Annotated in this window: 117 protein-coding genes, 3 tRNA genes, 1 other RNA gene and 1 pseudogene (2 of these 122 cut by a window edge); 48 read left to right on the plus strand and 74 right to left on the minus strand. The window is 38.3% G+C overall.

What is annotated here, in order from left to right; translation table 11 throughout:
* From QEN48_RS01580 to QEN48_RS01595, 4 genes are all read left to right on the plus strand, one after another.
* Positions 1 to 421 carry the 3' portion of a response regulator gene (locus QEN48_RS01580; RefSeq protein ID WP_280108663.1) on the plus strand. 776 nt of this gene lie to the left of the window's left edge, so only the last 421 of its 1,197 coding nucleotides appear in the window; the start codon falls outside the window, past its left edge; the stop codon is at positions 419 to 421.
* 812 nt (positions 422 to 1,233) lie between these two features.
* Positions 1,234 to 1,932, plus strand: a complete 699-nt coding sequence (locus QEN48_RS01585) for a HAMP domain-containing sensor histidine kinase (RefSeq protein WP_280108664.1) — start codon at positions 1,234 to 1,236, stop codon at positions 1,930 to 1,932.
* A 30-nt stretch (positions 1,933 to 1,962) separates the two neighbouring features.
* On the plus strand, positions 1,963 to 3,429 hold the full coding sequence (locus tag QEN48_RS01590; protein WP_280108665.1) for an ATPase domain-containing protein: 1,467 nt from the start codon (positions 1,963 to 1,965) through the stop codon (positions 3,427 to 3,429).
* Between the two features lie 3 nt (positions 3,430 to 3,432).
* On the plus strand, positions 3,433 to 3,711 hold the full coding sequence (locus QEN48_RS01595; RefSeq protein WP_280108666.1) for a thioredoxin family protein: 279 nt from the start codon (positions 3,433 to 3,435) through the stop codon (positions 3,709 to 3,711).
* Positions 3,712 to 3,770: 59 nt separating this feature from the next.
* On the opposite strand, the gene uppS is transcribed toward QEN48_RS01595, so the two are convergent.
* Both uppS and QEN48_RS01605 read right to left on the minus strand, forming a co-directional pair.
* On the minus strand, positions 3,771 to 4,502 hold the full coding sequence (uppS, locus tag QEN48_RS01600) for a polyprenyl diphosphate synthase (RefSeq protein ID WP_280108667.1): 732 nt from the start codon (positions 4,500 to 4,502) through the stop codon (positions 3,771 to 3,773).
* Positions 4,503 to 4,586: 84 nt separating this feature from the next.
* Complete coding sequence (locus QEN48_RS01605) at positions 4,587 to 6,158, minus strand: helicase-related protein (RefSeq protein WP_280108668.1); 1,572 nt, start codon at positions 6,156 to 6,158, stop codon at positions 4,587 to 4,589.
* A gap of 246 nt (positions 6,159 to 6,404) precedes the next feature.
* On the opposite strand from QEN48_RS01605, the gene QEN48_RS01610 reads away from it, so the two are divergent.
* The gene (locus tag QEN48_RS01610) at positions 6,405 to 6,620 is read left to right on the plus strand and encodes a hypothetical protein (RefSeq protein ID WP_280108669.1); all 216 of its coding nucleotides are present in this window, start codon (positions 6,405 to 6,407) and stop codon (positions 6,618 to 6,620) included.
* Positions 6,621 to 6,701: 81 nt separating this feature from the next.
* On the opposite strand, the gene cofH is transcribed toward QEN48_RS01610, so the two are convergent.
* Together cofH and cofG are read right to left on the minus strand one after the other, a co-directional pair.
* Complete coding sequence (gene cofH, locus QEN48_RS01615) at positions 6,702 to 7,748, minus strand: 5-amino-6-(D-ribitylamino)uracil--L-tyrosine 4-hydroxyphenyl transferase CofH (protein ID WP_280108670.1); 1,047 nt, start codon at positions 7,746 to 7,748, stop codon at positions 6,702 to 6,704.
* A 5-nt stretch (positions 7,749 to 7,753) separates the two neighbouring features.
* Positions 7,754 to 8,755 carry a 7,8-didemethyl-8-hydroxy-5-deazariboflavin synthase subunit CofG gene (gene cofG / locus QEN48_RS01620; RefSeq protein WP_280108671.1) on the minus strand — a complete coding sequence of 334 codons (1,002 nt, stop codon included), beginning with the start codon at positions 8,753 to 8,755 and terminating at the stop codon, positions 7,754 to 7,756.
* Between the two features lie 147 nt (positions 8,756 to 8,902).
* Here cofG and QEN48_RS01625 point away from each other — a divergent pair, with 147 nt between their 5' ends.
* The 5 genes from QEN48_RS01625 to QEN48_RS01645 all read left to right on the plus strand — a co-directional run bounded on the left by QEN48_RS01625 (position 8,903) and on the right by QEN48_RS01645 (position 14,078).
* Positions 8,903 to 9,892, plus strand: a complete 990-nt coding sequence (locus tag QEN48_RS01625; RefSeq protein ID WP_280108672.1) for a 5,10-methylenetetrahydromethanopterin reductase — start codon at positions 8,903 to 8,905, stop codon at positions 9,890 to 9,892.
* 183 nt (positions 9,893 to 10,075) lie between these two features.
* A complete protein-coding gene (locus tag QEN48_RS01630; protein WP_280108673.1) occupies positions 10,076 to 10,669 on the plus strand; it encodes a hypothetical protein in 594 nt (197 codons plus the stop codon).
* A complete protein-coding gene (locus QEN48_RS01635; RefSeq protein WP_280108674.1) occupies positions 10,666 to 12,084 on the plus strand; it encodes a radical SAM protein in 1,419 nt (472 codons plus the stop codon). The genes QEN48_RS01630 and QEN48_RS01635 overlap by 4 nt, the downstream gene beginning before the upstream one ends.
* A 276-nt stretch (positions 12,085 to 12,360) precedes the next feature.
* Positions 12,361 to 13,584, plus strand: a complete 1,224-nt coding sequence (locus tag QEN48_RS01640) for an ORC1-type DNA replication protein (protein ID WP_280108675.1) — start codon at positions 12,361 to 12,363, stop codon at positions 13,582 to 13,584.
* Positions 13,581 to 14,078: an NYN domain-containing protein gene (locus QEN48_RS01645; RefSeq protein WP_280108676.1), complete on the plus strand. Its 498-nt coding sequence runs from the start codon at positions 13,581 to 13,583 to the stop codon at positions 14,076 to 14,078. The genes QEN48_RS01640 and QEN48_RS01645 overlap by 4 nt, the downstream gene beginning before the upstream one ends.
* Here the strand turns inward: QEN48_RS01645 and QEN48_RS01650 are convergent.
* On the minus strand, positions 14,023 to 14,601 hold the full coding sequence (locus QEN48_RS01650; RefSeq protein WP_280108677.1) for a S26 family signal peptidase: 579 nt from the start codon (positions 14,599 to 14,601) through the stop codon (positions 14,023 to 14,025). The two genes, QEN48_RS01645 and QEN48_RS01650, sit on opposite strands and share 56 nt — an antisense overlap.
* 51 nt (positions 14,602 to 14,652) lie before the next feature.
* Here QEN48_RS01650 and QEN48_RS01655 point away from each other — a divergent pair, with 51 nt between their 5' ends.
* From QEN48_RS01655 to glyS, 5 genes are read left to right on the plus strand one after another with little or no spacing between them, the layout of a single operon-like run.
* Positions 14,653 to 16,293: a DNA-directed DNA polymerase II small subunit gene (locus QEN48_RS01655; protein WP_280108678.1), complete on the plus strand. Its 1,641-nt coding sequence runs from the start codon at positions 14,653 to 14,655 to the stop codon at positions 16,291 to 16,293.
* A 19-nt stretch (positions 16,294 to 16,312) separates the two neighbouring features.
* Positions 16,313 to 17,398, plus strand: a complete 1,086-nt coding sequence (locus QEN48_RS01660; RefSeq protein WP_280108679.1) for an amidohydrolase family protein — start codon at positions 16,313 to 16,315, stop codon at positions 17,396 to 17,398.
* Entirely contained in the window at positions 17,391 to 17,822 is a 432-nt protein-coding gene (locus QEN48_RS01665) for a universal stress protein (RefSeq protein WP_280108680.1), read from the plus strand. Before QEN48_RS01660 ends, QEN48_RS01665 begins: the two co-directional genes overlap by 8 nt.
* Positions 17,823 to 17,839: 17 nt before the next feature.
* Complete coding sequence (locus tag QEN48_RS01670) at positions 17,840 to 18,679, plus strand: CBS domain-containing protein (RefSeq protein WP_280108681.1); 840 nt, start codon at positions 17,840 to 17,842, stop codon at positions 18,677 to 18,679.
* A gap of 18 nt (positions 18,680 to 18,697) precedes the next feature.
* A complete protein-coding gene (gene glyS / locus QEN48_RS01675; RefSeq protein ID WP_280108682.1) occupies positions 18,698 to 20,437 on the plus strand; it encodes a glycine--tRNA ligase in 1,740 nt (579 codons plus the stop codon).
* A 51-nt stretch (positions 20,438 to 20,488) separates the two neighbouring features.
* On the opposite strand, the gene QEN48_RS01680 is transcribed toward glyS, so the two are convergent.
* The 10 genes from QEN48_RS01680 to QEN48_RS01725 all read right to left on the minus strand — a co-directional run bounded on the left by QEN48_RS01680 (position 20,489) and on the right by QEN48_RS01725 (position 32,403).
* A complete protein-coding gene (locus QEN48_RS01680; protein WP_280108683.1) occupies positions 20,489 to 23,809 on the minus strand; it encodes a DNA polymerase II large subunit in 3,321 nt (1,106 codons plus the stop codon).
* A complete protein-coding gene (locus tag QEN48_RS01685) occupies positions 23,796 to 25,034 on the minus strand; it encodes a tRNA(Ile)(2)-agmatinylcytidine synthase (protein ID WP_280108684.1) in 1,239 nt (412 codons plus the stop codon). Before QEN48_RS01685 ends, QEN48_RS01680 begins: the two co-directional genes overlap by 14 nt.
* Positions 25,035 to 25,055: 21 nt before the next feature.
* Positions 25,056 to 26,294, minus strand: coding sequence for a radical SAM protein (locus QEN48_RS01690; RefSeq protein WP_280108685.1), 1,239 nt, complete (start codon positions 26,292 to 26,294; stop codon positions 25,056 to 25,058).
* A 104-nt stretch (positions 26,295 to 26,398) separates the two neighbouring features.
* Positions 26,399 to 27,328, minus strand: coding sequence for a UbiA family prenyltransferase (locus QEN48_RS01695; RefSeq protein WP_280108686.1), 930 nt, complete (start codon positions 27,326 to 27,328; stop codon positions 26,399 to 26,401).
* A gap of 17 nt (positions 27,329 to 27,345) precedes the next feature.
* Positions 27,346 to 28,221, minus strand: a complete 876-nt coding sequence (locus QEN48_RS01700; protein WP_280108687.1) for an ABC transporter substrate-binding protein — start codon at positions 28,219 to 28,221, stop codon at positions 27,346 to 27,348.
* A gap of 129 nt (positions 28,222 to 28,350) precedes the next feature.
* Positions 28,351 to 29,409: a PAS domain-containing sensor histidine kinase gene (locus QEN48_RS01705; protein WP_280108688.1), complete on the minus strand. Its 1,059-nt coding sequence runs from the start codon at positions 29,407 to 29,409 to the stop codon at positions 28,351 to 28,353.
* 46 nt (positions 29,410 to 29,455) lie between these two features.
* Positions 29,456 to 29,617: a hypothetical protein gene (locus tag QEN48_RS01710; RefSeq protein ID WP_280108689.1), complete on the minus strand. Its 162-nt coding sequence runs from the start codon at positions 29,615 to 29,617 to the stop codon at positions 29,456 to 29,458.
* A 124-nt stretch (positions 29,618 to 29,741) separates the two neighbouring features.
* Positions 29,742 to 30,332 carry a transcriptional regulator gene (locus tag QEN48_RS01715; RefSeq protein WP_280108690.1) on the minus strand — a complete coding sequence of 197 codons (591 nt, stop codon included), beginning with the start codon at positions 30,330 to 30,332 and terminating at the stop codon, positions 29,742 to 29,744.
* A 20-nt stretch (positions 30,333 to 30,352) separates the two neighbouring features.
* Positions 30,353 to 30,805, minus strand: a complete 453-nt coding sequence (locus tag QEN48_RS01720) for a hypothetical protein (RefSeq protein WP_280108691.1) — start codon at positions 30,803 to 30,805, stop codon at positions 30,353 to 30,355.
* A 524-nt stretch (positions 30,806 to 31,329) separates the two neighbouring features.
* The gene (locus tag QEN48_RS01725) at positions 31,330 to 32,403 is read right to left on the minus strand and encodes a PAS domain-containing sensor histidine kinase (protein ID WP_280108692.1); all 1,074 of its coding nucleotides are present in this window, start codon (positions 32,401 to 32,403) and stop codon (positions 31,330 to 31,332) included.
* A 258-nt stretch (positions 32,404 to 32,661) separates the two neighbouring features.
* Between QEN48_RS01725 and QEN48_RS01730 the strand changes: the two genes are divergently transcribed.
* The 4 genes from QEN48_RS01730 (at position 32,662) to QEN48_RS01745 (ending at position 36,424) form a co-directional block, all read left to right on the plus strand.
* Entirely contained in the window at positions 32,662 to 33,447 is a 786-nt protein-coding gene (locus QEN48_RS01730) for a nitroreductase family protein (RefSeq protein ID WP_280108693.1), read from the plus strand.
* A gap of 76 nt (positions 33,448 to 33,523) precedes the next feature.
* A complete protein-coding gene (locus tag QEN48_RS01735) occupies positions 33,524 to 34,123 on the plus strand; it encodes a GTP-binding protein (RefSeq protein ID WP_347985117.1) in 600 nt (199 codons plus the stop codon).
* A 3-nt stretch (positions 34,124 to 34,126) separates the two neighbouring features.
* Positions 34,127 to 34,588 (plus strand): hypothetical protein, encoded by a 462-nt coding sequence (locus QEN48_RS01740; protein WP_280108695.1) that lies wholly within the window; start codon positions 34,127 to 34,129, stop codon positions 34,586 to 34,588.
* 75 nt (positions 34,589 to 34,663) lie between these two features.
* The gene (locus QEN48_RS01745) at positions 34,664 to 36,424 is read left to right on the plus strand and encodes a PAS domain S-box protein (RefSeq protein ID WP_280108696.1); all 1,761 of its coding nucleotides are present in this window, start codon (positions 34,664 to 34,666) and stop codon (positions 36,422 to 36,424) included.
* 19 nt (positions 36,425 to 36,443) lie between these two features.
* Here QEN48_RS01745 and QEN48_RS01750 read toward each other — a convergent pair whose 3' ends face one another.
* Positions 36,444 to 36,914, minus strand: coding sequence for a winged helix-turn-helix transcriptional regulator (locus QEN48_RS01750; protein WP_280108697.1), 471 nt, complete (start codon positions 36,912 to 36,914; stop codon positions 36,444 to 36,446).
* A 442-nt stretch (positions 36,915 to 37,356) separates the two neighbouring features.
* Here QEN48_RS01750 and QEN48_RS01755 point away from each other — a divergent pair, with 442 nt between their 5' ends.
* Positions 37,357 to 38,145, plus strand: coding sequence for a cobalamin-dependent protein (locus QEN48_RS01755; protein WP_280108698.1), 789 nt, complete (start codon positions 37,357 to 37,359; stop codon positions 38,143 to 38,145).
* Positions 38,146 to 38,183: 38 nt separating this feature from the next.
* Complete coding sequence (locus QEN48_RS01760) at positions 38,184 to 39,587, plus strand: methyltransferase MtaB domain-containing protein (protein ID WP_280108699.1); 1,404 nt, start codon at positions 38,184 to 38,186, stop codon at positions 39,585 to 39,587.
* A gap of 844 nt (positions 39,588 to 40,431) precedes the next feature.
* Here the strand turns inward: QEN48_RS01760 and QEN48_RS01765 are convergent.
* The 3 genes from QEN48_RS01765 to QEN48_RS01775 are packed head-to-tail and all read right to left on the minus strand — an operon-like array spanning position 40,432 to position 41,568.
* Positions 40,432 to 40,650, minus strand: coding sequence for a hypothetical protein (locus QEN48_RS01765; protein ID WP_280108700.1), 219 nt, complete (start codon positions 40,648 to 40,650; stop codon positions 40,432 to 40,434).
* A 59-nt stretch (positions 40,651 to 40,709) separates the two neighbouring features.
* Positions 40,710 to 40,997 (minus strand): hypothetical protein, encoded by a 288-nt coding sequence (locus QEN48_RS01770; RefSeq protein WP_280108701.1) that lies wholly within the window; start codon positions 40,995 to 40,997, stop codon positions 40,710 to 40,712.
* Between the two features lie 13 nt (positions 40,998 to 41,010).
* Entirely contained in the window at positions 41,011 to 41,568 is a 558-nt protein-coding gene (locus tag QEN48_RS01775) for a hypothetical protein (RefSeq protein ID WP_280108702.1), read from the minus strand.
* Positions 41,569 to 42,053: 485 nt separating this feature from the next.
* On the opposite strand from QEN48_RS01775, the gene QEN48_RS01780 reads away from it, so the two are divergent.
* Positions 42,054 to 42,401 (plus strand): hypothetical protein, encoded by a 348-nt coding sequence (locus QEN48_RS01780; RefSeq protein ID WP_280108703.1) that lies wholly within the window; start codon positions 42,054 to 42,056, stop codon positions 42,399 to 42,401.
* On the opposite strand, the gene QEN48_RS01785 is transcribed toward QEN48_RS01780, so the two are convergent.
* The 22 genes and pseudogenes from QEN48_RS01785 to QEN48_RS01885 all read right to left on the minus strand — a co-directional run bounded on the left by QEN48_RS01785 (position 42,398) and on the right by QEN48_RS01885 (position 57,157).
* On the minus strand, positions 42,398 to 42,742 hold the full coding sequence (locus QEN48_RS01785) for a zinc ribbon domain-containing protein (RefSeq protein WP_280108704.1): 345 nt from the start codon (positions 42,740 to 42,742) through the stop codon (positions 42,398 to 42,400). The two genes, QEN48_RS01780 and QEN48_RS01785, sit on opposite strands and share 4 nt — an antisense overlap.
* Before the next feature lie 27 nt (positions 42,743 to 42,769).
* Complete coding sequence (locus QEN48_RS01790) at positions 42,770 to 43,318, minus strand: tyrosine-type recombinase/integrase (RefSeq protein ID WP_280108705.1); 549 nt, start codon at positions 43,316 to 43,318, stop codon at positions 42,770 to 42,772.
* Between the two features lie 414 nt (positions 43,319 to 43,732).
* Positions 43,733 to 43,805: transfer RNA gene (locus tag QEN48_RS01795), tRNA-Asp, on the minus strand.
* 488 nt (positions 43,806 to 44,293) lie between these two features.
* Positions 44,294 to 45,022: a class I SAM-dependent methyltransferase gene (locus tag QEN48_RS01800; protein ID WP_280108706.1), complete on the minus strand. Its 729-nt coding sequence runs from the start codon at positions 45,020 to 45,022 to the stop codon at positions 44,294 to 44,296.
* Positions 45,023 to 45,035: 13 nt separating this feature from the next.
* Positions 45,036 to 45,350 (minus strand): hypothetical protein, encoded by a 315-nt coding sequence (locus QEN48_RS01805; RefSeq protein WP_280108707.1) that lies wholly within the window; start codon positions 45,348 to 45,350, stop codon positions 45,036 to 45,038.
* A gap of 5 nt (positions 45,351 to 45,355) precedes the next feature.
* Complete coding sequence (locus QEN48_RS01810; protein ID WP_280108708.1) at positions 45,356 to 45,496, minus strand: hypothetical protein; 141 nt, start codon at positions 45,494 to 45,496, stop codon at positions 45,356 to 45,358.
* Positions 45,497 to 45,553: 57 nt separating this feature from the next.
* Positions 45,554 to 46,036 carry a ribosomal protein S18-alanine N-acetyltransferase gene (rimI, locus tag QEN48_RS01815; protein ID WP_280108709.1) on the minus strand — a complete coding sequence of 161 codons (483 nt, stop codon included), beginning with the start codon at positions 46,034 to 46,036 and terminating at the stop codon, positions 45,554 to 45,556.
* Positions 46,037 to 46,261: 225 nt separating this feature from the next.
* Positions 46,262 to 46,459 carry a hypothetical protein gene (locus tag QEN48_RS01820; RefSeq protein ID WP_280108710.1) on the minus strand — a complete coding sequence of 66 codons (198 nt, stop codon included), beginning with the start codon at positions 46,457 to 46,459 and terminating at the stop codon, positions 46,262 to 46,264.
* Between the two features lie 391 nt (positions 46,460 to 46,850).
* On the minus strand, positions 46,851 to 47,372 hold the full coding sequence (locus QEN48_RS01825) for a hypothetical protein (RefSeq protein ID WP_280108711.1): 522 nt from the start codon (positions 47,370 to 47,372) through the stop codon (positions 46,851 to 46,853).
* A 49-nt stretch (positions 47,373 to 47,421) separates the two neighbouring features.
* A pseudogene (locus QEN48_RS07955) lies at positions 47,422 to 47,613 on the minus strand (RNA-guided endonuclease TnpB family protein); the annotation flags it as partial.
* Positions 47,614 to 47,725: 112 nt separating this feature from the next.
* On the minus strand, positions 47,726 to 49,303 hold the full coding sequence (locus tag QEN48_RS01830; protein WP_280108712.1) for a GTP-binding protein: 1,578 nt from the start codon (positions 49,301 to 49,303) through the stop codon (positions 47,726 to 47,728).
* Between the two features lie 6 nt (positions 49,304 to 49,309).
* Positions 49,310 to 50,383, minus strand: a complete 1,074-nt coding sequence (locus QEN48_RS01835; RefSeq protein ID WP_280108713.1) for an NMD3-related protein — start codon at positions 50,381 to 50,383, stop codon at positions 49,310 to 49,312.
* Between the two features lie 94 nt (positions 50,384 to 50,477).
* A complete protein-coding gene (locus tag QEN48_RS01840; RefSeq protein ID WP_280108714.1) occupies positions 50,478 to 50,693 on the minus strand; it encodes a hypothetical protein in 216 nt (71 codons plus the stop codon).
* Positions 50,690 to 50,866 carry a hypothetical protein gene (locus QEN48_RS01845; protein WP_280108715.1) on the minus strand — a complete coding sequence of 59 codons (177 nt, stop codon included), beginning with the start codon at positions 50,864 to 50,866 and terminating at the stop codon, positions 50,690 to 50,692. Before QEN48_RS01845 ends, QEN48_RS01840 begins: the two co-directional genes overlap by 4 nt.
* A gap of 82 nt (positions 50,867 to 50,948) precedes the next feature.
* On the minus strand, positions 50,949 to 51,542 hold the full coding sequence (locus tag QEN48_RS01850) for a DUF99 family protein (RefSeq protein WP_280108716.1): 594 nt from the start codon (positions 51,540 to 51,542) through the stop codon (positions 50,949 to 50,951).
* A 4-nt stretch (positions 51,543 to 51,546) separates the two neighbouring features.
* Entirely contained in the window at positions 51,547 to 51,819 is a 273-nt protein-coding gene (locus QEN48_RS01855; protein WP_280108717.1) for a DNA-directed RNA polymerase subunit L, read from the minus strand.
* Positions 51,819 to 52,391, minus strand: coding sequence for an exosome complex RNA-binding protein Csl4 (locus QEN48_RS01860; RefSeq protein ID WP_280108718.1), 573 nt, complete (start codon positions 52,389 to 52,391; stop codon positions 51,819 to 51,821). Before QEN48_RS01860 ends, QEN48_RS01855 begins: the two co-directional genes overlap by 1 nt.
* Positions 52,392 to 52,393: 2 nt before the next feature.
* A complete protein-coding gene (locus QEN48_RS01865) occupies positions 52,394 to 52,996 on the minus strand; it encodes an METTL5 family protein (RefSeq protein WP_280108719.1) in 603 nt (200 codons plus the stop codon).
* 74 nt (positions 52,997 to 53,070) lie between these two features.
* Positions 53,071 to 54,057, minus strand: a complete 987-nt coding sequence (gene dph2 / locus QEN48_RS01870; protein ID WP_280108720.1) for a diphthamide biosynthesis enzyme Dph2 — start codon at positions 54,055 to 54,057, stop codon at positions 53,071 to 53,073.
* 19 nt (positions 54,058 to 54,076) lie between these two features.
* Positions 54,077 to 56,344, minus strand: coding sequence for a phosphoenolpyruvate synthase (gene ppsA, locus QEN48_RS01875; protein WP_347985122.1), 2,268 nt, complete (start codon positions 56,342 to 56,344; stop codon positions 54,077 to 54,079).
* Position 56,345: 1 nt separating this feature from the next.
* Complete coding sequence (locus QEN48_RS01880) at positions 56,346 to 56,789, minus strand: helix-turn-helix transcriptional regulator (protein ID WP_280108722.1); 444 nt, start codon at positions 56,787 to 56,789, stop codon at positions 56,346 to 56,348.
* 197 nt (positions 56,790 to 56,986) lie between these two features.
* Positions 56,987 to 57,157 carry a hypothetical protein gene (locus QEN48_RS01885; RefSeq protein ID WP_280108723.1) on the minus strand — a complete coding sequence of 57 codons (171 nt, stop codon included), beginning with the start codon at positions 57,155 to 57,157 and terminating at the stop codon, positions 56,987 to 56,989.
* A 456-nt stretch (positions 57,158 to 57,613) separates the two neighbouring features.
* On the opposite strand from QEN48_RS01885, the gene QEN48_RS01890 reads away from it, so the two are divergent.
* From QEN48_RS01890 to QEN48_RS01905, 4 genes are all read left to right on the plus strand, one after another.
* Entirely contained in the window at positions 57,614 to 57,796 is a 183-nt protein-coding gene (locus QEN48_RS01890; RefSeq protein ID WP_280108724.1) for a ribbon-helix-helix domain-containing protein, read from the plus strand.
* 65 nt (positions 57,797 to 57,861) lie between these two features.
* On the plus strand, positions 57,862 to 58,470 hold the full coding sequence (locus tag QEN48_RS01895) for a M48 family metalloprotease (protein WP_280108725.1): 609 nt from the start codon (positions 57,862 to 57,864) through the stop codon (positions 58,468 to 58,470).
* A 53-nt stretch (positions 58,471 to 58,523) separates the two neighbouring features.
* Positions 58,524 to 58,597: transfer RNA gene (locus QEN48_RS01900), tRNA-Val, on the plus strand.
* 428 nt (positions 58,598 to 59,025) lie between these two features.
* On the plus strand, positions 59,026 to 59,601 hold the full coding sequence (locus QEN48_RS01905) for a class II aldolase/adducin family protein (protein WP_280108726.1): 576 nt from the start codon (positions 59,026 to 59,028) through the stop codon (positions 59,599 to 59,601).
* Here the strand turns inward: QEN48_RS01905 and QEN48_RS01910 are convergent.
* The 7 genes from QEN48_RS01910 to QEN48_RS01940 all read right to left on the minus strand — a co-directional run bounded on the left by QEN48_RS01910 (position 59,584) and on the right by QEN48_RS01940 (position 67,266).
* Positions 59,584 to 59,850, minus strand: a complete 267-nt coding sequence (locus tag QEN48_RS01910) for a UPF0147 family protein (protein WP_280108727.1) — start codon at positions 59,848 to 59,850, stop codon at positions 59,584 to 59,586. The genes QEN48_RS01905 and QEN48_RS01910 overlap by 18 nt on opposite strands.
* 132 nt (positions 59,851 to 59,982) lie before the next feature.
* Complete coding sequence (gene purQ / locus QEN48_RS01915; protein WP_280108728.1) at positions 59,983 to 60,663, minus strand: phosphoribosylformylglycinamidine synthase subunit PurQ; 681 nt, start codon at positions 60,661 to 60,663, stop codon at positions 59,983 to 59,985.
* Positions 60,663 to 60,908, minus strand: coding sequence for a phosphoribosylformylglycinamidine synthase subunit PurS (purS, locus tag QEN48_RS01920; RefSeq protein WP_280109088.1), 246 nt, complete (start codon positions 60,906 to 60,908; stop codon positions 60,663 to 60,665). The genes purQ and purS overlap by 1 nt, the downstream gene beginning before the upstream one ends.
* A gap of 154 nt (positions 60,909 to 61,062) precedes the next feature.
* A complete protein-coding gene (locus QEN48_RS01925; protein ID WP_280108729.1) occupies positions 61,063 to 62,958 on the minus strand; it encodes an ASKHA domain-containing protein in 1,896 nt (631 codons plus the stop codon).
* A 67-nt stretch (positions 62,959 to 63,025) separates the two neighbouring features.
* On the minus strand, positions 63,026 to 63,667 hold the full coding sequence (locus tag QEN48_RS01930; protein ID WP_280108730.1) for a cobalamin-dependent protein: 642 nt from the start codon (positions 63,665 to 63,667) through the stop codon (positions 63,026 to 63,028).
* Between the two features lie 268 nt (positions 63,668 to 63,935).
* Positions 63,936 to 64,640, minus strand: coding sequence for a metallophosphoesterase (locus tag QEN48_RS01935; RefSeq protein ID WP_280108731.1), 705 nt, complete (start codon positions 64,638 to 64,640; stop codon positions 63,936 to 63,938).
* The gene (locus QEN48_RS01940) at positions 64,627 to 67,266 is read right to left on the minus strand and encodes an ATP-dependent helicase (RefSeq protein ID WP_280108732.1); all 2,640 of its coding nucleotides are present in this window, start codon (positions 67,264 to 67,266) and stop codon (positions 64,627 to 64,629) included. Before QEN48_RS01940 ends, QEN48_RS01935 begins: the two co-directional genes overlap by 14 nt.
* 218 nt (positions 67,267 to 67,484) lie before the next feature.
* Here QEN48_RS01940 and QEN48_RS01945 point away from each other — a divergent pair, with 218 nt between their 5' ends.
* The gene (locus QEN48_RS01945; protein WP_280108733.1) at positions 67,485 to 67,961 is read left to right on the plus strand and encodes a type IV pilin N-terminal domain-containing protein; all 477 of its coding nucleotides are present in this window, start codon (positions 67,485 to 67,487) and stop codon (positions 67,959 to 67,961) included.
* A 276-nt stretch (positions 67,962 to 68,237) separates the two neighbouring features.
* Here QEN48_RS01945 and yciH read toward each other — a convergent pair whose 3' ends face one another.
* Positions 68,238 to 68,552, minus strand: a complete 315-nt coding sequence (yciH, locus tag QEN48_RS01950; protein ID WP_280108734.1) for a stress response translation initiation inhibitor YciH — start codon at positions 68,550 to 68,552, stop codon at positions 68,238 to 68,240.
* A gap of 726 nt (positions 68,553 to 69,278) precedes the next feature.
* Between yciH and QEN48_RS01955 the strand changes: the two genes are divergently transcribed.
* Both QEN48_RS01955 and QEN48_RS01960 read left to right on the plus strand, forming a co-directional pair.
* On the plus strand, positions 69,279 to 71,411 hold the full coding sequence (locus QEN48_RS01955) for a minichromosome maintenance protein MCM (RefSeq protein ID WP_280108735.1): 2,133 nt from the start codon (positions 69,279 to 69,281) through the stop codon (positions 71,409 to 71,411).
* 23 nt (positions 71,412 to 71,434) lie between these two features.
* Positions 71,435 to 71,725: a DUF424 family protein gene (locus QEN48_RS01960; RefSeq protein ID WP_280108736.1), complete on the plus strand. Its 291-nt coding sequence runs from the start codon at positions 71,435 to 71,437 to the stop codon at positions 71,723 to 71,725.
* 66 nt (positions 71,726 to 71,791) lie between these two features.
* Here QEN48_RS01960 and ribB read toward each other — a convergent pair whose 3' ends face one another.
* Both ribB and QEN48_RS01970 read right to left on the minus strand, forming a co-directional pair.
* Positions 71,792 to 72,439 carry a 3,4-dihydroxy-2-butanone-4-phosphate synthase gene (gene ribB / locus QEN48_RS01965; RefSeq protein WP_280108737.1) on the minus strand — a complete coding sequence of 216 codons (648 nt, stop codon included), beginning with the start codon at positions 72,437 to 72,439 and terminating at the stop codon, positions 71,792 to 71,794.
* Complete coding sequence (locus QEN48_RS01970) at positions 72,436 to 73,080, minus strand: DUF120 domain-containing protein (RefSeq protein WP_280108738.1); 645 nt, start codon at positions 73,078 to 73,080, stop codon at positions 72,436 to 72,438. Before QEN48_RS01970 ends, ribB begins: the two co-directional genes overlap by 4 nt.
* A gap of 265 nt (positions 73,081 to 73,345) precedes the next feature.
* On the opposite strand from QEN48_RS01970, the gene QEN48_RS01975 reads away from it, so the two are divergent.
* The gene (locus QEN48_RS01975) at positions 73,346 to 75,205 is read left to right on the plus strand and encodes a threonine--tRNA ligase (protein WP_280108739.1); all 1,860 of its coding nucleotides are present in this window, start codon (positions 73,346 to 73,348) and stop codon (positions 75,203 to 75,205) included.
* A gap of 34 nt (positions 75,206 to 75,239) precedes the next feature.
* On the opposite strand, the gene QEN48_RS01980 is transcribed toward QEN48_RS01975, so the two are convergent.
* The gene (locus tag QEN48_RS01980) at positions 75,240 to 75,764 is read right to left on the minus strand and encodes a cob(I)yrinic acid a,c-diamide adenosyltransferase (RefSeq protein WP_280108740.1); all 525 of its coding nucleotides are present in this window, start codon (positions 75,762 to 75,764) and stop codon (positions 75,240 to 75,242) included.
* Between the two features lie 253 nt (positions 75,765 to 76,017).
* On the opposite strand from QEN48_RS01980, the gene QEN48_RS01985 reads away from it, so the two are divergent.
* Both QEN48_RS01985 and argF read left to right on the plus strand, forming a co-directional pair.
* Positions 76,018 to 77,412, plus strand: coding sequence for a hypothetical protein (locus QEN48_RS01985; RefSeq protein WP_280108741.1), 1,395 nt, complete (start codon positions 76,018 to 76,020; stop codon positions 77,410 to 77,412).
* A gap of 15 nt (positions 77,413 to 77,427) precedes the next feature.
* Positions 77,428 to 78,318 carry an ornithine carbamoyltransferase gene (argF, locus tag QEN48_RS01990; RefSeq protein ID WP_280108742.1) on the plus strand — a complete coding sequence of 297 codons (891 nt, stop codon included), beginning with the start codon at positions 77,428 to 77,430 and terminating at the stop codon, positions 78,316 to 78,318.
* 214 nt (positions 78,319 to 78,532) lie between these two features.
* Here argF and QEN48_RS01995 read toward each other — a convergent pair whose 3' ends face one another.
* Together QEN48_RS01995 and cobS are read right to left on the minus strand one after the other, a co-directional pair.
* Positions 78,533 to 79,120, minus strand: a complete 588-nt coding sequence (locus QEN48_RS01995) for an NTP transferase domain-containing protein (RefSeq protein WP_280108743.1) — start codon at positions 79,118 to 79,120, stop codon at positions 78,533 to 78,535.
* Complete coding sequence (gene cobS / locus QEN48_RS02000; RefSeq protein ID WP_280108744.1) at positions 79,117 to 79,842, minus strand: adenosylcobinamide-GDP ribazoletransferase; 726 nt, start codon at positions 79,840 to 79,842, stop codon at positions 79,117 to 79,119. Before cobS ends, QEN48_RS01995 begins: the two co-directional genes overlap by 4 nt.
* A gap of 200 nt (positions 79,843 to 80,042) precedes the next feature.
* Between cobS and QEN48_RS02005 the strand changes: the two genes are divergently transcribed.
* Positions 80,043 to 80,975 (plus strand): TIGR00269 family protein, encoded by a 933-nt coding sequence (locus QEN48_RS02005; protein WP_280108745.1) that lies wholly within the window; start codon positions 80,043 to 80,045, stop codon positions 80,973 to 80,975.
* A gap of 318 nt (positions 80,976 to 81,293) precedes the next feature.
* Complete coding sequence (locus QEN48_RS02010; protein ID WP_280108746.1) at positions 81,294 to 82,427, plus strand: nicotinate phosphoribosyltransferase; 1,134 nt, start codon at positions 81,294 to 81,296, stop codon at positions 82,425 to 82,427.
* Positions 82,428 to 82,868: 441 nt separating this feature from the next.
* Here the strand turns inward: QEN48_RS02010 and cca are convergent, their stop codons facing one another.
* Both cca and thpR read right to left on the minus strand, forming a co-directional pair.
* Positions 82,869 to 84,269, minus strand: a complete 1,401-nt coding sequence (gene cca, locus QEN48_RS02015) for a CCA tRNA nucleotidyltransferase (protein WP_280108747.1) — start codon at positions 84,267 to 84,269, stop codon at positions 82,869 to 82,871.
* Positions 84,262 to 84,822, minus strand: coding sequence for an RNA 2',3'-cyclic phosphodiesterase (thpR, locus tag QEN48_RS02020; RefSeq protein ID WP_280108748.1), 561 nt, complete (start codon positions 84,820 to 84,822; stop codon positions 84,262 to 84,264). Before thpR ends, cca begins: the two co-directional genes overlap by 8 nt.
* Positions 84,823 to 85,005: 183 nt before the next feature.
* Here thpR and QEN48_RS02025 point away from each other — a divergent pair, with 183 nt between their 5' ends.
* From QEN48_RS02025 to QEN48_RS02070, 10 genes are all read left to right on the plus strand, one after another.
* Entirely contained in the window at positions 85,006 to 85,722 is a 717-nt protein-coding gene (locus tag QEN48_RS02025; protein WP_280108749.1) for an anaerobic ribonucleoside-triphosphate reductase activating protein, read from the plus strand.
* Positions 85,719 to 86,261 carry an AAA family ATPase gene (locus QEN48_RS02030; RefSeq protein ID WP_280108750.1) on the plus strand — a complete coding sequence of 181 codons (543 nt, stop codon included), beginning with the start codon at positions 85,719 to 85,721 and terminating at the stop codon, positions 86,259 to 86,261. Before QEN48_RS02025 ends, QEN48_RS02030 begins: the two co-directional genes overlap by 4 nt.
* Positions 86,262 to 86,672 (plus strand): RNA-binding domain-containing protein, encoded by a 411-nt coding sequence (locus QEN48_RS02035; protein WP_280108751.1) that lies wholly within the window; start codon positions 86,262 to 86,264, stop codon positions 86,670 to 86,672. It begins immediately after the preceding gene.
* A gap of 21 nt (positions 86,673 to 86,693) precedes the next feature.
* Positions 86,694 to 87,485, plus strand: coding sequence for a sugar phosphate isomerase/epimerase family protein (locus QEN48_RS02040; RefSeq protein ID WP_280108752.1), 792 nt, complete (start codon positions 86,694 to 86,696; stop codon positions 87,483 to 87,485).
* Positions 87,486 to 87,567: 82 nt separating this feature from the next.
* An RNA gene (gene ffs, locus QEN48_RS02045) (signal recognition particle sRNA) lies at positions 87,568 to 87,881 on the plus strand.
* A gap of 8 nt (positions 87,882 to 87,889) precedes the next feature.
* A tRNA-Ser gene (locus QEN48_RS02050) sits at positions 87,890 to 87,976 on the plus strand.
* 151 nt (positions 87,977 to 88,127) lie between these two features.
* Complete coding sequence (locus tag QEN48_RS02055) at positions 88,128 to 89,060, plus strand: substrate-binding domain-containing protein (protein ID WP_280108753.1); 933 nt, start codon at positions 88,128 to 88,130, stop codon at positions 89,058 to 89,060.
* An 18-nt stretch (positions 89,061 to 89,078) separates the two neighbouring features.
* Positions 89,079 to 89,912 carry an ABC transporter permease gene (locus QEN48_RS02060; protein ID WP_280108754.1) on the plus strand — a complete coding sequence of 278 codons (834 nt, stop codon included), beginning with the start codon at positions 89,079 to 89,081 and terminating at the stop codon, positions 89,910 to 89,912.
* Complete coding sequence (locus QEN48_RS02065) at positions 89,900 to 90,724, plus strand: phosphate ABC transporter ATP-binding protein (RefSeq protein ID WP_280108755.1); 825 nt, start codon at positions 89,900 to 89,902, stop codon at positions 90,722 to 90,724. Before QEN48_RS02060 ends, QEN48_RS02065 begins: the two co-directional genes overlap by 13 nt.
* A 463-nt stretch (positions 90,725 to 91,187) precedes the next feature.
* On the plus strand, positions 91,188 to 92,546 hold the full coding sequence (locus tag QEN48_RS02070; protein ID WP_280108756.1) for a rhomboid family intramembrane serine protease: 1,359 nt from the start codon (positions 91,188 to 91,190) through the stop codon (positions 92,544 to 92,546).
* Positions 92,547 to 92,649: 103 nt separating this feature from the next.
* Here the strand turns inward: QEN48_RS02070 and QEN48_RS02075 are convergent, their stop codons facing one another.
* The 4 genes from QEN48_RS02075 to heR form a co-directional block, all read right to left on the minus strand.
* Positions 92,650 to 93,441, minus strand: coding sequence for a UbiA family prenyltransferase (locus QEN48_RS02075; protein ID WP_280108757.1), 792 nt, complete (start codon positions 93,439 to 93,441; stop codon positions 92,650 to 92,652).
* Between the two features lie 7 nt (positions 93,442 to 93,448).
* Complete coding sequence (locus QEN48_RS02080; protein WP_280108758.1) at positions 93,449 to 94,339, minus strand: PH domain-containing protein; 891 nt, start codon at positions 94,337 to 94,339, stop codon at positions 93,449 to 93,451.
* 270 nt (positions 94,340 to 94,609) lie between these two features.
* Positions 94,610 to 95,533: a nucleotidyltransferase domain-containing protein gene (locus tag QEN48_RS02085; protein WP_280108759.1), complete on the minus strand. Its 924-nt coding sequence runs from the start codon at positions 95,531 to 95,533 to the stop codon at positions 94,610 to 94,612.
* 137 nt (positions 95,534 to 95,670) lie between these two features.
* Positions 95,671 to 96,486, minus strand: coding sequence for a heliorhodopsin HeR (gene heR / locus QEN48_RS02090; RefSeq protein ID WP_280108760.1), 816 nt, complete (start codon positions 96,484 to 96,486; stop codon positions 95,671 to 95,673).
* 76 nt (positions 96,487 to 96,562) lie between these two features.
* Here heR and QEN48_RS02095 point away from each other — a divergent pair, with 76 nt between their 5' ends.
* Positions 96,563 to 98,125, plus strand: a complete 1,563-nt coding sequence (locus QEN48_RS02095; protein WP_280108761.1) for an AMP phosphorylase — start codon at positions 96,563 to 96,565, stop codon at positions 98,123 to 98,125.
* Between the two features lie 153 nt (positions 98,126 to 98,278).
* Here the strand turns inward: QEN48_RS02095 and QEN48_RS02100 are convergent, their stop codons facing one another.
* The 9 genes from QEN48_RS02100 to cheY form a co-directional block, all read right to left on the minus strand.
* The gene (locus tag QEN48_RS02100) at positions 98,279 to 98,755 is read right to left on the minus strand and encodes a hypothetical protein (protein ID WP_280108762.1); all 477 of its coding nucleotides are present in this window, start codon (positions 98,753 to 98,755) and stop codon (positions 98,279 to 98,281) included.
* A gap of 20 nt (positions 98,756 to 98,775) precedes the next feature.
* Positions 98,776 to 99,939: an inorganic phosphate transporter gene (locus QEN48_RS02105; protein WP_280108763.1), complete on the minus strand. Its 1,164-nt coding sequence runs from the start codon at positions 99,937 to 99,939 to the stop codon at positions 98,776 to 98,778.
* Positions 99,940 to 100,002: 63 nt separating this feature from the next.
* Complete coding sequence (locus QEN48_RS02110; RefSeq protein ID WP_280108764.1) at positions 100,003 to 100,803, minus strand: protein-glutamate O-methyltransferase CheR; 801 nt, start codon at positions 100,801 to 100,803, stop codon at positions 100,003 to 100,005.
* Positions 100,800 to 101,312 (minus strand): hypothetical protein, encoded by a 513-nt coding sequence (locus tag QEN48_RS02115; protein WP_280108765.1) that lies wholly within the window; start codon positions 101,310 to 101,312, stop codon positions 100,800 to 100,802. Before QEN48_RS02115 ends, QEN48_RS02110 begins: the two co-directional genes overlap by 4 nt.
* 6 nt (positions 101,313 to 101,318) lie before the next feature.
* A complete protein-coding gene (locus tag QEN48_RS02120) occupies positions 101,319 to 102,500 on the minus strand; it encodes a chemotaxis protein CheC (RefSeq protein WP_280108766.1) in 1,182 nt (393 codons plus the stop codon).
* Complete coding sequence (locus QEN48_RS02125) at positions 102,497 to 103,108, minus strand: chemotaxis protein CheC (RefSeq protein ID WP_280109089.1); 612 nt, start codon at positions 103,106 to 103,108, stop codon at positions 102,497 to 102,499. The genes QEN48_RS02120 and QEN48_RS02125 overlap by 4 nt, the downstream gene beginning before the upstream one ends.
* Positions 103,109 to 103,141: 33 nt before the next feature.
* Positions 103,142 to 105,082 (minus strand): chemotaxis protein CheA, encoded by a 1,941-nt coding sequence (locus tag QEN48_RS02130; RefSeq protein ID WP_280108767.1) that lies wholly within the window; start codon positions 105,080 to 105,082, stop codon positions 103,142 to 103,144.
* Between the two features lie 16 nt (positions 105,083 to 105,098).
* Complete coding sequence (cheB, locus tag QEN48_RS02135; protein WP_280108768.1) at positions 105,099 to 106,127, minus strand: chemotaxis-specific protein-glutamate methyltransferase CheB; 1,029 nt, start codon at positions 106,125 to 106,127, stop codon at positions 105,099 to 105,101.
* A gap of 22 nt (positions 106,128 to 106,149) precedes the next feature.
* Entirely contained in the window at positions 106,150 to 106,512 is a 363-nt protein-coding gene (cheY, locus tag QEN48_RS02140) for a chemotaxis protein CheY (protein WP_280108769.1), read from the minus strand.
* A gap of 192 nt (positions 106,513 to 106,704) precedes the next feature.
* Here cheY and QEN48_RS02145 point away from each other — a divergent pair, with 192 nt between their 5' ends.
* The 3 genes from QEN48_RS02145 (at position 106,705) to QEN48_RS02155 (ending at position 110,702) form a co-directional block, all read left to right on the plus strand.
* Entirely contained in the window at positions 106,705 to 107,910 is a 1,206-nt protein-coding gene (locus QEN48_RS02145; RefSeq protein ID WP_280108770.1) for a DUF401 family protein, read from the plus strand.
* 255 nt (positions 107,911 to 108,165) lie between these two features.
* Positions 108,166 to 109,518, plus strand: coding sequence for a sodium-dependent transporter (locus tag QEN48_RS02150; protein ID WP_280108771.1), 1,353 nt, complete (start codon positions 108,166 to 108,168; stop codon positions 109,516 to 109,518).
* 239 nt (positions 109,519 to 109,757) lie between these two features.
* Complete coding sequence (locus QEN48_RS02155) at positions 109,758 to 110,702, plus strand: sugar phosphate nucleotidyltransferase (protein WP_280108772.1); 945 nt, start codon at positions 109,758 to 109,760, stop codon at positions 110,700 to 110,702.
* Between the two features lie 44 nt (positions 110,703 to 110,746).
* Here QEN48_RS02155 and nifB read toward each other — a convergent pair whose 3' ends face one another.
* From nifB to atwA, 5 genes are all read right to left on the minus strand, one after another.
* A complete protein-coding gene (nifB, locus tag QEN48_RS02160) occupies positions 110,747 to 111,652 on the minus strand; it encodes a nitrogenase cofactor biosynthesis protein NifB (RefSeq protein WP_347985118.1) in 906 nt (301 codons plus the stop codon).
* Between the two features lies 1 nt (position 111,653).
* Complete coding sequence (locus QEN48_RS02165; RefSeq protein WP_280108774.1) at positions 111,654 to 113,003, minus strand: (Fe-S)-binding protein; 1,350 nt, start codon at positions 113,001 to 113,003, stop codon at positions 111,654 to 111,656.
* A gap of 15 nt (positions 113,004 to 113,018) precedes the next feature.
* Positions 113,019 to 113,849 carry a respiratory nitrate reductase subunit gamma gene (locus QEN48_RS02170; protein ID WP_280108775.1) on the minus strand — a complete coding sequence of 277 codons (831 nt, stop codon included), beginning with the start codon at positions 113,847 to 113,849 and terminating at the stop codon, positions 113,019 to 113,021.
* 107 nt (positions 113,850 to 113,956) lie between these two features.
* Positions 113,957 to 114,601 (minus strand): methyl-coenzyme M reductase I operon protein C, encoded by a 645-nt coding sequence (gene mcrC, locus QEN48_RS02175; protein WP_280108776.1) that lies wholly within the window; start codon positions 114,599 to 114,601, stop codon positions 113,957 to 113,959.
* Positions 114,598 to 115,343, minus strand: the end of a protein-coding gene (gene atwA / locus QEN48_RS02180; protein WP_280108777.1) for a methyl coenzyme M reductase system, component A2. The gene runs 847 nt beyond the window's last position; the window shows 746 of its 1,593 coding nt (coding positions 848-1,593); its start codon lies beyond the right edge, outside the window; it ends in the stop codon at positions 114,598 to 114,600. The genes mcrC and atwA overlap by 4 nt, the downstream gene beginning before the upstream one ends.

Genomic DNA, 115,343 nt, shown 5'->3' on the forward strand with positions numbered 1-115,343 from the left:
AAACTGGAGGGAGATTTTAGAGCTATTGGCTTCTAGAGTTAATTCTGAGATAAAGAAACTAAAATGGGATAAAGAATTAAAGCGACAGCAGGATGATCTGGAAAAAAGCATAAAGAGGTATAGACAACTTATTGAGGCTTCCCCAAACACCATCTTAATCATAAACAAAAAAACAAAGGAAATAATTGACGGGAACATGAGGTCTGAAGATCTCTTAAAAAAACCTAGAAGAGAAATAATAGGTTCAAAACTATTTGATTACATCCAGATGGAAAAACCAGTATTTACTGAAAAACTGGAGAAATTATCGCTTGAAAATAATGAGTATGTAGTTTTTGATGAAATAGAGCTCAACAACCACGGTCAAGAAGATGTCATTGTGAAGTACCTCGGGGTCAAGCCCCGAGGCTTCGCCGTCTAGGCTTGCACAGCCATCGCAGGCGAATTTAATTCCCCTCGACCTCCCCAGATGGGTCGGCTGGAATTAACACCCGAACGCACCACAGCGTCCGTGAGGGTCTGTCGCTCCACCACGACACGACAACACCCGTCTCACGCCCAATGGACGGTTTTGAGAGGAGTCGCATTTCCAAACTGTCGAACGACCAGCGAAGGAATTGAGGTCTTCAATTCCATACTTTGAGAGATGATTTCTAGTTGTTATCTGCCTGTTATGTCTCCAGAAACTTAAACTTTTGTCATATCGTGACGGCATTCACCCACGGGATCAAGCCCCGTGGCACTCTGCCTGCTATCTCTGTAGACTGTATCTTAACCGATGTGAGTGACCTCCCCCTAAAGAGGAGAGGCTTCCATGCGACCTTATCCCAGCAGGGAGTTTGCTATAACATCAGGCTTGTCTCATACACCTAATCAACATGGAAACTTAACTCTGAGAGAAGTTTGGATTAAGGCAAACTCCTATATATTAACTCATTGTGGTTCCCTTATTCATCTCTGGTAGCTCCACACTACCACTAGACCCTCTACAGAACACAAATGTTCTGGATTGGGCTTACCTAACATCTTTTCGATATCGGTCTCAAGGTATGTATCCCTTGAAACACTATGGGATTGCTTTTTGTTTAAAAGGCAGACTCCCAACCAACTGCCAAACAAACATTTAATTTCAGACCACTTAACTTTCTACTATCGGGCTGCAGTCCCCTCCGTGAACGAAGAGAGTCCTAGCCCTGAGTCGGGATAAATTATGACGGTATTGAAGCAGCCTACATGGTTTTAAGAGATATTACAGAACGGGTTAAAACTAAGGAGCGAGAAAAATTCCTACACACCTTGTTAAGACATGACGTTAGGAACAAGACAGAAGTGGGTTATGGATACCTCGAACTGTTATGTGAAAACATAGAGGTTGGCTCCAAAATAACAAACCAAGAAATAAATTACATCCAAAAATCGATTAAAAGCGTTAAAGAAGAAATAGAGATAATAGAAAAAGTAAAAACTCTACATAAAGCAGAAAAAACCGAAAAAACCGAAAAAAACCTAACAAACATTATAAAAGACGTTATTAATGAATATAAAGATGAATTCAGAGAAAAAAACATTGAACTACACCTAGATATACCCGACCAAAAATGCATTGTTGAGGCAGGAGACCTCCTGGATAGAGTTTTTGGAAACATAATAGGCAATGCATTACAACATGCCGACCCAAAATCCATAAAAATAGAGATATCAGAAAGTGGAGAAAAGGTTGTCTGCGCTATATCTGATGACGGAAAAGGAATTCCTGACAAAGATAAACAGAAAGTATGGAGAAGAGGGTTTACAACCGATAGAGACAGAGGTACAGGTTTAGGTTTATTTTTAGTTAAAACAATAATAGATATATACGGTGGAAATGCCGAGATAAAAGACAGTTCAACTGGTGGAACCACATTTAAAATAAACTTAAAAAAACCTGAGTAATTAAACCTAAATAAAGTAATGGAGAAAATGATGAAGAAACCAGGTGAAAAAAGAAGGAAGAAAACCGGTATTGAAGGACTTGATAAAACCTTAACGATGGGGATTCCTGAAGGCCATATAGTACTTTTAACCGGTAAGTCGGGTACAGGGAAAACAGTTTTAGCAATGCAGTTATTGTTCGAGCGATGGAGGGAATATGGGGATCCAGGGCTTTATATGGCGGTTACAGAGCCATTTACTAAAGCGATTCAAAATATAGAGTCAATGGATTTCTTCGATAAAGAAACACTCAAACAAGGGGTTAATTTCACCGATATTAGAAGCATGATAGAGTTGATAGGGCTTGATAAAGAAAAGGAGATAGATAAAAACGATATTGAAGAGTTTTTAGATAGTATTAAAACTGTGGTGAGTGATACAAAATCTAAAAACATAGTTATAGATTCGATAACTGCAATAGGCTATTTAATAGACGATGTTGAATTATTAAGGTACTTTATCTTTCGTCTTGGAGTAATAATGGGTCAGGAGAACGTAACAGTTTTTCTAACCTCAGAATCAAAAGATGGATCCACTCCATTTGGAACAGAGGACTTCATTTCAGATGGAATACTGGAACTCGATTATGAATATGGAGAGCAATCAGTAATAAGAAAATTAAGAGTGGCTAAAATGCGTGGAGTGGATTTCCAAAGCAATTCAGCATACTTCGACATATCATCCAAAGGGCTGACCGTATATCCTAAAACCCCTCTAAACCGGATATTCAGTGAAACCAGCTATGAAAACCGAGTTAAAACTGGAGTGCCCAAACTAGATGAAATGGTTGGCGGGGGCTATCCTGAAGGCCACATAATTCTTTTAACCGGTAATACCGGAACAGGTAAAACAACCATTGGGATGCAGTTCATTCAGCAGGGAATAAAAGAAAACGAAAACTGTCTCTTTATCAATCTTGAAGAACCATTAGAACAGGTAAATAAAACAGCTGAATCACATGGCTGGAAATTTAATAAACATGCAGAAGAAGGTAAACTAATTTACATCTCCCCTGAATTAATAGATACCTATCCTGATAAATTCATAAATCAAGTACTAAGTAAAATAGATCAAAACAACATAAATAGAGTGTTCTTCGATTCAGTATCTGCTTTACCTTCATCAGGACTCTCTGAAGATGAATTAAGGCAGTTATTGCTCCAACTAAACTCCGGGTTTAAGGAAAGAGGTGTAACAGCCATTCTCACACACCTATCTAGCGGTATGTTCTCATCAGATAGTGAAAAAATATTTGGCTCGACAAGAGCGAGTGACCTTAGATTAAGTTCATTAAGCGATGGAATAATTGTGCTGAGATATTTTGAGAGAGAAAGCAAGGTGGCAAAAGCAATCAACGTCCTGAAAATGCGGGGATCCGATCATGATAAAGGGATATACAGAATTATGGTTACCGATGAAGGAATAGAGATCGGCGAGATTTTAGAGGGAGTGGTATAAGAAATGTCTGAGGGAAATATTGTTTGGATTTTTTATTCATCTAAGACGGAGCCTGAACTACTGACATTTTATGCAGATGGTTTGGCTTATCTAAGAGATCAAGAGATAGGTCTAGAAGTAATAGATGTTTCAGAAAACATGGATAAAGCACAAGAATATAAAGTTAAATCCACACCTACAGTCTTAATCGAGAAAGGTGATGAAATAAAAGAACGATATGAAGTTATAAGTTATTTAAGCGGGATATTAGAGAAAAAAGAACTAGAGAGAATTTTTGAATAATTAAAAACAAAAACATAAGTCTTGGTTTTTTGGTATATTTTGTATTGGTTGGTTTAAACCTATTTTTGGTTTTGAGGTCTGTTTTTGGTTTTTTGGTATTGTTTTATTGCTTTTTTGAATTCTTTTTCATCGAATTCGGGCCATAGGTGGTTTGAGAAGTAGATTACGCTGTTGTTTCCGCATGATTGCCACATCAGGAAGTTTGATATTCGTTTGTCTCCTCCTGTTCTTATCATTAGTTCGACATCTGGTAGTGGTGGTTCGTTTGGTTTGTCTGGATACATGTATTGTGAGACGAGTTCTTCGTCTATTTCGTCTTTTGTGATTTTTCCTTTCTGGGTGTCTTTGATTATGTTTTTGGCTGCATCTGCTATCTCGGTTTTGGATCCATATGCTAGCGCTATATTTAGGTAGTGGTTGTCGTAGTCTTCTGTAGATTTTTCAGCTATCTCAATTGCTTTTTGAACTCTGTTGGGTAATAGTTCTGTTTTACCGATTACTCGAACCCTGATCTGGTTTTTATGGATTTTTTCGTTGTCTTTGATCTGTTTGAATTCTTGTTCGAATAGACTGAATAGGTCTTGCAGTTCTTCTTGGTCGCGATTGAAGTTCTCGGTTGATAGGGCGTAGACGGTTAGGTGTGTTATCCCCATCTCACCGGCTAGTTCAAGTATTTTTTTGGTTGTTGCCACTCCCTCTTCATGGCCTTTGTAGGCTGAATTTCCTCTCTCGTATGCATACCTACGGTTTCCGTCTTGTATTATTGCAACGTGGTTTAGGTTTGAATTCATTTATCGATCACAAATAGCTTTTATACATAAATAGGTATAGTGGCCTATATTTTTTAGGAAGTTCACATAGTTCTATGGTGTTGGTTAGGTGTATCTGTCGAGTTGTGATTGTTTTTTTGTTTGTTGTTTTTTTGTTTGGTTGTGGTTGTTTAATTCGTTTTTTAGTTGGTATGCTATTTTGTACATTTTTTTCTGGTCTTTTTTGCTTTTCCAGTAGTATGCTTCGTCTTGTGAGCCTTTCATTATTAAGATTATTACTTTGCCGAAGCTGCCGTCTCTTGCTGTTCGGCCTTTTCTCTGTATTAGTCTGACTGCGGATGGTACTGGTTCGTAGAACAATACTAATGAAGTTTGGGGGATGTCTATTCCTTCTTCTCCTATTCTTGTTGAGACCAGGACGTTGAATTCTCCTTCTCTAAATCTATTTAATCGGTTTTTTTGTTGTTGTTGTGTCATACCGGTTTTTCCGTGGCTTTCTGCTTGTCCGATGAATTTTCTTGCTTTGATTTCTGGGTTTTTGTTGAGTGTTTCTACTAGTGTTTCTACTGTGTTTCGGTATTCTGCGAATATTATTATTCGTTTGCTTCCTTTTTTGATTTCTTTTTTTGTTGTCTCTATTGTTTTGTCGAGTTTTGGGTTTTCTATGTTTTTTATTGCTTTCTTGATTTTTGGATATTCCTTTCTTCTGCATATTCTTTCAGCGGCTTTTGAGTCATCGTCTTCAAGTTGTTTTATGTATCTCTGTAGTGATTGGGGGCCCTGACTTGTTAACAGGTCTTTCATGTGGCTTGTTTTTATGCATGATGCGACGTATGAAAGGCCTTGGTATATATAACCACTTCTTCCTTGGCTTAGTTGTTTTTGAAACCTGCTTTGGACCTCTAGTAATGCTTTTTTACTAACGTTATCCGGCTTCATATGCCGGACCTGTTTGGTGTACTGTCCTAACCTATCGAGGTAGTCGCCTAATATGTCGGTTAGGGCTTGTTCAACCAAAGACATCTCTAGTGGTTTCTCTATCTCTATCCAATCGATATCCATCTCACCTATATATGGCTGGACGTCATCGCTCCACTCTCCTCTGATCGAGACATTCTCTATCCTTAATACCTCGCTTACCTCTCTTAACCTATCTATATCGCTTCCGGGGGATGCTGTTAGCCCTAATGTCTGTGGTGTGGTTGCTTGACTACAATACCTATCGGCGACGGTTCGGTAGGCATAATCACCTACAGCGCGATGGGCTTCATCGAAAACCAGTAATGAATATTCTGTTAGGTTGAGACGGTTGTTTTCTAAGTCGTTTCCTACGGTTTGAGGGGTTGCGATAAAAACGCCTTTTTCACTCCAAACATCTTCCCGCTCCCTAGGGCTATAGAGTTCTCCAGTAACCAAAAAGACATCTGTATCGACCAACATTTTCTCTAAAAAACCCTGGTGTTGTTCACACAAAGGCTTGGTTGGAGACATCATTAAGACCGGGCCTTCTTGAAGGCGTTCGGCAACTAAAAAACCAGCTATAACGGTTTTACCAAGACCTGTAGGCAAAATAATCAATGAGTTTTGGTCTTTACATTCCCTATATATATTAACTTGGTATTCACGTTCCTCGACAACATCTCTATCAACAAAATCAAGTGTTTCCAACAAACCCATATGCAAACCAATGAGAAATAAGTGTTCAAGTTAGTTGTGGTTTTTGGGTGACATCCAGACCTGACTTAAAGAGGAAAAGGGGGTGTTAGGGCCTAGGTCGGGGTATGTAGAATATTTATTTAGTTGGTTGGGGTTTCTAGTCAAATAGAACTATATTTATTTGAGTAATAGTTTTAGGCGGTTAAGTAATGAGCTAAATGTGTTTTTAGTAAAAATGATAATGAAATTAGGTTGGTTGTGGTAATTTTGGAAACTATTATATTGATTGTTCATCTTGCTTTGTTTGCAGCGGTTATATTCTGGATGAGTAAGGATTTACGGGAGAGAGAGGTTGAAACACGGAGGAGGTTGTTTTGGTTGTTGTTGGTTTTGGGGCTAGCTGTTTTCTTCATGATTTTCGGGACAATACTTGGGTTTGCTCTCTATTATTATCGGTTCTATGTCTTTGAAAGAGAGAAATGAGTTAAGGTGACATCAAGACCTGAAGTAAAGAGAAGGGAATACTTTAGTCTTTAGTTAAGGTAAATACCTGATGTTTCTCTTTTATTTTTTTATTTTGTGTGGTTTTTTAGGTGGTTTTTGGTATGTTGTTGTTCTTTGTATTGGTTTGTGTCCTGTTTTTTTTATTGTTTTTTTGAGTTGTTTGGTTGTTATTTTGGTTTTTATTGGTTTTCCTGTGCTGCTTGATATGTTTTCTTCCATTAATGTTCCTCCAAGGTCGTTTGCTCCTTTGTTGAGTGCTTTTGCTGCGTTTTTTGGTCCTAGTTTTACCCAAGAGGCTTGTATGTTTGGTATTTGGTTGTGCAGTAGGATTCTTGCGATTGCTATTACTTTGTAGTTTTCGTGTAGTGGTGTTGGTTTTGTTTTTGATAGTTTGTTGTTTCCGGGTATGAATGGTAGTGGTATGAATTCTGTGAATCCTTGGTGTTTTTTTTGGATTTCTCGTATTTTTAGTATGTGGTTTATTCTGTCTTTCCAGGTTTCTGTGTGGCCGTACATCATTGTTGCTGTTGTTGGTATTCCTTGTTTGTGTGCTGTTTCGATTATTTCTCGCCATCGCTGGCTGTTTATTTTGTTTGGACAGATTTTGTTTCTTATTTTGTCGTTTAGTATTTCGGCTGCTGTTCCGGGCATGCTGTCGAGTCCGGCTTTTTTTAGTTGTTTGAGTGTTTTTTTGGTTGTTAGGTTGTTTTTCTGGGTCATGTGATGGATTTCTTGGGGACTGAATGCGTGTATATGGATGTTGTGTTTTTTGTTTATTGTTTTGATTAGTTCACGGTACCAACTGTATGTGAGTTCTGGGTTTATTCCGCCTTGGATGCATACTTCGGTTGCACCTTGGTTGGCTGCTTTCTCTACTTTCTTTAGAACTTGTTTTTTGGTGTCTTGGTGTCCTTGGTTTGTTTTTGGTTTTACTGAGTATGCGCAGAATTTGCAGTTTAATTTGCATATGTTGGTGAAGTTGATGTTTCTGTTTTTGATGTAGGTTACTTTTTTGTCGTGTTTGTTTTTGGTTAGCCTATCTGCTTCTCGGTATAGTTCTTTGTTGTTTTTTTTGGGTAGTGTATAGGGATCTATGTTTGTTTGCATTTGTTTCATCTCTCTATCTTTGTTATTTGTTTTCTTATGGGTTCGGTTAGCCAGTCTTTTTCGATGTATTTTGGATAGATTGGTAGTCTTTTTTCTGGTTTGTATCCATGTTTTTTGATTTCTTTTTCTAGTTTTTGGGGTGATGGCCATTTTTTGGTTGGATTTATATGGTCTTTTGTTGTTGATATACCGCCTAGGTCTGATACTCCTGCTTTCAGTAGGGATTTTATGTCTGGATGTAGGTTGGGGGGTGCTTGTATCTCGATGTCTTTTAGTATGTGTCTGGCTAAAGCAATTGTTTTAATCACTGTTTTTTGTTTCGTGGTTGGGTGTTTTGTATTTGATTTGGGGTGTTTTTGGTGGCCTTGTATTATTACTTCTTGAATATGGCCGTATTTGTCGTTTATTTTTTTAATTTGTTTTAGGCTTTTAACTCGGTCTACCCATGATTCTCCAACACCTATAAGGATACCTGTTGTTAAGGGTATTTTTTGTTTACCGGCATATTTGATGAGTTGGATTCTTTTTTCTGGTTTTTTTCCAGGACTTTCTTTATGGCTTGGTATATCGGTTGTTGTTTCAAGCATTAAACCCATACTTGCGTTATACTTGCTGATGGATTTGAATTGATCTGATGGTATATATCCTGGGTTTGTGTGTGGTAAAAGCCCTTGATCTAACGCTGTTTGGTAGGTATCTTTTAGGTATTGGTCGAACGATTCATATCCGGTTTCGGTCAGTAGTTTCTTAAATCCATCGACCTTGGTTGGTTGTTCACCATATGTAAATAACGCTTCAACCGCTCCTGAACGCTTTCCTTCCTTTAATATATTTTTTATTTGTTTTGGTGACAGTAGGTATGGTTTTCCCTTGCTGAATCCACAGTAACTGCAGTTGTTTCTACATACATTTGTCAGCGGGACAAATACATTCCTGCTGTAGGTAATTGTATCAAAATACCTGTCTCTTAAACGACCGGCTTTCTCTATAAAATCGATTTTAAACACCTATACCTATGGAATAAACTCTTTTACCGCAACATATATTGTTGGAGAACTGGCCATTGGAATACGGTATGGGTATAGTGGGTGTTTTTCGAAAAGATAATTAACGGTGGAAATTTAAGTATTTCTTGTGTTTTGGTTGGTGAAGAGATGAATTTTGGAGTGGAATTATTACCGAATCGGCCTGTTAAAGAGGTTGTTGAGCTTGGTTGTAGGCAGGAGGAGATGGGTGTTGATCAGTTGTGGGTTGCTGATCACTTTAACAACAGGAATATCTATTGTGTTTTAACTGGGATTGCTCTTAAAACCAGTTCTGTAACTCTTGGCCCTGGTGTGACCAATCCTTATGTTGTTCATCCAGGCATTACTGCCTCAGCTATATCTACAGTTGATGAGGTATCTGGTGGTAGAGCGGTGTTAGGTTTGGGTGCTGGTGATCGGACAACGCTGAATAAACTTGGTTTAGATTGGGATAAACCGGTTAGCCGTACACGTGAATCAATCAATGTTATAAGGAGGTTGGTTGGTGGTGAAAAACTTTCTCATGACTGTGAGTTCTTCAAACTAGATTCAGCTAAACTGGATATCCAGCCTACTGAGATACCGATTTATGTTGGGGGTCAGGGCCCTAAAATGCTTGAAATGGCTGGCATGGTTGGTGACGGTGTTTTAATCAACGCTTCACATCCAAAAGACATCAAAGTTGGGTTAGAACGGGTTTTTAGGGGTAAAGAAAAATCAACCTACAAACCAAACCGAGAGATAGATATAGCTGCTCACACCTGTTTCTCAATAGATAAAGACCGTGAAAAAGCTTTAAATGCCGTTAAACCAGTTGTAGCGTTCGTAGCCGCTACCGCTCCAGACAGAGTTATAGAAAGACATAACATCTCCAAAGAACAGCGAGACCAACTTAAAAACAAAATCGAAAAAGACCGGTTTGATGAAGCTAAAAAACTGGTTACAAACAACATGATAGATGCATTCTCAATATCAGGAACACCGAACGACTGTAAACAACGCATCGAAGAACTAATAAACCAAGGATTACAATCAATCGTCTTCGGATCACCATACGGCCCCAAAATAAAACAATCACTCAGCCATCTAGAACCAATCATACAAGAATACAAAAACTAGCCAAAGTGACATTCTTCCCCGAAATAAAAGAATGGGTTGTTTAGCTCTGAAAAATAATATACCAAACACTTCACCTACACTATCGATTAGTGGGTGTTGGTTTGGTTGTTGGGATACCCCTATATTGATATGGGGCTATCTTTGTGTTAACAGGTTTTTTTCTGAGGTGTGTTATTTATTAATGTGTTGATTCCTGTATGTCTGGATGATCCAAAAACTGGTTTGAGTTCTGTTTTAGGGTTGGAGGAGAGGAGGGAGCTTACTAGATGGATGTTGAGGCGTGTTGTCGAGGTTGCAGGTAGTTTTGGTAGTGTTTTTGTTGTTTCTCCCAATCGGATTGATGTTGATGGAGCCAGTCATATATATAGTGATAGGGGGCTTAATCCTGATTTGGAGATGGGTATTGATAGGGTTGGACTTCCTGTTTTGATATTGCCTTGTGACATTCCTTTGATAGAGAAAAGTGATTTAGGTTGTTTGGTTGGTTGTGGTGAGGATGTTGTGATCTCTCCTGGTGATAGAGGTGGGACCAATGGTTTGTTGTTGAGGAAGAGAATCAAGTTACAGTACAACGGGGAGAGTTATAGAAAACATACTGAGAATGCGTTGGAAAAGGGTTTTTCGGTTAAGAGTGTTTGTTTAAATAATGTTTTTAGAGATATAGATAGTCCATGTGACCTATCTTACCTACTTAAGTTTGTGATTGAAAATAATTTGGAGTTGAATGAATTGTCTGAAGAAATAGTTGGTAAAATCGATTTAAGGTGTAGACCGTGAAGGTTTTGTTAGTGCATCCTCACGCTGCGGAGGAACTTATCTTCAAAAAGGTTATTGGGCTACAGATGCAGCCTATAGGGCTTGGATATATAGCTTCTTCCCTACAACAAAACGGACATGAAGTCCGCATAATGGATATGCCCGCAGAAAAAAAAGACAGCCAAGACTTTATAGATGAATTGAAGCATTACCGACCCGATGTAGTTGGGATGTATATAGCGACATATAGGTCTGAAAACGCATTGAAGTTATTGGAGATGGCTAAAAAAACAGTTCCTGGAATTAAAACTGTTTGTGGTGGCCCACACTCAAGTATGGTTGCTGAAGAACTTGTGGAAGAGAGTTGTGTTGACGTAGTTGTTTGTGGTGAAGGAGAAATCACTATAAAGAAGGTTGTTGATTCATTTAACTCTGGAAGTGATTTAGGTAATATTAAGGGAGTTGTGTTTAAACGGGGTGGTAGTGTTGTTGCAACTGAACCACGTCCATTGATCGAGGACCTTGACCGTTTACCTTGGCCCAGTCGAAACCTATTCGATCGTGATAGATATCGTTTGATGGATCACCTGAACATTGCGACGATTGTTAGCAGTCGGGGTTGTACTTATGGCTGTAATTACTGTACAGTACCGGCTTTGTATGGGAATCGATGGCGAGCTAGGTCGCCAATGGATGTTGTAGATGAAATGGAGCATGTTCAAAATAAATATGACCCTGATATCTTGATGTTTCTTGACGACAACTTCGATCTAGAGGATGACCGGGTTTGGGAGATCTGTGAAGAGATAGATAGACGTAACCTAGAACTGGATTGGGGTTGTCTAAGTGGTGGTCTGCAGGATGGTAAGCCTGGGTTAACTAAAAGAATGAGTGAGGTTGGTTGCAGGGTCATTGGATATAACTTAGAGACAGGTTCTCAGAAATCAATAGATACATTGAATAGAGGTGTCTCTCTGGATCAAGCAAGAGAAGCACTTAAATTAAGTGGGGACCTGGGTATGATACGTATCCTCAACATAGTGATCGGTTTCCCTGGAGAAACTAGGGAAGATATCCAGCAAAGCATCGATTTTGCTAAAGAAGTTAATGTTGAATTCCCCCTGTTCTTCCTTCCAACCCCCTACCCAGGAACAGATTTTCATAGAACAGCCAAAAGACAGGGAATGATAGAAGAACTGGATTGGGAAAAATATACCACTGCTAACCCAGTAATAGAAACCGAGTATCTAGATCTAGATACATTAAGAAGTCTTAACCGTCAGGCCTATAGGGAATGCTATCTCTCTTTTGAATCGATACCACGCTATACAAAAATGACGAAAAACGTAATAAAAGACGGGTGGGTCGGACTGAAAGACATTCCACAACTCATGGTTGGCGGAGGAATTATGTTCATGAACATAACACGGTTCTAAACAAAATGTGCTTAAAAAAATAGAAAGTTTCATGAATGTTGTTGACCCCCTAACAGGGGTTATTATATTTTTTTGATTGTGTTTTTCAGTTTCCAGTTGAAACGGGGTTTTTGTTTTTTTGGTTTTTCGGTCTGGAGGAAGTGTTTTTTGTTATATTTTTTTTTGGTTGTGTTTTTTTGTGTTCTGGTTTTCCTCCAGAATCTCCAGTTGAAATAGAGGGGTGTTCCCATAAATCTTTTAGGGGTGTATTTCAATTGGAGTGTTGGAGCGATTCCTATGGAAGATTCATCTAGTATTTTCGATAAATTACTCGAAGAAGACGGTATTTTTGAAAACAAAGAGATTTTAAGGCCTTCTTATACTCCAAATAAACTTCCTCATAGAAGCAAACAGGTTAACGAGATTGCGAGGATCCTTGTACCAGCCCTGAAAGGCGAAACACCCTCAAACATCCTTATTTATGGAAAAACAGGGACTGGGAAAACTGTTGCCGTTAAACACGTTGGCCGTGAACTTGAAAAGAAGGGCGAAGAACTGAATGTAGACTGCAGCGTCATATACCTGAACTGTAAGGTAGTGGACACACAGTACAGAGCATTAGCCCACATAGCCCGACATTTCGATAAAGACGTCCCCCTAACCGGATGGCCTACAGACCAAGTATACCACGAACTAAAAGACGCTTTAGACGAACGTAAAAAAGTCGCCACGATAATGCTTGACGAAATCGACAGAATAATAGGTAAAAGTGGAGACGACATACTCTACAACCTCAGCAGAATCAACAGCGACCTCGAAAGATCCAAAGTAAGCATCATCGGGATATCAAACGACCTAAAATTCACCGAAGTACTTGACCCCAGAATAAAAAGCTCATTAGGAGAAGAAGACATAATCTTCCCACCATACAACGCAGACCAACTACGAGACATACTACAACAAAGAGCAGAGAGAGCAATAAAAGAAGGAGCAATAAACAGTGAAGTAATACCATTATGCGCAGCCTTCGCAGCCCAAGAACACGGAGACGCCAGAAGAGCACTCGACCTCCTACGTGTATCAGGAGAGCTAGCAGAAAAAAATGGAGAAACAATACTACCAGAACACGTAAGAAAAGCACAAGAAAAAATCGAGTTAGACCGCGTACTCGAAGTAGTCCGGACATTACCAACACAATCAAAAGCAGTTCTACTAGCAATAGTAAAACACCAAGAATGCGACCGCGAAAACCTCACAACAGGCGAAGTATACGAAATGTACAAAAAACTAGCCCGAAAAATCGATATAGAAACACTCACCCAAAGAAGAATCACCGACCTAATCTCAGAACTAGACATGCTTGGAATCATAAACGCAGTAGTAGTCAGCAAAGGCCGTTATGGAAGAACAAAAGAAATCTCAATGAACATGTCAACAGACGAAATACAAAACGTACTACTAAACGACTACCGGCTCCAGAATCTCAAAGATTATTGCCCATCAACACAAAGTAAGTTATGATGTATAAGGACCAGAGAATAGCCGTCTTTATTGACAGCCAAAACATGTACCACTCAACCAAAAGCCTATACAACAAAAACCTGAACTACAACAAAATTCTTGAATACGCAGTGGACGGCCGTAAACTCATAAGAGCAATAGCCTACGTAGTAAAAGCAGACACATCCGAAGAAGAAACCTTCTTCGACGCACTCAAAGACATCGGATTCGAAATCAAAATCAAAGAACTCAAAGTATACTACGACGGAACAAAAAAAGGCGATTGGGACATGGGTATAGCAATAGATGCAATGGCCCTCGCAAACAAAGTAGACGTAATCATACTTGTAACCGGAGACGGAGACTTCACAGCACTCGTAGAAACCCTAAAAGCAAAAGGCGTTCGCGTAGAAGTAATAAGCTTTAAAAGAAGTACATCAAAAGAACTCACAGAGGCAGCTACAAAATACACCGATATTGAATCCCTGGATGAACATCAAGACTTCCTTCTCTAACCTCATCCATACCCAAAGTCAACCTACCCAGATATGGAACACTACAAACAGCCTTACCCTCAATCCACTCAGGCTTAATAGGCTGGTTCTCAAACAAAGACTTCTGATCAATCTCACGGTTATTATCCCCCATCGTTATATAACCAGAGTACGGAGCCTCAGGACCCCCACTCCACATCGGATCTCCCTCATCAACCCAATACATAGCCCGATGCAACACACTCCGATCATCACCAGGAACCGAAAAAACAATAACATCACCAGGCAACCCAAAACTGGTTTCATTCAACTCAACAGCCTCCTCAGCCGAAACAACCTTATCCGTAGACTTCAACAAAACAAGATCCCCCTCATCAATATTAGGCTCCATACTCGGACTCTCAACAGCGACAAACGGAGGCCACAACCCAGAATAAAGATATAAAACCGAAACAACAACCAACAAACCGGCAACAGCAATACCTAGATCCCGCAAAAACAACACATACCAAGGCCGGCCCTCACCAGAACTACCTGAAGACATCTAATCAAAGAACTTTATAACCTATACAGAAATAAAATATTTGGAAAACCAATGGAAATACTCGAAAAATGCATATCAAAAGGAGTCTTCCTACACCCAGACGCAAAACAAAAACTAGAACAACAGGAAGACCCCAACAAAATAATCGAAAAAATACTCGAAAAATACAGCTTCGAAAACCCAGTTCTACTACCAAAACACATCGAACAATACCTAAAACAAAACCCAAAACAACCACAAAAAACAAAAAAACAAAAACCAGAAGTCAAAGAAATACCACAACCACAAAACCAAACAACCAAAACAACCACAAAAACCACAGACACCCAAAAAACCAAATCAATAGACAAATCCACAAAAAACAATCCAGTTGAAGCTGAAACTGAAGCTGAAGCTATTGATGTGGATGAAAACGATAAAGAGAGGGCTGTAGATATGGAGAGAGATATAGAGGGAGATGGGGGTGTTGTTGTTAAGAGTGATATTACAGGTAGGTCTGAGTGTGAGGGTGAGTTAAAGAACTTTATTAATTATTTCAATGATCGATATAGTCGTATTAAGAAGGAGATTGGTAAGAGAAACGGCATGCGGAACGTAAGACCGATTGAATCAATTAGAGAGGGAAGTCGAGATAGTGTGTCTTTGGTTGGAATGGTTAATGATGTTCGTGATACATCTAATGGTCATAAACTTATTTTATTGGAGGATCGAACTGGAGAGGTTCCAGCGCTTGCCTTGAAGCACCGTAGTGATGTTTTTGATGACTCTGAGAAGGTTTTGCAGGATGAAGTTATTGGTGTTAAGGGAAGTTTATCGGATAACGGCAGTGACCTATTTATTTTAGATGAGATTGTTTGGCCAGACCTCCCGATCACAACTGGAAAGCCAAAGTCAGAGGGAGATGGCTACATCGCCTTCATTTCAGATGTACATTTCGGTAGCACTACATTTATGGATAGTGCTTGGAATCGTTTTATAGATTGGTTGAATGGTGAGGTTGGTGGTCCTGAACATAAAAAAACTGTACAGAAAATCAAGTACTTATGTATAGCAGGGGATTTAGTTGAAGGAATCGGTGTCTATCCGGGTCAGAAGAAAGAACTATCAACTGAGAGTATAACTGAGCAATACAGGGAGGCGGCTCGACAACTAAATCGAGTTCCATCTCACATAAATATAATAATAAGTCCTGGAAACCACGACGCCGTTAGGCAGGCTGAGCCACAGCCAGCTCTAGATGAAGAGATACAGAAACAATTCGATCGCGAAAACCTCACTTTTATTGGAAATCCAACAACGATAGAGATAGAGGGTGTTGAGATAGTTGTATACCACGGTCGGTCACTAGACGACTTAATCGCTGAACTCCCAGACTGTAGTTATGAAAAACCAGCTAACGCGATGAAAGAGTTTGTAAGAAGACGGCATCTATCCCCTATCTATGGGAAAAAAACACCGATCGCCCCAGAAAACCAAGACTATCTATTCGTAGACCACCCTGACATAATACACTGCGGCCACGTACATAAGTTCGGAGTTGATAAACATAAAGGAGTTAACTTATTCAACACAGGTACCTGGCAAAAACAAACAAAGTTCCAGAAAAAAAAGGGAATCAAACCCGATCCCGGAAGAGTCGTGTTGTACGACCTAAACAACCACGAACCAAAGATAGTGAAGTTCTGCAACTAAACAAACAATGTGATATTAAATGCGTGTATACCACGGCACCGTCTACAAAAACAATCTAGAACCGATAGATGGCTACGTAATAACAAAAAACGGCTATATCGATGAGGTGGGTGAGGGAAAACCACCAACCCCCCCAGATATAACCGGTACAATAATACCCTCATTCATTAACGCCCACAGCCATCTAGGAGATTCAAGCCTCAAAGTAGATCCAGATAAATATTCATTAAGGGAGTTGGTTGGGCCAGGTGGAATAAAAGAAAAAGGCCTAGAACGATTGAGCCAAAAAGAATTGATAGCTGGAATGAAAAGATCACTAAAGAAAGGAATTAGTGAGGGCACCACACATTATCTAGACTATCGGGAAGGCGGTTTAGAGGGGATAAAAGCACTTAAAAAAGCAAGTGAAACAACAAAAGCCAAGACAAAGATATATGGACGTCCCACCGAGATAACCAAAAAAAACATCAAGCAGGTTGTTGAGTATGGAGATGGAGTTGGTTTAAGTAGCGTATGTGATTACACACCAAAAGAACTAGAGATCTTAAAGAAAGAACTTACCGAACCAAAAAAAACATCGATCGGTTTACATGCCGGTGAATCTAAGACAAACCAAAAAAAATCCATCGAACGATACGGTCGTTCAGAAATTCAACGTTCCCTAGATTTCAAACCCAACCACCTGGTCCACCTAACAAACCCACTACAAGACGACATAAAAACGGTCTACAACAACCAGGTAGGTATAGTGGTATGTCCCCGCTCCAACGAGATAACAAAATCGGGAAAACCACCAATTAAAAAAATGATAGAAAAAGGGTTGTTGGTTGGGTTAGGAACCGATAACGCGATGTTATGCAGCCCATCAATACTAGATGAAGCACGTTACCTATACCAAAAACACGATCTAAATCCAAAAACGGTTTTAAAGCTATCCACCATAAATGGAGGAAAAATTATTGGAGTTGACAACAGAATAATTCAGGGTAATAGGACCAATATTATGGTGATTGAAGAAGTAAATATGGGTATAAAGGCCCTGCTTGAAGGATGTGCATCAATTGCCACCGTAATCAGCGGTCTGGATGTGATTGAAAATGTATAATAGAATTTTAATACCCAACGATGGTTCGGAAAAAACTGAAGAAGCCATCGAAGAAGGTATAGAACTCGCAGAACTAACTGGAGCAGAACTACACACAATATTCGTAGTTAACATAACTACATTCGAAAACATACCTGAAACAGGTGTATGGAACCAGACAAAAGAAATTATTAAAAAAGAAGGTGAAGCTGCAAACCGTGAAGTAAAGAGAAAATGTGAAGACGTTGGAGTTAAATGTAAATCAGAGATATTGAGCGGTAAACCACATACCGAGATACTTAATTATGCAAAAAAGAACAAAATCGACCTAATCGTAATGGGGACAACCAGCAAGAAAGGTGTAGATAAATTCCTTCTTGGCAGTGTAGCTGAAAAAGTATTAAGGTCATCAGAAAGCCCAGTCATGGTAGTTAGGTCAAATTAACGGTTTGGTGAATCAACATGAAGGTAAAAGAGATAATGTCAACGGACGTTGAAGTTGCAGAGGTACCTGGAACAGTTGAAGAGGTCTTTGGGTTATTCAAAAACGGACAACACTCCGGACTTCCAGTAATAAAAGAAGGAACAAAAAAAGTCGTAGGAATCATAACAAGAAGCGACCTACTAAAAAACCCACATGAAGACCAGATAGCGATGCTGATGACACGAGACCCAGTTGTAATTCCAGAAAACGAAGACATTACAGAAGCAGCTAAACTAATCCTAAGACACGACATAAGAAGAATACCAGTAGTAAGCAATGAAGAAATAACGGGAATAATATCAGTAGCAGACCTCGTCAAAGTAATACCCGACATGGAGATAGAGGGAACTGTAACCGAATACGCAAACGGCCACTGCACATCAAGCTGGACAAACACACCCGTCCCAATAATAGGCGAAATAATGCGGCTATCAAACTCCGACTCAATCCCATTACTAAACGATGAATGCAAAGTCGGTGGAATAATATCCGACACCGACCTCGTCAAGGCATTCGAATTAGAAGAAAGCCTCGAAAAATCAAATATGGGTGCAGCATCAGACGAAAACGAATGGACATGGGATGGAGTAAGAGACACAATGAAATTCTATTACGGAGTTTCAACACTAAAACTCCCCCAAGTACCAGTAAAAGAAATAATGACAGAAGACGTAATCACAGTCTACATAGGCGCAGAAATATCAGATTGCGCTAAAAAAATGGCTAGAAACAGCATAGAACAAATACCAATACTAGACGAAGACGAAAACCTAATCGGGTTATTAAGAGACCGAGACCTAATAAAATCATTCCTCTAAAAACAGAGTGGAAACGAAATGACCGATGTCTACAGCCAACTAATGAAAATAGCTAAAAGAAGAGGCATAATCTGGCCAAGCTATGAAATATATGGATCAGCCTCAGGTTTCTACGACTACGGACCAACCGGAACCCAAATACTAGAGAACATAAAAAACAAATGGAGAGAATACTACAGAGATAGAGAAGGGTATGGCGAAATCAAGACAACAACAATAATGAGTGAAGACGTCTTCCATGGCTCCGGACATCTAGATGGATTCGAAGACGCCATGACCCAATGCAATGAATGCAACAAATCATTTAGAGCAGACCACCTCGTAGAACAATACACAGAAGTACAGGCCGACAGCCTACCAAACCACGAAATCGAGGAATTAATAAAAAACAACAACGTAACCTGCCCCGAATGTAATGGACCACTCAAAGAAGTATATGACTTCAACCTAATGTTCCAAACAGACATCGGTCCAGGATCAAGCCGTCCCGGATACCTAAGGCCAGAAACAGCTCAAGGAATGTTCGTAAACTATCCCTACCTCTACAAACACAACCGAGAAAAACTACCATTCGGAACAATACAGATCGGTAGAGCATATAGAAACGAAATATCCCCAAGACAAGGAGTGATCAGACTACGTGAATTCATGCAGATGGAGGCAGAGGTCTTCGTACATCCAGACCAAAAAACACATCCCGACTTCAATCGATACCACAACCATGAAGTCGAAATATATCCAACCAAAAAACAACTGAACGAACAAAAACCAATAAAAACCGACCTAAAAACAGCTGTAGACAAAGGTTGGATAGGAAACGAAATAATAGCCTATTACATCGGTCTGTCAACAGAATACTTCAAAGAAATAGGAATAGACCCCAACAAACTAAGATATAGACAACACCTACCCGACGAAATGGCGCATTACGCATCAGAATGTTGGGACGCAGAAGCCTATTCAGAACGATTCGGTTGGATAGAGATAGCAGGAATTTCAGACAGAACCAACTACGACCTAAAAAAACACAGCCAAGTCTCAGGAACAGAACTAACAGCCTTCGAAAGATACGAAGAACCAATCGAACAAACAAAAACAATAATAGAACCACAAATGGACATATTAGGTCCAGAACTAAAAGACAAAGCCAAAAAAGTCGCAGACACAATACAAGAAATGAATCCCAAAAAACTCAAAAAAATGCTAGAAAACGGGCCAATAGAAATGAATATAAACGGCCAAACCATCGAAATAAACCAAAAACACATAAAAATCAACACAATCAAAGAAACTGTCCGCGGAGAAAAAATCTATCCACACGTAATAGAACCCAGCTATGGATTAGACAGAATATTCTACATAACCCTAGAACACGCCTACAAACAAGACACACAAGACGGAGAAAAAAGAAACCTACTACAACTAAAAAACACAACCGCACCAATACAAGCAGCAGTATTCCCCCTACTAAACCAAAAAGACATGAACAAAAAAACCAACGAAATATACAAAAAAATAAACAAAAAATACAAAACCATAACCGACACATCAGGCTCCATAGGACGAAGATACAGAAGACAAGACGAAATAGGAACCCCCTACTGCATAACAATCGACCACCAAACAATAGAAGACAACACAGTAACAATACGAGAAAGAGACACAACAAACCAAATCAGAGTCAAAACAAAAAACATAATGAACGCACTAAAAAACCTATACAACGGAGCAAAACTACAAGAAATAAAAAATAACTAACCAAAACACCTATAGTTTCGTTTTAATTTATTTTGGTTTGTTTTGGTTTGTTTACATGTATTCTGTTAGGTCTTTTTGTTGGAATAGGTCGTTTTCGAATAGGCTGTTTATTGAGGTTTCTAGTAGTTCTAGTCTTTCTTTTATGTAGTTTGAGACTTCGTATTCTTCTGCTATTTTCATTGATATTTCGAGGTATTTTTTTACTGAGTTTTCGTGTACTGTTAGTGTTAGTGTGTTTCCACAGTTTCTGCATTTTCCTGATAGTGGGGGTCGTCGGTATTTTGTGTTGCATTTTACACAGCGGACGGTTTGGGTTGAGAATGCTCTTAGGTTTCCTATTAGGTCTGGTAGGAAATGGCTTTGTATGACTTTTTCAGCTACTTCTTTTTCGTCGACTGCTTTTATCATTCCTGCTAGTTTTAGTTGGGATTGCATTTTGTCTATCATTGGGCCTAGTGTTCTGTAGGCTGATTTTCTGGGTCCGGTGTCTATGTGGTTTACTGGATGGCTGTATCCGAATCCTGTTAGGTCGTTTTTTGTGTTTAAGCGGTCTTTTCCTATCTCTATTTTGGTTTCGCTTGGGTATTTATAGTTTTCAGCTGCTTGGTATAGTTCTAGTGGGTATTGCCATTGTATATCGAGGTTGTGTGCTTCGTCGTCTATTTCTGTTGGGTCGAGTGTTGCTGTTAGTACGAGTGGTGCGTCCATTTGGCCTCCGGTTTTGTCTGGTAGGAAATGTCTGGAGAAGTTTAGTAGGCCGTCCATTAGGAGCATGTAGCAGTCTTCGTCTCCGTCGCAGTTTCGTCTTTTTGCGGCGTGGAAGTAGGGGTGTGCGTAGTTTACGGAGCGTGTTGTGTATCCGATTAGTCTTGATAGTACGCCTGCGCTTGTGTGGGGGGCTAGGCCTATTAGGAGTGTTCCCATTAATTGGTTTAGGGAGTTTGTGTTGTAGTATGGTGGTTGGTTGTAGTGTTGTTGTAGTAGGTTGTCTATGAATTTTGTTACTTCTAGGAAGTAGTTGCAGCTTTCTTTGGAGAGTATTACGTCCTGTGGTTTGAGTTCTAGTATTTGGTTTGGGTTTGATAGTTGTTTTCCTTCTATATCTATGGTGTATCCGAGTTCTCTGAGTTTTTCTATTGATGTGGATATTTCTTTGGGTTTGAAGTGTGTTAGTGGTATGTCTGTTAGGTCGTATCGTATTGTTCCGTCCTTGAATACATATAGGTCGTGTTTGGCTCTTAATATGCCTTTTTCAAGTGGTTCTGGTGTTTTGTCTTTGGATGTAAGGCCTTTTACGCCTTTTAAAACTTTATAGTTGTTTCTTTCTCCGATGCGTTCTAATGCTTTTCTATATTCTTTTGAGATATCTATCTCGAATTTTTGGTATCCGGTTGTGCGGCGGCTGCAGCTTGGACATTCTTCTTCGTCAGTTGTTTCTTTGCCGCATGATATACAGGTGTGTTTTATCTTTGTATTGCCTCCACAACTGCAGGTTGTTTTGTAGGTTGTTTCTTTGCATTCAAGGCATTCTCTACGGTTTAATTCGACTTTGATTTTTCTTTTTTCGGTTGCTTTCTCTACCGATCTCTGGCTACCGCCTTCTTCTCCGACTGGGAATAGGAGGTGTGTTGGGGGCCGCATTTTTCGTTCTTTTGATTTTTCTGGCCTACCCATTCGGCATCCTATTCTTGTTGGGGATTTTCTTTTGATTTTAAAGCCTGATAGTCGTTTTATGTAGTTGGTTGTGTCTTCTTCTGGTTTTGGTTTTTTTTCGATGTCTTTGTGGAGGCCTAGTGTGTAGGTTAGGGCTATTGCTGTGTCTTTGTCTATTTTTATTTTGTTTTCATTTGTTTTGTGTTGGATTAGTAATGTTTCGAGTATTTGTTTTATTTCTTGGTTGTATTTGATGGTTAGGTGGTTGTTTTTGGTTTGTTTTGTTTTTTTTATGTGTTGACGTAGTTTTTGTGTTTGTTTGGGGGTTATGTCGTGCCATAGGTATGTGTAGTCTGGATGTAGTGGTATTCCTTGTTTTGCTAGTTTTACAGCGTCTTTTGCAGTTGAAACGGTGGGGTGTTTGGTTTTTTGTTTTGCTTCCTGGATCCACCATTCTTCTGTATAGCTGGGTGGTACCAATGGATGGTTGTTTTCGAGGAAGTCTCCATAATTGATTAGGATTTCTCCGACGTCGAGTATTGAATCTATTTTGGGTTTAAGTTTTTTTGCTTTTTTTTCTGTATCTATTCGGGTTACTTCACCGTTTTTTAATCGGACTGTTGGGCCTTCTATGGTGTCTACGGCTACTACGCCGGCGGCCTTACCGGGTCGCTCGATTTTTAGTTGTGTTCCTACGGATAGGAATGATTCTGTTATCCACATTGTGGCTGGGTTTATTCCGGCTGTTGCGAGGCCTGAGTTTCTTGATCTGCCGAGACGTAATCTAAATCCACCTGGCCTTGATGGATGTCCGAAGACTGGTCGGCCTGCGATTAAATCTGCTAGGTATTTTTTGTTCGGTTTTAGGGATTTGTCTTCGTCGTCGCTTTCTTCTTTTATTAATGAGTCTAGCCAACTCCATCCATCTATGTTGATTGCTTTGACCAGTTTCTTTAGTTTACGTGCCTTCAAGGCTATTCCTTCGGCTACTACTAGGCACATTCCTCCTCTAACTGCGTTTGTGTTTATGCGGCGGAGGTTTCTCTGGCCGGATACCTCTGTGTCTTCTGTTGCTTCTCCATCTATCATTACTGAGCAGTTTGATATTATTTCACGGATTTCTCTGTCGGTTGGTGTGTACTGGAGGTTGGCTATTTTTTTGTATAATGGGATTTCTTCTACGTAACGCTCTATCTCTTTTTCGGTCGGCATGTAGGCTCCTACTCCGGTTTTACGTCTTACGTAGTCTGCTACCAAAACACTGATTACTTGGGCCGTTCCACCGGCACTGCGTATTGGGCCGGAATAGGATATTCTGATGAAGTCGTCTTCGTCTACTGTTATTGAGGCGATTCCTTCGATTGGTGCTGCGACAACTCCTTCTGTTAGTATTGCTACGCTGGATCTTACTGCTGCGTCTACTTTTTCTTCGGGTGTTTCTAGGTCTGGATAGCTGCCTTCTACCATGCTGTCAGCTATTTTTAGGCAGATTTCTTCTCGGGAATGGCCTTGTTTCTCCAGTTCTCGAATCTTGTTTGCAAGGCCTTGGACACCTATCAGGTTTTCCACTCTTTCTGCAAGGTCGTCTGCTGGTAGTATTTCGACTTTGTTAGATGGGTCTAGTCCTGTTGACCTTGCTTTCTCTGCAATGTTGTAGGCTTCCTTAAATTCTTTTTCAAGTTTTCCGTGGTAATCTTTTATATCATTATTTTTGGTCATAACCCATCTCCATTCTGATTAGGGGTTTGGCTAGATGTCTTCTGGCGATTGGAGGGACTTCATAAAAACCTTCTTCAATCTCTCTTTCCAACTCCAGTTTTATTTTTTTGGGTTTGGTGGTTTTGCATTTCTTACATCGATATCCCTGGTTTTTACCTGCACTCTTCATGTTTCTTCCACAGCTGGGGCAGGTGGGGTTTACGTATTTTGTTTTCGGTTTTTTTTGTTTTAGTTTGAATTTCTCTATGTTGATTGTAGGGGGTGATTTTGTTATTCCCCCATAGACAACTACAGTGTCTCCTTTAATTAATTTCCGGACCTTGTTACGGAATTTTTTTGTAGGTTCGTATGCGGCACAATCTATCTCGCCGGTACTGTCTTTAATCTTGAATATTACGTGGCCGCCTTCAATTGTTTTAGGTGGCTCGACTACCTCTCCAACGACCTTACTGGAGGACATTGGCTTGGCCTCTCCGATTTTTTGTGGTGTTATGTGTTCATCTGTACCTTGGTTTGTTTTGAATATCGTTGTATGGCTAATTGGTTCGGAGTTTATGGTGTTGTGTGCTTTTTTGATCGCCTTCTCATGGTCTCCCCTTATTCCATAGAGGACTGGGCAGGGGGAGTTTGGTTTTATAACTATTTTTTTGTGTTTCCAGTCAACTGTGTCCCATATCAATGGATGTAGTTCACTTGCTTTATAAACCATAGTTTTATCTATTTTTCTTGGTGTTCCCCACCGCGCTCTCTCTCGGTAGGCAAGTAACTCCAGTGTCATGTCATTAAAGGTGTGGCCGGCTGCAGCTAAAGCACCTACTACGCCACGTTTATTTCCAAAACCAACTATCTCTCCATGTTTTCTAGCCAACTTCACTGCGTCTTCAGGGTCTATGGTGTTTTTTATTGCTTTCTGGCTATGCAACCGGATTTCTCTATGTTTTCTGGGGTCTTTTTTAAAAAAAACAATACCTGTGTTTGAACTTGGTTCCCGTAAACCATTTACGGTATCGATTACCTCTTCTTTAAACTCACTGTAGTTTGGTGTGGTTCCCCTGATCGCTAGCGCTCCATTACCCCTTGTTTTCCATGGGATATTTGGATTCAGCCTAACCAACTCAGGTCTTTGGAAATCTCCAATAACCTCATTAACTATGGTTGACGCTAGGTATGTTGTGCACATCCCTTGACGGCTGTCGGTATCGTCTATTCCCAGATGTATTTCCATCGATCCACCCAAACCCCATTTTTATTTTGGTTTCCTGTTTTTTTGCTCGACTTTTTTTATTGGATATGGCTGTCTGCCTTCCTTGGAGGCTTTCTCCACATATGGGAAGTAATTCTCTATATATTCGGGGTCGGACCAGGTGCACTGTGGTTTCTGGAACAATGGATGTTTACCCATCTCTTTCCATCCCTTTTTTAATCCTTTTTCTCTCCAATTTCCGAAACTCAGGGCTGTGTGGAAACAAGGTAACATCTCGCCTGTAGGACTGAGCCAAAGCCATCTACGGCCTCCAAAACAACCCATTATATCTGGGTCTCTATATTGATATGAACGTGAAACCCGTGGACCATCCGATAACTTGTTTTTCTCTTCCTGGAACTCCACTAACCGTCTGTAATCCTTTTTTGAGAGTAGGTTTGTTTCTTTATTCTCCCATTTACCGCCAGGTACAACCTCATCTATCAATAGTTCATCTACTCCATATTCATTACATAGAGTGTAGAGGTCTTCCAGCCTCTCATGATCTGAGTTTTGGGGGCTTGCAGTATACTCAACAACTCCTAACATTCCTTTCTCCATTCCTAACTTCAATCCATTCAATGCTTTCTGGAAGGTCCCCTCAACACCCCTGAATTCATCGTGTTCCTCTTCATATGGACTGTCTAAACTTATATGGAGATACTCCAACCCAGCTCTATCCAACCTATCAACCATTTCTTGGTCAAGTTTAAGGCCATTAGTTATAAGGTGTGTAGTTGCAAGTTCAGGGTCGACATAATCAATCAATTCATCTATGTCATCTCTTAAAGTCGGTTCACCACCCTCAAAACTTATGTGATAAACACCTAAATCGATTGCTTCATCTATAACCTGTTTTAACTCAGTTGTCGACAACTCCCGACCCTCCTTCAACCCATGAACTATACAATGCTCACAACTACATTGACACCTACGTGTAGTAAGAACCATCAAGCTTTCAAGCGGCCTCCTCTTCAACAAAATCCTCTTAACCTGATTGCGGACAAGCCTCTGGAAAGGCCCGCTTGGAACCGTTGGAACCATACAGGTTATGTAAACACGGTCATCATCAACCCTCGCCACCTTGTCAAGAGATGCATGTTGATTAAAACCACTCGCAACATAATCAACAACCCTAGAGAAAGGGCCAGACCTAACCATCTCCGCCTCCCTACCATCTACCTCAAAAGAAATCTCAAACCCCGGACCACTATACACACTATATACATTTTTGTCATTCATAAAAACACCAAATAAACCAAGATCAATATTACATCTAAAAAGATTATGTTCAACAACTCAAAGAATTATTCGCTTACCTGCCCTACGCCCCCACCACTATATTTTCACAACACTATGTATATTGCAGCTGCGTTAACCAACAACAACATCACGGTATAAGTTAAAACTCCAGTATGCGTCAACTGAATATGTGTTCTATGGCTCAATGGTTTTTTTAACGCCTTAATTATTTCTCGAGCCTTAGGTATATTCAAAACCAGGTATAGTGCTAGAAACGGCCATGGCAGGTTGAATGCAATCCAGACTACAAACAACAAACCGATTTCAAGCACAGACATAACCCCTGTATAGATTATTGTCTCTCTAGGGGTAAGCGGCCTAAACCTTAATGAATCTTTATCGTGGTACGCTAGACAACCAACAACCACAAGAGACGCTACCAAAAATGATTGCCAAGACAAAACCAAGTCCGGCGCAACCATAGCCACACCACCAACGGCCATAAAACCACTCAATGAACGGTAGTTACGTCTCTGAAACTCCGTTAGGTTTTTAATCGGCGGGCTTGCCGAATAGGTAATTCCCCAAACCAACATCACTAAAGCAACAATAAAAGTCTCAAGATTAAACACCAGATACGCTATAGCAAGACATAAAACAGACTCTAAAATTATTAGAGATAATACAGTCCATGGAGATAACAGGCCTGTTACCAATGGTAATGAAGAGTTTGGTGGGCCAAGCGCTTCATCTTCACCTATCCACCAATCATAAACCATGTCGGCCATCGAAACAACCCTGGTGAACAGGCCTGCAGCCAATAAACCCAACACGATTTTCCATAAAGGCAGTACCTCGCCGGTTAAAGCCATAAAGAGGAATAAGCCAGCGCTGATCCCTAATACTCCCCAAGGTAGCCATAAAACCCGATGGACACATAACAAGGCAAGTAACTTAGCTTTATATCCCTCTCCAGATGGTCCGGCAACCCCAAACCCTATATCAACTATCGAGTATTCCTCATCAACAGACATATAAACCCAGTTTTTATTCAGAGATCATTAACTGCTTCTTCATAAACACTGAAGTCATAAAACTTCTCTGGAGCTTGATCGATATATCCAAGTTCAGTCATCATACCGATAATTCTATCCATACTGTCAACACTGCCACGTATATCAAGACGAGGTTGATTATACCTAAGGGCTTCACGAGTTATCTCAGGAGCAATACCTATGTATTTACGGCTCATCTCACTTGCCTCAACAGGGTTTTCCTTAACAAACTGTTCAGCACGAATCAACGCCTTCAATACATCACGAACCAAACCACGATCCTCATCAATCAAACTCTCACTCGTAGTTATACTACATCCAGGAGACCTTGGCAACACATCTTCACCACGAGCAATTATCCGGCCAACACCCATCTCAACCGCCAACGTACAGTAAGGCTCAACATTAGTACTGGCATCAACCTCACCACTTAAAAACGAGATAACTGCAGCATCCCCACTAGGCATCCTATAAATATCTGTATTATCTGAATTAATCCCAAGGTCATCAAAAAACGCTTGAGTAGTTAAATCCTTCATACCTCCCTCCGCAGGAAGCGATATCTTCTTACCCTTAAGATCCTCAAGACCTTCAATATCAGAGTCCGCCCTAACAACCACAGCCGTCTCTTCATAACCAGAGCCAGCAACAACAGTAAGATCCTGACCAACAGTCCTAGATTTCACCGTACGAGTCCAAGGCATGATAGCAAAATCCAAGTCACCACTCGATAACTGGCCGGGCAAAAGCCAAGCAGTAGGGTCAACACGATACGAAACATCCAAACCAACATCTTCAAAAAACCCTTTCTCAATCGCAACATACCCTGGAAGCTGACAAACGCCCCTAATCAAACCAATATTCAATTTCAAATTTATCACCACAAATTAATCTAGGCAACAAAAAATCTCAGCAAAACAACAACCACACACTAACAACCTAGACCTACCAATACCAATAAACCTATAACTACAAAAAATCGTTCCCAAAAAAACCTTGGTTTAAGACAACTCACTAAGCTCGCCACACCTATCTAGCTTTATAACAAACCTAGCTCCACCTAAATCTGAATCTCCAACCCGAATAACGCCATCATAACTCTCAATCATTTTTTTAACAAGATGTAGTCCTATACCTCCAGAAGTAGTTCTCTCAGTATAATCTACATCGAAAACAACCATTGGGTCTTCACACCGAATTCCCCGTCCATCATCATCAACAACAATCCCAAAAAAACCTTCCTTGAGACAAGTCTGAACCTTTATTAAACTACAGTCCGCATGGTCGATTGCGTTCTCAATTAGGTTGGAAACCACATCAACAATAAAGTGATCAACCTTGATACAAGCAAGGTCCCGATCAAACTCCCCATCAACATACGTCCTTAACTCTATCTCGATATCATTCAAATCAAGTTGTTTTCTATTTTCATCAATCGCATCCACTACATATCTCTCAACCACACTATATGACTTCCGTTGGATTTGACGGCGTTCAAGCCTTGCTGCAAGCTTCTGAATCTTATCAATAGTCTTAAGCGAACTCCTAACAGAATCAATAACCTTATCTATACGTTCAGTTAAACCAGATGGACCAATATCCTCCTTCATCAACTCAAGATGCCCCAAAACAACCTGATTATGGTTTCGGATATCATGGGTTAAAATAGACCTCAACAACTCTTCACGCCTCTCAACATTTCTATCCTCAGTTATATCTCTAAATCTAGCTAGATACTCTTTATCACAAAGAGAAATAGGTTTAAACAAAATCGAGACATCCCGTTCTTCACCACCAACAGTCTGAATAGTGGTCACATGCTCAACCGGATATCCATCAGACCTAACCAATTTAACCCGAACCTCATCCTCATCAACAAATACGTTAACCCCAGAATCCCCCAACTCACTAACTGATTCAGCGCCAACCAAATCAAAAAAAGCGTTGTTAGGCATAGTTATAGAAAAATCCTTATCTAAATACGCCATAGGATCCGGATGCTCAAAAAACTCAAGGCTTCCACGGGCCCAACCAACTTCATTAATAAATATTCCCCCCATAACCCAACAATAAGGCTACCTAAAAATCAACCTACATACATTAAAATCATTCCTCTCCTAAATTATCAACAATAAATAGATCCATCTCTTCCTGCACAGACCTACATACATCACACCCCTCTATCTCACAATCCCTACAAAACTCCCGATACAAACTATCAATAAACACATCAAAATCCTCTATAAAATAAAGACCCTCTGCCTCCATCTTCTCCTCCAAACAAGACTTAAGCCTTTCCTTAATACCAGGTTCCAAAACAAAAACACTCCAAAAAATAATTCTACATCACATGACTTAAAACTAGTTCCAAAAAACCCTAAAAAAATGTTTTTTAGATCTGTTTCGATAAATAGATTCCAAAAACTCCAGCCAACAAACCTAAAACAAAAACTAATGAAACAAAAATAGTTGGAGACATCGTTAACGGTCCTAACCCAACTAAGTTTCCTGCATCTGTCGTCATAATTCCAGCACCTTCCTCAACACCAAAATCCATCAAACTACTTAAACCATAGACCCCTAAACCAGTGAACACAGCTAAAATACCCAAAGACTTAACCACCCTATGAAGGGTTTCTTCAACCGATTTATGGCTTGCAACAAGCACTATAGCTTCATTTAATGGGCTGTAAACATTCATTTCATTACCGGTCTCACTATACCAAGTACCTGTCACCTTAATCAAACCGGCCTTCTGAAGCTTATCAACATGATATTTTATGTTCTGTATAGAGTTACCGGTCTCACTAGCTATATCTGAGACGGCGCAGGGATCTTCATAAATCCGTAAAAAAACCTCTCTAGTAGTCTTGGAAGACAGCGCATCCAACACTACTTCAGCCTCTTCAGACCCCAACTCAATTACGTCGGGGTCTTCAAGCTTTAATTGAGGCTTTTTTTTAAGTGGGAAAATCGAAGACATATCTACCTAACATTATTCTTTTACAACTCCTTTATCTCATCGTCACCAGTTATATCGAAAACCTTGTCACCATGGTGAACAACTATCTCAAAGTCAACCGGCACATCGGAAAGCTCTAGTTCATAGTTATACTGGGTTATGACCATGGCTGCAGCCTCATCCTCCAACTCACTATCCATATATACATTGACCTCTCCATCACTTACTTCAATGCCTTCAACATACACCGTCTGTCCAGCAGTATTACCTATCAATTGACCAGCTATAACCACATCCACACCATCACGGTCAACTAAATAAGCTTCATCACCAACAACTTCCCCTGTAGAACTCTGCTCCAAACCAACAACCTCGATATCTACTTTATTTTCAACATCGATTCCTGGAAAACCTGCAACTCCATAGGCAGTGAAAGCTAACACCAAACCCAAACAAATTGCAGCAACCGCATAAAACATCTTGTTACTTGACATACACAACACTATAAACTATAAATATAAATACGATTTCTAAACTAAAAACAATTTTTTAACAACACACCGAACTTACCGAAAACAAAAAATAACTAAAACAAACAGAACCAAAATAAAAAACAACTGTAATAAAAAACAGAGTTTGATTTCTCAAACATCTTTTTTAAGTAAGGGCATTAGGTTGGTCTTTAGTGTTTAATTATGGGTATAGGACTAGGCTTTTTAGGCCTGTCCTCACCCAAGGAATACTTAAAAAAAACTGGTTTGGTTTTATTTGTCTTTGCCTGTTTTTTTATGTTCTTTCTTTTGTTTTTTTTCCTTTCCAGTTTCTTTCTTTGATGATTTTTTCATATTAACCAAGCTTTAAGTTGTTTTATAGGTATTTAATCTTTTCTTTTTATTGTAAGGTTATTAAGAGATGTCTTTACGTTAAATAACCGTTTTTATGGTTTTTAGAAATATACTTATATTTTTTGTTTTTGGGTTATCTAATTGGTTTGGCTGGGTTTGGCTGGGTTTTTGGTTTAGTTAGGGGTTTGTTTTGCGCGTTGTAGTATTACGTCGAATTTGGCTCCGCCATGTTTTGATTTGTCTAGTTTTATTTCGGATCCGTATATTGATAGTATTGTTTTTACTAGGAATAGGCCTAGGCCTGTTCCACGGTTTTTGTCTGTTGTATATGCTCTCTTGAAGACTTTGTCGTGTTTTTCTTTAGGTATACCTTTTCCGTTGTCTTCTATTGAGTATATTAATTTGTCTCTGGTTATTTCTCTTTTTATATGTATTTTTGTTGCGTTAGAGTGTTGTATTGCGTTTTCTATTATATTGGTGAAAACTTGGTTTATTAGTTGGCCTGCTAATGCTTCTTCACCTTTTAACTCGGTATCGATCTTTATCTCTATTTCTTTTTCTTCAGCCATTGGTTGTGTCTGTTTTACTACTTCCTTGACTATTGAATCTATGTCGATTTCCATTAACTCTTCATTTTTTGCTTCCCTTAACTTAGAGGCTTTTTTTATTATATCGATGCTTTCTTCAATGTTGTTTCTTGATTTATCTATATATTTATCGGCTTTTTTTGGTAGTTCTTGTTCGCTTAATAGGTCTAGATATCCCTGTATAACTTGTATTTTATTTCGGATATCGTGTCTTAGCAATGAATCTAGTAGTTCTTCTCGTTCCTGACTTTCCTTACGTTCAGTTATATCTATAACAACCCCTGTTATTTTTTGGTACTCCCCAGATTTTTCAGTTATTCCTCCAACATCTCTAAACCACTTATATCCTCCACCTCTTTTTTCAATACGATATTCAACTTCATATCGATCAGCTCGACCTTCAATATGGTCTCGCATAGCCTGCATCGCTTTTTCATAATCATCCGGATGAATTAATTCTGTAAAATCTGAGTAATGTTCAAATCTGTCTTCAGGATAACCAATCATCTCCGATTTTCTAGAATTAAATTTAACTAAACCACTTGGCAACTCCATCTCCCACCAAGCAAGGTCCCCAATCTCCATCGCCTTCTCCAACCTTCCACGATAAATCTTTAATTCCTCTTCAAGCTCAGCCCTATCCATACCACTAAATGACATAAAAACAACCTACCTAAAAAATTATAACCTAAATCTAAATCTATTGGTTCAATAAACCAACAAATTCTTTATTTATATACTAACTATGGATTAATTAATTTCTTCTTTTAGGCCATAAAGAAATTTACAGCTATAGGTATATTTGTTTTACTTTGAATTAAATTTTTACTAAAATAATTTATTTAGGTTATAGTTGATGTTGTATGAGAGGTAAGTGTTAAATGTCGGTATTTTTTAAGGGAAATAAGGGGTTTCTGTATGGATCTATCTGAGGCTATTTATCGACGGAAATCAGTTAGGAGTTATAAAAACCAGTTGGTTGATGAGGGGTTTAGAGAAAAAATCAAGCAGTATTTTATGAGAAGTTCTGGGTTGTTTGGAGCGGATGTGGAGGTTGTTCAAGTGAGTGGTAAGGAGCTTCATGAGGTATTGGGTGGTGTTTTAGGTAGTTATGGAAAGATAGTTGCTCCTCACTATCTGGCTTTAGTGTCTAACGAAGGTGATTTTGGCGCTATAGGTTCAGGTTTTTTTGGTGAGGAATTGGTTTTATTTTTAACTAAGAATGGGTTGGGTAGTTGTTGGATTGGTAAGTTTGGAGATAGGGATAAAATCCAAAAAACCATTGGAACCGAGGGATTCATACACGCGTTAATTGCATATGGACATCCAGAAGAGGGAGATCCATATCGATTGCCTGAAGAAGCCAGTCGTAAAGAAATCAGTGAATTGGTTTTAGATGGATCAGAATATATATCTGAGTGGCGTGAAGTCTTGAGGGCCGTTAGGTTTGCACCCTCTTCAATAAACTCACAGCCCTGGCGATTCACTCTAAAAAAACATCAATTAGATTTATACATAAAAACCAAGGGATTAAAGAAAAAAATAATTAAGTTTTTCAGCGATATAGAGCACTTAAACCTAATAGATAGTGGAATTGCGCTAAAACACATAGAAATAACCTCAGAAAACCCAGAAATAATAGATAAAGACAACAAAAACGATTTAAATGGATATCGTTATATTGTAACTGTAAGAGATAACTAGAGAGACAGATTTTTTATGGGAAAAAGGTTTTAGTTCAATAGTTCTAGAATATTTGGAAAATGAGTGTGGATATATAATGGGAACTAAATTTGTTGTAGTCAGTGGTTTTCTTGGGTCCGGCAAAACCACTTTCTTATTAAATTTCGGTAAAGAACTAGCCGATAGAGATGTATCTGTTGGGATATTGATTAATGATTTCGGTGAGGTAACAGTTGATGGTGACACCCTAGAAGATTATGACATGGATGCTACCGAGATAGCTAAAGGCTGTGTTTGTTGTGAAGTTAAACAAAACCTAGTTTTAAGCATCCGTGACCTTAGAAAAGCATTCGACCCCGAAGTAATAATCTTAGAAACATCAGGCGTAGCTTCATTGGTACCAATATTCCGGACCGTCGAAAAATATGTAGATGATATAGAGACCATAACCCTTGTAGATCTAGCTCGATACCAAGACATAATAGATGCATTCGAAGTTGTTGGAAACCAAATACGAGCCGCAGACCTTGTATTACTAAACAAAAAAGACCTCGCAACAGACGAAGAAATACAAGAAATAGAAAACGAAGTTCGTAAAATACTTGACCGAAACAAAATGAATACAGAAATAAAAGAAATATCAGCAAGAAACGGAGAAGGAACCGAAGAAGCCATAAACCTAGTTATGGAGAATTAAAAAATGAACCATAAGGAAGAAAAATGCGACGCCCAAAGTTGTGACAACCCCAATCATAACCATAACCAAGATCACAAACATGAGGAAAATGAACATGTAGGCCATCTTGAAAAAGACAATTTGAATAGTTTTACTCTAACAGGTACCTATGAACTAAGTAATTCATTGAGTCAATCAAGGGTTATGGATGAAGTTGGAGGAATTGTAAATTGGCTTGGAGATGAAGCAATAGGACATGGTGCTCCGGTCATTGGCCATATAAAGGGTTGGGTCGAAATGCAAGATAAATTCAGATTTAGTTTCGTTAATGTAGAAGAAGGAGTTGATCTAGATGGCTCTATAGACCCAGAGGTTATGGTTAGTAAATTTTCATTCAAGATGTTAGCTGTAATACCACTTGATGATTCTAAACTTGATGTTTTACGTTCAGATGTTGAAAGAGAACTTGAAAAAATCAGTGATTGAGGCTATATAAATACCTTGTATTTATGTCTTCGAAAGCTTTTGTATATATTAAAAAAATTCTGGATTTGAGTTATCATGAAGTTCCAAGAGTCTTTAGTGCTCTTCATAAGTAAGGACAGGGGTTATTCCCGGTCATTTAGGTCTGGTATTAATGACCAATTTAGTTTTGATGTTTCAGTTATTGAGTTAAATGACTTTTTAGAGCGTTCTGACATAGATTTTGACGCTATCGTGTTTGATTACTCCAGTTATGATGAGTTTAATGTCGTAGAGAAGGTTTGTGAGAAATTAGATAAAGACACACCATTACTTATTATAACCGATGAATTTATCAATGAAGATTTTGTAAGGGCCCTCGACCTAAATGTAGATCGTTTTATAAAGAGGTCTATTGTCAAAAACAACATCGAATATCTTTATAAAGCTATAGATTATGAAGTCCAGGAGTTTTTTTCAAAGAAAAAAAGTGAAGAACTTGCTAGGGATTTCAGAAAAAGCAATAAACGTTTAGTAGAGATATTTGATGAATTAAAATCCTTTGTAGGTGTTTTAGATTCAGATGGAGTTTTAATCTCAATCAATAAATCCGCTATGGAATTAATCAACGCAGATAAAAGAGCGGTAGAGGGGCGTTTATTCTGGAACACCCCTTGGTGGTTCCATTCTGAAGAAATTCAAGAAGAAATCCAAAACTGCATTGAGCAAGCAGTGAAAACCGGTGCATGTGAATTCGAGGTAAGTAGAGTTGGAGATAAAAAACGTGATTATTACTTCACACTTAAACCGATTCAAGACAGTAATGAAGGTCTTCCGTTACTATTCATTGAAGGTAAAGATATAACAAAACAGAAAAAACGTGAAAAAGAGTATCATAAATTAATAAACAACCTCAACGATATTGTGCTAATAAATGAAATCAAATATCCATACAGAATAATTCAGGTTAACGAGACAGCTGGGCAAAAACTAGAGTACACTCAAGATGAACTACTTATGATGCGTACCTTAGATTTAGAGATGCCTAAGTTTGCTGAATCGATGGACGAACGGATGGAGAAACTGCAGGAAAAGAAATCCATTGTGTTTAAAACCGTAATAATAACAAAAGAAGGGAACAAAATTCCATTTGAAATAAGCTCCAACTTAATTAAATATAGAGGACGTTTAGTATCACTAAATATAATGCGGGATATATCAAATAGAATTGAAACCGAGCAGAAGGTTGAGTTCTTCAACTCACTACTACTCAATGTCTTTAAAGACAAAATCGATTTATCCTATAAATACCTTAACATACTAAGCGATCAAAATATCCCTGAGATTGAATCCGAGTTTTTATTTAGCACAAAAGAAAATGTAAAGGAAATAAAAACACTAATCGATGACATTGCACCAGTATTCAGTGAAAAAAACTACCAAAATACTGAATTCAGTTTAATACGACTTTTTAAAGAAGCGTTAAATAAAAACCAAAAAGAAATTGAGTCCAGACGAGTTAAAGTTCACATCGAATGCAACGACTACATAATCGATACAAATAAACTAACAACAGAACTTCTCTCCAACCTATTACGGATATCGGTAAACACATCAAAATCACGTAATATATTAATTAAAGACATAAAAGACAGCGAAGGAGTTAAGATCATGTACGAAGACGATGGATTAGAATACGACCTTACAAGCGAAGACTACTGGACAATAAATCTAGAGGGAAAGAAAGACATAAGACTTTATTTAATCAGAAAAATAAGCGAATTAAACAACATAAAAATCATCGAAGGGCCTTCGAAAGGTCTTTACGGCAATAAATACATTATGGAATTCCCTAAATAAAACAACAATAAACATTAAATTAAAGTGTTTTAGATAGGTTAGGCAGCATATCTATTTTCTCTATTGCTGTACTAATCGTGATATCAACGGTTTCAGGATTTATGTTATTTTGCCTAAACTCATTTTTAATTTTTTTAACCGCCTTACCAGCCTTACCTTCCTCACAAAACAAGATAGAAATTATACTGTGCTCTAAATAACCTCTAAAAAGTATGTTAGAATATTCATCATTCTTGAGAATATCGATAACTTTATCCTCTGATTCAATATCTTTTAAGGAAATACCCAAAGCAACAACAGATATATCCAATTTATTATAGTTAGGAAGAATCGCCCGATTCTTTTGAATATACCCCTCCTCCTCCATTTCCTTTATTTTCCTATACACCGTTGTCTGACTTATATCAAGCTTCTCTCCTATTTCAGAGTAAGAACTCCGGCCCTCATATAATTCATTCAATATCTGTTTTTGCAGTGTATCCAGACCCATTATAAATCCTCAAACCCCAAACCATTACCCATAATATTTTAGTCAACTTTGAAATTATAAATAAATTCAGTACTCAACTACATATAACCAAACCAACAAACGCTTTTTATTGACACAAACCAACATAAACCCAGATTTTTCCACAGCTACAATAGATATACTTTATTACCGTATTTTATTTGTGTGACAGAAGAACCGTAAATACCCTTTTTCCTTGTTATTTTATCCCAATTTATGAAAATATTTTTTCATAAAAAAATTGTTTTTTTCAGTTTATACTCAATCCTACCCAACTTATGACTAAAAAATATCGTTTATAGACTTTTTTAAACCAATCAGAGTGTTATTAATTTCTTAACACAAAAATAAAAGCTTCAGAACACTTAATCAACAAAAACTTTATATATCATGTCAAATCAGTTAAAAAAGTGGAGAATAAAAAATGGTAAACATAAGCGGAGCAAACCTTGAAAACATATTCATACGATACGACGTCAAGGTGGAGCAAGAAGCTACACCCGAAGACGTCTTCAAAGAAATGGCACCCAAAGGAGAACCATGGAAAACAATCACAAAAAAACTAGTCTTCCTTGAAGACGTAACCGACGAAGTAGAAAAAGCACTCAACAAACACGAACCAGAAGACGTTATAAACAAAGGCCTAATCCCAGGAATGGACATCAACGGAGAACTATACTCAAGAGGAATATACTACCTACCTCAACTAATACTCGCAGGAGACGCAATGAGCAAAGGAATAGAGCTATGCGAAGAAGCAATGGCCAACAAAGGAAGATCAAGAGAAGCAAAAGGAAAAATCATAATGCACGCAGCAGAAGGAGATCCACACGACATTGGAAAAGATATCGCAGCAGCAATGCTCAAAGCACAAGGCTACGAAGTAATCGACCTAGGAAGAGACGTACCAGTCGAAGACGTAGTAGACGCAGTAAAAGAGAAAAACCCAGACGTAGTAACAGGAACGGCATTAATGACCACAACACAAACAGCCTTCCCACGAGTTGCCAAGAGATTAGAAGAAGAAGGAGTCAACGTAACATTTATTGGAGCCGGTGGAGCCGTCAACCAATCCTACGTACACAGCTTCCCAATGGGAGTATACGCCGATGAAGCAGCAGACGGACCAAACATATGCGAAGCAGTCATAAACGGAAAAACATGGAAAGAAATAAGAGAAGAGTACGATGAAATCGTACCATCATCAGCATAACCTAAAAACAAAATAACATAAAAAAAGGAGAATTAAAAATGTCTAAATATACTGAAATGGCGTATGACGATCCAGAAGAAATGATTTTTGGAGAAGCGAAAGAACCTGTAACCTACGGACACGGCCCCCAAATAACAGCAGGAGGCGGCCAAGTATTCGGAGTAACTAAAATAGCACCAAGACCAGGAGCAGAAGCACGACCAGAAAAACTAAAAACCGAATTCCGAAAAATAACCAAAACAATACTACAAAGAGCAGTAACACTAGGATTCCCAACACAAGAAATAGAAAACGAATGGGTACACCAAATGGGAGAAAACCCAGTAGAATACGCACAAGGACCAGCAATCCAAAACCAAGCCGCAATAGCAGAAGAATTCGCAGAAGAACACGGAATAGCAACAGCAACAACCCACACAATCCCAGACCTAAGAGTATCAGAAAAAGGCCTAAGACACGGACAAGACCGAGAATCATTCTACCCAGAAAAAGTAATCGGCAGCTTCGAAATAGCAGCCGAAAACGGAGCCGACGTACTAAAAATCGAATCATCAGGAGGAATGGAACTAGCCGACTACGGAATACAAAGAGGAGACATAAAAGCATTCCTATTCGGAATCGGATACCTAGGATCCATCGACATGGAATGGCTCTGGAGCCAAATAGTCGACATCGCAGAAAAAAACAACGTAGTACCAGGAGGAGACACAAACTGCCCAGCAGCAAACACAGCAATGTTCATAGCAGGCGGATACCTAGACCAAGACATAGCAAGAACATTCAGCGCAATCACAAGAGCAATCTGCGCAGGCCGAACAATAGTCGCCTGGGAACAAGGAGCAACCGGACCAGACAAAGACTGCGGATACGAAGGACCAATCGTAAAAGCAATCGCAGGCAAACCAATCGTAATGGAAGGGAAGGATTGCAGTGTTGCGCATGCTGACCTAATGGGTAATCTAGCCGCACAGGTATGTGATGGTTGGTCAAACGAGTCAGCTGAATTCCACGAAGAATTCAGTGGATGGAGCAGCGGAACATGGGCGGAAGCAGTAGGATACGAAGTATCCCTCATGAACACAGCCAAAGAACTAGGAGAAGACAAAACACTAAGAGACATCTACATGGCGTCAGACAGATACCGATCCCCAGAAAGCTTCATAACAGCATACGACAACGCATACAAAATAGGAGAAGCCATGGTGGAAGAGGGAGACAGTTACTACAGAAGATCAAAAGCAGCCGCACTCAAAGCAGCCGAACTAATCGAAGAAGCAAACGAAAAAGGAGAACTCCAACTCAGCTCACACGAAAAAGACACACTAGACACAATAGTAACAGACCTAAGAGCACTACCAGAAGAAGAAGACAAATTCGTAGAAGAATGCCTCAACGAATACGGAGACCTACCAAAATTCGATCCAAAAAACTACGGACTGTAAAAAAACAAAAACAGCTCCATACTGGATCTGGAAAGGGTTTATTTCGCCTTTACCCAACCAGATCCATTTCCTTCAAAACGCCAAAATTCGACCCCTCCCAAATAAAGGAGGGGGTCCTCATCTACCTAAAAACATAACAAAAAACCAACACTATACCCATTCTACACCAAAAACAACCACCAACTTTTTTTGCAAAAACACACTACTTACTTAGCCATCCCCAACCTCTATCTCAACGATAGATATCTTTTTAATCCCACAATCTACATATAACCCCTTTCATACACCCATTCTGACTATAAAAAAAGGCTCCTCAAACAATATTCCATGACCTTTAGTTAAATAAAATAGAAAAATTAAAACCCTAATCATAAAACTTTTCAATTCAATTAATATTCATTTAAATTTTCTAATTATTCCTCCAATCCTTAAATTAAAAAACCTCTTATTAGTCGTTTGGTTATTATCTATATACTGAGGTATGATGATGGTGATAGAGACTGTGTTCTGAATGGTTTTTGATTAAATTTTATTCTTTCTGTAGGTATTTTTTGGAGTAGACTGATTATGAAATCTATCTTAGAGCCGCTCAATATTCAGTTAAAACTGTTTTATTTAAGTTTTCTCTGAAGACCTATTATTTTTTATAGCTCTATCAATCAATCTGGTTTTCTTTTTAGTACTGCTCTAGTTTTTCTGTTGGAGTTGGGGTGGTTAGGGTGTTTTTTAATGGGTGTTTTTTATTTATATTCTCTATATTTTTGAAGAAGTTTAGAATTTATCGGGCAAGTTTGATTGTATTGTCTCAGATGAAGACTTGGATTGATTAGAGGTGCTTGAGAAATTATTTTTGGATAAATAAGGCGTATATTACAGGTATGCTGAGTAACAGTGATACGATTATCAATATCCAACCCCATAATATCCAATCATGTGCTTGAAAATAGCTTGCCAATAATGCTCCCAACCCTACTCCAAACAAGAATTTTGCGAAAATCGTAATGAAAAGTATTCTATTGCTTTGTTTCTTAAATTCATTAAATTTTTCTAAATACCAATCCATATCTCGCCACATATTTACTATCGTTAAATTATCTTATCAAATTATCTCTATAAAGATAATCATGGACAATATTTCTCTTTTAGTGTGTTTGATAGTTCTGCTATTTTAAATGCTGGGGATAAGTGTCTCTCTAGTTCTTCTGTTGGTTCGGGGAAGCATTCAAAGTGGTAGGCCTCCATGACTTTCTCCCCTTTTTTCAGCACTATATGTTTGTTGGTTGGGTCTATCTCTTCATCATATTCCTGACATTTAGGGAGGTGGGGGGGTTTTTCGAAAAAAACATCTACACAGACTTTAAGCCCATCCAATTCCCCAATCTCTTGAGATAGGGCCAACAGATCTGACATCCATTTAACTCGATTAATAGCCATAATACTCACTAAAAGGCCCTATATACCTCTTTATTTCTTTCTTTATCTCTTTAGAGAACTTCTCTATACACTCGATTAATGTGTGTTGGTCTTTGATGTGCTTTTCAAAGTTGATGTGATAGATGTCATTATCTATGTATGGTTCAAGCCTTCCTTCTTCAAAACCAAAGGTTATTAGCACCTTAAAGATTATGTCATCAGAAAACCTGCTGTTAAATTGGTTAGAAACATCTTTCAAATAACTATCTTCATAGTTCTTGCCGTTCCAGTTCTTCACCTCGATCTCGATATCAAATTCGTAGAATGGGATTTTGAATCTAAAATCAATGTGTTCTCCATCTCTCAAATATCCCTCATACACCAAATCATAGACTGTCAACCCAAATTCATTGTCTTCAAGAAACAATCCAAGGCCTGTTCCAACAATCCTCTCACCAAGCAAACCAATCTTATCATTCTGCTGTTTAGGTTTAGTGAAATACGGACTGGACCTCCTAACCGGCTCACCCACCCCAACAACAAAACTAGAACCAGAACCAACAACCAAACAACGATAAATACAACAACAAAGAAAGCTAAGAAAAGGAGTACTATAATACACTCCGTTTATTATTTCATATATGTTTTTATTTCTATAGCTATCTAGATTCCATTTATCGGCTATTTCAATCTTCTTTCTGCTGAGGGTTGGCAGGCTTTTATTATATCCATACTTTTCTTTTAGATAGTTATGGAAGAGTTTCCAGGATACCCATTCGAACGCTTCTATTATTACATAGTAGTAGATTATTTCAAGCTCAATCTTTAATTCGGTAAGGCTCTTTTTATTTATTCGATTATAAGGATTATATTTTAAAGTATGGCCTTCATCCTCTTAAAGTGGAGAAAGAAATCTATTATATAGCTGAAATAAAAAATAAAGGCACATCAATAAGTGATAGCTGTAGTGCTATTATCTAAATCTACAAAAATAGAAAGAAACAGGTTGAAGATATACTCGAGTTAAACTGGAGTAAACAGCCTGGTGAACAGATGATAAAGGAGACAGAGAGAATAAGCACGGAGAAACCAAGCTACCTACCACTTTCCTCAATAAACGAGAAACAAACAGAGATAATATTACCAAAACAACTCTACCAAAACAAAGAAGAAACAAAAAGTTATCCAAAGGAAGAAATCGATTACCTAGAGATAAAGATAGAGATGCCTTTCTGGGATCCTTTACAAGAAAAACATCTTATAGAAAAAATAATAAGCGAAGCAGATGCGGTGGAGAAAAAACCAGAAATCTACCAATTTTCAACAACAAAAGATAAACCACCAAATCTAGAGAAAGAATTGTTGGGAAAAGAAGAAGAGGAGGGAGATGAGAGGGATTAAAGCATTTCAACCCTCTCTCTAACCTCCCTATCCTCCTCCATCAAACTACATAGCTTCGAGGTCAACTTCAACATCCCCATAACATCCCCGTCCTGCAACTCTGCAAAAGCCTTCATCACCCTTTCACCACCCTTATCCAATTCCTGTTGAGCTTTAATATTCATTGCCTGACCACACCTAAAACAGAAATTAGATTCAGGACTATTATCGGCTTCACATCTAGGGCAACTCAGCGGAGCAAGTGAAGAAGATTTTGACTCCTTCTCCACCTTTTCACCATGTAACTCTGCATACTTGTTATCGATATCTCTTCCTGATAGGTGTACATATTTAGATGGCATATCCGACCCCTGTTCCCATTCGAACCACTAGAGCTGTGCTTCCGTAAACTCGTTGGCCAGATATGTGGTCCTACTATGCCTAAACTGATGTGGATTAACCGGTTTATCTACACCAGCCTCTTTAGCTGTCTTCTTAAGAATCTTACTCAAAGCCATGTAACTGCATTTCTGGCCATTATGTGAATTACCTATGTTAACCCATAGCGGAGCATCCTTATCATTTCTGTTTGGATGTGAGTTTAACCAGGTGGTAAGGTGGGGTACACTGCTTATCAACAACAACCTACGTTCTCCCGTTTTACCATTTAAATTAATTTTGAATCCATGATGGTGGTCTTCGAAATCTCCGACCTCTAAATCAATCAACTCACCAATTCTGGCTCCGGTCTCCCATAGAATAGATATAAAGGCTTTGTCTCTTACGTGGGTGCATTTTCTCAGTAATTTAAGTATGTCTTCCTCTGTTAAGAGGTCTTTAGGAAGTTTAGATTTATCTTTACCTTTCTGGGTTGTATTAATCCATTTAACCTTACTTGGATACTCTCCACCGTTTATCCATTTGTAGAAACTTTTCAATATGACTTTATAGTCTCTTTTGGTTGTCTTGGATAGATTTTTCTGCTGTATCTCTACAACTGTGGTCTTTATGTCTTCCTCTGTTGCTTCGCTAAAATTATAGTGTATCTCTCTTGCTATTATTTTAAGAGTGTTTAGGAGTTTATGTTTCCTTGCCCCACTATAGTCCTGTAAAACAAGATCTCTGTGGTAATCTATCAGGAGGTCTTTGTTGGATTGTGTTATTTCTTTTGAACCCCCTTATGTTCTTTAACTCTCTCCTAGCTTTTCCCTCATAATCAAGTGTTAGCAACTATATCACCAATATACATTTTGTTTTGAGGAATAGGATTGACAGATTATTGATTTCTCAACCTGTGTCAAGGTATAGTCGTCACTACCTACTTAGAAGAGGGAGTTAAACTTAGAATTAGACGCCCGAGCCGGGATTTGAACCCGGGTCGTAGCCTCGACAGGGCCACATGATGGGCCACTACACTACTCGGGCAGTTTGTTAAGTGTTAGTGTGGAATTGAATTGTTCCGGAGGTATAAATTAGTTTTGGTTGAATGGTGTTTTTTCGGTTTTTGGTTTTCCTATGTATATTGGGATTGGTCCGAGGTTTTTTAGTTTGTATTTTTTTAGTTGGTTGGATAGGTCTTGTATTTCTTTTTCGTATGGTTTTATTATGATGTCTGCTTGGACTTTGTTTGCTATTTCTGCTATTGGTTTTTGTATTTCTAGTGGTGGTCTTATTGAGTATATTAGGTCTGTGTTTTTGTATAGGTTTATTTTGGGGTTGAATACGTTGTCTTGTATGGTTTTTTTGTGTTTTTTGATGTCTATGGCTATTATTTCGGCGTCTAGTTCTTTTTTTAGTGTTTCAGTGAATTCTAGGTGTTTGCCTGTTCCTATTTCGATTATTTTTTCTGCGTTTCTATAGTTTTTTATTATGTATTGTGTTATTTGTTTGTGTCCTTGGATTTTCTGGGGGATTTATTTTTCCTCCTTTGTTTTTTTTTTCTTGAGTTTCCAGTAGGTTACTGAGCTGAGTTTTTTTCCGGTTTGTTTGTTGAGGATTGTGTAGTCTATTTCTTTTAGGGTGTTGGCTAGTAGGTCGGGGGTGAATCTATAGATTGCGAATGGTATTACGAAGCTGTCTATTTTGTCTGTTATTTCGAGGTTGGTTTTTTCTGCGAGTTCTTTTATTTCTTCGTTGGAGTATAGTCGGCTGTCCATTGGTAGTATTTTGTTGTAGAGTATTCTGAAGCTCTGTAGGTTGAATGTGTCGAATATTACTGTGTTTTTGGAGACTCTGGCCATTTCTTTTAGGAATTTCTCTGGTTCGTCTACTAGGTGCATGAATCTTATTGCCATGACTTTGTCGAATGTGTTGTCTTTGAATGGGAGTTTTTCGGCGTCGCCTTTGAAGAAATTGATTGTGTCTGTTAGGCCTTTTTTATCTGCTTTTGTTTGAGCTATCTCTAGCATTGGACTGGATATGTCGCAGGCTGTTACGTCTGCACCCATTTCTGCTAGCATTAGGGAGAAACGGCCTGTTCCTGTTGCTATCTCTAGGATTTTTTGGTCTTTTATTTCTCCTAGGGCGTTTTTGACGCAGGATTTTTCGGTTTGGTTTATGTATGATCCTCCTGCGCCGCTGAATCTTTTGGGTTCGTATTTTTCTGCGATTTCCGGGTCTTTATACCATTTTTTTCCTTTCATTTTCTTTGTGTTTTTAGAGGAATTTGTTTATTAGTTCTAGGTTGCTTGGTGTTAGGTTGCGAATGATTGTTAATCCTTTGATTTTTATTTTTATTTTGTATCCTTTGTGGTTTAGGTAGTTTATTAGGGTTATCGGCATCTCTGTTGTTTGTTGGGTTTTTTGTTTTTCTGTTTTTTTGGTTTGTTTGGTTTGTCTGTGGATTGTTTTTAGTATTTTTGCTGTTTTTGTGATTTTTTTTATGTTTATTGTTATCTGTTTTTCATCGATATGGAGGGTTGCTGTTTCTTCCCCTCCAATGTTTAGTGCGAAATTCCCCTTAACTTCCAATATAATCACTCTTCGATTTTAAACTGCATATTGCCTTCTACACTGATTTTTTTGTTGTCGTATCTTAATACGAGGTCGTTGATTTCGATTCCCATCTCCCCTTGGTCAACAAATACTTCAAGTAGTTTATTTAGTTTTTCATTCATTTCGAATAGATATTTGTTTTTTTAGTTTTTTATCTCTTTAGGTTGTGTTTCCTGAGTTTAGTGTTTGTTTCTTTCTGTTTCTTTGGTTTTTTGTTGTGTTTTTTTGGTCATGTAGTATGCGTCTTCTCCATTGTTGTAGTATTGTTTTTTTGTTTTTGTTTTTTGGAATCCTAGTTTTCTGTAGAATTTTATTGCTTTTTTGTTTGTTTTTTTGACTTCTAGGGATATTTTTTTGGTTTTTTGTTTTTTGGTTGTGTTTATTGCTTTTTTCAGTAGTTTGGTGCCGATTCCTTGTGATTGGTGTTCTGGGTCTATGGCTATTGATATTATTTTGGCGTTTTTGGTTGTTGTTGGTGTTATTATTACGTATCCGATGATTTTGTTTTGTTTTTCAACTACGTAAAAAATGTTTTTAGGTGTGTTGTATTCTAAAAAGGTGTATGGGTGGTATGATTCTTTGTTGAAAACTTTTGTTTCTATTTTGTTGATTTCTAGTAGGTCTTTTTGGTGGAATTGTCTTATTTTTGGTTTATCGTTCATCTACCTAGTCCCTAATTGTTTTTAGGGTTTATTTTTAGTTATTTTTATAGTGTTTACTGGGGTTACTGGGGTTGGTTTTTTGGTAACTGGTTTATGTTTTATTGTGGGGTTGTTTTGGGTTTTAAAAATTAGGGTTTTAGGGGGGTAGGGTCAGAACCGGAGGCGGGCGTTTATATGGCCCTCTGACCCTACTCCCGATTTATACAAGCTTTAAAGTTAATTTATTTAGTGTTTGTTTATTCTTTCTATTCTGGATTCTATGGAGTCGTGTATTGTGAGTGGGCAGTAGTTTGATGGTGTGGTTGCTTTAGTTTCTTTTTTTATTCTTTCTATTCGGGATTCCAGGGAGTCATGGATTTCTAGCGAGCATGGGTCTATGTGTTTTTTCTTGATGTATTTTTTTGTATTTGGTTTTGTTTTCATAATCTTCACCTTCTATTTAATGATTTAACGGCCCCACATATAAAGATTTTTAGAAATGAATAATCATTATAGATTAAATCTTTATTACAGTTACCTAGATTGTTTATTTCCTAAAAAAGTTGTTTAAAATCATTATATATCCTTAAAAATCATGAAGGTTTTTATTGGATTTTTCTGGAGCTCTTGAAATGAAAACAAAAAAATGGTTTGTTAAGTTTTTTCTTAACTTAGTTGGATGGATTGAAACAATTTATTTTGTTTTAATGGGTTATTTCTAGAAAATGCTTTTTTTCTTGTTTGATGTGGCTCTGCATTGTCCATTGAACTCGCATCGATGGCATCTGTCTTTATGATCGGTTGTTTTGGGTTTTCTTTCTTTATTTGAGATTTCCTATATCGCTTCTATCTGTTTTTCTATTTTTTCTCTCCAGATATCACTGAATCTCTCGATATAGATTACTTTGTAGTTTTTTTGGTTTCTGAGTTTAGCGTATAGGGTTCTGTTTGGATTGAATTTTTTTTCAAACATCACGCAGTATCCAAATACCTTTATTCTGTCGGGTGGGTATGGGACGTCACATGAATTGTTTTTAGTTATTATTATTCTGCAGTCCTCGATATGGATCTGGTCGATTCGGCCTGCAAGTTGTTTTCCTACGAGATGTACGTCACGGCCTATTAAAATCTCATCGGTCCCTTTTGTTCTCTTTAAGGCATCTTCGACAGTTATTTCAACGCTTGGTCTTTGTTTATTTTTTTCTGGATTTTCTTCCTCTTCAACATCTAGTAGGGGTTTGTTATCGTTGTATCCGGCCCGGAAATTATTAATTAGGTTTAAATAGAAACGCGTTTCACAGTAGTTGCATAACTTAAGCCACTGAATAGGTATTTTCCGGGCCATCCCAGTAGTCAATGTTCCTGTAAATCTTTAACTTTTAGGTGACACTGACATCCTCCCACGGCTAAAGCCGTGGGGTTCCCCCACTGGGGGTTGAACCCACGGATACGGAGAGGTTCGCAGGTTCGTCGTCACGTTGGACGATGACCTGCGTTTTGGGCTGTGCCAGTACAGCCCCCGCCTCGGACAGCGGTTTCGAGAACTTGCCCAAGGCTCGTTTACCAATATTCAGCGCACCGTTCTTGTCAGCGTTGTCAGTATATAGAGACTACTCACCTAAAGATGTTACGCAAGCATCCAACCCCAACCGTGGCTATGAATGTAAGAAACAGGTTTTTTGTTGGTGGTGGGTTAGGGGGGTTTGGTTGTTATTTGATTATTTGTTTGATTGTTCCAATTCCTTTGCTTTTTCCTTCTCTGAATATGAATTTCTGGCCTTTATGTACGTAGTGTGAGTTGAATTTGAATTTGAGTTTTGCTTCTGTTTTTTCTCCTGCTGTTATGTAGTCTCCTTTTATATCTGTGAACTTTGTTGCTTCTGATATTGTTTCTATGTGGATTACTGGTTCGTATCCTTCTTCTATTTTTGTTGGGTGGTTTAATACGACTATGTCAGCTATGAATTCTTTTACTGTTTCTGGGTTGGTTTGTGGTGAACATAATGCCATTCCTCTTTTTATGTCGATTTTTTCTGCTCCTTTTACTGATATGCCTACGATTTCTCCTGCTGATGCTTCTTCTACTCTGTGGTGGTGCATTTCGATGGTTTGTATCTTGACTTCTTTATATTCGTTGTCGATTGGTCCGAGTAGGGCTTTTTCTCCTGTTTTTATTTTACCGGTCATTACTGTGCCGCTGACGACTCGGCCGATGCCTGTTACTTTGTAGACTTTGTCTATATACATTCTGAATGGGCCTTGGCTTTGTTTCTGTCTTGGTGTTATGCAGTAGAATAAACGGTCGAGTAGGGGGATTCCTTCCATTGTTACGGCTGATGTCTTTATTATTGGGATTAATACGTCGTTTTGTTTGTTTATTATGGTTTGGATGTCTTTTTTGTCTTTTATTCTGTAGGGGACTTTCCCTACTTTTTTTATTAGGCGTGTTGTTTGTTCAAGAACCTCTTTGGTTCTTTCTGGTTCTACTAAATCGGTTTTTGTTATGGCTACTATTGTGGGGAGGTCCATAGCTAGTAGTATGCCTAGATGTTCTTTTGTGACGTGTGTTACTCCGTCGTCTGCTGCAACTACAAGTAGGCCGTAATCTAGTTTTTGTCCTACTATTCCTCTGATTGTTGTTCGTAACCAGGGTTCGTGGCCTACTGTATCGACGAAGGAGATGGCTTTAACTCCATTTGAGATTACTTCGCTTTTTTCTTGGTTGTTTAATGGGTTTTTTAGTTTTATTGGCTGTCCTTTTTCATCGAAACCGTATACTCCATAGCTGAGGTCGGCGCTTAGTCCTCGCTCTATTTCGTGGGGTTGTACATCGAAGTATGATCTGGCTTTGCCTGATCCGTTGTCGGGTTTTCCTGTTACTATTGCTCCGAGTAGGGTGCTTTTTCCATGGTCTACGTGGCCTGCTGTCCCTATTATTAGGTGTTCAAGTTGGTTGGATTTTGAGTTTATTTTTATGAGTCCTGTTTTTTTTCCGTCAACTGTTTGTGTTTTTGTTTCGACTATTTGGGCTCCTATGTCTTCTGCGATTTTATTTATGACTTCAGTTGTTTCATTGAATTCAGTTTTGTTTAGTCCGCGTATTGTGCCGTCGTCTCTAACTCCTATTATGTATCTGGCGGAGCCGTTACCCTCTAATAAACGGTATTTTAGTTGGCTTGCGAGACCCATCTTTCGGTCTGTGTTTAGGTGGATGTCTTTTTTTAGGATTTCTTTGAACTCGACATCCCCGTTCTCGCCTTTGTTTATTAGTTTTTTTAGTTCATTCATTCTCTTTTATTTAGTTTTGGATTTTGTTTTGGTAAATTTCTCTGGGATTAATAAATAGTCTTTATTGTGTTTGAATACTCCTTTTTCTGTTCCTTCATCCATTTTTTTAATGAAGGATGGTCTTTTTAGTTTTACGTTTGTATACTCGATTGGTTCAACGACCTGTACTACGTTTTCTGAAACCATTGAGATTACTCCTTTATCCACCTCTTGGAGGTTCCCGATTCTCTTTATTTCCTTGTCCTTCATGTGTTTCCAGTCGCTTCGGTATTGGTCTCCTGTTTCAAGCTCGATCCCTGTTATTGTTCGGCCTGTACCGGTTATCCCGACTGGTTTTTGATCTACGGTTATTATGTCTCCTTTTCTGAATGGAGGTAGTTTTAGGGAGTATGCTGTTCTATAGACTTTCTGTCCATCTTTTTCACCAATCAATGTGCCTGACTGGGTGTATGTGCCGCCATATCTTTTTTTAATTAATTTCGATATCTTTAATCCCAGTTGTTTTGTCCCGGTGTATATATCGAATCCACCATCTGTTTCTGCAACATCTGATATATAGGACATTCTTTCATCTATTCGTTCTCTTTCAGCTAGTTTTAATGCTGATTTATGGATTATGTTTATTTCTTGGTTGGATAACTCCATTCCAGGTCTTCTTACTTGAACTACGGATTCAAAATATCCTGCTGAAGCTTTGTTACATCTCTCACATGAGGTGTCTCTTATTCGAACAGTTGTTGGGAGGGTTGTTTGTATTGGTTTGTTTTCAATCGTTCCCGTAACCGTTACCTCTCCCTGGATAGGGTCGCTATCTATGTCTAGTGCTATAGCTATGTCGAGGTCTTCAACTAGCCTATGCACATGCAGTTCAGACATAACTGCCATCTCTGCAGAAATTAGTTTTTGGTTTTCCTCATGGTCTATCCATGTATCACCTTCTCTATGTGCCCCACACTTGACACATACATCTACGTCTACAAAGTCTGGTAATTTGACTACATCAACGTTTTTTAAAAAACATTCTCTACAAAGCCTGTTTTCGCCTGAGATTTCTTTACCACATGAAGGACAAAACATCATACTAGTATAAGGTTTACATCAAAAATAGCTTTTTTATAAAATAGTTATATAGAGTGCTAGAAATAGTAGGTTTTTGTTGTATATTTAGGTTTATTTAGAAGGGTTCGTATTTCGCAATTAATATCTGTATCTTGTTTTCAGAGTCTGTTTGGAGTATTATATATTGGTTTTGGTTTGTTATTTTGTATTTTTTGTTCGGTTCAAGTTGGTTTAATGTTTTTTTGTTTCCTTTCCAGATTGCTTTGAATGTTTCTTGATTTACTTTCTTGTCTGGTATGTTTTTTGTTATTTGGTTTATTGTCTTTGTCATTCTTGTGTCTCCCTCACTATCACTCTGTATGTGTCTCCTTTTTTAATTTCCGTTTGATGGGGTATCGTTATCCTTAGGTTTCCCAATCCTTGTTTGTTTATTAGTTCAACAGCTTTTCTGTCTCCAACTTCCTCTATCTCCTTTACTGTGAATTTCTCTCTATAGTTGATCATTTATTTCCCGCCCCTTACCATACCATACCTTACTTTACCTTACTTTACCTTACTTTAGTTTATTTGGGGTGTTTTGGTTGTTTTAGGCTCCTCCGTGTGAGTCTCCTGTGGATATTCCTGTTGCTATTAGGTGGGCGACTCTTATTGGTTCTGGGATTCTGCTTTTGGTTGATGTGTGTTTGGTTAGTTTTATTGCTGATTTTTTGTCGATTCCTTTGTATTGGATGTGGATTGGTTTTTCTTTGGGGTTTGGTGTTGTTTTTACTTTTTGGGGTTTTCCTGCTTTTTTAATGTGTTTCCATCGTGTTTCTGGGTTTGGTAGGTTTTGTATTGCTTTTTTTATTTCTTTGAAGTTTGGTTTTTTTCTGGATGCTACAATCACTGGTTTGTTTGTTTTTTGGTGTAGTTGTTCTATGTCTACGGTGTTCATTCCGCCGTAGGTTATTCCATCTAAAAAAATGACTCTTATTTGGTCGTGGTGTCTGGAGTTTAGGGTCATTTGGCTTATTTTCTGGGTGGCGTCTAATCCATCGATTTTTATGTCTGTTCTTGTTACGCCATCGATCCATGAGCCACCGCGGAAAACGGTTCCCACGACTATTGTTTTTTGGTTTTTGTTTTTTTGGTAGGGGCCGTCATCGACCCCGAGGACTCGGATTTCTCCTTTTATATTCATGTGTTTATGTTTTAGAAAACTGTTTTTCTATGTCTTTGAATTCGTTTATTGTGTTTTCTATGATGTCGTTGATTGTTTCGTAAAGTTTTTCTCCTTCTTTTACTTTTATGTGGAGTACTGGGTCGCTTAGTGTTGGGTGGTCTATGTTGTATGAGGCTATTTCAACTCTTGGGTCTTTTAGGAAAATTGATTTCATTAGGTTTGCGATTGTGTGGTCTTGGCCTATTAGTGATATCTTGATTTCTCTATCGGTTTCTTCAAGTATGTCTAATTCCATTATTTAATCTCCTTACCGAAGAGTGAGGATATTTTTCTGGTTTCTACTGCTCCACAGCTACGGCATTTAAGTTTTCCATTATCGGTTTTCTTTAGGTATCCATTGCATTTTGTGCATTTGGCGCTTAAGACCCCTAGTTGTGGTTCGTTTGTGGTGAGGTCTATTGCACCGGGTTTTTCAACTATTATTTTGGCTCTAACTATGTCTCCGGTTCTGAATTTGTTTTCAAGGTTTTTTACGTAGTCATCGCTTACGTTTGATACGTGTATAGCTCCTACTTCGTTTACAGCTATCTCTCTGTCTTCGCTTCCTACAAGACTGGCGATGTTGATGAGGACTATTGAATCTTTTACGTCTCTCACTCTACCGATTATTTCATCGCCTTTTTCAGGGACTGGTGGGATGGATGTTTTTGGCTCTACCCATACAGACCTATCTTCCTCGTTGACTCGGACTATACCGGTCAGTGAGGAGTATACATTACCGTTTTTTTCATATGTTCCTTCTTTCCCAGTGAATTCCTCGGATGTGCCGATGAACTCACCTGGGGTTGTAAAATTATCATTAATCATTGTCAACTGTCTCTAATAAATTTATAAAGATTAACCTTAACAGGTTTCTGTTTCTTTTTATGAAAGTTAAATGTTCTCCCTATTGGGAATAAGATGGTTGTCATCTCAACAATCTGTCCACCATGTTCTCTAACATATTTTTCGACAAAATCTCTGGTTCCTTGGTTGTGGATTGAGTAGGTTGTTTTTGCGGTGTTTAATGCTGTTTTTATGAATGGTCTGTCGCTTCCTTTGGATTGTGCTCCAAAAGGTGGGTTTTGTAATACTGTGTCGCTATATCCCTTAAACTCTGAGACATCTTTTTGTATCCACTCTACATCTACGTTTAGTTTCTCGCTGTTTTGTTTGGCGATCTCTATTGCTTTTGGGTCGATATCGACTCCAACTACTTTTTCTGCATCCATTAGTTTTGCAGCAATTGCGAATGCACCGGTTCCACATCCAAGGTCTATTACTTTCTGGTTTTTTATGTTGCCTTGCATGTATGCGAGATGTACTATCGATGCTACTATGCCAGGGGGGGTTTGGTATTGTTCTAACTTTGGGTCAGGGTTTTTGAAGCCATTTAGTGTTGTTAGTTTTATCTCAAGTTGTTTTTTGTTCATCCCTGCACTCTCTAATTTATCTTAATGTTTTTTCAAACATTTTTTTAATATAGATATGTAAGTTAGATGTTTATTCACTGTCTTCTTATTTCATCGAATTCGAGGTTGCTCCAATCTCTGTCGCCAACCAATATTTCATGTTCTGTTGGGGTTAGGATTGGTTGTTTATATTTTTTGTGGTCGTCGTATGTGATTCGGGGGCAACCTGTGTTTATGTATGCGTCGTATCCGAGTTGTAGTAATCGGTTTGGGGATACTTCCTCCATTGTTACTACAGATGCTTTGTATCCTTCTTTTTTTAATCTTTCTTTAATTTTTAGGGCTAGTTTTTTTCTTGTTTGACCTGTTTTTGTTGAGAGTATCACTCCGAAAGAACTGGCTTTTTGGGCTTTTGCTATTGTGGCGTATCTTTTTTTTATGAAAAGATCTGTGTTTTCTATTTCTCTTATTTCCTGTCTTTCTGGATCGATTATGATGACTGGTTTGTTTGTTGAGTATGCTATTCCTGTTGGATGGAAGTTTCCTGTACCTATAAATAGGTATTTGTCTACGTCTATTTCGGTTGCTGAGAAATTACATCCTAATACTTGGCCTGGGTTGGCGATTGCTTTATCGCCTTCACCGATCACTGGGTTTATTTTTTGTTTAGGTAGTTTTTTCTTGATTTCTGGGAGTAGGTGGTGGTGTTGGACTGTTGTTATTAATCCAATATCTCCAGAACCTATTTTGTCTATTGCTTTTTCTATTAATCTATCGATCTCTATCTCCATTGGTATGTCGAAGTATACTACGTCTATTTCTGTGTTTAGTGGTATCTCTGAGTGGCCTAAATGTATTATTAGGTCGACCCCGAGTTTTTTTAGTTCCCAATCCTCGAGGTCGCATGCTCCATAGCAGGGGTCGCCTGATATCAATACGTGTGTATCTGTTTTTGTTTCGATTGTATTGCTGATTTTCTGTGCTTTTCTTTTGAGTCCTTCTGGCATTTGTATTGAGACGAGTTCTGGGTTTTTTTCCCGGATTTTTTCGGTGATTTTGTCGATCGGTATTTTATGGGTCATCTGTTTTTTTGGTGTTTTTTTATTTCCGGACAGAGTCTAACAATATTTGTTTTTCTTTTTTGGCTACTGTTTGTCGTATTTCTTCGACTGAGTCGATGTTTGCTGAAACGCTTGATATGCCCATTCTTACTAACTGGCCTACTATGTCTGGATAGCTTCCTGCTTGTCCACAGATTGAGGTTTTTACGTCGGCTTCATTGCATTTCTCTATTACTCTTTTAATTAGTTTGAGTACTGCTGGATGTCTTTCGTCATAGATATTGGATACTATTTCGTTGTTTCTGTCAACTGCTAATGTGTATTGGGTTAGGTCGTTTGTTCCAAAGCTTACGAAATCGATGTCTTCTTTGATTATGTCTTCTATTATTAATGCAGCTGCTGGTGTTTCTACCATAATTCCGAAGTCTATTTTTTCTATATCGAGTTCTTGGTTTTTCATCATTTCTTTGGCTTTTGCTACTTCTTTTGGGTGTTGTATTAATGGTAGCATTAATCCAAGGTTGGTATATCCTTTTTCGTAGAGTTTTTTGATTGCTTTTATCTGCATTCTGAATATTTCTTGGTATTGGAGGTCTCTTCGTATTCCTCTGAATCCTAGCATTGGGTTGTGTTCTTGAGGTTCTCTATCTCCGCCTTCTAGGCTTCGGAATTCATCTGTTGGTGCGTCCAGTGTACGGATCCAAACTGGTTTTGGATAGAATTCGTCGGCTACTTTTCTTATTCCATTTTCCAGTTCTTTTACGAATAGTTCTTCTTCTCCTTTCTCTGCATATGACTGTGGATGTCGGTTTAGTCCTAGTACTAGGTGTTCTATTCTTAGTAGGCCGACTCCATCTGCTCCTGTTTGGGCTGCACGTTCAGCTGCTTCTGGGATTGAGACGTTTACTTTTATGTCTGTTGCGGTTACTGTGTTGGTTACTGTTTTAACAGTTTTTTCTTGGGTTTTCTGTGTTTTTTGTTCCTTGATTTTGCCTTTGTATATCTTTCCTTTTTCACCATCGACGGTTACTTCCTGACCATCTTTCAATGTCTTGCTTGCTCCGTTTGCTCCTACTACTGCTGGTGTGCTTAGTTCTCTTGAGACAATTGCTGCGTGACATGTTAGACCTCCTTCATCTGTTACGATTGCTGATGCTTTTTTCATTGCTGGAACCATATCTGGGGTTGTCATTGATGTTACGAGTATGTCTCCTTCTTTCACTTTGTCCAGTTCATCTAGGTTTTTAACTATTTTTACTGTTCCAGCTCCGACTCCTGGAGATGCTCCAAGGCCTTCTAATATTATTTTTCCTGTAGATGCTTTGTTTTCTGGTATTTTTTCGTCTGTTATTGTTGTTATAGGTCTTGATTGGAGCATGTATATTTCGTTGTCTTCTATTGCCCACTCTACGTCCTGAGGTGTTTCGTAGTGTATTTCTACTCCTTCTCCCATTTTGGCTAGTTCGGTTATTTCTTCATCTGTTAGTGTTGGTTTGTTTTGCATGTCTTCTGGGACTTCTATGTGTCTTGTTTCTCCGGTTTCGGGGTCTCGGTCGAACATGGTTCTTTTTGTGGATATGTCTTTTTTCTTAACTTTGAATCCATTTTTGTCTACGATGTAGTGGTCGGGTGAGACTGATCCTGATACTACTCCTTCTCCTAATCCCCATCCTGCTTCTATTATTACTTCGTTTTCTCCTGTTGTTGGGTGTGAGGTGAATATGACTCCTGCTTTTTCTGCGTTGACCATTCTTTGGACTACTACTGCTATATTTACTTTTGAGTGTTCGAAGTCTTGTTTTTCTCTATAGAAAATAGCTCTAGCGGTGTATAGGGATGCCCAGCATTCTTTTATTTTTTTCATTACTTTTTCTTCGCCTCTGATGTTGAGGAATGTTTCTTGTTGTCCGGCGAAGCTTGCGTCTGGTAGGTCTTCTGCTGTTGCTGATGATCTTATTGCTACGAATTCATTCTTTCCTTCAGCTTTTTCTGATATTTCTTTGTAGGCTTCATTTACTTTTTTTCTTATGTCGTTGGGTGTTTCTGTTTGTATTATTATTTCTTTGATTTTTTCGCTTGCTTTCTGTAGTTCATCTGAGTTATCGACGTTTGTTTCGTCTAGTATCTGGAATATTTTTTTGTCTATTCCGCTGTCGACTATGAATCTACGGAATGTTTCTGCTGTCACTACGAATGCATCTGGGACTGGGAGTTCTGCTTGTTTCATCTCTCCCAGACTCGCTCCTTTTCCGCCTACAAGCTCTATATCTGTGTTGTCTACTTCATCTATCCAAGCTATAATCAATATTTCATACCTCCAGGGATTTCAGAACTTCTTTCTTCTTTTTATCGTAACTGTCAAGTGATGACACAGCTATTTCCTCAAAGTGGTCTCTGTTTACATCGAGCTCCATGGCGATTCTTTCTAGGTAGGGAAGATCGATTTTACTTCCCATTCTTTCGCTTTTTGCGAAATAGCATTTTACTGCTCTGGATAGCACTATTATTCCTGTAAATGACCTGATGAATCTGTAGGATGGATCAAGTTTGTCGTTTTCTATTCTTGACACCGTTTCTCTTGATACTCCGGTTATATTGCTCACCTGGCTTTGTGTCAAGGCTGTTTTTGCTCTATATTTTTTCACCATACTACCTGGACTGCCAGAGAGCAGGATTGATCCGGCTACTTCTTGGGCGTATTTTTTTGCCCAGTCTGGAAGGAAAACGCTGTCATCTTTAACTTCAACTGACATGTGAACACTTGGTTTTTAGTGGTTTGACTAACATTTAAATATTTTGATGTCTTGTGATTGAAAAATCACATAAAACAAGTTATGATGTGGAATATCTCCAAAAAAACCACACGAAACAAAACAAAAAATAGATATATGAAAAATAAATCACAAAAAAATAGAGAGAGGTGGGTGTAAAAATGAAACACCCAAAAAAATTATTTTCTTAAAAACCTACCTCCAAAATTCAGTTTCTCTCCGCTAACCAATGCATCACAGAAAGGACAGTAATCAAACTCTTCCTCATCGTTCCAGACTGTCCCGCAGGTAGTGCAAATCCTACCAAAACTCATGAAAATAAGGCCTTCTAGAGGATTTGAATCTCTCAATCTCTTTACCTCCTTATCCTCATCAAAACAACATCATTTTCTGGATACAATTGATAATGGAATCCAAGTTCTCGAACCAACGAATCAACCTGATCCAGCTTCTCCATCGACAGACTATCTCTGAACTCTAGGTACACTGTTTTACCGAGTGCATTTCTCTTCAGAATTATCTTAACACTATCGCCAAGATGTCTGTCAAGAAGGTTAAAAACCTCAATTGGCTTGGATATACATAACACCTCAAGCCAAAACCAAAAAATATTCACACAAACAATGCGGTGAAAAGAGCGGAGCAAAGTTTTTCTTCCTCAATGGCGTTATCCGAGGTAAGTCACCGTTCTTTACTATATTATTTCCTTTACAAAAACACTGCATTAAGTTTACTATTTACAACAACACAATATAAATATTACTATAGTAAGACTATAATAAGACAAAGTTTTAGGAAACAAATAGGTGAAACCAAAAATGGGCCACAAAAGAATAACAATAAGAATGAACAACTACCTAATAGAACAAATCGACAAACAAATCGAACAAAACAAATTCACAAACAGAAGCGAAGTAATAAGAACAGCAACACAAGAATTCATAACCAGACAACAAATAAAAAACGAAAAACCAAAACAAAACAAATAAAAAAACTCCACACGAAACAAAGGACCATAAAACCCAAAAAGAAAGTATAAAACAGATTGATACAAATGCTTGGATATAAAATCAAAGACATCAAAGAAAACACACGATTAAACGAACTATTCCAATACTACAAAATTAAAAAACCAAAACTAATCATATCACCAAACAAAACACTCAACGCAAGATCAATATTCTTTCTAAAATCATACATCCTAATAAACAAAGGACTACTACAAGAACTAGAAAAAGAAGAAATATTCGCAGTAATACTCCACGAAATAGGCCACTCAAAAACAAAAACACTCTCCCTAATATTAACACTACTAACCCTAATCTACGCAACAATAATCACAACAACAACATACCTACTAATAACAAACATCCCAAACCCAACAATAACAACACTCACAATAACAACACTAGCAATAACCAGAATAATACTACCAAAAACAATAACCAAAATATCCCAAAAAATCGAATACAACTGCGACAAATATGCAGCACAAAAACTGAGACAAAACAAAACCTGGCTAATATCTGCACTTAAAAAAATACAAAACAAAACAAACCAACAAACAGACAAGAGGACAACAACACTATACTACATACTCTTCCACCCATTCTCAACCCACCCAACATTCCAAAAAAGAATACAAAGAATACAAAAAGAATGAAAAACACCAACAAAAATATATGGAAGTACCTGAAATCAAATAACAAGCAAGATGGGCCTGTGGTCTAGTCGGTCATGACGTCGCCTTGACATGGCGGAGGTCACCGGTTCGAATCCGGTCGGGCCCACTAAAACTGATTTTAACAGAAATATAATTGCGATAATACAGGTAAAACAATATTAATTCTCCAGTTGAAACAAAGGGGTCCTAAAACAGTTTATTTTTCTTAAAATTAAGATTACGTATTTTTTTGGTCAATTTAGTTTATTTTCAAAAAGTTGTTTTGTTTTTCTTTAAAATTTAAAATCTATAGGATTATAGTTGACCCCCACCCCTTCGTTTCAAGTGCAAACTAGGAAATGAGTAGGTTGATATTATTATTAATTATTATTAAAATGTACCACGGTTAACTATGAACTTTAAGTATATAAATCTTTCTAACTATATTATATAAATAAAATAAATAAAAACAACTAAAAATGGATATTTCAAACCTTTTTTCAAATAAGTTAATTGAATAATAAAAATTAAATTAGATTAATAGGATCAATTTCAATGAATATAGTTTCCCAAATAATAGATAAAACCAGTAATCTAGAAAGCGGTTGTTTCTTCCCTGGCTACAGTGGAAATATAAGTAATTGTAGTGAAGGCTATCTACTAATAACCTCCTCAGGCTCCAATATCTCAAAATTATCAAAAAAAGATTTTGTTTTCTTCAGGTGTTCAGAACAAAGTTTCCAGTTGAAACGAAGGGGTGGGGGTCAAGAACCATCCAGTGAGTCTCCTCTTCACATAAAAACATATCAAAAAACTGGACCCGGTTTCATAGTTCATTCCCATCCTGAATACTCAGTTGTAATATCACAAAAAAGAGATTCTCTAAAGTTGAGGAGTGAAGGAGCAAGAGACTTAATTGGAAAAGAAATAGAGATTATTCCAGAAATTACTGCAGGCTCAATTGATTTGGCTGAAGAAGTATCTAATTATCTAAAGAATAATGAAGTGGCCCTTGTTAGGAACCATGGATTGTTTGTAAAATCAATAAATATAGAGAGGGCTTGTAAATTGACTGAATTGGTTGAAAGGAATGCAAAACAAATTTATTTAGAGTCAGTTATCGACAGTTAATCCCTCAAGAATTGAGATTGCATTCCATATTTCAGTTCTAGCGTGAACAGGTATGTTTGGATCTTCGTTCACTTCATTTAATTCAGATATTGCGTTTGTTGCTCGAACTGTTAGGTCTTCATCCCCCTGCATCTCTGTTTTAGCGTTTTTTGCAGCTCTTCTAATATTTTTAGGAATTGAATTATCATTTATTATTTTATCAAGAACGTTAAAACATCTTTCAATTTCTTCTTTGTTATCTTGGCTCATAATATATCAACCTCATTAATCAGCGAAGTAAGAACTAAAGGTTATTAGTTATTAATCCTTTTATCTTTTTCGAGGAAATTAACCAATCTATTCCTTTTAAAATATACGGCTTTTCTTAGGTTTTCCTTTTCATCATAGTATTGATTTTAGTATTTTCAAACCATCGTTAGAACCTAATGTTTTTTTCGATGCTCTTTCAGGATGGGGCATTAAACCTAAGACGTTTTTTTCTTCGTTTAACAAACCGGCGATGTTTTCCTTAGATCCATTTGGATTTGATTTTTGGTTTGTGTTGCCGTTTTTATCTGAATATTTTAATGCAATCTGGTTGTTTTCTTCAACCTGTTTTAATGTTTTTTCATTTGCGTAATAATTTCCTTCTTTATGGGCTATTGGGATTTTAAGAACTTTGTTTTCATTGTAATTTGATGTAAACACAGAGTCTTGGTTCTCTATTTTTAGGTGGGTTGTTTGACACCTGAATTTAGGGTATTTGTTTATCATTAAAGTACCTGGAAGTAATCCAACCTCTGTTAACATCTGGAATCCATTGCATATTCCGATAACATGGCCTCCATTTTCTGCATATTTTTTAATTGACTGCATAATTGGTGTTCTTGCTGCTATCGCCCCTGCCCTAAGGTAATCTCCATAAGAAAAACCACCGGGCAATATTATTCCGTCATAATCTTTTTCAAGTTCTTCTTTAAACCAAATTAATTCAACATTAGCTCCAAGTATCTCTTCATACACTTTTTTAACATCGAGGTCACAGTTTGACCCAGGGAACTTTATTATCGCTATTCTTGACATCAATCCACCCTTATTTCGTAGTTATGTATTACTGGGTTTGCCAGTAATCTTTGACACATCTCATCAACATTTTCAATTACTTCATCCCTAGAACCGCCTTCGATTTCAAGATATATTTTCTTACCCACCATAGCTTCATTAACTTCATTATAGCCAAGTAGATTCAATGATCTCTTAATTGTGTCTCCTTCAGGGTCAAGCATTCCATCTTTAAGTTTTATGTCTACAGTAACTTCGTAGGTTATATAAAAACCCCCTTATTTAGATTGAGATTTTTCTGAATATACTTCATTCTATCGATAGAAAAAATAACTGTAAAAAATAAAAAAAATAATTAACCAAAAAATAGTTTTTTTGGGTTTGATTATTTAAGGAGGGAGGTGGAGGAGGGGTTTGGGGTTATCGGCAGGTTCTTAGTTCTTGGATTTTTTCGTAGTTTGGGTATTTTGTCATATCCATGTGTGGGAAGTATTGGCCTCGTGCGAACTCCATTTCAAAATCTTTGTGGGTTGCTAATCTATAGTATTTTATTAGGTTTGGTAGTTCTCTTGCTTCTTGTCTTTTTTCTTGGTCTATTAATGCTAGTCTTGCTCCAACTCCTGCTGCGTTTCCAGCCATCTTTATGTCGTCTATGTCTACTTCTGGGAAAAGTCCTATTGTTAGTGCTGAGATTTTGTCTATGTAGTTTCCAAAAGCTCCGGCTAACATTATTTCATCTGGTTTTTTGATTCCAAGTTCGTCCATTAGTACGTGGGCTCCTGCACATATTGCTCCTTTGGCGAGTTGTACTTCTCTTATATCTTGGTTTGTGATTGTTACGTCGTGGTCTGAGTTGTATTCAGATTTATACGCTAAGACATATTCCATTCCTGATTCGTTTGGACGTAAACGGTCTGTGTCTACGTTTTTGTTGAATGTACCATCTCTGTTTATTACACCGGTGCTAACCAGTTCGGCTACTGCATCGATTATTCCAGAGCCACAGATTCCTTTTGGTGGTTTGTTACCGATAATATCTAGTTTTGGCTCTAATTCTTTATTTATCTCTATATATTGTATTGCTCCGGGGGCGGCTCTCATTCCATATTTTATGGAGGCTCCTTCTAATGCTGGTCCAGCTGCACAAGAGGCACCGATTAATCTTTCTTTGTTTCCAAGGACTATTTCTCCGTTTGTTCCAACGTCTATCATCAGTTGTATTGGATCTTGTTTGTGTGGTGTAGTGGTTAGTAGACAACCTATTGTATCTGCGCCCATCCATCCACTTACGGTTGGCATTACGTGTATGTTTCCATCTTCGTATATATTGACGCCTGTTTCATTTGGAGTTAGGTTTACTGAGTCTCTAAGGCCTTGTACATAAGGTGATTTTGATATGAATTCGGAGTGGATTCCGGCGAATATATGATGCATGCCTGTGTTTCCAACTACTGTTATTTCAAGTATTTCTTCTTGTTTTATGTTGTTGTCTTTGCAGAGTTTTGATATTAATCTGTTTACTCCATCGATTATGGCTTCTTGCATTTTCTGCATACCATTTTTTTCGTTGAATGTGATTGTAACTCGGGTCATAACATCTTCGCCGTATTTTATTTGGGGGTTCATTTCAGATGCAGTGTCTATGATATCCCCTGTCATCATATCTATTAGGTAGGCTACTACTGTTGTGGTTCCTATGTCGAATGCAACTCCATAATATTCTTCTTGGTGTCCGTCTTCTATTTTGATGATTTTGTCTTTGTTTAGGGTTATTGTGAATTTTGTTTTGAATCTACCTAGGTCGTTTCTTAGTTTTTTGGGGAGTTTTCTCAGTGTGTTTATTGAGATATGGTTTGTTTCGATGTTGTATTCTTTTTTAATTATTTTCTTCAGTCTCTCGAAGTCGGATAGATCGTCTTCTAGTGAGGGTTTGTCTGGTTTAACTTGGTATTTGGTGATTGTTGGGTTTAGTTCTACATCGACTTCAAGGCCTTCTTCAAGTATTACTTGTTTGTCTCTACGGCTTTTGCTTGGTATTGAGGCTTTTATCTCTGTCTTTGTGTTTTTGATTTTTGCGGCGCAGGCATATCTATAGCCTTCTTCTATTTCTTCTGTGCAGAGGTCTTCTTTTTCTTCGGAAATTAGGGGTGATAGGGAGTCCATACCTTCTTCGATTTTTATTATGCATTTTCCGCAGGTTCCTTTTCCACCGCAATCTGATTTTATATCTATGCCTGCTTTATCTGCTGCGTCTAGTATTGTTTTCCCTTCTTCTATTTTGATGGTTTTTCCATCGGGTTCAAATTTTATTTTCAAGTTTTTTACTTCCTGGAGGTCAGTTTGGTATCACCCTTCTTTTTCCTCCACCTATATGTTTTTGGTTTTATTCTTTCATTAGTTTTAGTGCTCTTTTAGCTGCTTTAGTTGCGTCTGTTGCATATCCGTCTGCACCGAATTCTTCTATTGCGGATTTTTCGTTTAGTGGTGCTCCACCTGCAAGTATTTTTACGTTTGGTACTGTTTTGTTAGCGTCTTTTACGACGTCTTTAATTCCTAGCATTGTTGATGTCATCATTGCTGAGATTGCAATTATGTCTGCATCTACTTCTTTTGCTTTTGCTGCGAAATCTTCGTTTGGCACGTCTTTTCCGAGGTCTACTACTTCCATTCCACTTACATCTAGCATTAGTCTTACTAGGTTTTTACCGATGTCGTGTACGTCTCCTTCTGCTACTCCGATTACGACTTTTCCTTCGACTCCTAGGTCGTCTGCGTCTATATGTGGTTTTAGTATGTCGAGGCCTGCGTACAATGCTTCTGAGGCCATCAGTACTTCGGGTACGAATTTCTCTCCTTTGTCGTATAGGTCTCCGACTTCTGATATTCCGGAAACGAGTCCATCCATTATTGCGTCCATTGGCTCTACGCCTTCATCTAATGCTTTTTGAGCGGCTGTTTTCACTTTCTCTTCGTCCATTTCAACGACGCCTTTATGTAGGTCTTCCAGTATTTCTTCTTTTGACATAGTTTATTTCTCCTATCTATTCTACAGTATGTAAAACACCTATATTATATATTTTGGTAACTATCTTTTTACAAAAACGATTAAATAGGGTATAAAAAAACTAAAATTATTTTAATAGGTATATATCTTTTGAAAAAGGTTATTATTAAATAATAAGATGTTTAAGAACTTTTTGTTTAAGCCTTGGTTTTTGGTAGATATTTTCCAGTTGAAATATAGGGGCCTATTATTTTTTCTATATAATTTAAGTTCGGTTATTAACAATAGTTTAAAGCATATTTCTGAATCTACCTATTTCGGGAAATCTTAATGTCTCATTATCAACTTCCACTAAAACTTCGAAACTATTTAGGTCCCTATTTTTCATATATGGGGACATGAAGTCATCCTTCTTCATTTTGTTTATAGATACACCCTCGGTTAGTGGTGAAAAACTCGGGGTCAAAACAAGGTCTGGCTGGGTATTAGACCGGTCGATTAAAAAACAATCAAGTTTTTCACCCTCTATTTCAATTGCAGGGTGTTCGTGCCCAATCACTATGGATTCAATGTTTTTTAGCTGTCGTTCCTTATCTCCATGTAAAATCGCTACGTTGTCAATTACTACCTGTTCATGGAGTTCTTTTTCTTTTTTCTCTAGTAATGTTGGAAGCATTTTGTCATGTGAACCTTCTATTAAAACACAGTTTTGGCAGTTTTTAAGGACTTTATCAAGTTTGTTGGAAACTTCACTCCATATTTTTCCAAATGAGTGGAGGATATCTCCATTTAAAACTACTGTTTCTGGTTCAAACCTATCTATAACTTGTTTTAGTCGTTTGGTTAGTTCCTGTTCTTCATGTAGTGGGAAGGAGATTCCTTGACGTCTTAATTCGTCTTCAAGACCTATATGTAGGTCTGAAACTACGCATATATCTAGGTCTTTTAGGTAGAGCGCTGAATTATGGATCTCCAGTTGGTTATTTAGGGCCATCTAACCCAATCTCCTCTATAACTTGTTGATGGAATTTTTTTATAACTGAAGAACGGTCTTCAGCTAGAACTACATCGCTTGCGTCTAGGGTTGCTGTTCCAAACATGAATGGGCTTGGTGAACCCACGTTTTTTTGAGTTATATCTATCTCGTTTTGCTGGATTTTCTGAATGAACTGTTGTACATGGTCAAGCTCTAGTTTGTCATATAAAATCTCTCTAAATGTTTCATCTACAACTGCGAAATCGTCTTTAGATAAAGCAAAGTTTATCATCATGTCTGAGTTGAACTGTTGTCTTCTACCACTTTTTCGGTTGCCTTTATAGTTTTCAAGAATCATGAAGGACCTTACAGCGTTTATCCTGAACATCCTTTTTAGCATTTCAGTCCCCTGTAAAGCATCCTTCATAGTTCTTTCAATCATGTCTAGGTCGATTCCATCTATGATTTCTTTAATATCTATCTTTATGTCTTGGGAGAAGGAAAGTGTGAACCCTAAATCGGATATCGATACAGATACATCTATACCTCGTCGGCGGGAAACTTCATGTGCGATTAGGCGGCTTAATCCATCATTGAATTTACGGCCATAGGTGCTTTGGAATAAAAACCTTTTACGGTGGTTGCGGTCATGGTATTCCTCGACATAGAAATTTTTTGGAGTTGAAATCGATTCACCACCTGAATACATAACCTGCTCCATAAACATCTTTATAAGGCTTTTACGGGCATTTTCATCGATTGGAAATGTCTTTAAGTGTTCTTCAGCTTTTTCTGCAGACCCACCTCCAACCCAAACCTGCATTTTATCCTTAAACTCAAGTATTTTAATCGCTAAATCATAAGATAACGGTAATCTCTCTGAAAACCATCTAGGTACGTTTGATGGTCTGTCAGTTTGATCTACATAGACCTTGCCACCACGCCTATACCTGAACTCATATCTGTCACCACCCAAATGGAAAACATCCCCCTTTTCAAGTTTATCAAGATACTGTTCATCAAGGCTTCCAACCCTTTTTTTATCATTCCTAGTGAAAACGCCGCAGGAAAAACTTGCAGGAATGGTCCCCAAATTCGTCATGTAAATCACTCTTGACATACCGCCCCTACGACCGATTTCTCCAGACTCCTCATCGTACCATATTTTAGCATAAATATTTTTATCTTCCATTCCAGCATAATCAGCTGTCAAATACTTAATAACCTTATCAAAATCACTTTCACTGAGGCCAGAATAACAATAAGACCTCTTAACAACCTTCTTAACCTCACTCAAAGGCCTCACACTGTTTATTGCCATACCATATATGTGTTGGGAAAGCACATCCAGACAGTTAGTTGGTATAAACACCCTGTCAATAAACCCTTCTTCTGCATTTCTCAACATCACAGAACATTCAAGCAATTCATCCCTATCCATAACAAAGACAATACCCTTTACTTTGTGATGGAGCGAGTGGCCAGACCTACCTATCCGCTGCAACAACTTAGAAACAGATTTAGGAGACCCAATCTGAACAACAAGATCAAGGTGGGGCATATCGACTCCAAGTTCTAACGAGGTGCTGGTTGTTACAAAATCTATTTCCCCATGCTTTAACTTCTCTTCAATCTCCATTCTTTTTTCACGACCCAACGAACCGTGGTGACACCCAGTGTTCTCATCAACATAATGCTCTGGAAACTTACTACGAAGATTCTTTAAAACACGTTCCGCACCACTCCGTGTGTTAGTGAAAATCAATGTATTTTCATGACCCTGAATAAGCGTGTGCAGTTCTCTGTAGAGAACATCACTGATTTTTTCAGGATCTGTGTTAATCAAATCATTTGTCGGACACCTAAGCTCTAACTCCATATCACGAATAAAACGAGTATCTACAACCTCATAATCACGTCCAGAGCCAACCAGAAACTTAGCAACCTCTTCAACAGGCTCAACGGTTGCACTACACCCGATCCTCACAAACTCCTGATCTGCCATCGCTTGAAGACGCTCCAAACTCAAAGATAAATGAACCCCACGCTTACCCTCAGCTAGAGAATGAATTTCATCAACAATAACCCAACGAACAGTCTTCAACTTCTCCTTAAATTTAGGAGAGTTAATTAAAATAGCCAATGTCTCAGGAGTAGTATTAAGAATGTGAGGGGTTTTATCAAGCATCTTAGCCCGCTCACTCTTCGGAGTATCACCATGCCTAATAGCATGCCGAATATCATCATTTTCATACCCCCGCTCCCTACTAATCTCCTCAATCCCACGTAAAGGCTCAACCAAGTTACGATGAATATCATTAGCAAGCGACTTCAAAGGAGAGATATAAAGACAGTAAACAGTATTCTCCAACTCATCCTCTCTAGAAAGCTTATACAACTCATTAATTATCGAAGCAAAACTAGAAAGAGTCTTACCCGACCCAGTAGGAGCACAAACAAGAGTGTTCTCCCCCCTATGAATATTCGGGATAGCACCTCTCTGCGGAGGAGTAAAATAACCATCATTAACATCAAAATAACGACCAAACTTACCAACCCACCAATCCCTAACAGAAGGCTCAAAAACCTCATCAATTATAAAACTCTCAACACCACTCAACTCAGAACTAGGTTTAACAGACATCTAAAGAAAAAATAATCCTACAGATTTAAAAACAAACTGGAAAAAACCAACAGGGAATGAAAAAACACCCCAACCCCCTCAACAAACCCAAACCAAAAACAAATAAACCAAAAATAAATAAAAACACACAAACAGTATTAATCCCATAAAACCAATAAAACCAAAAAAGAAACCTATAAAACCTAGCCTAAAAAACTCTAAATAGCTCGGTGTATATTTTGAGGAAAAACAGCAACCAGAAAAACGGAAAAACAAGAATAAACCCTAATAACCAGGGAGTGAGCTCCGTTGTAGGAGTAATTATAATGGTCAGCATAGTGACCTTGATGGCTGCAATTGCCGGAGCCTTCGTTATGGGGGCAATAACAATTCCCGAACCCGCCCCAACAACAAGCATATCAATAGAGGAAATAAATGAGGATGAAATTAGGTTAATACACAATGGTGGAGACACACTTCACACCGAAGATCTCAGAATAATAATATATAACCTGGATACTGAAGAACAAAACAACCGGATAGACCTTGATTCAGAAGAACTAGAATCAGAGATAAATAAAGAACAATGGAACAATGGAGAACGAATAGATCTCAATTTAGATGAAATAGATGTTAGTGATGGCGACAGAATTGATATAAGAGTGATGCACACATCATCACAAACCACTTTATATTCAGAACTAAAAACACATTAAAAAAACATAAAAAAAGTTTCATTCAAAAAATAAAAAACCATTTACTTAATAGAGGAATATTTAGGTTTTTAAAGCAATCTAGTTGGCTTTTGAGGGCTAATCGACTTCTTTAATGTCTTTTTCATTAATTAAACCAGGTTTTCGATACTCTTGGTTGTCTATCTTTCTGGCTTTAGCTTTGTTTAATTTAGTATTAAGGAGGTATCCCTAGGTTTCTATAGTTTCGGTATGTTTTGTCCCAGGTTTCCTCCTTTTTTTGTTAGTTTGTCTATTAATTCATTTTCCTAGTACGACGCTTTGTTCGGAAAATCCTTTTTTGATTAACATCTCTTTTACTTTGCGTTTGTGGTCTCCTTGCAACTCGATTTTTTTGTTTTTAACTGTTCCTCCACAAGCGCATTTTGTTTTGAGTTCAGTGGATAGTTCATTTAGGTCGATGTCTTTGCTGTCAATACCCTTAACAATCGTCATGGGTTTGCCATAAGCTCTGTTTTCAACATAGACTTTTATCCTTTGGTCTTCTTTTGCTATTTCTTCGCATACACAGAGTTCACTAGGTAAACCGCATTTGGGGCAAACTTCTTCACTCATTTGTTACAAATCCTCATTTTTCCTCCAATATATTATTATTTTTCGGGAGGTGGTGGTAAATAGGTAGTTTATTTTTGGTTGGTCTATTTATCACCAACCATATCCTATCCATTTTCCAAATTATCTAGGTCTAGATATATATCTGTTTAGTTATTGATTATGTTTTATCCTAATTCATGGCTAAAACCCTTTTCTTTAAAGTAAAAAAACAAAGCTCAACCAATCCACTGGTTTACATGTAGACTTAGCCGTAAGGGGCTCTAGCTGTGGTTGATATGTCTGTCCGGGTTGGGGGGTAGGTAGATTAATTTTATTTCGTTCGCTTTTGGGTATAAGCTGTCTCTATATGGCTGGTTGAACGATAAAATCCTTAGGTAATTGTGCCTGGGGGTTTTTAAGGGCGGTGTAAACCAAGTTATGGTTTACAGTGGACTATTGTTTCACCAAAAATTTCAATGTAAGAACAGAAAGTATAATTGATGAAGGAAGTCAAATGATAAGTGTGTTTTGAAATCATTTTTGGATATTGAGGTCTATTGTTGTGGTATGGCTGGATAGAGTAAGATTTTTGATTTGATGGATAATCTATCTGTAATCCCCGTGTGTTTTAGGTTGGTGAGGTCTTATTGAGAGGGGTAGTCGAATAATGTTTATGATGGTTATTGTTTGAATGGAGAGTTTGTTCAATTCCTACTTGGATTTTAGTTGTTATGATAGGTGTGTTTGATGTCGGCGACTGTTGAAGAGAGTTTGGAAACTAAGGATATTGAAGAGAAGTTTAAGGAGTTTTTTGAGAAGTATTATCAAACTGAGATTAAGGATCTTGTTGCTAAATATCCTAATGAGAAATCGCTTTATGTTCATTATAACTCTCTTCTTGAGAGGTTTGATCCTGAGTTTGCTGATCGTCTTATTAAGGAGCCTGATAAGTTTATTAAGGGTGCTCAGGATGCTATAAAGAATACAGATATTAAGTTACAGCCTCAGATTGATGGTGGAGAATCTCAGCCTAGTTTGAGTGAGGCGTTAAATAATATATATGTTAGGTTTGTTGAATTACCGAGTAGGGAGAGGACTTTAGCACGTAATCTGAGAAGTCATCATATTAATAAGTTTGTTTCTATAGATGGGATTGTTAAGAGGGCTACTGAGGTTAGGCCTAAATTGATTGATGGGGTGTTTAAGTGTCTTCGGTGTGGGAAGGTTATGGAGGTACCTCAGGATGGGGGGTCGTATCAAGAGCCGTATCAATGTGCTGATGAGACTTGTCAGCGTAAGAATGCTTTTGAGTTGATTGTTGAGGAATCTGATTTTATTGATTCTCAGAAACTTCAGATTCAGGAGAGGCCTGAGGATTTGCGGGGGGCTGAACAACCTCAAGATCTGAATATTTTGGTTGAGGATGATTTGACTGGTGAGGTTGTTCCTGGTAATCGGGTTATTATCAATGGTGTTTTGAGGTCTTCTCAGAAACAGAATAGGAATAGTAAGAGTACTGTTTTTGATGTTTATGTTGAGTGTAACTCTATTGAGTTGATGGATCGGGAGTTTGAGGATCTTGAGATTACTGTTGAGGAGGAACGTGAGATTGAGGAGCTTTCAAATGACCCTGATGTGTATTCTAAGATCATTGATTCTATAGCTCCCACTATCTATGGGTATAGGGATGTTAAGGAAGCTATGGCTCTTCAATTGTTTGGTGGTGTTGCTAAGGAACTTCCTGATGGCTCTAGGATTCGTGGGGATATACATACTTTTCTTGTTGGAGATCCGGGTATTGGTAAGTCACAGATATTGAGGTATGTTTCGAATCTGGCGCCACGGGGGGTTTATGCTTCTGGTAAGAGCAGTACGTCAGCGGGTCTTACCGCTGCTGCTGTTAAGGATGAGTTTGGGGATGGTAAATGGACTTTGGAGGCAGGTGCTTTGGTTTTAGCGGATAAGGGGGTTGCTACGATCGATGAGATGGATAAGATGAATAGTCGTGATCGTAGTGCGTTGCACGAAGCTATGGAGCAACAGAGTATTTCGATTGCTAAGGCGGGTATAACTTCTACTCTTAAATCTAGGTGTGCGTTGTTGGGGGCGGCCAACCCTAAGTATGGTCGTTTCGATCGTTATGAGCCTATTGCGGATCAGATTGATATGGAGCCTTCATTGTTATCAAGGTTTGACTTGATTTTCACTTTGACGGATAAACCTGATAAGAAGAAGGATGAGAGGATTGCTAACCACATTATTAAGTCTCATTATGCTGGTGAGATTTCGATGAGGTCTGATAAGTCTGGTGAGGAAGAAACTGCTTTGGAAGATATTGAGCCGGCGATAGAGCCTGAGTTGATGCGTAAATACATTGCTCACTCGAAACAGATAACGCCGGTTCTTACTGATGATGCTAAACAGGAGTTAATAGATTTTTATTTAGAGTTAAGGGAGATTGGTGAGGATGATAACTCTCCAGTTCCGGTTACTGCTCGACAGCTGGAGGCATTGGTCCGTTTGGCAGAAGCTAGTGCTCGAACAAGACTTAATGAAACTGTTGAGGTTATCGATGCGGATAGAGCTACAACTATTGTAAATAAATGTTTGAAAGAGGTTGGTATGGATCCTGAAACCGGTCAATACGATATAGATATGTTGACAACTGGTACAAGTAAAAGCCAGCGTGATAAAATTAGGTTGGTTAAAGAGGTAATTGAGAGTTTAGAGGGTGATGAGGGGGCTCCAAGACAAGATGTTATCGGTCAGGCTGAACAGGAAGGTATAGATAGGGATGAAGTCAAAGATATAATTAAGAAGCTTAGGGAGAAAGGAGATATAATCGAGCCAAGGCCTGGTAAAACTCTTAGAACTACATGAATGGAATGGTGTTTAAGTTGTTTATGAAAACGCATGTGCGTAGAGCGGAAACTATTGTTGCTGTTTGTGATGAGGATTTAGTGGGTCGGGAGTTTAAGGGCGATAATCATAAAATTTCTGTTAGGGAAAGTTTTTATGGCTCTGAAACGAGGTCTGAGGAAGAGATTAAAAATGCCTTAGAAAATGCAACAATCGGTAATTTGATTGGTGAGGAAAGTGTTGAACTTGGTGTTAGAGCGGGGTATATTGATGAAGAGAATGTAGGGGAGGTCTGTGGTGTGCCCCATGCCCAAGTTGTGGTAATGCAGTATTAAACCTATTTTATTTAACTAAGATCTTTTTGTTTATTTAACTAAGATTTTTTTGTGTTCTTTGGTTGGTTAATATTCTTTTATTTCTTTTCCTTTTAGGAACTGCATGTTGTTTTTCTCTGCGTATTGTATTGCTTTTGTTTTTGGTAATGCTTCTCCTGTTTCGTTGTCGAGCATTTCGCATAATACCATTGCGGGAGTTATATTTGCTTTTTGTGCTAGTTTGATTGATAGTTCTGTTTGTCCCATTCTGTTTTTTGTGAGGCCTTCTGCGGCTCTTAGTATTGGTACGTGTCCGGGTGCTCTGAATTGTTTTTCGAAGTTGTAGTTTTCTCCATTTAATGCTTTTTTTACTGCGTTTGAGATTTCTTTTGCTGTTTTGGATCGGTCGTTGTCTGTTATTCCGGTGTAGGTGTCTTTGTGGTTTACCCAGATCGAGAAACTGCTTCTTTGGTCATAGGGTATTTGTTTGTTGAATTCGTATCCATATTCTGTTAGTATTTTGGATGTGTATTGGAGGTTGAGTTTTTCAGCTGCTTCTGGGTGGATTGCTACGCATATTAGGCCTCCTGCGTCTCTTCTCATTTTTTGTATTGTTTTTGGTGTTGTGTTGTTGGCTGGAGCTACTATGTCTGTTTCTCCTTCTCTGTCGCTGGAGTCGTAGATTAATATTGGTTTTCCTTCTCTGAGTTGGTTGATGGCTTTTTTTACATTCATATTTGGACCTCTATTTTTACTTTTTTAGTATCTATTTTGTTTCTGAGCCTTTTTGGGGCTATTATCTCGATTATTTCGTTTGAGTAATGGGATCTGTCTGGCTGTATCAATGCGCATTTTTTTCCGTTTATTTTTGATTGGAAGCATTTTGCGTTTCCGAATGTTCGGTCTCCTTTCTGGAATCCTTTTATATCTATGGCGTTATGTTTTTTGATTTCTTTGTATTTTTTTTGGCTGTCTGGTTTGAGTTTTATGTTTAGGGTTCCTGGATATGCTTTGAATCCTAATTTTTTTTGGAATTGTTTTTGGTATTCTGGTTGGGATATGTAGTATTGGCCTTCTCCGATTCCATCGATTACGTGTCCTTTTAGTGTTATGTTTTGTTCATTGTCGAATATGTTTTTATATTCTTTAAGTTCTTTTTTTAGTAAATTATAGCCTTTTTTTGAGATATTTATGGTTTGTCCATTTGGTTTTACGTCTCTTGTTATGTAACTGTTTTTTTCTAGTTTTTTGAGTCTTCTTGAAATGGTTTGTGGGCTTGTATTAAGTTTTTCAGCTAGCTCTGCGTTTGTTGTACGTTTGTTATTGTTTTTTAAGGCTATTTGTTTTAGTACATATAGACTATCTGGATTTATCATTGGCCTTTCAATTTTGAGATGCCTTCCAAAAATAATAAATATGTTGTGTCAAACAACCTTTACTTCATAGAAAATAAAAATTGGTTTCAAGATACATCAATAAATATATTGTTTTAAAACCATCAAGTTTGAAGGAAGGTCGATTTATTGTATTTTAGAACCTTTTTTCACCTTACATAAATCAATAAAGAGATATTGAGGTGTCCAATAAGGCCATATCCACTGTGTTGTCAGAGCATGTGAATTAATGGAGGAAGAATAAAACATGAAGTTATTACTTATACATTCTGATCACTTTAAGTACAAAGTTACAAAAGAAACCCCTGTTGCTGAGGAGATAGATGAGGATTTAGAAGAAGGATTGATGGATGAAGTTTTAGCTGTTTTCACTACAGTTGAAGAAATTGATGAAGAAGATCCTGAAGACGTAGTTACACAGGCTAAAAAAGAGATAGTTAAGGTGCTTGAAAGCGTGAATGCCGAGCGAGTAATGCTATATCCATATGCACACCTAAGTCCAGATCTAGGGTCACCAGAAACAGCTGTAAAGATATTGAAGTCATTAGAAAAAGAACTTAAGAAACTTGATATAGAGACCGCTAGATCTCCATTCGGTTGGTACAAATCATTTGAAGTAAGTTGTAAAGGCCATCCACTTTCAGAACTATCTAGAGACATAAAACCAAGCACTAAAAAAGAGGAAGATATAGAGGTTGGTGAAGAAAAAAGAGCAGTTCCAAGTGAATACTTGATTTTAGCTCCAGATGGCTCTGAAACAAAATTCGATCCAGAGAGATATAACGCAGGAGACGTAGAAAACACAGCACTAGACAAATACATATTATCTGAAGAAGTAAAGGGACAGCCATCTGAACGCCCGCCCTCGGTCGATTCGATGAGAAAACTTGAAATCGCCGACTACGAATCCGCAAGCGATCCAGGAAACCTAAAGTTCTATCCAAAAGGCAGTTTGATATTCAACTTAATGAAGGATTGGGCACATCAAATAGCCGTCAACAGGTTCGGAGCAATGGAAATAGATACACCTATACTGTATGACTGGAATGAACCAGACATACGAGAACAAGGTGAAAGCTTCCATGAAAGACATTACAGAGTCTCCCCACCAGAAGGAGATAAAGAACTTGTTTTAAGATTTGCCGGAGATTTCGGTTTATTCAAAATGCTTCAAGACTCAATAATAAGCTATCGAGACCTCCCAATCAGAATATATGAATTCAGCAAAAGCTTTAGATACGAAAAAAGAGGCGAACTATCCGGACTAAAAAGATTAAGAGCATTCCACATGCCAGATATACATTCATTCACCGCCAACCTCGAATCCGGTTGGAAAGAATACCAAAAACTATATCGAGAATACGCCGACCTCGCAGACGGAACCGGAATAGAATACGCAGTTGTATTCCGAGTAGTCGAAGAGTTCTATAAAGAAAACAAAGACAAAATAACCGAATTACTACAATACTCACAAAAACCCGCAGTAATCGAACTACTAAAAGAAAGAAAACACTACTGGGTAGTCAAACACGAATTCCAGGGAATAGATTCAACTGGAGGTAACAGCCAGCTATCAACAGTACAACTAGATATAGAAGACGCTGAAAGATACGGAATCACCTACACAAACCAAGAAGGACAAGAACAAGGATGCACCATATGCCACTCATCCATAGGATCAATAGAAAGATGGATATACGAAATAATTGAAAACGCCCATAAAAAAGAAAAACCAACACTACCAATCTGGCTATGTCCAACACAAACAAGAATACTACCAATATCCAAAGAAAACCACGAATACGCAGAAAAAATACAACAAAAACTAGAGAAAAACAAAATACGAGCCGACATAGATGACAGAGACTCCAGCCTAGGAAAGAAAATCAGAAACGCCGAAATGGAGTGGATCCCCTACATAATAGTCGTAGGAGACCGAGAACAAAAAAACCAAGAAATAAACCTAAGAAACCGAGAAACAGGAAAAGAAAAAACAACCAAACCAAACGAATTAATCAAAAAAATCCAAAAACAAACCAAACAAATGCCCTATCGACCACTACCACTACCCAAAAAACTAAGCAAACGACCAAAATTCATAGGATAAAAAAAACCAGGCCCAAAAAAAGGGCCTTAACCCTTTAATAATCAAAACCCTTCCGCGCCTTAACCCCCGACTTCATATAATGCTTAACAGGATCCATAACGGTAACAAGATCAGCAACCTCAATAACCTCATCAGGAGCATACCTACCAGTCAATATAACCTCCATCTCATCAGGCTTATTTTCTAACAAATCAATTAAATCACTAACCTCAATCAAACCTTGATCCAAAGCAACATTAACCTCATCCAGTATTAAAAGCCTACAACCAGAGTTCTCAACCACATTCCTAGCAACTTCAAGCGCCTCACCAGCCTGCTCATAGTCAATAGGTAAAGTCTCACCCTTAAGCTTACCTTCCCGACCAAACCTATCAACACTAAAATTATCAAACCTCTTCAAAGCCTTCAAACCAGAATCCTCTCGGCTCTTAAGAAACTGAACCATCTTCACTTTATAACCCGCTCCAACAGCCCTTAACCCAGCACCAAACGAAGAAGTAGTTTTACCCTGTCCCTTACCAGTATACACACGAATATATCCAGTCGAAATAAAAACCACCTAAATTGATAACTCTTTTAAAACCATCATCCCCCCACTCAAAGAAAGGGAGACAAAACACTTACCCTTAAACTCTTGGTTACAGTCATTAGTTACACTTTAACTTTAATACACTCATTAACTACGTACATTGAAATACCTACCGCATACAAACACAAAAAACCACAACCCCTATATGTAATGTATATATACCACTATACATATTTTAGATTGAGTTCAGAAATTAATTATATAATGTGTCTGAGGTCTATTAATGAAAGAAGTTGGTATACTTGTTGTTTCATATGGCTCTAGAGCAGCATCGATGGTTGATGCTTTTTCACGCAGCGATAAATATAACGTTACCTTCTACATTGCCGATAAACAGAGAAATCCATACAACATGAAGATGGCTAAAATTTCTGAGGGCGACCATGAAGTCACTGGATTAGATGTAAACAAAATATTTGGTTTCGCCCGAAAACACCGAGATGAAATAGATTTTGGGATTGTAGGGCCGGAAGGACCGATAATAGATGGAGTTAGAGATCGGATTGAAAACGAACTCTGCATCCCAATTATCTGTCCAACCTCAAAATACGCTTTAGAGGGAAGTAAAATACGGCAAAGAGAGATAATAGAAAAAGTCCATCCATCTGCAAACCCGGAATACAAGGTATTCAGTCATGAACAATACCAAACAGAAAAAGAGGCAATAGAAGACCTTGAAGCCTGGATAGATAAAAATGGAATCGAAGTAGCAATAAAACCCGACACACCAGCAGCAGGGAAAGGAGTTGGGGTTTGGGGCGACCACTTCACAACAAAAAAAGAATTAATACACGACTGGTTCCTACCAAACCTCAAAGGTGGAACAGTAATAGTTGAAGAAAAAGTTAAGGGAGAGGAATGGAGCCTACAGTTCATTTCAGACGGAACCCACCTAATCCCAACACCACCCGTAAGAGACTACAAAAGAGCATATGACCGCGACCTCGGCCCAAACACAGGAGGTATGGGGACATATACATCCCAAAAAACCCAACTTCCCTACATGGAGCCAGAGGACTGGAAAGAAGGAATAGAGATCGCTAAAAAAATATTCCAGAAACTAAAAGAAAAAGCAAGACCAGAAAGCCTTCGAGGAGTACCACTCTACATGGGATACGTATCCTGCAAAGACGGAGTAAAAGCATTCGAGATAAACAGCAGATTCGGAGATCCAGAATGCCAAAACACAATGGCATTAATGAAAGACGACTTCGTCGAAGTATGCCTAAAAATGATAAAAGGAGAGTTAGACGAAATAAAATTCAAAGACAAATGCACAGTCCTAACATACGCAGTACCAATGACATATGGAGAAGCAAGAGAAGAATACACAGGAACCAAAGAAATCGACTTACAGAAAGCACATAGACTCAAAGAAAAACATGGAGACAACCTTAGAATCCATCAAGGAAGCATGATCGAAGAAAACGGATCCACAAAAACAGGAACCAGCAGAACAGTATGCACAGTAGGAATCGCAGACACAATCCAAGAAGCAAGAGAAATATCACTAAACGCAATCAAAAAAATAGATGGAGCCCTATGGAACCGATGGGACATCGCATCCAAAGAACACATACAAGAAAGCAAACAAAACATGAAAAAACTAAGAAAATAAAAAAAGGAAAATAAAATGGATTTTCTAAAAATCACAGACATAGAACCAGAAACCCTACACCAACTAATAGACAAAGCAATACAATACAAAAAAACACCAAAACCACAAAAAACACTAAAAACACACGACATAGGCCTATTCTTCGAAGAATACAGCACAAGAACCAGAGTATCACTATCCGTCGCAGTATCCCAGTTAGGCGGCATGCCACACATGCTCAACAAACACGAACTCCAAATAACAAGAGGAGAAAACATCAGAGACACAGCAAAAGTACTATCAAGATATCTAGACGGCTTAACCGCCAGAATGCTAGACCACAAAGCACTCAAAGAATTCGCAGAAAAATCAGACATGCCAATAATAAACGCAATGACCAAAAAACACCATCCATGTCAAACACTAGCCGACCTCCAAACAATAAAAGAAAAAAAAGGAAAACTCAAAAACCTAAACCTAGCATGGATAGGAGACGCAAACAACGTCTGCAACTCCACAATCCTAGGAAACGCAATGACAGGAATAAAAACAACAATAGCAAGCCCCAAAAAATACCAACCAACCAAAGAAATACTCCAAGAAGCAGAAAAATACAACTCAAACATAAAAATAACAGAAGACCCAATAAAAGCAGTACAAAACGCAGACATAATCTATACAGACGTATGGATATCAACAGGAACTGAAAAAGAAGCAGAACAAAGAAAAAAACACTTCCAAGGCTACCAAGTAAACCAAGACCTCATAAAACACGCAAAAAAAGACACAATAATAATGCACTGCATGCCAATAGACGGAAAAGAAATAACAAGACAAGTAGTCGAAGGACAAAACTCAGTAATCATCGACCAAGCAGAAAACAGACTACACTCATCAAAAGCCCTACTCAACCACATATACAAATAACATCCCCCCAAAAAAGGCCTCAAGGCCTAGTTTACTATAAAACAACCCCAAAACAAAAAAAGACCCAGGAAACCCAGATAGAAACCTAAAACACTCTATCCAACGTAGCCACAGCCGAAAAACTCATACACACAATAGATTCAAAACTCCCCCTCTTTCTATTATCCCGACTCAGGGCTAAGACCTCTCCCCTTTAGGGCGAGGAGGATGTCACCTAATCTAACGAATATTTAGTTGCGTTTTTTCTAGCGTAATCGAGGTCTTTAACGGTATTGATGTTGATGCCGAGTTCTGAATTGTATGTTAATATTTTTTTCTCCATTTCAGTTTCTCCAACTATGTTTAGGCCAACAGGGGCTACTTCGATTCCCATATAACTGAATGTGTCATCTCGGTTGAAACCATTTGACAGATGTTTTGTAGGGATTAGAACGGTGTATCCACCATTGAAATCATTTTTATTACATAGCTCTATCAATTGGTTTACGTGTTTTGGTTTTATGAAGGGGATGTCTGAAGCTACTGTCAATATAGGGGGTTTAATCAACCTGGTTATGTCTCTTAGATCGTTTATATAGCCCGCTCCATGGGTACGTATCATTTTATATCTTTTTTTCCGACAATGTTTCCAGGTTTTTGGAGAGTTTTCGGAAACAGCTACATAAACATCTTCTAGAACCGATTTCTCTAATTTTTTATAAATAATATCGATTAGCCTTCTATCGCCTATGCGGGCAAGTTGTTTTTCTTTCCTTGCTTTAAATCTACTTCCCTTGCCTCCAGCAAGAATAACCCCCTTCACAATAACATACCCCAAAACAATAACGTCAATATTCTTGATGCTTCGTTGGAGCCACCCATAATGTCACCATTTACTCCTCCAATCGTTTTACGACCCCATCTAATAAACAAATAACCGATTAATGGGCCTATTAAAACCAATACACCGAATAAACCGGCTAAACCAAAAGAAAGTAATAAACAGATAATTGTTACGAAAACATAGTCTTTGGAGTCAAAACCCTTGATAAATCGGTCACCACTCCCCTTATAAGGTGATTCTCCAAAAGCCAATACGGTTGACATACTGAATTTAGCGCTTAACTCACTAACCACAGCAGCTTTAAACAAAACCAATGGGCTGTAAGACCCTAAAAACTCTATAGCTACTAAACCAGTTAGTAACAGAATAAATATCGATACAACACCACCAATACCGATATGTGGGTCCTTCATAATTTCTCTAGCCCTTTCAAAATCAACTTTAGCGAAAACAGCATCCATAAAATCAGAAAAACCATCCAAATGAAGAATACCGGTAACCAAATAAATCGATATAACCGTTATTATACCGGCAATCCAGCCAGAAAAATAACTAAAAGATAGATAACCAACCAAACCAAAAACAACACCAATAAAAAGCCCTATAAATGGCATTAAATAAGAACTATCCGCAGCATCCTCAAAACTAACCCCTTTAACAGGCAACCGAGTAAAAAAACCCAATAGATCCTTAAATCCCAACAAACCATCTCCATTAAAAAACGGCCTTAAACACAAATATAGGCCACTCCCAATCAAATCAACCTTCAATTAAGAAAAAATTTACGGAAACAATAAACCCTCTAACTACACAAAAACTCCACATGACAATTAAAAAACAACCAAACCAAACAACAACCCGGATAAATATCAAACCACTGTAACTCTAAACCATATACCAAATGGATTGTGACAAATGCAGTGAAGAAGCTGTCCTATACCAAAAATATTCAGGACTCCATCTATGCAGCCAACACCTAATGGAAAGCGTTGAAGGAAAAGTTAAACAGACATTAAGGAAACACTGCGACATACAACATGGCCAGAAAATCGGAATAGCATTAAGCGGAGGTAAAGACAGCTCCGTACTACTACATATAATGCATCAAGTTTTCGGTAACTGGCCAGACCTAAAACTCGTCTGCATATCAATTGACGAAGGTATAACCGGATATAGAGACCCATCAATCGATATGGCCATAGAAACAACCAATGCATTAGATGTGGAACACCATGTCTACTCATTTAACGAAGAGGTAGGATACACACTTGACGAGATATCAAATTTAATCGGTGATGAAAAAACATGTCGCTACTGTGGAATATTAAGACGCTGGATACTAAATAGAAAATCAAAAGAACTTGATTTAGATAAAATAGCAATCGGCCACAACCTAGATGATGAAAGCCAGTCAGCACTAATGAACTTCCTTGATGGAGACATTGACAGAATGACTCGATTAGGCCCTGAAATAAACACAAAAACAGGATTCACTCCAAGAATAAAACCACTACGAGAAGTCCCAGAAAGAGAAATAGGCCTATACGCAAAAATAAACAACAAAATAAAAGCACACTTCGACGAATGCCCATACTCCAACTGGGCCCTACGACAAGAAGCAAGAAAAATATTAAACCAATATGAATCAAACCACCCTGGAGCAAAATACTCAGTATTAAGCTCTGTAGACCAAATCGCAGAAAAACTACCACAAAAAAACATCAAACTCCAAGACTGCAAAACATGTGGAGAACCCACAACAAACACCAAATGCCGAGCATGCCAACTAATAAAAAACCTAAACAAAAACAGACAAAACCCATCCAAGCCTTAAAAAAGATATCCACTCCATAGAGCTCACCAACCTCTTATTGTCCATCTCACCGAGCGCAAAAACCCCCCAACTAGAACAGGACCCCTAACCCCTGAATAAGATCTATAGGGTTTAAATAAACCAAAATCAAGGACATCAATTTTTTTCTAAAAACATTCTCTAAAACTTCAATGTCTTTAACTTTAAGATCTATTATTTGAAGAAATCTTTTTCTGGAGTTTTTTTGGATAGAGTTAAATTGTGTTAGATATAAAATTGGTTGTAGTTTGTTTAAGTTGTAGAGAATTTAATTTAGGTTTTCTTGATTGGTGATTAGATATGAGTGATCTATATAATGTGGACAAGGATTTTATTAAGAAGGGTAAAGCTACAGATGTTTATCTGAATCGTACTGAAGAAATATTGAGTGAGAAGGGCAAAAATCCATTTGTTGTTGCTGAGATAACAGCTGGTGAGCGTGGGGTATTTAGTGGGCTTGAAGAAGCGACCCATCTACTTGAAGGTCTTCCCATAGATGTTTGGGCAATGGAAGAGGGCACTTTATTTATGGAAGACGAACCCGTTATGCGCATAGAGGGTAACTACCTTGATTTCTGTAGATATGAAACCTCTTTATTAGGGATTTTGTGCCACAGCACTGCTATATCTACAAAAGCGGCTAGAATAAAGAAAGCGGCTAAAAACAGAAAGGTTCTTTCTTTTGGAACCCGAAGGCAACATCCATCCATATCTGGTTTGATTGAGAGGTCGGCCTATCTTGGAGGGATGGATGGTATAAGCAATACTGCTGGTGAAGATATGTTTGGAATTGAAGCAAGTGGAACGATGCCGCACTCCCTGGTTATCTGTTTTGGGGAGCAGGAAAAGGCATGGAGTGCTTATAATGATGTTTTAGATAAGGATATTCCAAGAATAATGTTATGCGATACCTACAGTGATGAAAAAGAAGAAGTGATTCGTGCAATAAACGAGTTGGGAAGTGATCTAGAGGCTGTAAGACTTGATACACCTAGTTCTAGACGTGGAGACTTTCGAGAAATCGTAAGAGAGGTCAGGTGGGAACTTGATCTAAGAAACCGTGAAGATGTGGAGATCTTTATTAGCGGTGGAATCGATGAAGAGGATATACTTGAATTAAGAGATATTGTCGATGGTTTTGGAGTGGGAACATCTATTAGTGGGGTGTTTCCAATGGACTTCGGTATGGACATTGTGTTGGTTGAAGGTGAATACGCAGCTAAAAAAGGAAAATATAGTGGTAGAAAACAAGTTTATAGGTGGGAAGACTTCGATGACGCGATCATGATAGACCGGGAGACACCACCAGAAAACGCAGAGCCATTACTGAAGAAAACAATCTCAAATGGTGAGATAGAAAGAGAGTTCTCTCTAGAAAAAGCCAGAGAGAAAGTACTTTCCAAACTAAATAGAATGCCGTTAGGAATGATCTAACCCACCCCTTTTTTTATTTTTAACACTTTAACCAAGAAGTCACTTTTCCTAAATATTTGGTTTAGGTGGGTGTTAAATTGGGTTATGTTTATGTATGTATAAAATAACGGTCAGATAACGGGTTTTTGGAGAGTTTTGAAGTCACTAAGGCTTTTATAGAGGTTTTAGGACATAGGAGGGAATGAATAGCCCTTATATTGGAACGAACAAAAGTCTTTTCCTGTATTGTAGGTATGATGGCCGTGTCCTGAAGCCATTATCGTTGACCCATGCCTCTGTATTATTAAGTTGGTGAAGATAGGTGGTGACCACGAAACAGGTGGATGTTCCACCCTTTGCTGGACGTTACTGTAAGCTTCTATCGGTAATCTGTAATCTCAGATGGTACGGATGAAGAGAATGGAAGCACCTTCCTAATCTTCAGTTAGATATATATAGGGGTCACATGGTGTTTTCAAGCCATATTGGGGTTTCGATGAAGTAGTTGGTTAGAAATTTCTGGTCAGCTCTAATTATTTCAAGGTCTTCAAAAACCTCTATATCGGTTTTAATTAAGTCTTTACCTATACCGGTTCGTTTAGGATCCTTGATTTTCTCTATTATTACTTGGGTTGGCTCTTTTCTTTTCCTTTTTCTCTCAACTACCCATCGATCTTTATCTATGTATGGTCCGGAATGTAGTTCAGTGTCTATGTATTTTTTTAAAAAACTCTTACTGTGTTGTTTTGCTGTTATTGGTGGGCCGATGTGTTTTTCTACTGATGGGAGTTTTTTCTCTTTTAGCTCTATTAATACGTATGCTCCTTTTTTGCCATCTACCTTGCTACGGATTACGTTGAAACCGTGGTTTTGGAGCAGTGTCTCGATCCAGTTGGCGGTTTTTCTTAATTGGGGGTAGAGTGTGTCATCTACTATATCTGGTTTGTCAAATTCTAGTAAAATGAGTTTTGTTTCTCTTTCTTTGATTATTTGTTTTAGGTCTTTTTTTTCGATTGGTTTTCTCTCTTTTGGATAGAAGAAATTGATTGATGGTTTTTCAAGAAACATCTGTGAAGCGGAGATAAATTCTGCCCAACTTTCTTTGGTTAGAGCGGCTGCCACGTTACGGTTTGGGTCAACTGGGTCTACAACGATTAATGGGCCTTTATATTGGTTGCTGGTACCGTGGTTTTCAATATCTATTGTTTCGCCGTCTCTCCAGTTTGATGCTTTTTTGAGTGTGTTGATGAATGTAGGGTATTTTGTTTTAGAGCTTGTTTTTTGGTATTTAAGTGCTATTAGTTCTGTGAGGTATCCGGAGAAACCACCTACCTTGAATTCGGCTCCGTAGACACCTATTCCTTTCATAAATCTTTTAAGAAGTTTTATACTGTTTTTTAATTCGTTATTTAATTTTTTGCTGACATAGTCATCGTGTAAAGGTGTTCTATCTACGGCTGAAGTTACTTCTCTATAGTTATCTACGTTGTAGCATGGAACTATGTCGACATCGAAATCACCGAATTTAGCGGTGATGTAGGGATGTTCTGCGAACTCCTCAACATATCGATCTGCATGTAATGCTGTGTCTCTAGCTAGCTTCAAGCCTTTCTCTCTAAACTCTTTTTCATTCATGTCTTTAGGTAAAACCATGAAGATATCGATGTCTCTGTCTCCGGAGGTCCAGGTCCCCCTAGCAACAGAACCAACGGTTTTCGGCAGCACTTCAACTCCAACTTCATCTCCAACCTCTTTGACAATCTCTTTGACCTTCTCTACTGTTTCATCAGCTCTTGTTTTTTCTTCATCACTTGGTGTAACTTTAGATATTACACGCGTTAAGACGTTATCTATGTCACCCACCTAGCTTTACCTCCTTAAGATCGGTGTATACAGGTCCTTCTGGTTTTAACTCGCTTTTCTTTATCTTGACGGAATTGAATGTTGTTTCGCCGACATAAATACCTTCGTTCTTTTTTAAAGTTTCAACGAGCTGTTCTTTGTTACGACCACTTTTAACTCGAGCTAGTGTGGCATGGGGAACAAACTCATGTTCTTCTTCATCGAATCCAATTGAAACCATCTCTTGTTCAATACGTTGATGTAGGTTAACAACCTCCTGACTACCTTTATCAACACCAAGCCAGATTACCTTGATGTAATCGAGGTCTGGAAACACACCAACTGTTTCTATTGAAGCTTTAAAACTATCAAAACCACCTATAGCTTTTTTAACTCCATTAAAAACATTTTCAAGTTGATTTGAATCGATTTCACCTAAAAACTTAAGAGTTATATGTACCTTTTCAGGGTCTACAAGATTCAGGTCGGCCCCGCTTGCAACCAATTCATTTTGAATTCTCTCAATCTCATCACTAAATTCATCAGGTAGGTCAAGTGAAATAAAGCTTCTCAATCAAAACACCCAGTATATATATTTCTAATTACAGAAATATAACCCCACCACTAACCTGGTTGATGACAAAAAAAAAGGTAATGTAAATCCAACCATTCATAACCCTTTAGTTAGACATACTGTAAACTGTTCTATAAATAGGTAGTGAAGTAGGTTTAATTGGGTATACCGGAGTTTTTAGTAATGAAATTTAATTTTGGTGGAAAAATACCTTTAACAACGATTGATTGGCCTGGAAAGCCATGTATGTCAATTTATTTTAGAGGATGTAATTTTAGGTGTCCATACTGCCAGAACCACGATATAATTAGTGGTAAGGATGAAAGAATGGTTTCAGAGATAACTAGGGAAATACGTGAATCCAGTCGTTATATAGAGGGGGTTAATGTATCGGGTGGGGAACCAACGATGCAGATTGATGCTTTAATACAGCTGGCTAGAAGGGTTAAGGAACTTGACCTCGGTTTTGGGGTTCAGACAAATGGGTCGTATCCAGAAAGGGTTTTAAAGTTAATAGATACAGGTCTAGTAGATTTTATATCTCTTGACATCAAAGCTCCTCTATCTAATGAGGAACTTTACAGCAAGGTGGCTGGAACGGAGATAGATACCGATAAAATAGAGAAATCACTAAACCATCTAAAGAGATTTGAGGGTGAATGTGAGATAACTACCACTTTGTTTAGAGGTAAAGTAGGTTTTGAAGAGGTTCAAAAGATAGTTAAAGACCTAGATGGCATAAAGTATGTTATACAGCAAGGAAACCCTGAAAACTCTATGGATTCAGAGTACCGAAATATAGAGAAATTCAGTAGAGAAGAGTTAATTGAGATGGCAAAGCAAATTAATTATCCAGAAATCATGATTAGAACAGCTGAGAGAGGAGAGGAAAAAATTTGAACGTCATTGGATTTGTAGGAAGGCAAGCATCAGGTAAAACCACAGCGGCAAAATTTCTTAAGAACGATGAAATCCCGGTAGTAAGAATGGGGGATACAGTGCGAAAAGAAACACGTGAAAGAGGATTAAAAGAAACAATAGAGAACATAGGGAAAGTAGCAAATGAATTAAGACAAAAAAACGGGCTTGACGCAATTGCAGAACTAACAATTCCCCAAATTAAGAAAAAAAACTCAGATATAGTTATTATCGATGGAATAAGAGGCAAAAAAGAAGTTGATAGATTTAGAAAGGAGTTCGGAGACAACTTCATATCTATAGCTATAAAATCAAGCCAAAAAACCAGGTTCAACAGAATCCAAGAAAGAAAAAGATCCGATGACGCGGCAAGCTGGAAACAATTCCTAAAAAAAGAAAAGAGAGAAAACTCATGGGGATTAGACGAAGCAATCAAAAAAGCAGACTACAAAATAAAAAACGAAAATAGCTTAAAAACATTTAAAAAAGAAATAAAAACCTTGGTAGAGGGAATAAAATAAATGACAGAAATAAAACTAAAAACCCCGATATACCCAACAGAAGACCAAGAAAAAATAAAAAACCTAATAAAAAACCTCTTCCCAGAAATAGAGATCCAGATAAAAAAAATAAACCAAAAAAAATCATTAACAGCCAACGGAAACAAACAATCGCTCAAAAAAATCCGTGAAAAAATCTGGGAACAAAAAATCATCGACACAACAAGAACAGTACTCCACAAAAACAAAGAAAAAAACAAAACCAGTTTTTCAATAAACAAACAAAGCGCAACAAACCAAAAAATAAACCTAAAAGACAACGACATACTCGGAACAATCAATATTGAAATAAAAGAAAAAACACCCAAAAAACTACAAGAAACAATAAACTGGCTTACACCAGAAACAGAAGACGGAAAACCGATAACATAAAAAATAGGTTGGATAGAAGCTATGGAAAACCCAATATACTTCGCATCATTTAACATGCTAGAACTCCGGCCAAAAGAAATGGTCAAAAAAATAAAAAACCACAATTTCGATGGAGTAGAAATACTAGCCGATGGAAACCACCAACTCAAAGGAAAAAACATCGAGATATTTAAAGAACTAAGTCAAGAACTCCCGATGTCAATACACGCACCATTTGAAGGAATCAACCTAGCAAGCCTCAATGACGAAATATGGGAAAATTCCATAAAAAAAACAATTGCAACAATAAAAGGCGCATCAGAAATAAATGCAAGATGCATAACAATCCATCCTGGACACCTAACAAGCGTAACAACCCATTTTAGAGACAGAGCGTGGAGAAGAACTATCCGGGCCTTCAGAAGACTCGCCGATTACGCAGAAGAACAAAACACAACTATCGCAATAGAAAACATGCCTAAAATGGAACACCTATTCTGTAAACACCCATCAGAGATAGAAGGCTTCATAGAGACAGTTGGCAGACCAAACCTAAAATTCACTTTCGACATAGGACACGCACACACCAACGACAACATAGATGAATTTCTCGAAAACATCGATCAAATCCACCACATACATATACATGACAACAAAGGCGATTACGACTCACATCTTGAACTCGGCGATGGAACAATCAACATAAGACAAAGCTTAAAAAAACTAAGAGATTACGAAGGAATATACGTAATCGAAGGCCGAACCCTCAGTGAAGGAGAGAGAAGTAAACAAAAAATGTTAAACTACACAGAAAAAACCCAGAAAACCAGATAGACAAAACGATAACCAGATACTAAAACACCATAACATAGAGTGGCAACAATTTTATTCATACGTAAGAACTAACATATATTCCCGGTGGGATAGCTGGAGGGTTCGGCGTCCTCTGTAACCTAAAATCGCTGTTATGTAGGTGGCGAAGTCGGGGGGACGGCAGAGGGACTATACTTAGGAATATGTCTCTAACGTCGATTCCTCGTCCTCTGGGACTGATGGTGGTATGCGTGTCGACTGGAGGGTCGACATACATATCTTAATCATGGACAACGACTCAGGCCCGGAAGGGAGCAGGTCATCCATGGACACTCAGTGCTCAGAGGGTTGCGGGGATGAGGAGGAGGCATATACACCGAGTATAGTCGCTCTGTCAACTCCCTGGCGTTCCCACCGGCTATATTGTCGGGGTAGCCAAGTCTGGCCCACGGCGCTGGTTTGCTAAACCAGTGGGCATCACGCCCTCGCGGGTTCGAATCCCGTCCCCGGCGCTAAACCATCGGTTTTTTTTCGTTATTTTCTTGGTAATTAATTTTTTTATTTCTTGTTTTTGTTTTTTTTAAAACCCGGGGGTGGGTAATATATTTATATGTTTAAACCCAAGGCGTTATGTGTAATACGATATAACGGTTTTTGGGTATAATGAAAAGACGAGACTTCCTTAAAATATTAGGCGGAGCAGCCGCCGGAATAACAACCCTCGGAATAACTGGATGTATAGGACCCCAAAACAACGAAAAACCATCAATAACATATGAAACACTCATGCTAACAACCACAACCAGCACATATGACACCGGCCTACTAGACCGAATAAACGGAGAATTTGAACAAAGATACGGAGTAAACGTCTATGCCGTCGCACAGGGAACCGGAGCCGCCATAGATACAGCAAAAAGAGGAGATTCAGATTTATTACTGGTCCACGCCCGTGAACTAGAAGACGAATTTCTTAAACAAGGATATGGCGTTAACCGCCGAGACATAATGTTCAACGACTTCATAATCGTAGGACCAGAAAACGATCCAGCAGACATCAAAGGAATGGAAAACGCCCTCAAAGCATTTGAAAAAATAGCCGAAACCAAATCAACCTTTATTTCACGTGGAGACAACGTTAAGGATTTTATCACATCTGGAACACATGCAAAAGAACTTGAAATATGGAATAAATTAGGCAAAAACCCAGAGGGCAATTGGTATATAGGAACTGGTGAAGGAATGGGTTACGTACTAAATCACGCTGATAACAGCAATGATGCCTACACACTCGCAGATAGGGGAACATACCTCTCAATGAAAAAAAACCTAAATCTGAGTATGTTGGTAGAGGGTCCTATAGGTAATGGTTCAGAGATTTTATCAAACCCATATGGCTTGATAGCTGTAAACCCAGGCAGGCATGAGAACGTAAATTATGACCTCGCAATGGCATATATCGGATTTATAACATCAAGGAAAGGCCAGAAAATAATTGAAGACTACACCGTTAACGGAGAACAACTGTTCTATCCAAAGGCAATATCAAAAGAACCAAACTTCCAGCAATACATACCCAAAGGATGGAAACCATAAAAAAATACTTGATCAACAATGGAAACCCTTCTAATAATGCTGGAGGCCTTTTTAAGCCAACAAACTCTGGTTTTTTATGAATACTTAGGCCTAACCACTGTCCAAAACCCATTTCTTATCATTGATTCCACATCAGTCTTAGAGTTGATTGGAATAGAGTTTCCCTTCGAATTGAACTATATAACCAGCATTATATATGTATCTCTTTATGTCAGCTTAACTGCAGTTTTCTTAAGCACCATATTCAGTATACCGGTCGCAATGCTCATCGGATTCACAGATTTTCCCGGAAAACAACTCATAGTGTCAGTTATAAACACCGGTATGGGGTTTCCAAGCGTTGTTGTAGGGCTTGTTGTCTTATTCGCCGTTTCAAACCAAGGTCCGTTAGGCACCTTTGACCTAATGTTCACAAAAGAAGCAATGATAATATCACAGTTTGTCCTTGCAACACCAGTCATAACAGGAATAGCTTTATCATCAGTGATGGGTGTCCGTGACGGTGTTCGTGACGCTGCATATGTTATGGGTGGAACAAAACTGGATGTATCTCTAGTAACAATTAAAGAAGCCCGAACCGGCATAATAACAGCTGTATTAGCCGGTCTTGGAAGAGCCGTTAGCGAGGTTGGATCCGTCTTGATAGTTGGTGGAAATATAGCTGGTTATGACGGCACATCGATTACAAGAACACTTACAACAGCTATACAACTCGAAGCAAGACAAGGCAGATTTGAAACAGCTCTTCTGTTAGGCGGAATCCTTGTAGCACTGGTCCTTTTAATAAATGGTGTTTTAATACGCCTGGGATATAACCGCATATCAGGTGGTGAAGATAAATGGCATCACTAAAAACAATTGAAAAAACAAAGAATTTGGAAACCGAAACAACGAAAAAGATAGCCTTAACAGGAGTAGAGTTTGGATTTAAAAATAAAAACAACTCGGTATTAAAAGATATAACACTAGATTTAAGGCATTCAGAAGTTCTAGCCATCATAGGTCCAAGCGGAACTGGTAAAACAACCTTATTAAGGCTTTTATCACTTTTCTACAAACCAGATAAAGGCAATATACTCTTCAATGACAACGATATCTGGGGCCTCCCCAAAAAACAACAACTCCTAATGAGACGTAAAATAGGAATGGTCTTCCAACAACCAAACCTATTCAACGCCTCAGTACACCAAAACGTAAAATATGGCCTAAAAGTAAGACGACGATGGCGAGACCGATTAAAAAACCACATAAAAGGACTAATAAATAAAAAAATAGACCAAAATGTCTTAAAAAAATTGGAGACCGTAGGCCTTGAAAACTACATAAACAAAAACGTCAAAACACTATCTGGAGGCGAAGCTCAGAGAGTCGCTTTCGCTCGAGCACTCGCAATCGAACCAGAATACCTACTTCTAGACGAACCAACTTCAGACCTAGACCCACGAAACACCGCTATAATCGAGGACGCGATCCATAAAGCCCGTTCAAAAGGAATAGGAATTGCAGTAGCAACACACGACATGAACCAAGCTGAACGCATAGCTGACCGTGTAGCAGTTATAATAAACGGCCAAATACTTGAGGTTGGAAAAACCGAAAAAATATTCAACAACCCAAAAAACCCAAAAACAAAGAGATTCATCGAAGGAAAACTTGTTTACTAATCTTTATTATTAAACCAATTAAAAGACAAGATACGGTGAAGTGACCTCTCCCTAAAGAGAAAGAGGTCTTAGCCCAGAATCGGGATAAAAAAAATAAAGACCTTTCTGTGTGGGATGGAAGTGTTTTTGTTTTTTAAAAAACATATTGTTGACTGGATAGGTTTACCTTACTGTAGTTTGCGATGGGATTATTGTGTTGATTGATAACCTCTTTAGATTTGTAACGATATTTGTATTAACCTTCGTTGTCCTTATATTGGTTTTAAGTAACCAAGACAGGTGGCGTAAGTTTAGAGAGTTTATAGGTAGACGACTGTATCTATCACTACCTATCGGCACGTTTATAGTTATTGGAATCAATATCTTGGTCTATCTGTTTATTCAAAGAGGTTTATGGGATTTACTCAATCCTTTATGGCTTCCATTTGCTTCTAACTCATTTTCAAATCCTCTTGGGATGTTGTTGAGTTCATGGTCCCACATGAGCTTGAATCATCTTTTTTCAAACATGCTTGCAACACTTGTTTTCGCCCCACTGGTAGAGATAATATTTAACACTGGAGCTAGAGAAACCAGGTTTTTTAGTAAGGGCCGTTTAGGTAGTTTTTTGTCATGGCCTTTTTTCAGAGCTGTCATTTTATTTCCCATAACTTGGTTTGTAGTGGGAGTAGCGCTATCTATGGGTACTCCTCCAGGAATCGGTTTTTCAGCAATAGTTTTTGCATTAATTGGGTTTTGTGCAGTACTGGCTCCGGTTTTAGTGATTGTCTTGCTTTTAGTAAACATTATTCTTAACAACCTGATTTCAGTTTTATTGGTTCCAGTAGAGGTAACAAGAGTTACAACTGTTATCGCTGAACCCAGTTGGGCAGGAGTAGGGATTTGGGCTCACCTACTTGGTTTTTTATTTGGGATATTGATCGCAGTAGCCTACTATTTTTATAGAGGTGGTTTCAAGAAACCTGAACCGCTTCATGCATTCTTTGCAGTTTTTATCATTGGCTTGATGATGGGGCTTGACCTACCGTTCAGTTATGTTGAAAATGGTGAGTACATTTTATTCAGTGCAGCAGGATTCATATTAGTATTGGTTTTAGCAACGCTAGTTTATTTATATTGGAGGTATGTGGATGTTGAAAAAACTAAGCCACAGCCTTTAAACAGTTTAGGTGGACGTAAGAAATCATATAGGGATTTAATTTCTAGACAAAAGGTTTGGAAAATCTCTATATTCTTGATATTGTTTTTAACTCTAGTGATATCGTTTACTTTTGTTGGAGCTAAAATAACGATGGATTCTCCAACGGTTCCTGACCAGGCTTATACAGTAGAAGGCTATGATTTCTGGTTTAAAGATGGAGACGGTGTTTTGGTCTACAATGAAGATAGGGAGATTTACACCATGGTTGCTTCACCACAAGAACTGGTTTCAGAACGCTCTACATACCTTTACGTTGGAGGAGCACTGTCTTATGAACGAGTCGACATACATTACTCTGAAATATCACCTGTTGATGGAAACTCGGTGGGCAGTATATGGATAGACTCCAAAGAAGGTCTTGAAAATCTATATACCGGGCCAAATGAATACACCGGACTTGAAGTAGGTGATGTCAAACTATATGTTGGGTTTGACATAGAAAACAAATCATACTTAATAGAGGGTCGTGGAGAAACTGATTTCAACATCTCACTGAGTGAAAGAGAAGAACACATAGTTGAAGAGAAAGGATTTACATTTGAATTGATTGAAAACGAGATATGGCTAACTTCAGATGAATTTACAGGCGTAATCGCTGAAGTGACATCCAGCTATCCCTAAAGAGAAATAGCCCCCATTCCTGGCCTAAAAGATAAAATTTCAGACACCAAATAAATAGATTTTTTTAACCCAATTAAGTAGGTCCGGGAGTCAAAAAAAATGTTTAGAATATACTTCCGATTATAAAGGATATTAGGGCTAGTATCATAGCTGTTTTAGAGTTTTTCTGAAACATAGATGCGGATTCTATTGTTTTTTTACGATATAACTGGATTGCACCATAAATAAAAACTAGGTTTGCTATCGTTACTGAGATAAGGTATTCCACTCCAAATATATTTAGTGTGTATGGTAATGGACTCATAGATACCGCTACAACCGTCGATGCAACCGCTATATAAGAAGAATGTTCAATACCATATTTTGTTGCTACTGTTTCAGCTACACCTAAATCGCCTTTAATATCCTCGATATCTTTACCAACTTCTCTTCCAACTGTGGCAGTTGCAGCAAGTATGAATAAAATAATTGCTATCGCAAGTCCTTCAACAGCTGCTCCACCAAAAAGGAAAGTTGAGCCAACCAAAACCCCAACCGCTAAATTCCCTATTAAAGGAGTTCTTTTAAGGTTTCTTGCATAGAAAAACAACAATAATGAGTTAATTATTGCTATAAAGAAACATATAACATTTATAAATATCGATAGTGTTATTCCTAAAATAAATAGAAATATAGAGAGAGTTTTTGCTGTGGATTGACCTATTTCACCAGAAGGAATCGGTCTTTCCGGAGCATTCACCATATCGATCTCAAGGTCATAATAATCATTGATTGTGTTACCTGCCCCCGTTATTAAGAAGGCGGCAACCATAGCCAATGCAATGTTGAATTGATTAACCAGTTGTGTTAGGTCTCCAGCAACAGCCCCACCTATCAGGACCGCTATAACTGCCATAAAACAATTAAGTGGACGTATTATCCTCAGACTCCGTGTTTTCAGTGTTTGCTCCCCCTACTTCCTCATCTATATTATGTTCCCTCAATCTTTCCACATCACTTGATATTTTCTTTAAATACGAACTGGCCTCAGTTAGATGGATATACTCAGATATCTTTTTATATATTCTTTCAGGCTCTTTAACACCATAAAGTATATAGTAAGGTCTTCCCCGAGCATCTTGCATTCCTTTAAGACCCCCGAAACCTAAACCACCGCCAAAACGACTTGAAGAACCCCCAAAGCCAGCTCCAGCCATAGACATATCATCACTTAAACCAAAACCAGAAGCAGTTATAGGTAGGATTGTTCCATAGTCAAACCAGTTTCCCAAAACTGATTTCTGTATAACCAAGTCGTTTATACGGCTATACATCAATGAACGGGTTTTTTTACCGAAAAAACTCAGTTCAGTAATTAATCGATTATTGGTCAAATAAAAACGATGTTGACGTCGATAATATTCAGAAAAAACCAACCCCACCAAACCAAATATAACCAATATATAGTTCATGTGTGGTAATTCAACCCAGGTATACATTTTAAGTAAAGTTAACACCACAGCTAAACCAATATATAAAGCAAGCCATTTCCAGGTTATCCGCAATAAAGCAATTATGATGGCTGGAACAATCAAAAAAACCCACCAAATCGATATAGTCGTCCATACACCAGCCGTTTCAAACAAAAATAAATCAGAGAAATAAACCACTAAATCCTCATGATATATACTGAATATAACTCCAAGTACTATAGGATAAAGAAAAACTAAATAAAGACCGATAAAAGACAATGGATGTGGCGCCAACTCCTCAACCAACTCTTCATCATCCATCAATTCATTATCAACATCCATCTAAACCAAACCTCCAAAACACCAAACTAAAAAACACAAACCCATAATAGATATCTATTTTATTTAATATCTATCTGACTATTAACCCCCTCTACCCCAAAAACGAGGTATTGAAACTTCAAACAAGATATAATTAACCAACGAAACCAACAAACCTAGATAACGGATAGAATAAACTACACCATCTTACTTGGCTTGCCGCCTTGCTTCTTGAAGGTGAGAGGGGACTTAGTCTGTAAAACTTAAACCAAAAAATCTATTTTTTATAAATTAATTGGTTGTTTTGATATATTCTCCGTCTGCTTGTCTCGTGGTACCTACTATTAATACTTCTTCTTCACCTGTTTGGTGTATTCCTTTGGCAGTTATTTTTTCTCCGTTGTAGGCCTGTCCTGTGTAGGTATGTGTGTATGATACTACGTAATCGAGTTCAGGGTGTTTTATTTTGTAGATTGCTGGTGAATCATAATTCATTCTGTCATCGATTACTTTGGCGGTTATTTTTTTAATGCCTTTTCTTTTCCCTTCGAACTGTTTTGCTGGGAGTTCTTTATCGTTTCTAACAAAAAGTAGGTCTAATGGAGTTCCATTAATTATGGCCCTGTTGTTTTTTCTTTTTTCATGGAAAACGAAATCACTGTAATTAATGGTTGGTTTTCTTTTATTGTACGCTTTTTTCCAATCAGATTCTTGGTATGGATTTAAATATCCTTTTTTTATTAGTTTTTGGATAGCTTTCCTAGCTTTATTGAATTGGTTAACTCCATATACAACCAAATCAATATCCGAGTATTTAGTTTCTAAACCAACTAATCTGGAGCCGGTTACACCAATTTTATTTTCATCGATTCCTTCTTTTGTAAGTAGTTTTTTTACTTTTTTTTCTAGACCACCGGTCACCCCATCTATTGGTCGATATAGTTTATCGACCTCTGTTTTAGGAATTATCTGACGTTTACTATCACTAAACATCTTTAAATAACGTGGTTTGTTTTGTTTTAGGTATTGGAAGGACTCCTTGAAATCAAGTTTTTTATATCTTTTACCATCTAAACTACTTTCTCTACTTCCAGATGGATTTTCCACATAACGTAGTAATGCTTCGACTTGATCTCCCTGGCTATATCTAACGGTTGAAAACAACATACCGTCAACTTTAAAGAAATCTCTGATTTTAAATACCTTGTTTTTCATGCCAAAAACAAATTGATTTTAATATTGTTTTTAGTTTCCCTACACCCTCAAATTCTTAAATGAGTTACTTAATTAACGTACTCCAGCGCTAGAGCACGGGTTTTTGCGCCTGTTCAACCCATAATCTATGGTGTTTCTTAGAATGGTGAGAACACTCCGACGAAAACTAGCCATGCGAGAGCTGTTTTAGCTGTTAGGCTAAGTATTATGTATGTTTTTTCTCCGTATAGGTAGTCTCGCCATTTTCCTATTCCTTTGTACTGTAGAACCATGTTTGCTGAGAAAGTGTTGAATAAGACGAAGTATACGACGAGAATTAGGTATACGAATGTTGGTGGCTGTGTTTCTGCGGTACTTACAGCTGTTATGAAGTAGGCTGCTATAACGATCCATGCGGTGAAGCCTGATATTGCTCCGAGTATGTATGCGGTCCAGTCAACTTGTTTTGTAAAGCTATTGATTTTCTCCATTAGGTATCCGAACATGATCATCATGGCGTTAAGTACGAATATCATCACCAATGACCAGAACTCCCATACACCAACGAACTGTGCGATTAATACGATCATTATGGAGCTTGATATTGAGTATTCATACCACCTATATGGGTTCATTCCTTGGCTGAGATATTTTTTGTATTTCTTGTTTTTTACGTAGGCTATGTATATGTGTGCGAACCCGGATATTAACAGGAATGAAGCAAGGATAATACCTAAATACTCGATTGTGAAAAAAACCTCTGGGTTTGGCAAAACATTGAAAGTTCCATTTGTAATCTCAAAATCTAGATAAAAAGTATATATATCTCGTGACCATTCAAGCCAGAAACCAAGTGCAACCAACAAAAAACCTTGGAATAGATGTAGAATCCCTGCCTGTACATTAAGTTTTCTTAAATTACTAAAGCTTATCTCTGAGTTAGATATAGCTTTTTTACGTTCTAAGTTATCCACTAAAAACCCCTAAATACTATGTAACATTATTAAAGCATATATATTTTTTCAAAAGTTTGGGTTCATGGTTTTTTTGGTGGTTTTTAGGTCAGTTATTTCTGTTTTGCCATACCAAACATTATATATGGAGCTTAAATCGAAAGTTATCGATCTTCGGATTGATGGTGAGAAAGCGATTTTGAGTGATGAGGTTTCTAGATCGCTTGGTGTATGTCATGGGAATAGGGTGATGGTTAGTGGTAAGACAGGTTCTGCCACTACTTTCATAGCTATTACAAGTGATATTGTTGGTGAAAGTGAGGTAGGGCTTGTTTCTGATTTTGCTGAGAAAATTGGTGTTGAGGAAGGAGATGTTGTTGAGATCGCCCCTACTGGACGTCCTGACTCAGCTAATTATGTTCGTAAAAAGATTTATGGAGATTCTCTTTCTAGAGATGAGATGTATGAGTTGGTTAAGGATATTGCTGACCGAAATCTAAGTAATTATGAGTTATCAGCGCTTGTAACTGCTGTAGCTATCAGGGATATGTCTATGGATGAAGTACAATGGATGACTGAAGCTATGGTTGAGTATGGTGAACGCCTTGAGTTCAGTGAGTATCCTGTTGTCGATAAACATTCAATTGGAGGGGTGCCTGGTAATAAAATAACTTTATTGATTGTTCCAATTGTTGTTTCGGCGGGCCTTTTAATTCCTAAAACTTCTTCGAGAGCTATTACTGGTGCAGCGGGAACTGCTGATATAATGGAGGTATTAGCTCCTGTTAAGTTTACTGCGAAAGAGATTTATCAGATGACTAAGGAGGTTGGTGGCGCGATTGTGTGGGGTGGTTCAACACACATAGCTCCAGCAGATGATGAGATAATTCGTGCTGAATATCCATTGTCTTTAGATCCTGTATCTATTTTGATTGCCAGTGTTTTAGCTAAAAAAAAGGCTATTGGAGCAGATAAAGTCGTTATAGACATACCGGTTGGTGCTGGAACCAAGATTGAAGACCGTAAAGAAGGATCTAAACTGGCTAGAGACTTTATTGAATTAGGTGATAGACTGGATATGGATATAGAGTGTGCTGTAACTTTTGGTGGCTCACCTATAGGGAAAGCAGTTGGACCTGCTCTTGAAGCTCGTGAAGCATTGAAGGCTTTAGAAGGAAAAGAAATTCCTAAAAGCTTGATTGAAAAATCTTGTTCAATCGCAGGAATTTTGTTTGAGATGGCAGGCACCACCTCGAGAGATGAGGGTAGAGATAAAGCTAAGAAACTACTGGAGAGCGGAAAACCGCTTAAAAAACTTAAAGAAATAATTGAAGTTCAGGGCGGAAACCCCGAAATCACAAGCAAAGATATAGAGGTTGGTCAATATCAAGAAACTTTAACCTCACCTTCAGAGGGATATGTAACATCTGTAGATAATAAAGCGTTGGTCAGTATTGCAAGAGCTCTCGGCTCTCCGTCGGATAAAAAAGCAGGATTAGAGATATGTAAAAAAGGCGGCGACAATGTATGCAAGAAAGACACATTAATAAAACTATATGCAGAAGAGGAATGGAAACTGAAAGAAGGAATGAAAGAAGCTAAAAAACAATTTCCACTAGGAATAGAGGGAATAGTGTTAGAAAGAATACCAGAGCTATAAACCAACCACCCCCACACTCCAATCCACTCTACTCCATCCTCATCTTTTTTTACCAATTTCCTATGTCTCGTTGCCTTACTGCTTTAGGGAGCGGGGGTGGAGGGAGGGTTAGGTAGGAGTTAATTTGAGTAGGGAAACTTAAAAAAATGTTTTTTAGGGTTTTTTGAATTTAACTAAAACGAGTCTTTTTGATTTTTCCCTGATTTGTTTTTCTGTTGGGTTAATTGGTACGCCATATATCTTTAGTAGTATTTTCCAGTGCCATGATTTTTTTATTAATTTCTTTAGATATTTTGAGATGGTTTCTGGGTCTATAACTGCATCTCCGGTTGTTTTGTATGTTTTTCCTTTATATTTTATTTTTACTGGATGTGTTTTTCTAAAGTTTTTCCACCAACTGGCTTCTTGTTTCATCGTTATTACAAATAGTCTGTTTCTGTTTGGATGGTAATAAACAGGTGTTGTGTATTTTTCACCGGATTTATGGCCTTTGTATGAGATGCACATTAGTCGTGTGCTTAATGGCCAATGGAGTTTTGAATCTAATATTTTTTTTATTAGGGGGTTGAATATTTTTGATTCGACCCAAATCAATTTCTCTAGTATTTTGTTGGATTTTTTTATTGACATTTTAGAGGTTGTGTTTGTTTTTAGATTAGTGTTAGTGTGAAGAATGCGTAGGACAGTCCTGCTGATACTGTTGGGCCGATTATCCATAGTGAGACGAATTTAGCTATTGCTTTTGGCCTTACTAGGCGTTCTCCAGTGTCTATGTCTTCTATTTTTTCTTCTCCTATTTTAGCTACTTTTTTCGGTTGTTCGGCGAGTAATGGGTTTATTGTTAGGTCGACCTCTTGTTCTCCTGTAGCTACTTGTTTTACTGTTGCTACACGACTTGCCCGCCCCCATCCTAGTCCTACGATGGTCATTACTGTTCCCATTACGAGGCTGATAGGTATTCCGATGTATGAAAGTCCAGTTGTTATTGTTGCAGCTACTACTGCAACTATTACTGCTGCTAGTAGGGGTAGTTCTGTTAGGTCGTTTCCAACGCTGTCCATCGTTCGTCGTGCTATTGTGAATCCGCCTAAACCGATGGCTAGGGTTGCTATTATTATTGCGGGGTTTTCTCCTAATTCTCCGCTTCCTACAAGTGGTGCTACGGCGTTAGGTACGTTTGAAGCTCCTGCACTGAAAGCCATGAAGCAACCGATTGCTATTACAATGGTTATTGAGATTATTTCTTGGTAAGTTGTGTTTGGCCCCAACTTGATTTTTGGTTTAACTCCGCTCCACCCTATATCTAGGATTGGGCCTTTTGATTTCTCTGATTTGAAATATCTCTCTAGATATGGATAGATATACCTTCCTGTTACGGCTCCGGCCCAGAAAGCTATAACTGGGGTTACTAACCACCATGTTACTATTCGACCCAATATTTCCCAATTTAATGTACCTGTTGCGAGTCCGAGCCCTGCTATTGATCCAACTGCAGTCATTGAGGTTGGTACTGGAACACCGTATAGGTTTGCTATTAATATTCCGAGACCTATGAACAGTAGGATCATTATGCTTGCTTGAAGTGTGAACATATCGCTGGGAACGAGTCCTCTTCCGAGAGTGTCGATTACGCGTCGACCTACTGTCCAACCTCCCAGAAATACGAAGAATGTGAAAAGTAGTGCTGCCCAGTTTTTTGTTATTACTTCAGCGCCAACGGGTACACCCCAACATATACCTGCTGAAGAACCTCCAATATTAAATCCTACGAAAACTGCGATTAGGACACCGATAATGAGAAAGAGTTCAAGCATCTAGGGATGGATAGGGTTAGTTTGAAATAATTTTTTCGGCCACTATATCTATTTTTTTTGGTTTTATTGTTTTTTTCTGTGTATTCGGAGTCTTCTGTTTATTGTTTTGAATTCTGATCTTAGTTTGTAGGGCATTGTTTCTGTTTTGCCTATTATTAGGTATCCTCCTGGGTTTAGGGCTTTTTTTAGGTTTTTGAATATGGGTATTTTGTAGTCGTTGGATACGTATATGAAGACGTTTCTGCAGAGTATTAGGTCGAATTTTTTGTTTATCTGGTCTGCTATGAGGTCTTTGTGTTGGAATTTACATAGTTTTTTGATTTTTGGTTTTGCTTTGTAGGTCTGTTTGTTGACGTCTATGTATTTTTTGTAGTTGTCTAGGTAGGAGAGTTGTCTTTCTATGTCTACGGTTCTACTTGATTTGTAGATTCCTTTTCTTGCTTTTTTTAGTGCTTTGTCATCGATGTCTGTTCCGGTTACTATGTTTTTTCTTAGTTTTGAGCCGTTGTTTTCTAGATATAGCATTGCTAGGCTGTATGCTTCTCGTCCATCGCTGCATGCAGCGCTCCAGAGTTTTGGTCGTCGTTTTTCTTCTATTAGTTTTTTTATTATTTCGTCGATTTCTTGCCATACGTCTTTGTTTCTGAAAAACTTTGTTACGTTTACTTTAAGTGTGTCTAATAGTTCTTTTTGTTCTTGTTGGTCTTTTTTTAGTTTTTTTAGGTAGTTGTTGTATGTTTCTGTGTCGGTTCTTTTCATTCGGCTTCTTATTCGTCGTTTTAGGTATTTTTCTTCGTAGTAGGTTCCGTGGAAGGAGAGTTTGCGTTCTATATGGTTTATTAGTTTGTTGAAGTCGTTTGTCAAATCTCTTTAACCCCTTTCTTAACGCTTTTGATCTCTATGTTCCAGGAGTTTGGTTTTAGTTTTATTGATCGTCCGTAGTTGCCTCCTGTGTCTTCTTCTATTATTGGTATATCTAGTTCGTTGAGTTTTTTCTTAGCTGCTTTTATGTTTCTTTCTCCGATTGTTCCGTTTTCTCCTGTGAAGTTGAACATATTGCTTCCGCCAACGATTTTTGCTTTTAGGTCTTTTTTTTGTGAACCCATTTCTGTTAGTTTGTCTACAACTTGCTGTATTCCAGAATCTACGTATTTACTGGGGTTTTTGTCTCTTGAGTCTTCGTAGGAGGGTAGCATGGCGTGTAATAGTCCGGAGGTTTTTTGTTTTGGGTCGTATATCGCTATTCCTACACATGACCCTAATCCATTTGTTTTAAGTGTATCTCCATTATCTGTTACATGGTATTCTCCTATTCCAACGTTTATCTCTTCGTTGTCTTTACCGATGTCGTCTCTATCGCTATATATTTTCATGGGCTATCACATCATGCCGTTTAAGCTTTCTCTTATACTCTCGTTTTCGAAAAATACATATACATCGCTTTCAAATTCTTGGCTGGCTGCGTCTATTTTTGTATCGAAAAGAAATACGTGTCTTTGGTCTTCAGCCATCAAACTTAAAACAGATTCTACTATTGAAGTACCCATGTCATGCATATATCTGGGTGTTGATATGTCTATGTCTGTTTGGAGCATGTCGGCCCATCCGTCTATGAATCCGCTTGTCATTATGTTGCCTATTTCTTGTATTGCGCTTTGCTCCATCTCGCCATATTCATCGGTTTCTTTTCCTAAGAGGTTGCTGGCGATGTCTTTCGCGGATTTTTCGCTAAACTTTATCAGTACATAGCCACTTAGGCTTCCATTAAACTTGAATACGTTTGCTACACAGCTTTTATCACTAAATTCATTCCCCATTTCCTCTATTGGTATGAAGTTGAGGTTCACTATTCTTAGGTTGGTTGGTGTCTGGGTCATTGTACTGAGGTTTTCAGAGATTTGTTTAGCGCTGATTTTTGTTACTTCATTAAGTTTTCTAAGGCCTTCTGTATCTATTGGGTCTTGTTTTTTATCGCTATGTTTTTTTAATGCGTTTTCTAGTGAATCTGGTTCTGGGAACATATAGAAATAGAATTTAATGCTTTCTCCAACTGTTTTCATCTCGCTTACGAACGCGATGATGAAGTCGGTTTTTGTTTCATTACCTATCTCTGTTTGCACCATCTGGTTCCACTGGCCCTCGATGTATCTGGGTGTTGATATGTCTATGTCTGTTTGGAGCATGTCGGCCCATCCGTCTATGAATCCGCTTGTCATTATGTTGCCTATTTCTTGTATTGCGCTTTGCTCCATCTCACCGAATTCATCACTGGCTGTATCGCCGGCTAGAGGCATTAATGATTCAACTATTTGGTTGGCGCTTTCCGGTGGGAATACAATTATTGAACCGCCTTTTAAACCTCCTTGGTAATCGATGTTTACTCCTCTGTATTTTGAGCCATTCAGGTGTTTGTTCAGTTCTTTTATTGGGATGAAGTCGACTTTGGTGACATCTACATCTATTTCTTTATCGACCATCATGGATAGGCTTTTAGCGGCGGTGTCAGCGCCTTTTATAGCCATTCGGTTGAAGGATCCGAGTGAATCTATCTGTATCTTCATGTTTCCAACTCTATGTCGTTCATCATTTGAACAAGGTCGTTTAGGTTTGGAAATACGTATATTTCTCCTGAAAGTGATTCGGAGTCGGCTGCAGGTGTGTGTATACGTGAATCAAATAATAAAGCAATGTCATCGTCATCGAAATCGATTTCTTGGTCGACAATATTGCTTCCGCTTGTGTGATAGAATCTAGGTGTCCCTATCTCTATGGTTGTGTTTAATACGTTTGCCCATCCGTCTATGAATCCGCTTGTCATTATGTTGCCTATTTCTTGTATTGCGCTTTGCTCCATCTCATTGAACTCACTGTCCTCTCCGTTTTCATCAACCATACCTGCTAACATAACTTGGGAGAGGGTTTTAGCGCTATCTTCGTCGAAAAAGATTAATACACAGCCGTTAGGCATAGATTCGAGATTTATCCGAATTGCAATACGATCTTCATACCCCATATGGGTTCTGATGTTGTCTATATCTAAGAAATTTATCTTTGTAATCTGCATTTCAGTTTCGATCTGTGTCATCTGTGTTAGTTGATCTGCAACTGTGTTGGCGCCTTCTTTAGCCATCTCATTAAACATACTAAGTTTCCTTATATCTATCATCATGCTCAAATTCATCACCATAATCATATAAACAAATTAAGTTTCGCTTGCCTTCCTCAGGGTATCAACATCGATTATGTTTATTACCTTGCCTTCACCCATTATCGCGGCACCTGCAATACCAGGGGTGTTGCTTACAAGACTGCCATAGGTTTTAACAACAACTTCTTCAATCTTTATGACTTTATCGCACTGTAGGGCCATTGGACTGATTTCATCTTTAATTTTAAGACACATTCCTTTAGGGCTTGAATCAGGTATTTTGAAAACCTCTCCAAGCCTATGGACCCTGTAGGTTTCTCCATCGATATCCATTATCTCTTGGCCATCAATCTTGGTAGAGTTCTCCATGTTCAATATTTTATCAAGGTTTTTTACAGGTATACCGAATACCTCATTCCCAACTTCTATTAACAAGACTTTTATTATGCTAACTGTGAAAGGTAGGGAGAGTTTTATATTGGTTCCCTTACCGGGGTCACTACTGATATCTATAGAGCCATCAAGTTTGGATATTGTGTTTTTAACAACATCCATACCAACTCCTCTCCCACTGACCTCGGTAACTTCGCTTGAGGTTGAGAAACCACTTTCAAAAATTAATTCATAGATCTCGTTATCCGACATATCATCAACTTGGCTTTCATTGACAACACCTCTCTCTAATGCTTTCTCTTTAATCGCATCAGCATCAAGTCCCTGACCGTCATCTTTAACCTCGATAACGGCTTTACCCTGTTCTTGACGGCCCTCCAAAACTATCTCTCCGACTTCAGGTTTTCCTGCTTCTATGCGTTCTTCAGGAGGTTCAATACCATGGTCAACCGCGTTACGCAGTAAATGCATCAATGGATCTCCAATCTCATTTAGAACGGTTCTATCAAGCTCGAGGTCATCACCCTTAATGATTAAATCGATTTTTTTCCCCTCTGAGTTGGCGAGGTCACGCACCATTCTTGGAAACTTACTGACAACCTTCTTTAACGGAACCAAACGGATATCCATAACAATATTCTGTAGCTTTGAAGAAAGTTTATCCAACTCCTTAAGCTCTTTCTCAACTTTAAGAGTTTCACCACTATCTATCGACTGTCTAATTCTTATACGGGTCGTTACAAGCTCTTTAACTCGATTCATCAATGAATCTATTTGATCGGTATCAACTCTAACCGACTGAATCTTCTCCATAGATTGACCATCAGAAACAGAACTAACGCTTGGTTTGGTGGTCTCCAAATCTTTAATGTCTTTTCCAAACTCTATTTCGTCTTCGTTGTTATCTAAAACCTCTTTAACAGGCTTAACGATGTATTCACCAACCTTACTTGAGTTATCAAGTTTATCTTTAATAGATTCAATGGAGGTATCTATGGAGCATACGAACTCTATCCGAGCATCATACTCCCCATCATAAACCTCATCTATTGGTGGGTTTGATTTAACGACCTCAAGACCATCAAGTGACTTGAATAGAAGTTTAGCGTCAATACCCTTCATCTCCAAGTTTTCAAGCTCTATCTCAATATAATACCCATCAAATACCTCAATTTCATTAAGCCATCCATCTTTAACTTCTGTTTCACCGTTATCACTTGGAGTTGAAGAGTTCTCGATTTCACTTCGTATATCATCTATTATTGGAGATGGATCGATCGTGGTTTCACCACTCTCTTCAATCTCATTCAACATGCTTTCAATAGTGTCAACGCCCTTGAAAACCGAATCCATTTTCTTAGAAGTTACCTCTATCTCCTTACTTCTAACTCCATCTAATAGGTCTTCTATAGCATGGGAAAGATCGCTTGCTCCCTGAAAACCCATAGCTCCAAAATTACCTTTTAATGTGTGTGCGGCCCTAAAAACGGAGTCAATAGCTTCCCTGTTTTCAGGGTCTTTCTCTATCTTAAGGAGAGCATTATTAATCTCGGTCAACATCTCCTTGCCTTCAAGCACAAAACTCTCTAAATATTCTTCCATCACAAAACACCATTAATCAACTTCTAACCACATCAAGGATATTTTTAGGTATCTCATTTATAGGTAAAACCCTGTCAACAACTCCAGCTTCAATCGCTCGTTTAGGAATTCCAAAAACCTGGCTAGTTGCTTCATCCTGAACTATCACAGAGCCACCCACCTCCTTGATCGCTCTAGCACCATCCACACCGTCACGACCCATACCTGTAAGCAAGGTGCCAACTAAAACACCATCTACCTTACGAGCCGCCGACATCATTGTAACATCTATAGCAGGCCTAATACTATTTACTGGAGGACTATTTGTCAAACGAACCCCAACCCTATCTTTTTGATAACTAATTACCTTGAGATGGTGTCCACCACGAGCAACCAAACCCTCACCAACCCGTATTTTATCCCGCTCTCCAGATTCACGTATCTTATATTCAGAGGAACGATCCAGTCTTTTAGCAAACTGTTTTGTAAATGGACTGGACATATGCTGTACAACAATAATCTTAAAACCTGATTCCAATGGAAGGTCTGAAAGAACTTTTTCAACACATTTAGGCCCACCTGTAGATGCACCAATAATAAGTGTCGGCTGACCCTCTATATCTTTAATACCCTTAAAATCGGTTTGTCTTTCTGAACTTATATCGATAACCGGTTCTGTACCAGCTACAGCCCTAACCTTCTGAACAAGCTCGCTAGACATCCTAGATATCTCTATAGATTTATCTCCTCCAGGTTTAACGAAGAAATCTACTGCGCCCCGATCCAATGCCTCCATCGTCATTTCAGCTTTTTTGGTAGAATGACTACTGATAACAAGGATTGGTGTAGGAGTTTCATCCATAATATTTTCAATAGCCTCAAGACCCCCCATCTCAGGCATCTCAAGGTCCATAGTAATTACATCTGGATTTAATGCACCAGCTTTCTCTACTGCTTCGACTCCGTTTTCAGCGGCTCCAACTACCTCTATACCGCCTTTTTCAAGTATGTTCTTTAGAACTTCCCGCATGAAACGGGAGTCATCTACCACTAAAGCCTTAACCATATTGATATCAACAACCAAGATATTAGTTGGAGACAACGTCGTTTATAGCTTCCATCACACTTGGTTTCTGGAAAGGTTTTGTTATATATCCATCGGCTCCCGCTTGTATCGCTTTCTCCATCTTTTTCTCTTGACCAACAGATGTACACATAATTATTTTAGCACTGGAATCACGTTTCTTGATTTCAGCTGTTGCTTCGATACCGGTTTTAACCGGCATAACTATATCCATCATTGTGATATCTGGATCGAGGTCAAAATATTTTTGAACTGCATCGGCACCGTTTTCAGCTTCTCCAACAACACTGTGTTTCTCCTCCAATATTTGTTTAAGAAGATTTCGCATGAAATCAGAATCATCAACGACCATTATTTTTTGAGACATAATTAACCACTGAAACTATAATACATTTTTACGGTTTTTATAGATTTTGTTGGTAAATTAAAAACGATAAAACCAAAAAAACTAATAAATAAAATCTTTAATCATGCCGATTCAATTTTTTTTGACTTAATCTATCTAAAAAAACAGTTTCCCAAATCTATGATCTAAACCCCCTATATACGGAAGAATAAAATGCTTGGTTTAACTGGAGTTATCATTGGATTATTATCTATAATACTGTTGGTTCGAATACGAGTAGATTATGGAGTGGCTATGATAGTTGGCTCCCTAATAGTAGCATTAACAAGCCAGTTCACACCCAATCAACTCATTGAATCAACTGTAAACACCTTGATAGATCCAAGCACAATCGACCTAATCGTATTAGTTATTTTCATCAACATGATCGGGGTGGGTATGAAAGAAACAGGACAAATAGATAAGGTTTTAGATGGTTTCAGGTCATTAATGTCACGTAGAGGAACTATAGGAGCAATACCAGCCATATTCGGTTTATTACCAATGCCTGGTGGAGCCTTAATGTCAGCACCGGTGATGGAGCCAGAAGCAGATAGACTAAACTCCACAAATGAAGAAAAAACCGTAATAAACTTCTGGTTCAGACATTTCTTCTTCTTCATCTTTCCATTCTCACCAGACCTAGTACTAGCAGCAAGGCTAGGAGAAGTTAGCCTATACCAATTAATACTAATACAAATACCAGTCGCTCTACTTGCTCTAATAGTTGGATACCTATTTTATATAAGGCCCTTAGAGAAAGGAGAGATAGAGGGTGATAAAGGCTATCTAAACGGGACATGGACGGTTATATATGGCTTAGCACCAATCCTGATTGCAATAACCCTTTATGGAATAACAGATATAAGCCTAAGGTTTTTTGTACCACTAGCATTCCTCTTATTGGTGCTTCAGAATATAGAGCGCCTCAAGACCAAAAAAACAATAATGATAATGAAACAAGGTTTCCCACCAAACCTAGTGTTAGCCGTATTTGGGATAATGTTTTTCAGAGAAGTATTAACAGAGAGCGGATCTCTAGAAATCGTTGTAGAGCTCTCAAGAACTATCGGAATACCAATCGAATTAATAGTTCTATTAATACCATTTATAATGGGTGTTGTCACAGGGATAGGGATGGCAGCAATAGGAATCTCATTTCCATTGATACTGCCCTTCATACCAGAAGTACAGCCCATACACATAAGCATGTTATTCGTATCCTGTTTCCTAGGATACCTAGCATCACCGGTACACCTATGCCTAGTAGTAACAAGAGAATACTTCGATTCAGACTTATTTAAAAACCTAATAGAGATAGCAAAACCAATCTCAATCCTCCTGCTATACAACCTAATAATCGTAATACTATTTATCTAAAATCTATATTTGAGAATTAAGACCCTCAAGCAGATAGATGAAGAGGTAGGGATGTTCCTTACCAAACAATGTATAAAACCGGTTTTTTGGGGTGATAGGGTTTGTCACATAGAAATGGATTGGAGATATTGTCAGGTTTTTAACTACAAACAGCTGTTTTTGTGATGTTTACCTCACAATAAATGGTTTTTTAATGATTAATTAGGTGTTTTATCCGAAAGGTATTTAAGGAAATAGTCTGAGTTTTTTAAAGAAATGTTTGAACGAGAAAACTGGGCAACCCGGATGGGTTTTATCCTGGCTGCCGTAGGTAGCGCAGTCGGGCTGGGAAACATATGGCGTTTCCCTTTCCAGGTTGGACAAGAAGGTGGTGCAGCGTTTCTATTGATCTACCTATTGTTTATTTTTGCAATAGGATTCCCCGCAATGCTCGTCGAATTCGTTATCGGCCGTAGATCTCAACGTAACCCAATTAACGCGTTTGAAGAACTTGGCTACAAAAAATGGATGTTCGCAGGGGCAATCGGTGTAGCAACTGCCTTCGTGATACTTGCGTTCTACAGCGTTGTCGGAGGATGGGTCTTCCGATATGCCGGCGCAAGCCTTACAGGAGCTTACTTCGCAGACCCCGAGGCTTATTTCGGTGCAATAGCCATGGGATACGACGCCCTAGCTTTCCACGCTTTATTCATGTTACTTACCGGAGGAATCGTTTTCCTCGGGATAAAACGTGGTATTGAAATAGCGGTTAAACTAATGGTTCCAGCAATAGTCGTTTTATTGATATTCCTTGGAATATATGCATTTACGCTAGAAGGCGCTATGGAAGGTGTTACATGGTATCTAGAACCTGATTTCGCGGTTCTAGCTGAAAACTGGACATCGATATTACCTGCCGCGGCAGGACAGGCATTCTTCACCCTATCGCTTGGTATGGGTGCAATGATAACCTATTCTTCTTATCTCGGTGAAGACAAGAACTTAGGTCAAGACGGTGCCTCAATCGTTGGTCTGGACACATTGATAGCTATAATGACCGGTTTCGTCGTTTTCCCAATACTTTTCACAATGGGAGTTTCACCAGGCGATGGTGGAGCAGGAGAACTCTTTATAGGTCTTGGCGGTGCAATAGCTGAACTACCAGGCATAGCCGCAGAACTAGTAGGATTCTTGTTCTTCTTCACAGTCCTAATCGCCGCATTATCCAGTGCAATAAGCATACTCGAAGTAGTTGTCTCATTTATCGTTGACAACTTCAGAATAGACAGGAAGATAGCAGCAACCGGCGTCAGCTTAGCAATATTCCTATCAGGAGTTCCAGTCGCATTTGACTTATATTGGCTAGATATATACGACCACCTCACCGCATACATACTACTGCCACTCGGTATGTTCTTACTAGTGATTTTCGTTGGATGGATATACGAAGAAGCCGAAGAAGAACTTGCCAAAGGAGTTGAGAACAGAAGCCTCATAAGAGCATGGCTTTGGCACGTAAGAATACCAATACTAATCGTTATAGGAATAGTACTACTACTCAACTTCGATTGGTATCTCGCAGAATACGCTGGAGTAAGCTACATAGACTGGATAACTGGAATGTTCTAAAACCCAATCCGGATAAATAAATCCGAGAAACCCTATCACGGGGTTTCTCAAAAACTATTTTATTTTTTTCGATAACACTTAATTAAAACCAAGGGAATTGACCTTACAGCTGACAAGAAACAATTTTTTTTCTAAATCTGGGAGAATGTGGTTTGGCCTAAAATATATGAGGATTTAACTCTTATTCTTGGTTCGGCGTTCCTATAACACATAGACGGGAAAAAGGATTTGAAGATAATATGGATGCAATTGTGCTTGCAGGGGGATTTGCAACAAGGCTATGGCCACTAACTAGGGATAAGGCGAAGCCTTTGCTACCGTTAGGTGAGAAAGAGATTGTTGATTACCTATTGGATGAATTAGTTGGAGAAGAGAGGGTTGACAAAGTCTATCTCTCAACAAACAAAAAATTCCGAGAGGATTTTCAGTTATACCTAAACTCTAGAGATTACAGAGATGTTGAGGTTGTTGTTGAAGACTCGATTAAAGAAGGTGAGAAACTGGGGGCAATCGGTGCACTTCACCAATTAGTTACCTCCAGAAACCTAGATGGTCCTTTATTGATAGTTGCTGGTGACAACTACGTCTCTTTTTCTTTATCAGAATTTATCGATTTCTATTTAGAAGGAGAGGGTTCTTGTTTAGCTGCATATGACCTTGAAGGAGATCCAAGCCAGTTTGGGGTTCTAGAAGTTGATGGAGAGAGGGTAGTTGATTTTGAAGAAAAACCCAGTGAACCCAAATCTAATTTAATAAGCATTGCTTTCTACTTACTTTCAAGTAAGGGGGTTAAAAACCTTGATACTTATATGAATGAAGGATTGAATCCGGATTCCCCCGGCTACTTTATCGAGTGGTTGATAAACCATGAAGATGTAAGGGCATTTAAGTTTGAAGGAAACTGGTTTGATATAGGAACTCCGAAAGGATATATAGATGCATACACTACTGTCGTAGCTGAAAACACATTTGTATCAACTGAAATAGAGTCATCTAATGTAAATAGGTCCTATATAGAGAACTCATTGATAGAGAACTCAACCATCAATGACAGCATTATCGTGGGAGAATCAAAGGTAAAAAACTGTGAACTAAATAGAGTTATAGTTGATGGTGAAGAAATAGTTGACAAGGAAATAAAAAACAAAGTAATCAGTGATAAAAAAACAAAAAACAAAGAATGATTAAAAAAACTTTAGATAATTTTTAATTAAAAATTGAGATAGAGTTATTTTTCTTTTTTGTTGGTTTTTTGTTGACAGGATTTGTCTTCTCCTAACTTGCCTACAGCGTCTGACCGGCATTGACGGCAGTGTTTCATTTGACGTACATATTCACTACATTTTTCTTGTATCTCTTTTTTTTGTTGTCTTGTTGGGGGTTCTATGTCTTCTAGTTTGTATTGTGGTATCAAGGGAGTTATGTTTTGTAGGTAGACTCCTTTTTCGTGTATTTTCTTCGCAATATCCGGTATGTGTTCTTCGTTTATTGTTGGTATTAAAACTGTGTTGACCTTGATTATCATGTCTGTTTCCATTGCTTTCTCTAAACCCTCTAACTGTTTTTCGATTAATATTTCTGCTGCTTCTTTTCCTCTGTATTCTTTGCCGTTGTGTTTTATGTATGTGTATATTTCTTTGCCTATTTCTGGGTCTACAGCGTTGATTGTTATTGTTAGGTTTGATACTCCTATTTCATCCAGTTCTTTTATTTTCTCTGGTAGGAGTAATCCGTTTGTACTGATGCATAATATTTTGTTTGGATATTTTTCTTTGATTAATCGGAGGGTTTCGTATGTCTCTGGATTGTAGAGGGGTTCGCCAGGCCCGGCCACCCCTACTACTTTGATGTATGGATATTTTTTGAATACTTCGTCTGCTCTTTCTAATGATTGTTGTGGGGTCAGTACGTCGCTGGATACGCCGGGCCTGGTTTCGTTTACGCAGTCATATTTGCGTATGCAGTAGTTGCATTGTATGTTGCATTTTGGTGCGACCGGGAGATGCATCCGTCCGAACCGACTGCATGCTTTCTCGCTAAAACATGGATGGCTCTGTATCTTTCTGAGTTGTTCGGGGTCGAAGGGTACTTCCTTCCCGTCTATGTTTACGGATAGGTAGTTTTCTTTATTCAATTTATTCTTCTGCCTCAGGTTTTTCTTCTGCCTCTTCTGCCTCTTCTGCCTCTTCTGTTTCTTCAGGTTCTTCGCCATTTAGGGTTGTTTTTAGGCCCATTGCTTTGGCTGTTATTATTACGAGGTCTTCTACGTCGAGTCGGCCTTCTTCTATTTCTCCGCTTTCCATTAGGCTTTTTACTCCATCGCTTAGGTTTAGTCGGCAGAATGGACATGAACTTGAAACCATTTCTGCTCCGGTTTCTAATGCGTCTCTACATCTTGTTTCGGCTGAATTTCCAGCCACTTCTGGTATACCGGCTTTTACTCCGCCTCCGGCTCCACAACAACGGCTTAGGTTGTGGCTTCTTTCCATTTCAACTAGTTCGATTCCGGGGATGTTTTCGTATACGTATCTTGGGTCTTCGAATATCTCGAGGTCTAGCCTTAGGTGGCATGGGTCGTGGTATGTTATCTTCATTTCTTCGTCCCATTCATCACTCCACTCCATGTCTCCTTCTCTTATTACATCGGCTAGGAACTGTGAGATATGTATGAATTGGAGGTCGATGTCTTCGTCTAGTATTTTTCCCCAATCGAGTAGTGCTGTTCTGAAACATCCTGCGCAACTGAACAATACCTTCTTTACGCCTCTTTCTTTGAGTCTTTTGACGTTGTTTTCGGTCATTTTACGCACGATTCTCTCGCCTTCTTCATCTCCGCTTTGTCTGTATTGGCCTGTTCTCAGTAATACGGATCCACAGCACTCTTCTTCTTCACCTAGATATGTGAATGGTATATCCAGTTTGTTAAGTATTCTCATTCCTGCTGCAGCAACTGTTCTCATTCGTAGTGAGGCGGTGCATCCGGTGAAGTATGCTATTTCTGCTTCGTCTGCTATCTCGATGTCGCTTGGAATCCAGTTGACTCGTTCTTCTTTCTCTTCCATGTATGGATTGCTGTATTTCTGGAGTATCTCTGTGAATTTTGCTTGTTTTCCGTATGGGCCTTCTCCGGCTAGAACTAGGTTTTGTCTAAGGGATTCCCATAGTTCGACTGTGTCTATGTTTACGGGGCATACTTCTTTACAGCTTCCGCATGTTGTGCATGTGTATAGGTCGTCTCGGAATTTCTCTATTTCTTCTGGTTCAACGGGGTCTGGCCCGAATATTTTGGCTTTAAGGCCGTAGTTACGGTTTATAAACTGTCTCCACCTATTGATTTTGCTTCTTGGGGCTACATCTATGTCGTCTGTAGCGTCTTTAGTTGGACAGATATCTTCACATTCACCACATCTGGTACATGCATCAAGCTCCATTATTGATTTTGCTTCTAGGGCTTTGAAATCTATATTTGGTTCGTTTTTAGCCATTTATATACACCTTAATTATGTTTCTGGTTCGTGTTTTTTTCCATAAGCCTTTCTTGGCTTGTATTCCTCTCCATAATTCGCCATCTGTGTCAGTGGTACTGCGAAGAAGTGCATGAATTTGGTGAACGGTAGTATTGCTAGGAATATTAATGATATAACGCCGTGTCCTAACGCTATTTCTGTACTTGTTATTGCGCCTCCTAGGAACTCCCAGCTTCCAGCGAATATCTCTGGGAAATGGCCGTAGAATGGTTCTTCTCGAGCGAATGCAGCAAGGAAACCGGTTATGTTAACTATTATTAAGAATACCAATGGCCCCCAATCGTATGCGCTTGATAATCTTTTGGTTGGCTCTCCAACAAACCTGTTCACTACAGCGATTATTAAGCCGATCATTAGTATAATTCCGAATAGGTTGCCCCAGATTGCTACATGCAGTGATTCTTTTTCGGCTATGAAGTGGTCGATTGGCCATCCTAGTATGTAGTATGTTATTATTTCGTAGAGAAGTAGATAGATTGAGAGTATGAATAGTGCCATGAATCCCCAGAAAATGGACATGTGCATTACCCATCGGTACTTGCTTCTGTTATAGAGTCTTTTTTGGAGTAATCCGTTTATAACTATGTTTTTTATTCCGGGTTTTGCGTCGGCCGAGTGTGCAAAGCTTTTTAAGAAGTTTTTAACACCAGTTTCGTCTGCGTCTCCCATCCATTCGCGTGACCCTTTTCCGTATATATTGAATTTCCAGAGGAGTCCAGCTCCAAAAATGAAGACCGTGATTAACGCGACTGCCATTATTGCTAGGAAACTGACCCCACTATAGAAATGACTACCAATAAACATTGTTTAATCCTCTTTTTAACTTTTTTTTAACTGTACTGTATTTCTATGCCAGCGACGGCTGAATTTTAAAGTAATATTATTTACTGTTTATAAAGATTTTCCCCGATTTATTCGGCTATCTGTTTTTCACCGGTTTTTTGTTCTATAATAATCAGGTTTTCTTTCACTTTACGTATGACTTCATCTAACTTGCTTTGTGGACATGCCTCACCCCTTATAATTCCCGAAACGATTTCAACGACTTCTCCTTTTGTTTTTGTTTCATTATCTGGTGGCATGGCTTTCCGTGTTTTGATACCTATCGATGCAAAATCCTCGAAATCAACTGGACATTGGGTAACGCAGATAGCTGGTATGTCAACATTTCTTAAAACAAGCCTGGCTTTATAGATTATGTGGTTTTTAACGTTCCCTAGATGTATTACAGCTAACTTAAATTGCTCTATCTTTTTGATTTCCTCTGGCTCCAAACCGAAGGTACCCATTGTTCGTGCGGGAGCATCTGTAGGCACACCACTACCGGCATTTAGAACAATAACGCTTGTATCTATACCTTCTTCCCTTAATGCATATGTTATTTCACATATTGGTTTTGTTATATGTCTACGTCCAGGCCCCATGGCGATAGCTATTACGTCTCGGGAGGGAGATTCGGCAACGGTGTTCCTTTGAGCTAGTCCACCGGTTTTAGCTAGGCCTGCGGTTTCTCTGCAATCAACTATACGGCATTTCCTGCCGATTCCTTTTTTCAAACCTGAACCTCCTTCTCTTCAACCAACTTATTAACAACCTTTTCCGGATCCCCAGATACAACTATCTTACCGTTGCTCATTAGGCAGGCACGGTCACATGTATCTAAAATAAAGTCTTTATCGTGGCTTATTATCAAGAAAGTTGCCCCCAACTCTTCTCTTGCACTTACAATTGATTCTGCGACTTCTGCTTTAGTCACCGGGTCAAGTGTTCCAGCCGGTTCGTCAAGGATGTTTAGGGTGGGTTCTTTCATCAAGACCTGTGCTAGTGCTACACGTTGGTCTTCACCAACGCTTAGAGATCTTGGGAGTGAATCAAGTATCGATTCAACTCTTGACTCGGTCATTCCAAGGCCTTCAAGTGTTTCTTGGGCTTTTATTCGAACGAACTCTTCAGGTAGTTTGGTGCCTATAGCTGTGGAGAGGTTTTCAAAAACCGTTGAATAAGGATGGAGGGAGTGTTCTTGATGTAATATCTCAAGGTGCGGTGTTGCCCTACCTTTACCTCTAGGGCCTTTTTTAGACATATCTATCCAGTCATCCCCTATACGTACCTCGACATCTCCGTTATCAGGCTCAGTTATTCCAGATATCATTCTCGCTAGAGTTGTTTTTCCTGAACCGCTCCAACCTACTAAACCAAATATCTCTTTTTCATCGATTTCTAGTGAAACACCATCTACCGCTTTAACGACACCACGTTTAACTGAATAGAAATATTTTTTCGCATCTTGAACTCTTA

The organism is Methanonatronarchaeum sp. AMET-Sl (assembly GCF_029854155.1).
In the GTDB taxonomy this organism is placed as follows: Archaea; Halobacteriota; Methanonatronarchaeia; order Methanonatronarchaeales; family Methanonatronarchaeaceae; genus Methanonatronarchaeum.

Excerpts from the sequence above, each read along its gene's own strand:
- QEN48_RS01800 (WP_280108706.1), bottom strand. The coding sequence starts at position 45,022 with ATGAAAGGAAAAAAATGGTATAAAGACCCGGAAATCGCAGAAAAATAC.
- QEN48_RS02055 (WP_280108753.1), top strand. The coding sequence starts at position 88,128 with ATGAAAAGACGAGACTTCCTTAAAATATTAGGCGGAGCAGCCGCCGGA.
- QEN48_RS01665 (WP_280108680.1), top strand. The coding sequence starts at position 17,391 with ATGTATAATAGAATTTTAATACCCAACGATGGTTCGGAAAAAACTGAA.
- QEN48_RS01710 (WP_280108689.1), bottom strand. The coding sequence starts at position 29,617 with ATGGAGGCAGAGGGTCTTTATTTTATAGAGGATTTTGATGTGTTTATT.
- QEN48_RS01770 (WP_280108701.1), bottom strand. The coding sequence starts at position 40,997 with ATGTCAGATCTGTTGGCCCTATCTCAAGAGATTGGGGAATTGGATGGG.
- QEN48_RS01940 (WP_280108732.1), bottom strand. The coding sequence starts at position 67,266 with ATGTCTGTTAAACCTAGTTCTGAGTTGAGTGGTGTTGAGAGTTTTATA.
- cheY (WP_280108769.1), bottom strand. The coding sequence starts at position 106,512 with ATGTCTCAAAAAATAATGGTCGTTGATGATTCTGATTTCATGCGAAAT.
- dph2 (WP_280108720.1), bottom strand. The coding sequence starts at position 54,057 with ATGACCCATAAAATACCGATCGACAAAATCACCGAAAAAATCCGGGAA.
- QEN48_RS01640 (WP_280108675.1), top strand. The coding sequence starts at position 12,361 with ATGGAAGATTCATCTAGTATTTTCGATAAATTACTCGAAGAAGACGGT.
- QEN48_RS01670 (WP_280108681.1), top strand. The coding sequence starts at position 17,840 with ATGAAGGTAAAAGAGATAATGTCAACGGACGTTGAAGTTGCAGAGGTA.
- QEN48_RS02060 (WP_280108754.1), top strand. The coding sequence starts at position 89,079 with ATGGAAACCCTTCTAATAATGCTGGAGGCCTTTTTAAGCCAACAAACT.
- QEN48_RS01755 (WP_280108698.1), top strand. The coding sequence starts at position 37,357 with ATGGTAAACATAAGCGGAGCAAACCTTGAAAACATATTCATACGATAC.
- cheB (WP_280108768.1), bottom strand. The coding sequence starts at position 106,127 with ATGGTTAAGGCTTTAGTGGTAGATGACTCCCGTTTCATGCGGGAAGTT.
- QEN48_RS01655 (WP_280108678.1), top strand. The coding sequence starts at position 14,653 with ATGGAAATACTCGAAAAATGCATATCAAAAGGAGTCTTCCTACACCCA.
- QEN48_RS01910 (WP_280108727.1), bottom strand. The coding sequence starts at position 59,850 with ATGAGCCAAGATAACAAAGAAGAAATTGAAAGATGTTTTAACGTTCTT.
- QEN48_RS01845 (WP_280108715.1), bottom strand. The coding sequence starts at position 50,866 with ATGATCAACTATAGAGAGAAATTCACAGTAAAGGAGATAGAGGAAGTT.
- QEN48_RS01855 (WP_280108717.1), bottom strand. The coding sequence starts at position 51,819 with ATGGAATTAGACATACTTGAAGAAACCGATAGAGAAATCAAGATATCA.
- QEN48_RS01680 (WP_280108683.1), bottom strand. The coding sequence starts at position 23,809 with ATGACCAAAAATAATGATATAAAAGATTACCACGGAAAACTTGAAAAA.
- QEN48_RS01735 (WP_347985117.1), top strand. The coding sequence starts at position 33,524 with ATGGGAACTAAATTTGTTGTAGTCAGTGGTTTTCTTGGGTCCGGCAAA.
- QEN48_RS01785 (WP_280108704.1), bottom strand. The coding sequence starts at position 42,742 with ATGCCATCTAAATATGTACACCTATCAGGAAGAGATATCGATAACAAG.
- QEN48_RS01705 (WP_280108688.1), bottom strand. The coding sequence starts at position 29,409 with ATGGGGGGAATATTTATTAATGAAGTTGGTTGGGCCCGTGGAAGCCTT.
- QEN48_RS01715 (WP_280108690.1), bottom strand. The coding sequence starts at position 30,332 with ATGTCTTCGATTTTCCCACTTAAAAAAAAGCCTCAATTAAAGCTTGAA.
- QEN48_RS02105 (WP_280108763.1), bottom strand. The coding sequence starts at position 99,939 with ATGCTTGAACTCTTTCTCATTATCGGTGTCCTAATCGCAGTTTTCGTA.
- QEN48_RS01810 (WP_280108708.1), bottom strand. The coding sequence starts at position 45,496 with ATGAATGAAAAACTAAATAAACTACTTGAAGTATTTGTTGACCAAGGG.
- QEN48_RS01780 (WP_280108703.1), top strand. The coding sequence starts at position 42,054 with ATGATAAAGGAGACAGAGAGAATAAGCACGGAGAAACCAAGCTACCTA.
- QEN48_RS01840 (WP_280108714.1), bottom strand. The coding sequence starts at position 50,693 with ATGACAAAGACAATAAACCAAATAACAAAAAACATACCAGACAAGAAA.
- QEN48_RS01865 (WP_280108719.1), bottom strand. The coding sequence starts at position 52,996 with ATGAACAAAAAACAACTTGAGATAAAACTAACAACACTAAATGGCTTC.
- QEN48_RS02125 (WP_280109089.1), bottom strand. The coding sequence starts at position 103,108 with ATGATGATAGATATAAGGAAACTTAGTATGTTTAATGAGATGGCTAAA.
- QEN48_RS01970 (WP_280108738.1), bottom strand. The coding sequence starts at position 73,080 with ATGATAAATCCAGATAGTCTATATGTACTAAAACAAATAGCCTTAAAA.
- QEN48_RS01860 (WP_280108718.1), bottom strand. The coding sequence starts at position 52,391 with ATGATTAATGATAATTTTACAACCCCAGGTGAGTTCATCGGCACATCC.
- QEN48_RS01685 (WP_280108684.1), bottom strand. The coding sequence starts at position 25,034 with ATGGAAATACATCTGGGAATAGACGATACCGACAGCCGTCAAGGGATG.
- QEN48_RS02165 (WP_280108774.1), bottom strand. The coding sequence starts at position 113,003 with ATGGCTAAAAACGAACCAAATATAGATTTCAAAGCCCTAGAAGCAAAA.
- QEN48_RS01595 (WP_280108666.1), top strand. The coding sequence starts at position 3,433 with ATGTCTGAGGGAAATATTGTTTGGATTTTTTATTCATCTAAGACGGAG.
- rimI (WP_280108709.1), bottom strand. The coding sequence starts at position 46,036 with ATGAACGATAAACCAAAAATAAGACAATTCCACCAAAAAGACCTACTA.
- QEN48_RS01625 (WP_280108672.1), top strand. The coding sequence starts at position 8,903 with ATGAATTTTGGAGTGGAATTATTACCGAATCGGCCTGTTAAAGAGGTT.
- QEN48_RS01745 (WP_280108696.1), top strand. The coding sequence starts at position 34,664 with ATGAAGTTCCAAGAGTCTTTAGTGCTCTTCATAAGTAAGGACAGGGGT.
- QEN48_RS01905 (WP_280108726.1), top strand. The coding sequence starts at position 59,026 with ATGAATATAGTTTCCCAAATAATAGATAAAACCAGTAATCTAGAAAGC.
- QEN48_RS01750 (WP_280108697.1), bottom strand. The coding sequence starts at position 36,914 with ATGGGTCTGGATACACTGCAAAAACAGATATTGAATGAATTATATGAG.
- QEN48_RS02025 (WP_280108749.1), top strand. The coding sequence starts at position 85,006 with ATGAAATTTAATTTTGGTGGAAAAATACCTTTAACAACGATTGATTGG.
- QEN48_RS01880 (WP_280108722.1), bottom strand. The coding sequence starts at position 56,789 with ATGTCAGTTGAAGTTAAAGATGACAGCGTTTTCCTTCCAGACTGGGCA.
- QEN48_RS01660 (WP_280108679.1), top strand. The coding sequence starts at position 16,313 with ATGCGTGTATACCACGGCACCGTCTACAAAAACAATCTAGAACCGATA.
- QEN48_RS01645 (WP_280108676.1), top strand. The coding sequence starts at position 13,581 with ATGATGTATAAGGACCAGAGAATAGCCGTCTTTATTGACAGCCAAAAC.
- yciH (WP_280108734.1), bottom strand. The coding sequence starts at position 68,552 with ATGAGTGAAGAAGTTTGCCCCAAATGCGGTTTACCTAGTGAACTCTGT.
- QEN48_RS01690 (WP_280108685.1), bottom strand. The coding sequence starts at position 26,294 with ATGAATGACAAAAATGTATATAGTGTGTATAGTGGTCCGGGGTTTGAG.
- uppS (WP_280108667.1), bottom strand. The coding sequence starts at position 4,502 with ATGAATTCAAACCTAAACCACGTTGCAATAATACAAGACGGAAACCGT.
- QEN48_RS02065 (WP_280108755.1), top strand. The coding sequence starts at position 89,900 with ATGGCATCACTAAAAACAATTGAAAAAACAAAGAATTTGGAAACCGAA.
- QEN48_RS01985 (WP_280108741.1), top strand. The coding sequence starts at position 76,018 with ATGAAAGAAGTTGGTATACTTGTTGTTTCATATGGCTCTAGAGCAGCA.
- QEN48_RS02085 (WP_280108759.1), bottom strand. The coding sequence starts at position 95,533 with ATGAAAAACAAGGTATTTAAAATCAGAGATTTCTTTAAAGTTGACGGT.
- QEN48_RS02115 (WP_280108765.1), bottom strand. The coding sequence starts at position 101,312 with ATGAAAATATATAGCGATAGAGACGACATCGGTAAAGACAACGAAGAG.
- QEN48_RS01850 (WP_280108716.1), bottom strand. The coding sequence starts at position 51,542 with ATGAATATAAAAGGAGAAATCCGAGTCCTCGGGGTCGATGACGGCCCC.
- QEN48_RS02120 (WP_280108766.1), bottom strand. The coding sequence starts at position 102,500 with ATGAAGATACAGATAGATTCACTCGGATCCTTCAACCGAATGGCTATA.
- QEN48_RS01585 (WP_280108664.1), top strand. The coding sequence starts at position 1,234 with ATGGTTTTAAGAGATATTACAGAACGGGTTAAAACTAAGGAGCGAGAA.
- QEN48_RS02150 (WP_280108771.1), top strand. The coding sequence starts at position 108,166 with ATGTTTGAACGAGAAAACTGGGCAACCCGGATGGGTTTTATCCTGGCT.
- QEN48_RS02145 (WP_280108770.1), top strand. The coding sequence starts at position 106,705 with ATGCTTGGTTTAACTGGAGTTATCATTGGATTATTATCTATAATACTG.
- QEN48_RS02040 (WP_280108752.1), top strand. The coding sequence starts at position 86,694 with ATGGAAAACCCAATATACTTCGCATCATTTAACATGCTAGAACTCCGG.
- QEN48_RS02010 (WP_280108746.1), top strand. The coding sequence starts at position 81,294 with ATGAGTGATCTATATAATGTGGACAAGGATTTTATTAAGAAGGGTAAA.
- ribB (WP_280108737.1), bottom strand. The coding sequence starts at position 72,439 with ATGAATGTAAAAAAAGCCATCAACCAACTCAGAGAAGGAAAACCAATA.
- argF (WP_280108742.1), top strand. The coding sequence starts at position 77,428 with ATGGATTTTCTAAAAATCACAGACATAGAACCAGAAACCCTACACCAA.
- QEN48_RS02005 (WP_280108745.1), top strand. The coding sequence starts at position 80,043 with ATGGATTGTGACAAATGCAGTGAAGAAGCTGTCCTATACCAAAAATAT.
- QEN48_RS02035 (WP_280108751.1), top strand. The coding sequence starts at position 86,262 with ATGACAGAAATAAAACTAAAAACCCCGATATACCCAACAGAAGACCAA.
- QEN48_RS01590 (WP_280108665.1), top strand. The coding sequence starts at position 1,963 with ATGAAGAAACCAGGTGAAAAAAGAAGGAAGAAAACCGGTATTGAAGGA.
- QEN48_RS01975 (WP_280108739.1), top strand. The coding sequence starts at position 73,346 with ATGAAGTTATTACTTATACATTCTGATCACTTTAAGTACAAAGTTACA.
- QEN48_RS02130 (WP_280108767.1), bottom strand. The coding sequence starts at position 105,082 with ATGGAAGAATATTTAGAGAGTTTTGTGCTTGAAGGCAAGGAGATGTTG.
- QEN48_RS01605 (WP_280108668.1), bottom strand. The coding sequence starts at position 6,158 with ATGGGTTTGTTGGAAACACTTGATTTTGTTGATAGAGATGTTGTCGAG.
- QEN48_RS01760 (WP_280108699.1), top strand. The coding sequence starts at position 38,184 with ATGTCTAAATATACTGAAATGGCGTATGACGATCCAGAAGAAATGATT.
- QEN48_RS01725 (WP_280108692.1), bottom strand. The coding sequence starts at position 32,403 with ATGTCATTTAGTGGTATGGATAGGGCTGAGCTTGAAGAGGAATTAAAG.
- QEN48_RS01895 (WP_280108725.1), top strand. The coding sequence starts at position 57,862 with ATGCTTGGATATAAAATCAAAGACATCAAAGAAAACACACGATTAAAC.
- QEN48_RS01935 (WP_280108731.1), bottom strand. The coding sequence starts at position 64,640 with ATGGCCCTAAATAACCAACTGGAGATCCATAATTCAGCGCTCTACCTA.
- QEN48_RS01730 (WP_280108693.1), top strand. The coding sequence starts at position 32,662 with ATGGATCTATCTGAGGCTATTTATCGACGGAAATCAGTTAGGAGTTAT.
- QEN48_RS01960 (WP_280108736.1), top strand. The coding sequence starts at position 71,435 with ATGAAAACGCATGTGCGTAGAGCGGAAACTATTGTTGCTGTTTGTGAT.
- QEN48_RS01765 (WP_280108700.1), bottom strand. The coding sequence starts at position 40,650 with ATGGATTGGTATTTAGAAAAATTTAATGAATTTAAGAAACAAAGCAAT.
- QEN48_RS01955 (WP_280108735.1), top strand. The coding sequence starts at position 69,279 with ATGTCGGCGACTGTTGAAGAGAGTTTGGAAACTAAGGATATTGAAGAG.
- QEN48_RS02075 (WP_280108757.1), bottom strand. The coding sequence starts at position 93,441 with ATGGCAGTTATAGCGGTCCTGATAGGTGGGGCTGTTGCTGGAGACCTA.
- QEN48_RS01930 (WP_280108730.1), bottom strand. The coding sequence starts at position 63,667 with ATGTCAAAAGAAGAAATACTGGAAGACCTACATAAAGGCGTCGTTGAA.
- QEN48_RS01695 (WP_280108686.1), bottom strand. The coding sequence starts at position 27,328 with ATGTCTGTTGATGAGGAATACTCGATAGTTGATATAGGGTTTGGGGTT.
- QEN48_RS01740 (WP_280108695.1), top strand. The coding sequence starts at position 34,127 with ATGAACCATAAGGAAGAAAAATGCGACGCCCAAAGTTGTGACAACCCC.
- QEN48_RS01650 (WP_280108677.1), bottom strand. The coding sequence starts at position 14,601 with ATGTCTTCAGGTAGTTCTGGTGAGGGCCGGCCTTGGTATGTGTTGTTT.
- cofH (WP_280108670.1), bottom strand. The coding sequence starts at position 7,748 with ATGCAAACAAACATAGATCCCTATACACTACCCAAAAAAAACAACAAA.
- QEN48_RS02170 (WP_280108775.1), bottom strand. The coding sequence starts at position 113,849 with ATGTTTATTGGTAGTCATTTCTATAGTGGGGTCAGTTTCCTAGCAATA.
- QEN48_RS01720 (WP_280108691.1), bottom strand. The coding sequence starts at position 30,805 with ATGTCAAGTAACAAGATGTTTTATGCGGTTGCTGCAATTTGTTTGGGT.
- purQ (WP_280108728.1), bottom strand. The coding sequence starts at position 60,663 with ATGTCAAGAATAGCGATAATAAAGTTCCCTGGGTCAAACTGTGACCTC.
- QEN48_RS01835 (WP_280108713.1), bottom strand. The coding sequence starts at position 50,383 with ATGATGTTTTGTCCTTCATGTGGTAAAGAAATCTCAGGCGAAAACAGG.
- QEN48_RS02080 (WP_280108758.1), bottom strand. The coding sequence starts at position 94,339 with ATGGATGTTGATAATGAATTGATGGATGATGAAGAGTTGGTTGAGGAG.
- QEN48_RS02155 (WP_280108772.1), top strand. The coding sequence starts at position 109,758 with ATGGATGCAATTGTGCTTGCAGGGGGATTTGCAACAAGGCTATGGCCA.
- QEN48_RS01830 (WP_280108712.1), bottom strand. The coding sequence starts at position 49,303 with ATGAATGAACTAAAAAAACTAATAAACAAAGGCGAGAACGGGGATGTC.
- glyS (WP_280108682.1), top strand. The coding sequence starts at position 18,698 with ATGACCGATGTCTACAGCCAACTAATGAAAATAGCTAAAAGAAGAGGC.
- QEN48_RS01820 (WP_280108710.1), bottom strand. The coding sequence starts at position 46,459 with ATGAAAACAAAACCAAATACAAAAAAATACATCAAGAAAAAACACATA.
- QEN48_RS02100 (WP_280108762.1), bottom strand. The coding sequence starts at position 98,755 with ATGTCAATAAAAAAATCCAACAAAATACTAGAGAAATTGATTTGGGTC.